The 113,029-nt window shown below is 69.4% G+C and carries 113 protein-coding genes and 1 riboswitch (2 of these 114 cut by a window edge); of the genes, 37 read left to right on the forward strand and 76 right to left on the reverse strand.

The features are described 5' to 3' along the window. The 3 genes in view from kdpB to kdpF are tightly spaced (at most 37 nt apart) and all read right to left on the reverse strand, a layout consistent with a single transcriptional unit that may run on beyond the window. Positions 1-263, reverse strand: partial view of a potassium-transporting ATPase subunit KdpB gene (gene kdpB, locus DMH01_RS01035; protein ID WP_125673244.1) — the beginning only. The gene continues 1,831 nt to the left of window position 1, outside the view; 263 of the gene's 2,094 nt are visible here — the first part of the coding sequence; its start codon is at positions 261-263; the stop codon falls past the left edge of the window. Then, entirely contained in the window at positions 260-1,930 is a 1,671-nt protein-coding gene (gene kdpA / locus DMH01_RS01040) for a potassium-transporting ATPase subunit KdpA (protein ID WP_125673245.1), read from the reverse strand. Before kdpA ends, kdpB begins: the two co-directional genes overlap by 4 nt. Positions 1,931-1,967: 37 nt before the next feature. Continuing rightward, a complete protein-coding gene (gene kdpF / locus DMH01_RS01045) occupies positions 1,968-2,069 on the reverse strand; it encodes a K(+)-transporting ATPase subunit F (protein WP_125673246.1) in 102 nt (33 codons plus the stop codon). Positions 2,070-2,413: 344 nt separating this feature from the next. On the opposite strand from kdpF, the gene asnB reads away from it, so the two are divergent. Next, positions 2,414-4,246, forward strand: a complete 1,833-nt coding sequence (asnB, locus tag DMH01_RS01055) for an asparagine synthase (glutamine-hydrolyzing) (protein ID WP_125673248.1) — start codon at positions 2,414-2,416, stop codon at positions 4,244-4,246. Between the two features lie 21 nt (positions 4,247-4,267). On the opposite strand, the gene DMH01_RS01060 is transcribed toward asnB, so the two are convergent. The 4 genes from DMH01_RS01060 to DMH01_RS01075 are packed head-to-tail and all read right to left on the reverse strand — an operon-like array spanning position 4,268 to position 7,257. Continuing rightward, entirely contained in the window at positions 4,268-5,188 is a 921-nt protein-coding gene (locus DMH01_RS01060) for an ABC transporter permease (RefSeq protein WP_125673249.1), read from the reverse strand. Positions 5,189-5,202: 14 nt separating this feature from the next. After that, positions 5,203-5,991, reverse strand: coding sequence for an ABC transporter permease (locus DMH01_RS01065; RefSeq protein ID WP_125673250.1), 789 nt, complete (start codon positions 5,989-5,991; stop codon positions 5,203-5,205). Positions 5,992-6,001: 10 nt separating this feature from the next. Continuing rightward, complete coding sequence (locus tag DMH01_RS01070) at positions 6,002-6,865, reverse strand: ABC transporter ATP-binding protein (protein WP_125673251.1); 864 nt, start codon at positions 6,863-6,865, stop codon at positions 6,002-6,004. Beyond that, entirely contained in the window at positions 6,862-7,257 is a 396-nt protein-coding gene (locus DMH01_RS01075; protein ID WP_125673252.1) for a GntR family transcriptional regulator, read from the reverse strand. Before DMH01_RS01075 ends, DMH01_RS01070 begins: the two co-directional genes overlap by 4 nt. Before the next feature lie 417 nt (positions 7,258-7,674). Here DMH01_RS01075 and DMH01_RS01080 point away from each other — a divergent pair, with 417 nt between their 5' ends. Beyond that, complete coding sequence (locus tag DMH01_RS01080; RefSeq protein ID WP_125673253.1) at positions 7,675-10,653, forward strand: BTAD domain-containing putative transcriptional regulator; 2,979 nt, start codon at positions 7,675-7,677, stop codon at positions 10,651-10,653. Here the strand turns inward: DMH01_RS01080 and DMH01_RS01085 are convergent. From DMH01_RS01085 to DMH01_RS01095, 3 genes are all read right to left on the reverse strand, one after another. After that, positions 10,650-11,177: a hypothetical protein gene (locus tag DMH01_RS01085; protein ID WP_125673254.1), complete on the reverse strand. Its 528-nt coding sequence runs from the start codon at positions 11,175-11,177 to the stop codon at positions 10,650-10,652. The genes DMH01_RS01080 and DMH01_RS01085 overlap by 4 nt on opposite strands. A 308-nt stretch (positions 11,178-11,485) precedes the next feature. After that, complete coding sequence (locus tag DMH01_RS01090) at positions 11,486-12,487, reverse strand: Gfo/Idh/MocA family oxidoreductase (RefSeq protein WP_125673255.1); 1,002 nt, start codon at positions 12,485-12,487, stop codon at positions 11,486-11,488. Positions 12,488-12,491: 4 nt separating this feature from the next. Beyond that, on the reverse strand, positions 12,492-13,496 hold the full coding sequence (locus tag DMH01_RS01095) for a LacI family DNA-binding transcriptional regulator (protein WP_125673256.1): 1,005 nt from the start codon (positions 13,494-13,496) through the stop codon (positions 12,492-12,494). 115 nt (positions 13,497-13,611) lie between these two features. Here DMH01_RS01095 and DMH01_RS01100 point away from each other — a divergent pair, with 115 nt between their 5' ends. Genes DMH01_RS01100 through iolD form a run of 7 tightly spaced genes read left to right on the forward strand, consistent with a single transcriptional unit; the run spans position 13,612 to position 20,995 of the window. After that, positions 13,612-14,511 (forward strand): sugar phosphate isomerase/epimerase, encoded by a 900-nt coding sequence (locus DMH01_RS01100; RefSeq protein ID WP_125673257.1) that lies wholly within the window; start codon positions 13,612-13,614, stop codon positions 14,509-14,511. Positions 14,512-14,535: 24 nt separating this feature from the next. Beyond that, on the forward strand, positions 14,536-15,525 hold the full coding sequence (locus tag DMH01_RS01105) for a sugar ABC transporter substrate-binding protein (protein WP_125673258.1): 990 nt from the start codon (positions 14,536-14,538) through the stop codon (positions 15,523-15,525). Continuing rightward, entirely contained in the window at positions 15,522-16,556 is a 1,035-nt protein-coding gene (locus tag DMH01_RS01110; protein ID WP_125673259.1) for an ABC transporter permease, read from the forward strand. Before DMH01_RS01105 ends, DMH01_RS01110 begins: the two co-directional genes overlap by 4 nt. Further along, positions 16,553-17,338 carry an ATP-binding cassette domain-containing protein gene (locus tag DMH01_RS01115; protein ID WP_125673260.1) on the forward strand — a complete coding sequence of 262 codons (786 nt, stop codon included), beginning with the start codon at positions 16,553-16,555 and terminating at the stop codon, positions 17,336-17,338. Before DMH01_RS01110 ends, DMH01_RS01115 begins: the two co-directional genes overlap by 4 nt. After that, a complete protein-coding gene (iolC, locus tag DMH01_RS01120) occupies positions 17,335-18,267 on the forward strand; it encodes a 5-dehydro-2-deoxygluconokinase (protein ID WP_125673261.1) in 933 nt (310 codons plus the stop codon). The genes DMH01_RS01115 and iolC overlap by 4 nt, the downstream gene beginning before the upstream one ends. Next, a complete protein-coding gene (gene iolB / locus DMH01_RS01125; RefSeq protein WP_125673262.1) occupies positions 18,264-19,154 on the forward strand; it encodes a 5-deoxy-glucuronate isomerase in 891 nt (296 codons plus the stop codon). The genes iolC and iolB overlap by 4 nt, the downstream gene beginning before the upstream one ends. Beyond that, entirely contained in the window at positions 19,151-20,995 is a 1,845-nt protein-coding gene (iolD, locus tag DMH01_RS01130; protein WP_125673263.1) for a 3D-(3,5/4)-trihydroxycyclohexane-1,2-dione acylhydrolase (decyclizing), read from the forward strand. Before iolB ends, iolD begins: the two co-directional genes overlap by 4 nt. Positions 20,996-20,999: 4 nt before the next feature. On the opposite strand, the gene DMH01_RS01135 is transcribed toward iolD, so the two are convergent. Next, positions 21,000-21,866, reverse strand: coding sequence for an NAD(P)-dependent oxidoreductase (locus DMH01_RS01135; RefSeq protein ID WP_125673264.1), 867 nt, complete (start codon positions 21,864-21,866; stop codon positions 21,000-21,002). A 99-nt stretch (positions 21,867-21,965) separates the two neighbouring features. Next, positions 21,966-22,544, reverse strand: a complete 579-nt coding sequence (locus DMH01_RS01140) for a TetR/AcrR family transcriptional regulator (protein ID WP_125673265.1) — start codon at positions 22,542-22,544, stop codon at positions 21,966-21,968. A 118-nt stretch (positions 22,545-22,662) separates the two neighbouring features. Between DMH01_RS01140 and DMH01_RS01145 the strand changes: the two genes are divergently transcribed. Further along, positions 22,663-23,529 carry an alpha/beta fold hydrolase gene (locus DMH01_RS01145; protein ID WP_125673266.1) on the forward strand — a complete coding sequence of 289 codons (867 nt, stop codon included), beginning with the start codon at positions 22,663-22,665 and terminating at the stop codon, positions 23,527-23,529. Here DMH01_RS01145 and DMH01_RS01150 read toward each other — a convergent pair. The 6 genes from DMH01_RS01150 to DMH01_RS01175 form a co-directional block, all read right to left on the reverse strand. Continuing rightward, positions 23,498-24,556: an NAD(P)-binding domain-containing protein gene (locus DMH01_RS01150; RefSeq protein ID WP_125673267.1), complete on the reverse strand. Its 1,059-nt coding sequence runs from the start codon at positions 24,554-24,556 to the stop codon at positions 23,498-23,500. The two genes, DMH01_RS01145 and DMH01_RS01150, sit on opposite strands and share 32 nt — an antisense overlap. A 27-nt stretch (positions 24,557-24,583) precedes the next feature. Further along, complete coding sequence (locus DMH01_RS01155) at positions 24,584-25,228, reverse strand: SRPBCC family protein (protein WP_125673268.1); 645 nt, start codon at positions 25,226-25,228, stop codon at positions 24,584-24,586. Positions 25,229-25,253: 25 nt separating this feature from the next. Continuing rightward, the gene (locus DMH01_RS01160; RefSeq protein ID WP_125673269.1) at positions 25,254-26,108 is read right to left on the reverse strand and encodes a xanthine dehydrogenase family protein subunit M; all 855 of its coding nucleotides are present in this window, start codon (positions 26,106-26,108) and stop codon (positions 25,254-25,256) included. Then, a complete protein-coding gene (locus tag DMH01_RS01165) occupies positions 26,105-28,555 on the reverse strand; it encodes a xanthine dehydrogenase family protein molybdopterin-binding subunit (RefSeq protein WP_125673270.1) in 2,451 nt (816 codons plus the stop codon). Before DMH01_RS01165 ends, DMH01_RS01160 begins: the two co-directional genes overlap by 4 nt. Then, complete coding sequence (locus tag DMH01_RS01170; protein ID WP_016336316.1) at positions 28,555-29,085, reverse strand: (2Fe-2S)-binding protein; 531 nt, start codon at positions 29,083-29,085, stop codon at positions 28,555-28,557. The genes DMH01_RS01165 and DMH01_RS01170 overlap by 1 nt, the downstream gene beginning before the upstream one ends. Positions 29,086-29,271: 186 nt before the next feature. After that, positions 29,272-30,237: a threonine/serine dehydratase gene (locus tag DMH01_RS01175; RefSeq protein WP_125673271.1), complete on the reverse strand. Its 966-nt coding sequence runs from the start codon at positions 30,235-30,237 to the stop codon at positions 29,272-29,274. A gap of 70 nt (positions 30,238-30,307) precedes the next feature. Between DMH01_RS01175 and DMH01_RS01180 the strand changes: the two genes are divergently transcribed. Further along, positions 30,308-30,787: an Lrp/AsnC family transcriptional regulator gene (locus DMH01_RS01180; protein WP_125673272.1), complete on the forward strand. Its 480-nt coding sequence runs from the start codon at positions 30,308-30,310 to the stop codon at positions 30,785-30,787. On the opposite strand, the gene DMH01_RS01185 is transcribed toward DMH01_RS01180, so the two are convergent. The 13 genes from DMH01_RS01185 to DMH01_RS01245 all read right to left on the reverse strand — a co-directional run bounded on the left by DMH01_RS01185 (position 30,765) and on the right by DMH01_RS01245 (position 41,397). Then, positions 30,765-31,877, reverse strand: a complete 1,113-nt coding sequence (locus tag DMH01_RS01185; RefSeq protein ID WP_125673273.1) for an XdhC/CoxI family protein — start codon at positions 31,875-31,877, stop codon at positions 30,765-30,767. The genes DMH01_RS01180 and DMH01_RS01185 overlap by 23 nt on opposite strands. Continuing rightward, a complete protein-coding gene (locus DMH01_RS01190) occupies positions 31,870-32,970 on the reverse strand; it encodes a VWA domain-containing protein (protein WP_125673274.1) in 1,101 nt (366 codons plus the stop codon). The genes DMH01_RS01185 and DMH01_RS01190 overlap by 8 nt, the downstream gene beginning before the upstream one ends. Positions 32,971-33,014: 44 nt before the next feature. After that, complete coding sequence (locus DMH01_RS01195) at positions 33,015-33,581, reverse strand: TetR/AcrR family transcriptional regulator (protein WP_125673275.1); 567 nt, start codon at positions 33,579-33,581, stop codon at positions 33,015-33,017. A 140-nt stretch (positions 33,582-33,721) separates the two neighbouring features. After that, a complete protein-coding gene (locus tag DMH01_RS01200; protein ID WP_125673276.1) occupies positions 33,722-34,594 on the reverse strand; it encodes a MoxR family ATPase in 873 nt (290 codons plus the stop codon). 31 nt (positions 34,595-34,625) lie between these two features. Continuing rightward, complete coding sequence (locus DMH01_RS01205) at positions 34,626-35,219, reverse strand: NTP transferase domain-containing protein (protein WP_233621426.1); 594 nt, start codon at positions 35,217-35,219, stop codon at positions 34,626-34,628. Positions 35,220-35,361: 142 nt separating this feature from the next. Then, positions 35,362-36,168: an IclR family transcriptional regulator C-terminal domain-containing protein gene (locus DMH01_RS01210; RefSeq protein ID WP_125673278.1), complete on the reverse strand. Its 807-nt coding sequence runs from the start codon at positions 36,166-36,168 to the stop codon at positions 35,362-35,364. Positions 36,169-36,177: 9 nt separating this feature from the next. Next, positions 36,178-36,582 carry a 4-carboxymuconolactone decarboxylase gene (gene pcaC / locus DMH01_RS01215; protein WP_125673279.1) on the reverse strand — a complete coding sequence of 135 codons (405 nt, stop codon included), beginning with the start codon at positions 36,580-36,582 and terminating at the stop codon, positions 36,178-36,180. After that, positions 36,579-37,358 carry a 3-oxoadipate enol-lactonase gene (gene pcaD, locus DMH01_RS01220; RefSeq protein WP_125673280.1) on the reverse strand — a complete coding sequence of 260 codons (780 nt, stop codon included), beginning with the start codon at positions 37,356-37,358 and terminating at the stop codon, positions 36,579-36,581. The genes pcaC and pcaD overlap by 4 nt, the downstream gene beginning before the upstream one ends. Beyond that, on the reverse strand, positions 37,351-37,899 hold the full coding sequence (gene pcaG, locus DMH01_RS01225) for a protocatechuate 3,4-dioxygenase subunit alpha (protein ID WP_125673281.1): 549 nt from the start codon (positions 37,897-37,899) through the stop codon (positions 37,351-37,353). Before pcaG ends, pcaD begins: the two co-directional genes overlap by 8 nt. Then, positions 37,899-38,633: a protocatechuate 3,4-dioxygenase subunit beta gene (gene pcaH, locus DMH01_RS01230; RefSeq protein ID WP_125673282.1), complete on the reverse strand. Its 735-nt coding sequence runs from the start codon at positions 38,631-38,633 to the stop codon at positions 37,899-37,901. Before pcaH ends, pcaG begins: the two co-directional genes overlap by 1 nt. A gap of 27 nt (positions 38,634-38,660) precedes the next feature. Continuing rightward, positions 38,661-39,839, reverse strand: a complete 1,179-nt coding sequence (locus DMH01_RS01235) for a thiolase family protein (RefSeq protein ID WP_125673283.1) — start codon at positions 39,837-39,839, stop codon at positions 38,661-38,663. Further along, positions 39,836-40,591, reverse strand: a complete 756-nt coding sequence (locus DMH01_RS01240; protein ID WP_125673284.1) for a CoA-transferase subunit beta — start codon at positions 40,589-40,591, stop codon at positions 39,836-39,838. Before DMH01_RS01240 ends, DMH01_RS01235 begins: the two co-directional genes overlap by 4 nt. Then, entirely contained in the window at positions 40,588-41,397 is an 810-nt protein-coding gene (locus DMH01_RS01245) for a CoA transferase subunit A (RefSeq protein WP_125673285.1), read from the reverse strand. Before DMH01_RS01245 ends, DMH01_RS01240 begins: the two co-directional genes overlap by 4 nt. Positions 41,398-41,410: 13 nt before the next feature. On the opposite strand from DMH01_RS01245, the gene DMH01_RS01255 reads away from it, so the two are divergent. The 3 genes from DMH01_RS01255 to DMH01_RS01265 all read left to right on the forward strand — a co-directional run bounded on the left by DMH01_RS01255 (position 41,411) and on the right by DMH01_RS01265 (position 44,457). After that, a complete protein-coding gene (locus tag DMH01_RS01255; RefSeq protein ID WP_233621369.1) occupies positions 41,411-42,265 on the forward strand; it encodes a type 1 glutamine amidotransferase domain-containing protein in 855 nt (284 codons plus the stop codon). A 105-nt stretch (positions 42,266-42,370) separates the two neighbouring features. Continuing rightward, the gene (locus tag DMH01_RS01260; protein WP_125673286.1) at positions 42,371-43,336 is read left to right on the forward strand and encodes a D-glycerate dehydrogenase; all 966 of its coding nucleotides are present in this window, start codon (positions 42,371-42,373) and stop codon (positions 43,334-43,336) included. Continuing rightward, complete coding sequence (locus DMH01_RS01265; protein WP_125673287.1) at positions 43,333-44,457, forward strand: glycerate kinase; 1,125 nt, start codon at positions 43,333-43,335, stop codon at positions 44,455-44,457. The genes DMH01_RS01260 and DMH01_RS01265 overlap by 4 nt, the downstream gene beginning before the upstream one ends. An 11-nt stretch (positions 44,458-44,468) precedes the next feature. Here DMH01_RS01265 and DMH01_RS01270 read toward each other — a convergent pair whose 3' ends face one another. Together DMH01_RS01270 and DMH01_RS01275 are read right to left on the reverse strand one after the other, a co-directional pair. After that, positions 44,469-44,780 carry a hypothetical protein gene (locus DMH01_RS01270; protein ID WP_005153325.1) on the reverse strand — a complete coding sequence of 104 codons (312 nt, stop codon included), beginning with the start codon at positions 44,778-44,780 and terminating at the stop codon, positions 44,469-44,471. Between the two features lie 81 nt (positions 44,781-44,861). Beyond that, complete coding sequence (locus DMH01_RS01275; RefSeq protein WP_125673288.1) at positions 44,862-45,077, reverse strand: hypothetical protein; 216 nt, start codon at positions 45,075-45,077, stop codon at positions 44,862-44,864. A 172-nt stretch (positions 45,078-45,249) separates the two neighbouring features. Between DMH01_RS01275 and DMH01_RS01280 the strand changes: the two genes are divergently transcribed. From DMH01_RS01280 to shbA, 4 genes are all read left to right on the forward strand, one after another. After that, positions 45,250-45,705, forward strand: a complete 456-nt coding sequence (locus tag DMH01_RS01280; protein ID WP_125673289.1) for a GtrA family protein — start codon at positions 45,250-45,252, stop codon at positions 45,703-45,705. Positions 45,706-45,715: 10 nt separating this feature from the next. Continuing rightward, complete coding sequence (locus DMH01_RS01285; protein ID WP_125673290.1) at positions 45,716-46,066, forward strand: YidH family protein; 351 nt, start codon at positions 45,716-45,718, stop codon at positions 46,064-46,066. Continuing rightward, complete coding sequence (locus tag DMH01_RS01290; RefSeq protein WP_125673291.1) at positions 46,063-46,365, forward strand: DUF202 domain-containing protein; 303 nt, start codon at positions 46,063-46,065, stop codon at positions 46,363-46,365. The genes DMH01_RS01285 and DMH01_RS01290 overlap by 4 nt, the downstream gene beginning before the upstream one ends. Before the next feature lie 250 nt (positions 46,366-46,615). Continuing rightward, entirely contained in the window at positions 46,616-47,272 is a 657-nt protein-coding gene (gene shbA / locus DMH01_RS01295; protein WP_233621370.1) for an RNA polymerase sigma factor ShbA, read from the forward strand. 83 nt (positions 47,273-47,355) lie between these two features. Here the strand turns inward: shbA and DMH01_RS01300 are convergent, their stop codons facing one another. Genes DMH01_RS01300 through DMH01_RS01315 form a run of 4 tightly spaced genes read right to left on the reverse strand, consistent with a single transcriptional unit; the run spans position 47,356 to position 49,772 of the window. Then, on the reverse strand, positions 47,356-47,595 hold the full coding sequence (locus DMH01_RS01300; protein ID WP_125673292.1) for a hypothetical protein: 240 nt from the start codon (positions 47,593-47,595) through the stop codon (positions 47,356-47,358). A gap of 43 nt (positions 47,596-47,638) precedes the next feature. Next, entirely contained in the window at positions 47,639-48,505 is an 867-nt protein-coding gene (locus tag DMH01_RS01305; protein ID WP_125673293.1) for an amidohydrolase, read from the reverse strand. Then, positions 48,502-49,473, reverse strand: coding sequence for an aldo/keto reductase (locus DMH01_RS01310; RefSeq protein WP_125673294.1), 972 nt, complete (start codon positions 49,471-49,473; stop codon positions 48,502-48,504). The genes DMH01_RS01305 and DMH01_RS01310 overlap by 4 nt, the downstream gene beginning before the upstream one ends. Continuing rightward, on the reverse strand, positions 49,470-49,772 hold the full coding sequence (locus DMH01_RS01315; protein ID WP_125674275.1) for an L-rhamnose mutarotase: 303 nt from the start codon (positions 49,770-49,772) through the stop codon (positions 49,470-49,472). The genes DMH01_RS01310 and DMH01_RS01315 overlap by 4 nt, the downstream gene beginning before the upstream one ends. 106 nt (positions 49,773-49,878) lie before the next feature. Between DMH01_RS01315 and DMH01_RS01320 the strand changes: the two genes are divergently transcribed. Further along, the gene (locus DMH01_RS01320) at positions 49,879-50,589 is read left to right on the forward strand and encodes a FadR/GntR family transcriptional regulator (RefSeq protein ID WP_034321224.1); all 711 of its coding nucleotides are present in this window, start codon (positions 49,879-49,881) and stop codon (positions 50,587-50,589) included. A gap of 83 nt (positions 50,590-50,672) precedes the next feature. Here DMH01_RS01320 and DMH01_RS01325 read toward each other — a convergent pair whose 3' ends face one another. From DMH01_RS01325 to DMH01_RS01350, 6 genes are read right to left on the reverse strand one after another with little or no spacing between them, the layout of a single operon-like run. After that, the gene (locus tag DMH01_RS01325; protein ID WP_016336350.1) at positions 50,673-51,689 is read right to left on the reverse strand and encodes an ABC transporter permease; all 1,017 of its coding nucleotides are present in this window, start codon (positions 51,687-51,689) and stop codon (positions 50,673-50,675) included. Then, positions 51,686-53,206, reverse strand: coding sequence for a sugar ABC transporter ATP-binding protein (locus DMH01_RS01330; RefSeq protein WP_125673295.1), 1,521 nt, complete (start codon positions 53,204-53,206; stop codon positions 51,686-51,688). The genes DMH01_RS01325 and DMH01_RS01330 overlap by 4 nt, the downstream gene beginning before the upstream one ends. Then, on the reverse strand, positions 53,203-54,240 hold the full coding sequence (locus tag DMH01_RS01335; protein WP_233621372.1) for a sugar ABC transporter substrate-binding protein: 1,038 nt from the start codon (positions 54,238-54,240) through the stop codon (positions 53,203-53,205). Before DMH01_RS01335 ends, DMH01_RS01330 begins: the two co-directional genes overlap by 4 nt. 27 nt (positions 54,241-54,267) lie before the next feature. Further along, positions 54,268-55,026: an SDR family NAD(P)-dependent oxidoreductase gene (locus DMH01_RS01340; protein ID WP_125673296.1), complete on the reverse strand. Its 759-nt coding sequence runs from the start codon at positions 55,024-55,026 to the stop codon at positions 54,268-54,270. Continuing rightward, positions 55,023-56,324 carry an enolase C-terminal domain-like protein gene (locus tag DMH01_RS01345; RefSeq protein WP_125673297.1) on the reverse strand — a complete coding sequence of 434 codons (1,302 nt, stop codon included), beginning with the start codon at positions 56,322-56,324 and terminating at the stop codon, positions 55,023-55,025. The genes DMH01_RS01340 and DMH01_RS01345 overlap by 4 nt, the downstream gene beginning before the upstream one ends. After that, positions 56,324-57,184, reverse strand: a complete 861-nt coding sequence (locus tag DMH01_RS01350; protein WP_125673298.1) for a fumarylacetoacetate hydrolase family protein — start codon at positions 57,182-57,184, stop codon at positions 56,324-56,326. Before DMH01_RS01350 ends, DMH01_RS01345 begins: the two co-directional genes overlap by 1 nt. 230 nt (positions 57,185-57,414) lie before the next feature. Here DMH01_RS01350 and DMH01_RS01355 point away from each other — a divergent pair, with 230 nt between their 5' ends. Further along, a complete protein-coding gene (locus DMH01_RS01355; protein WP_125673299.1) occupies positions 57,415-58,668 on the forward strand; it encodes a Bcr/CflA family multidrug efflux MFS transporter in 1,254 nt (417 codons plus the stop codon). 71 nt (positions 58,669-58,739) lie between these two features. Here DMH01_RS01355 and DMH01_RS01360 read toward each other — a convergent pair whose 3' ends face one another. Further along, positions 58,740-59,963, reverse strand: a complete 1,224-nt coding sequence (locus DMH01_RS01360; protein WP_125673300.1) for an NAD(P)/FAD-dependent oxidoreductase — start codon at positions 59,961-59,963, stop codon at positions 58,740-58,742. Positions 59,964-60,157: 194 nt separating this feature from the next. Here DMH01_RS01360 and DMH01_RS01365 point away from each other — a divergent pair, with 194 nt between their 5' ends. From DMH01_RS01365 to DMH01_RS01375, 3 genes are all read left to right on the forward strand, one after another. Further along, positions 60,158-60,376, forward strand: a complete 219-nt coding sequence (locus DMH01_RS01365) for a hypothetical protein (protein WP_125673301.1) — start codon at positions 60,158-60,160, stop codon at positions 60,374-60,376. Positions 60,377-60,434: 58 nt separating this feature from the next. Beyond that, positions 60,435-62,408 (forward strand): SDR family oxidoreductase, encoded by a 1,974-nt coding sequence (locus DMH01_RS01370; protein ID WP_125673302.1) that lies wholly within the window; start codon positions 60,435-60,437, stop codon positions 62,406-62,408. A 113-nt stretch (positions 62,409-62,521) separates the two neighbouring features. Further along, a complete protein-coding gene (locus DMH01_RS01375) occupies positions 62,522-64,330 on the forward strand; it encodes a hypothetical protein (protein ID WP_125673303.1) in 1,809 nt (602 codons plus the stop codon). 3 nt (positions 64,331-64,333) lie between these two features. On the opposite strand, the gene DMH01_RS01380 is transcribed toward DMH01_RS01375, so the two are convergent. Then, entirely contained in the window at positions 64,334-65,650 is a 1,317-nt protein-coding gene (locus tag DMH01_RS01380; RefSeq protein ID WP_125673304.1) for a PLP-dependent aminotransferase family protein, read from the reverse strand. Between the two features lie 87 nt (positions 65,651-65,737). Here DMH01_RS01380 and DMH01_RS01385 point away from each other — a divergent pair, with 87 nt between their 5' ends. Then, the gene (locus DMH01_RS01385) at positions 65,738-66,565 is read left to right on the forward strand and encodes an ABC transporter ATP-binding protein (protein WP_125673305.1); all 828 of its coding nucleotides are present in this window, start codon (positions 65,738-65,740) and stop codon (positions 66,563-66,565) included. 32 nt (positions 66,566-66,597) lie between these two features. Then, positions 66,598-67,254, forward strand: a complete 657-nt coding sequence (locus tag DMH01_RS01390; RefSeq protein WP_125673306.1) for an O-methyltransferase — start codon at positions 66,598-66,600, stop codon at positions 67,252-67,254. Between the two features lie 270 nt (positions 67,255-67,524). Here the strand turns inward: DMH01_RS01390 and DMH01_RS01395 are convergent, their stop codons facing one another. After that, a complete protein-coding gene (locus DMH01_RS01395) occupies positions 67,525-69,465 on the reverse strand; it encodes a transglycosylase domain-containing protein (protein ID WP_125673307.1) in 1,941 nt (646 codons plus the stop codon). Between the two features lie 100 nt (positions 69,466-69,565). Here DMH01_RS01395 and DMH01_RS01400 point away from each other — a divergent pair, with 100 nt between their 5' ends. Next, positions 69,566-69,895, forward strand: coding sequence for a helix-turn-helix transcriptional regulator (locus DMH01_RS01400; RefSeq protein WP_125673308.1), 330 nt, complete (start codon positions 69,566-69,568; stop codon positions 69,893-69,895). 4 nt (positions 69,896-69,899) lie between these two features. Further along, the gene (locus DMH01_RS01405; protein ID WP_125673309.1) at positions 69,900-71,576 is read left to right on the forward strand and encodes a SulP family inorganic anion transporter; all 1,677 of its coding nucleotides are present in this window, start codon (positions 69,900-69,902) and stop codon (positions 71,574-71,576) included. On the opposite strand, the gene DMH01_RS01410 is transcribed toward DMH01_RS01405, so the two are convergent. From DMH01_RS01410 to DMH01_RS01465, 12 genes are all read right to left on the reverse strand, one after another. Continuing rightward, the gene (locus tag DMH01_RS01410; RefSeq protein WP_125673310.1) at positions 71,550-72,272 is read right to left on the reverse strand and encodes a FadR/GntR family transcriptional regulator; all 723 of its coding nucleotides are present in this window, start codon (positions 72,270-72,272) and stop codon (positions 71,550-71,552) included. The genes DMH01_RS01405 and DMH01_RS01410 overlap by 27 nt on opposite strands. A 30-nt stretch (positions 72,273-72,302) precedes the next feature. Continuing rightward, positions 72,303-73,676: an L-serine ammonia-lyase gene (locus tag DMH01_RS01415; RefSeq protein WP_125673311.1), complete on the reverse strand. Its 1,374-nt coding sequence runs from the start codon at positions 73,674-73,676 to the stop codon at positions 72,303-72,305. 16 nt (positions 73,677-73,692) lie between these two features. Then, a complete protein-coding gene (gene lipA / locus DMH01_RS01420; protein ID WP_125673312.1) occupies positions 73,693-74,694 on the reverse strand; it encodes a lipoyl synthase in 1,002 nt (333 codons plus the stop codon). Then, positions 74,691-75,959, reverse strand: a complete 1,269-nt coding sequence (gene glyA / locus DMH01_RS01425; RefSeq protein WP_125673313.1) for a serine hydroxymethyltransferase — start codon at positions 75,957-75,959, stop codon at positions 74,691-74,693. The genes lipA and glyA overlap by 4 nt, the downstream gene beginning before the upstream one ends. Before the next feature lies 1 nt (position 75,960). Beyond that, positions 75,961-76,338: a glycine cleavage system protein GcvH gene (gcvH, locus tag DMH01_RS01430; RefSeq protein WP_125673314.1), complete on the reverse strand. Its 378-nt coding sequence runs from the start codon at positions 76,336-76,338 to the stop codon at positions 75,961-75,963. 17 nt (positions 76,339-76,355) lie between these two features. Beyond that, positions 76,356-77,447 (reverse strand): glycine cleavage system aminomethyltransferase GcvT, encoded by a 1,092-nt coding sequence (gcvT, locus tag DMH01_RS01435; RefSeq protein WP_125673315.1) that lies wholly within the window; start codon positions 77,445-77,447, stop codon positions 76,356-76,358. An 8-nt stretch (positions 77,448-77,455) separates the two neighbouring features. Then, positions 77,456-80,287, reverse strand: coding sequence for an aminomethyl-transferring glycine dehydrogenase (gene gcvP / locus DMH01_RS01440; protein WP_125673316.1), 2,832 nt, complete (start codon positions 80,285-80,287; stop codon positions 77,456-77,458). A 145-nt stretch (positions 80,288-80,432) separates the two neighbouring features. Continuing rightward, a riboswitch (glycine riboswitch) is annotated at positions 80,433-80,526 on the reverse strand. A 146-nt stretch (positions 80,527-80,672) separates the two neighbouring features. Next, positions 80,673-81,047 (reverse strand): hypothetical protein, encoded by a 375-nt coding sequence (locus DMH01_RS01445; RefSeq protein ID WP_125673317.1) that lies wholly within the window; start codon positions 81,045-81,047, stop codon positions 80,673-80,675. Between the two features lie 286 nt (positions 81,048-81,333). Continuing rightward, positions 81,334-82,101 carry a 3-oxoacyl-ACP reductase gene (locus DMH01_RS01450; RefSeq protein ID WP_125673318.1) on the reverse strand — a complete coding sequence of 256 codons (768 nt, stop codon included), beginning with the start codon at positions 82,099-82,101 and terminating at the stop codon, positions 81,334-81,336. A 2-nt stretch (positions 82,102-82,103) separates the two neighbouring features. Then, positions 82,104-83,465: an aldehyde dehydrogenase gene (locus DMH01_RS01455; protein WP_125673319.1), complete on the reverse strand. Its 1,362-nt coding sequence runs from the start codon at positions 83,463-83,465 to the stop codon at positions 82,104-82,106. Continuing rightward, positions 83,462-84,175: a gamma-glutamyl-gamma-aminobutyrate hydrolase family protein gene (locus DMH01_RS01460; protein ID WP_125673320.1), complete on the reverse strand. Its 714-nt coding sequence runs from the start codon at positions 84,173-84,175 to the stop codon at positions 83,462-83,464. The genes DMH01_RS01455 and DMH01_RS01460 overlap by 4 nt, the downstream gene beginning before the upstream one ends. Further along, positions 84,156-85,520, reverse strand: coding sequence for a glutamine synthetase family protein (locus DMH01_RS01465; RefSeq protein WP_199745327.1), 1,365 nt, complete (start codon positions 85,518-85,520; stop codon positions 84,156-84,158). The genes DMH01_RS01460 and DMH01_RS01465 overlap by 20 nt, the downstream gene beginning before the upstream one ends. A 228-nt stretch (positions 85,521-85,748) precedes the next feature. Here DMH01_RS01465 and DMH01_RS01470 point away from each other — a divergent pair, with 228 nt between their 5' ends. Beyond that, positions 85,749-86,273 (forward strand): general stress protein, encoded by a 525-nt coding sequence (locus tag DMH01_RS01470; protein ID WP_125673321.1) that lies wholly within the window; start codon positions 85,749-85,751, stop codon positions 86,271-86,273. 52 nt (positions 86,274-86,325) lie between these two features. Here the strand turns inward: DMH01_RS01470 and aspS are convergent, their stop codons facing one another. The 3 genes from aspS to DMH01_RS01485 form a co-directional block, all read right to left on the reverse strand. Beyond that, complete coding sequence (aspS, locus tag DMH01_RS01475; protein ID WP_199745328.1) at positions 86,326-87,579, reverse strand: aspartate--tRNA(Asn) ligase; 1,254 nt, start codon at positions 87,577-87,579, stop codon at positions 86,326-86,328. Between the two features lie 381 nt (positions 87,580-87,960). Continuing rightward, positions 87,961-89,208, reverse strand: coding sequence for a DUF1700 domain-containing protein (locus tag DMH01_RS01480; protein WP_125673323.1), 1,248 nt, complete (start codon positions 89,206-89,208; stop codon positions 87,961-87,963). Beyond that, entirely contained in the window at positions 89,205-89,528 is a 324-nt protein-coding gene (locus tag DMH01_RS01485; protein WP_034323457.1) for a PadR family transcriptional regulator, read from the reverse strand. Before DMH01_RS01485 ends, DMH01_RS01480 begins: the two co-directional genes overlap by 4 nt. 164 nt (positions 89,529-89,692) lie before the next feature. On the opposite strand from DMH01_RS01485, the gene DMH01_RS01490 reads away from it, so the two are divergent. The 4 genes from DMH01_RS01490 to DMH01_RS01505 are packed head-to-tail and all read left to right on the forward strand — an operon-like array spanning position 89,693 to position 92,018. Next, positions 89,693-90,070 carry a GntR family transcriptional regulator gene (locus tag DMH01_RS01490; RefSeq protein WP_125673324.1) on the forward strand — a complete coding sequence of 126 codons (378 nt, stop codon included), beginning with the start codon at positions 89,693-89,695 and terminating at the stop codon, positions 90,068-90,070. Further along, positions 90,067-90,954 (forward strand): ABC transporter ATP-binding protein, encoded by an 888-nt coding sequence (locus DMH01_RS01495; protein ID WP_125673325.1) that lies wholly within the window; start codon positions 90,067-90,069, stop codon positions 90,952-90,954. The genes DMH01_RS01490 and DMH01_RS01495 overlap by 4 nt, the downstream gene beginning before the upstream one ends. Beyond that, positions 90,951-91,640: an ABC transporter permease gene (locus DMH01_RS01500; protein WP_125673326.1), complete on the forward strand. Its 690-nt coding sequence runs from the start codon at positions 90,951-90,953 to the stop codon at positions 91,638-91,640. Before DMH01_RS01495 ends, DMH01_RS01500 begins: the two co-directional genes overlap by 4 nt. A gap of 27 nt (positions 91,641-91,667) precedes the next feature. After that, positions 91,668-92,018: a DoxX family protein gene (locus DMH01_RS01505; protein ID WP_125673327.1), complete on the forward strand. Its 351-nt coding sequence runs from the start codon at positions 91,668-91,670 to the stop codon at positions 92,016-92,018. Here the strand turns inward: DMH01_RS01505 and DMH01_RS01510 are convergent. The 14 genes from DMH01_RS01510 to rsmD all read right to left on the reverse strand — a co-directional run bounded on the left by DMH01_RS01510 (position 92,015) and on the right by rsmD (position 102,787). Then, positions 92,015-93,199 carry an MAB_1171c family putative transporter gene (locus DMH01_RS01510; protein WP_125673328.1) on the reverse strand — a complete coding sequence of 395 codons (1,185 nt, stop codon included), beginning with the start codon at positions 93,197-93,199 and terminating at the stop codon, positions 92,015-92,017. The genes DMH01_RS01505 and DMH01_RS01510 overlap by 4 nt on opposite strands. Beyond that, the gene (locus DMH01_RS01515; RefSeq protein WP_125673329.1) at positions 93,196-93,759 is read right to left on the reverse strand and encodes a hypothetical protein; all 564 of its coding nucleotides are present in this window, start codon (positions 93,757-93,759) and stop codon (positions 93,196-93,198) included. The genes DMH01_RS01510 and DMH01_RS01515 overlap by 4 nt, the downstream gene beginning before the upstream one ends. After that, a complete protein-coding gene (locus DMH01_RS01520; RefSeq protein WP_034323476.1) occupies positions 93,760-94,200 on the reverse strand; it encodes a helix-turn-helix domain-containing protein in 441 nt (146 codons plus the stop codon). 67 nt (positions 94,201-94,267) lie between these two features. After that, complete coding sequence (gene mutM / locus DMH01_RS01525; RefSeq protein ID WP_125673330.1) at positions 94,268-95,128, reverse strand: bifunctional DNA-formamidopyrimidine glycosylase/DNA-(apurinic or apyrimidinic site) lyase; 861 nt, start codon at positions 95,126-95,128, stop codon at positions 94,268-94,270. Positions 95,129-95,274: 146 nt separating this feature from the next. Further along, complete coding sequence (locus DMH01_RS01530; protein ID WP_125673331.1) at positions 95,275-96,630, reverse strand: polysaccharide lyase 6 family protein; 1,356 nt, start codon at positions 96,628-96,630, stop codon at positions 95,275-95,277. Positions 96,631-96,741: 111 nt separating this feature from the next. Further along, on the reverse strand, positions 96,742-97,488 hold the full coding sequence (rnc, locus tag DMH01_RS01535; RefSeq protein ID WP_199745330.1) for a ribonuclease III: 747 nt from the start codon (positions 97,486-97,488) through the stop codon (positions 96,742-96,744). Between the two features lie 15 nt (positions 97,489-97,503). Next, the gene (rpmF, locus tag DMH01_RS01540) at positions 97,504-97,686 is read right to left on the reverse strand and encodes a 50S ribosomal protein L32 (RefSeq protein ID WP_005160412.1); all 183 of its coding nucleotides are present in this window, start codon (positions 97,684-97,686) and stop codon (positions 97,504-97,506) included. 72 nt (positions 97,687-97,758) lie between these two features. Continuing rightward, complete coding sequence (locus DMH01_RS01545; protein WP_125673332.1) at positions 97,759-98,376, reverse strand: DUF177 domain-containing protein; 618 nt, start codon at positions 98,374-98,376, stop codon at positions 97,759-97,761. A 293-nt stretch (positions 98,377-98,669) separates the two neighbouring features. Next, entirely contained in the window at positions 98,670-99,395 is a 726-nt protein-coding gene (locus DMH01_RS01550; protein ID WP_034323487.1) for a DivIVA domain-containing protein, read from the reverse strand. A gap of 126 nt (positions 99,396-99,521) precedes the next feature. Continuing rightward, entirely contained in the window at positions 99,522-100,307 is a 786-nt protein-coding gene (locus DMH01_RS01555) for a hypothetical protein (RefSeq protein ID WP_125673333.1), read from the reverse strand. Continuing rightward, positions 100,307-100,822, reverse strand: coding sequence for an RNA polymerase sigma factor (locus tag DMH01_RS01560; RefSeq protein WP_125673334.1), 516 nt, complete (start codon positions 100,820-100,822; stop codon positions 100,307-100,309). The genes DMH01_RS01555 and DMH01_RS01560 overlap by 1 nt, the downstream gene beginning before the upstream one ends. A gap of 67 nt (positions 100,823-100,889) precedes the next feature. After that, positions 100,890-101,582 (reverse strand): ribonuclease domain-containing protein, encoded by a 693-nt coding sequence (locus DMH01_RS01565; protein WP_125673335.1) that lies wholly within the window; start codon positions 101,580-101,582, stop codon positions 100,890-100,892. Between the two features lie 99 nt (positions 101,583-101,681). Then, on the reverse strand, positions 101,682-102,164 hold the full coding sequence (gene coaD, locus DMH01_RS01570; protein ID WP_016336395.1) for a pantetheine-phosphate adenylyltransferase: 483 nt from the start codon (positions 102,162-102,164) through the stop codon (positions 101,682-101,684). 50 nt (positions 102,165-102,214) lie between these two features. Then, on the reverse strand, positions 102,215-102,787 hold the full coding sequence (gene rsmD, locus DMH01_RS01575; protein WP_255431983.1) for a 16S rRNA (guanine(966)-N(2))-methyltransferase RsmD: 573 nt from the start codon (positions 102,785-102,787) through the stop codon (positions 102,215-102,217). A 104-nt stretch (positions 102,788-102,891) separates the two neighbouring features. Here rsmD and DMH01_RS01580 point away from each other — a divergent pair, with 104 nt between their 5' ends. Then, entirely contained in the window at positions 102,892-105,006 is a 2,115-nt protein-coding gene (locus tag DMH01_RS01580) for an ATP-binding domain-containing protein (protein ID WP_125673337.1), read from the forward strand. A 329-nt stretch (positions 105,007-105,335) separates the two neighbouring features. Here DMH01_RS01580 and DMH01_RS01585 read toward each other — a convergent pair whose 3' ends face one another. Further along, a complete protein-coding gene (locus tag DMH01_RS01585) occupies positions 105,336-109,130 on the reverse strand; it encodes a hypothetical protein (protein ID WP_199745379.1) in 3,795 nt (1,264 codons plus the stop codon). A 185-nt stretch (positions 109,131-109,315) separates the two neighbouring features. On the opposite strand from DMH01_RS01585, the gene DMH01_RS01590 reads away from it, so the two are divergent. The 4 genes from DMH01_RS01590 to DMH01_RS01610 form a co-directional block, all read left to right on the forward strand. Beyond that, positions 109,316-110,311: an LLM class flavin-dependent oxidoreductase gene (locus DMH01_RS01590; protein ID WP_199745331.1), complete on the forward strand. Its 996-nt coding sequence runs from the start codon at positions 109,316-109,318 to the stop codon at positions 110,309-110,311. 396 nt (positions 110,312-110,707) lie between these two features. Continuing rightward, positions 110,708-111,502, forward strand: coding sequence for an ABC transporter permease (locus DMH01_RS01600; protein WP_020630757.1), 795 nt, complete (start codon positions 110,708-110,710; stop codon positions 111,500-111,502). Further along, positions 111,502-112,365 (forward strand): ABC transporter permease, encoded by an 864-nt coding sequence (locus DMH01_RS01605; protein WP_125673339.1) that lies wholly within the window; start codon positions 111,502-111,504, stop codon positions 112,363-112,365. The genes DMH01_RS01600 and DMH01_RS01605 overlap by 1 nt, the downstream gene beginning before the upstream one ends. Next, on the forward strand, positions 112,362-113,029 hold the 5' portion of the coding sequence (locus DMH01_RS01610; protein ID WP_125673340.1) for an MCE family protein. Its footprint extends 598 nt past the window's final position; the window shows 668 of its 1,266 coding nt (coding positions 1-668); it begins with the start codon at positions 112,362-112,364; its stop codon lies off the right edge, out of view. The genes DMH01_RS01605 and DMH01_RS01610 overlap by 4 nt, the downstream gene beginning before the upstream one ends.

Raw genomic sequence — 113,029 nt, forward strand, 5'->3', positions numbered from 1 at the left:
ACGGTGAACCACAGCCAGATGGTGATGAGGATGGTGAACACGCTCGGATCGGTGATCGCGAAGACCGTGGTCAGCGCGGAACCGATCCACACCACGAACATGACCGGGTTGCCGAGCTGGTGCTTCGGGTTGAGCTTGCGCAGCGCCTCCGGGAGCGAGGTCAGCAGCTGGCGGGGGCTGAAGATCCCCGCGCCGACGCGGCCGGTGTTCTCGACGTGGTGCTGTGTCGTCTCTTCGGGACTGCGTTCTTGAGTGACGGTCATGCCAGTGCTTCCGCTATGGGCCCGAGCGCGAGCGCCGGGATGAAGGTGAGGGCCGCGACGAGCACGATCGTGCCCGCGAGCATCGTGCCGAAGAGCGGTCCGGTGGTGGGCAGCGTGCCGGCGGTCTCCGGGACCTTCCGTTGCGAGGCAAGGGATCCGGCCAGGCACAGTACGGCGATGATCGGGACGAACCGGCCGAGCAGCATGGCGACGCCGAGCGAGGACTGGAACCAGTCGTTCGTCACGGTGAGCCCGCCGAACGCGCTGCCGTTGTTGTTGCCCGCCGAGGCGTAGGCGTAGAGGACCTCGGAGAGGCCGTGCGCGCCCGAGTTGGTCATGGCGGCCGGGGTGTCGGCCAGCATGAGCGCGATACCGGAGCCGAGCAGTACCACGGTCGGCATCGCGAGCATCGAGACGGCCGCGCAGGTGACCTCGCGTTTGCCGAGCTTCTTCCCCAGGTATTCCGGTGTCCGGCCGACCATCAGCCCGGCGAGGAACATCGCGATCACGGCCATCACCAGGATGCCGTAGAGACCGGTGCCCACCCCGCCCGGCGAGATCTCGCCCAGCAGCATGTTGAGCAGCGTTCCGCCCCCGCCGAGCCCGCTGTAGCTGTCGTGCATGCCGTTGACCGCCCCGGTCGACGTACCGGTGGTGGCGTTGGCGAACAGCGAACTCAGCCCGATGCCGAACCGTTGTTCCTTGCCCTCCAGATTGGCCCCGGCGGCCAGCGACGCCGGGCCGCTCGCGTTGGCCTCGGACAGCCAGGTCACCGTGAGCATCGCGGTGAACAGCCCGGCCATCACCGACAGCAGGACGTAACCCTGGCGCGTGTTGCCGACGAGCTTGCCGAACGTGCGGGTGAGCGAGACCGGGATGACCAGGATCAGGAAGATCTCGATCAGGTTGGTCCAGGCGTTCGGGTTTTCGAACGGATGCGAGGAGTTGGCGTTGAAGATGCCGCCACCGTTGGTCCCGAGTTCCTTGATGGCCTCTTGGCTCGCGGCGGGCGCGAGCGCGATCTTGCTCGTGCTGCCGTCGGGGTTGAGGACGTCGACACCGCTCTTGAGGCTCTGGACGACGCCGAGCGCGATCAGCGCGATCGCCGCCACGAACGCGATCGGCAGCAGGATCCGGATCGTGCCGCGGGTCAGGTCCACCCAGAAGTTGCCGAGGCGGTCGGTCTTCGAGCGGACGAAGCCGCGGACCACCGCGATGGCGACCGAAAGGCCGACGGCGGCGGACAGGAAGTTCTGCACGGTCAGGCCGGCCATCTGCACGAAGTGACCCATGGTCGCTTCGGGGCTGTAGGACTGCCAGTTCGTGTTGGTCACGAAGCTGACTGCGGTGTTGAAGGCGACCGCCGGCGAGACCGGTTCCTTGCCCAGGCTCCACGGCAGGATCGCCTGAAGCCGCTGAAGCAGGTACAGGAGCACGACGGAGACGAACGAGAAGCCGATCACGGCGGACGCGTAGGTCTTCCAGTGCTGTTCCGATCCGGGGTTCACCCGGAAGAGGCGATACAGGCCGCGTTCGGCCTTGGTGTGCTTCTCGACAGAAGACACAGTGAAGACGCGCGCCATGTAATCGCCCAGTGGCCGGTAGACCACGGCGAGCGCGACGAGTAAGAGGCCGGCCTGCAGGAGGCCGGCCGCGGTGTCTGTCATTCCAGTCCCTCCGCGGGAACAAGTACGTCGGGACGCATCAGAATTTCTCCGGCCTGACCAGTGCGATGAACAAATAGACGATCAGCCCCAGCGCCAGCAGCCCGCCGACGACGTTGGCCACGGTGCCCGTGCCGATCACAGCTTTTCCAGACCGCGAAGGGTCAGGGCGAGAACCACGAATACGCCGATCAGGAGCACGGCATAGAGCAAGTCGGCCACTAGGCACCTCTCAGGACAGGTCACCCCATCGGTGACCAGGACCCCGCAACACTGCGCCTGGTACAGACCATCGCGACCACGACATGACGCCCTCTTGATGCCCCGATCGGGTGTCTTTACGACTTCTTGATGCCCGGTGACGTGCCCCACAGACCGTGACGTACTGCGGACGGAGCGTGCAATTCGGGCAGACAAGCGACACGAAGCGTGTTACACCGGTGTTACGGATAGTTGTATGCGCTAACTAATCACCGGGAGGTAGCGATGTGCGGAATCGCAGGGTGGGTCTCCTTCGACACGGACCTGACCCAACGCCGTGAGGTCGTCGACGCGATGACCGAGACCATGGCATGCCGCGGACCGGACGACTCGGGCACCTGGGTCCGGCCGAACGTGGCGCTGGGCCACCGGCGGCTGGCGATCATCGACCTGCCGGGCGGCAGGCAGCCGATGGCCGAAGCGGGGCTGGCCGCGATGGTCTACAGCGGTGAGGCGTACAACTTCACCGAGCTGCGCGAGGAACTTCTCAAGCGCGGGCACAAGTTCGAGACCGACAGCGACACCGAGGTCGTGCTCCACGGCTACCTGGAGTGGGGCGACGAGGTCGTCGACCACCTCAACGGCATGTACGCCTTCGCGATCTGGGACGAGCGCGACGAGAAGCTCGTGATGATCCGCGACCGCATGGGCATCAAGCCGTTCTACTACTACCCGACCCCGGACGGCGTCCTCTTCGGTTCCGAGCCGAAGGCGATCCTCGCGAACCCCTTGGCGCGCAAGGTGGTCGACACCGACGGCCTGCGCGAGCTGATGGCCATGACCAAGACCCCCGGCTGGTCGCTGTGGAAGGGCATGCACGAGGTCGGGCCGGGCACGATCGTCACGGTCGACCGCTCCGGGATCCGCACGCGGACGTACTGGAAGCTCGACGCGAAGCAGCACACGGACGACCAGGAGACCACGGTCGAGCGGGTGCGCGAGCTGATGACGGACATCGTGCACCGTCAGCTGATCGCCGACGTGCCCCGCTGCGTCCTGCTGTCGGGCGGGCTCGACTCCAGCGCCGTCACCGGTCTCGCCGCCGCACGGCTGGCCGAACAGGGCGAGCGGCTGCGCACGTTCTCCGTCGATTTCCAGGGCCAGGAGGAGAACTTCCAACCGGACGAGGTGCGGGACACCCCGGACTCGCCCTTCATCCGCGACGTCGCGCAGCTGGTCGGCTCCGACCACAAGGACGTCGTGCTGAACCCGGCCGAGCTCAGCGATCCGGAGGTCCGCCGCAAGGTGCTGGCCGCGCGAGACATCCCGGCCGGGCTCGGGGACATGGACACCTCGCTGTACCTGCTGTTCAAGGCGATCCGCGCGGAGTCGACGGTGGCACTGTCCGGCGAATCCGCCGACGAGGTCTTCGGCGGATACCGCTGGTTCCACGACGAAGCCGCGGTGAACTCGGGAACGTTCCCCTGGCTCGCCTTCCGGATGGGGCTCACCAGCGAGCGGGGCGCCCTCCTGCGCGGCGAGGTCCAGGAGAAGCTCGACCTGCCCGGCTACATCGCCGACCAGTACGCCACCGCCGTCGCCCAGGTCGAGCACCTCGACGGCGAGAGCAAGCAGGACCGCAAGATGCGCACGGTCTGCAACCTGCACCTGAGCCGGTTCGTGCGGATGCTGCTGGACCGCAAGGACCGGGCGTCGATGGCCGTCGGGCTCGAGGTGCGCGTGCCGTTCTGCGACCACCGCCTCGTCGAGTACGTCTACAACACGCCGTGGTCGCTGAAGACGTTCGACGGCAGGGAAAAGAGCCTGCTTCGGCACGCGACCGAACATGTGCTGCCGACGTCCGTGCGGGACCGGGTCAAGAGCCCGTACCCGTCCACTCAGGACCCCGGCTACGCGGCCGCGTTGCAGCAGCAGGCCAAGGAGGCCTTGACCGAACGCGACAATCCGGTGTTCGAACTGGTGGACCGCGACTGGCTGCACCGGGTGTCCGAAGTGGACCCGGCCACGATGTCGTCGGCTCAGCGCTCCGGGATCGACCGGGCGCTGGACCTCTACCACTGGTTCGACCTGTACCGGCCCGAACTGCGGCTCGACTGAGCACCCCGGTCCGCCGCCGTCTCAGCGACGGCGGCGGACCGTGCCCCCTACCGCGATGCCCCCGAGCACCGCGGTCGCGGCGAGCAGGATGCCCGCCTCGGTCCATTGGAACCGCCAGAACCGGTCGACGGGCTGGTAGACGGTGAAGTCCTGATATCCCGCCGCCTGAGCGCACGCGTTCTTCCCCAGCCCCACCGGGCAGCCGGGCACGTCGTCCAGCGAACTCGTCTCGCGGCCGTCCGGCGTGACCCGGCCCAGCTTGACGATCAGCGCCCCATGCGTGGCCGGATCCGCGCCGATCGTGCGCACCGGCTCGGCGTAATGCGGCCTCAGCAGCAGCAAGGCGATCGCAGCCGCGAGGAACACCGCGACCGTGATCGCGATGGCGGGCAAGGTCTTGCGCACGAGCGCCCCGGCCGCCGCGCCGAGGACGAAGGCGAACAACCACCAGGCTGCGGGCGCGACCCCGAGCGCACCGAAGTAGGACGTCTCGGCGAAGCTCTCCGCCTTGCCGGGGAACATTTCCAGCCACGCGCCGAACATCTGCCCCGAAGCGAGCCCGGCCAGCATCGCGCACCCGGCGAGAACGCCGAACTTGACGGCCAGCCAGTGCCCGCGGCCGATCGACTGCGTCCACGCGAGCCGGTGGGTATTGCGCTCGTACTCCCTGGCGAGCAGCGGCGCGCCCCAGAAGACGCCTGCCAGCAAGGGAACGAACGGCACCAGCACGACCAGCGGGTAGGCCTTCTGATAGAGATCCTCCAGCCCCGCGTCGTACTCACGGCACGGGACGCCGCCGCCGTGACAGTACAAGGAGGTCTTGCCGTTCGCGGCGTCGGCGGCGATCTGCCCGGACAGGAGCAGGATCCCGCCGAGCACGGCGAGGAATCCGAAGGTGACGAGCAGCTGGGTGCGGTGCTGCCGCCAGGTGAGCCAAAGCAAGAAGCTGTGCCTTTCTAGGAGCGGCGTCGGATGGCGAAGGTGGCGGCGACGGCGAGCAGGAGCGAGACACCCGTCAGGATCGCGGCCTCGGTCCACTGGAAGCGCCAGTACCAGTCCGCGGGCAGGATCTTGAGCGCGGTGATCTCGCCGGCGGCGTCCCTGATCATCTCGACGACCCGGCCCACGGGTTCCGTGCCCAGCGCGACGAGCCGGGGTTCCGCGTAGTGGTCACGGACGTTGCTCACGCCGATCATCAGTCCGACCGACACCGCGATGGTGACGGCGATCGCGGGCAGGGTCTTGCGGATGAGCGCGCCCGCGGCGGTGCCGAGCACGAACCCGAAGAGCCACCACGCGCCGGGTGCGACGCCGGTCATCGCGAACAGGACCGGGTTGTCGAACCGGCTGGTGAAGTCGGTGTCGCCGCGATCGGTGGGAAAGACCGCCACCCAGCGCTGCATCATCGCGCCGAACGCGAGCCCGCCGAGGGTGGCGAGAACGGCGAGGAGGCCCAGTTTCACCCCGAGCCAGTGGAACCGTGAGATCGACTGGGTCCAGGCGAGTTTCGTGGTGCCGCGTTCGAATTCGGCCGCGACCAGCGGCGCGCCCCAGAAGACACCGATCGCCACCGGGACGACCTGAAGCCAGGAAAGGTACTGGTAGAGATCCGCGAACAGCTTCGCCGGGGCCGGACTGTCCGCCGCGGCGTTCCCGTTGACCAGCAGGACGATCCCGACGGCGACGAGCAGACCGGCGGTGATCAGCAGCTGCATCCGGTGCTGACGGTAGGTGAGCCAGAGCATCGTTCCCCCCTTACGCCGAAGCCAGTGTCGGACGAGGCAGGCTCGCGGATTCGGGCCGCCGCAGGTAGGCGAGCACCAGCTCTTCCAGGTTCGCCGGCCGCTCGGTCCACTGTGGACCCAGCGGGACCGGTTCCGTCCGGGCGAAAACGGTCGCTTGCCTGCCCGCCCTGGCCTCGTCCACGATCGCGACGCGCCTGCCCAGCGCGTCGGCCTCCTCGACCGGGCCGACGAAGGTCCGGTGCCCGGCGACGAGTTCGTCGATGTCGCCGCTGACCTGGACGCGGCCGCCGTTGAGGACGATCAGCCAGTCGCAGGTGTTCTCCAGATCGGAGACGACGTGGGACGAGAGCAGGACGGTCATCCCGGTTTCGGCGACCGCCTCCATCAGGCCGCGCATGACCTCGTGGCGGGCCAGCGGGTCGAGGTTCGCGAGCGGCTCGTCGAGCACCAGGAGGTCCGGGCGTTTCGCGAGAGCGAGGGTGAGCGCGACCTGCGCGCGTTGCCCGCCGGAGAGCTTGCCGACCTTGTGTTTCAAGGGAAGCCCGAGCGCATCGATGCGCTTGAGCGCGAACTCGTCGTCCCATCCGGGGTTCAGGCGTCTGCCGAACTCGAGCATCTCCGCGATGCTGAAGCCCGAGTACAACGGCTTGTCCTGCGCGAGGAAGGCGGAGGTACCCCGGATCGAGACCGAGCCGAGGGTCGCGTCGAGCAGTCCGACAGCCAGGTGCAGGAAGGTCGTCTTGCCCGCGCCGTTGGGCCCGACCAGCGCGACGACGCGCCCTTTCGGGACGGCGAGAGAACAGTCGCGCAGCGCCCACTTGCGGCGGTAGCGCTTGCCGAGTCCGGTCGCCTCGATGACGGATTCATCGGTCATGCCGTCCGCTCCCCTCGAAAGCCATCGACCACCACCGAGGTGAACAGCGCCTCGACGTCTTCCTGATCCAGCCCCGATTCGCGCGCGTCGCGGACCCACGCTCCGAGGCTCTTCCGCAAGCGGGTGTGCTCCGCGAACGAAGCGCCTCCGAGCGTCTTCTGGACGAAGGTGCCGAGGCCCGGCTTTCCCTCGACGAGCCCTTCGCGCTCCAGCTCGCGATAGGCCTTGAGGACGGTGTTGGGGTTGATCGCCAGCTCGGCGACCACCTCCTTCGCCGTCGGCAGCCGATCCCCCGGCTCCAGCAATCCCAGGCGGAGGGCGTTCTTGACCTGCTGGACGAGCTGGACGTACGTCGCGACGCCCGAGCCCTTGTCCAGGTGGAAGGTGACCACTGGCAACACCCTTTCACTAATTAAGTAGTGAAAGGGTGCAGGCAGACGTCGGCGCCTGTCAAGTGATCACGCCGAAAAGCCGTGAAGGCCCCCTTGAGGGACTCTGAGTCCCTCAAGGGGGCCTTCACGGAAAACCCCAGCCCCAGTTCAAGAAGAAGCGCCAGTTCGACGACACGGGGGAAGACGTCGAGCTGGCACTACCCCCAACCCCCACCGCCCTCAGAGGGCGGTGCCTGTGCAAATTGAAGGTGCCCACCGTCGTACCGGAACCGAATGGGGGGTCCTGCCCGTCTGGTTGGTTGGGCACGGTTCCGGCGACGGGTCCTCGGTGGACACCTGGCAAGGATCACGCCGTCCGGATGCAGGGCGCTTGCACTACGCTTGCAGGCTCTGACGAGGGTGAGCGGAGGTGGCCGCGTGGAGTTCCGCGTCCTCGGCGCCGTCGAGGCGTGGGCCGGTGGCGTCCCGGTCGATCTCGGCTCGCCCAAACAGCGGCTCGTGCTGGCGGTTCTGCTGCTGGAGGCGGGGAAGCCGGTGCCGCGCGACCGGATCATCGACCTGCTCTGGCCCGAAGAACCCCCGGCCAGTGCGCGCAACACCGTGCAAGCGCTCGTGTCCAGGCTGCGCGCGGTGTTCCGCGGCGCGAGCGGGCCGGAGATCGTCTCCGAGGGGACCCGGTACCTGCTCAAGGTCGATCCGCGTCAGGTCGACCTGCACCGCTTCACCGAGCTGACCGCGCAAGCCCGCGACGCCGACGACGAGACCGCCGTGGAGCTTTGGGACGAGGCGCTCGGCTTGTGGCGCGGCGAAGCGCTGTCCGATGTGGTGAGCGGCGAGGTCGCCCAACGGCTCCGCGGCGGCATGAACGAGGCACGCTGGACCGCGTTCGAGGATCGCGCCGAAGCGCAGTTGCGGCTCGGCCGCGGCAGGCAGGTCCTCGCGGAGCTGACCGAGCTGGTCGCCGCGCACCCGCTGCGGCAGCGGTTCGTCGGGCAGCTCATGCTCGCGCTGCACCGCGAAGGCCGCACCGACGACGCCCTCGAAGCGTTCCGCGCTCTGCGGGACCGGCTCGGTACCGAACTGGGCCTCGATCCCTCCCCCGAGCTGCGACGGCTGGAAGCCGCCATCCTCGCCGCCGATCCCGCCCTCGAACCCGCGACCAGGCCCGAGCCGGTCCGCCCGGCCCAGTTGCCACACGACGTCCGGGGGTTCGCCGGACGGGCGGCCGAGCTGGGACGGCTCGACGAGGCGACCCGGCACCCGGGCGAGGGCACCGACATCTGGGTCATCAGCGGGACCGCCGGGGTCGGCAAGACCGCGCTCGCGGTCCGCTGGGCCCACCGCGTCCGCGACGCGTTCCCCGACGGCCAGCTCTATCTCGACCTGCGCGGCTTCGACCCCGACCACGAACCGCTCACCCCGGCCGTCGCGCTCACCCAGCTCCTGCAGGCGCTCGGCACCGCGCCCAAGGCGATCCCACCGGACATCGACACGCGGGCCGCGTTGCTCCGTTCCCTCCTCGCCGACAGCCGGGTGCTGCTGGTGCTCGACAACGTGCGCGACAGCGGACAGGTGCTGCCGCTGCTGCCGCCTTCGGGCACCGTGCTGGTCACCAGCCGCCAGCGGCTCGGCGACCTCATCGCCCGCACCGGCGCCCGCGCGCTTCCGCTGTCCGTGCTGCCCGCCGAGGACGCGCGGCATCTGCTGGAAGCCGTGCTTGGCAGCGAAACCGTCGCCGCCGAAGCCGTCGCCGCCGCGGAACTGGCGCGGCTGTGCGGGCATCTCCCGCTCGCCCTCCGGATCGCGGCGGCCAACCTCGGCGCCAGTGGCGAACCCGAGATCGCCGAACTCGCCCGCGAGCTCGCCGGCGGTGACCCGCTGGCGGAGCTCACCGTTGACGGAGCCGAAGAAAGTGCCGTGACCACGGCGTTCGGCGTCTCCTACCGGGCGCTTCCCGACGAACACCGCGAGCTGTTCCGCCGTCTCGCGCTGGTTCCCGGCCAGACGTTCACCGCTCCCGCCGCGCAGGCGCTGACCGGCGTTCCGCATGCGAAGGCGAACCAGCAACTCAAGGCGCTCGCGGCGGCGCACCTGGTCGAGCGCTACACCCCGGGACGCTACCGGTTTCACGATCTTCTCCGCAGTTTCGCGGCGGGCCGCACGCTGTCCGAGGACTCCAAGGCCGAACGTGACGCCGCGGAAAGGCGGCTCTTCGAAAGCTACCTGAGCACCGCCGACGCCGCGGGGCGTGCCCTCATCCCGCACTTCCTGCGCCTGCCGCGCGAAGAACCGACGGACAAACCCTTCGCCGACACCGAAGAGGCGCTGGCCTGGCTGGACGCCGAATGGCCGAACCTCGCCGCCGCCGTCGAGCACAGCGCCGAACACGGCCCGCCCGAGTTCTCGTGGCATCTCGCCGACGCGCTCCGCGCCTTCTTCCACCAGCGCGGGCATCACGCGGAATGGATCGACACGGCCTCGACCGCGCTCAAGGCCGCCCGCCGCAGCGACGCCGGGCAGGCCCAGGCCGCGATGCACCTGAGCATCGCGCTGGCCTGCGTCAACAGCGGCCGCTACGACGAAGCCCGCGAACACCTCACCAGCGCCCTGCGCGGTGATCTCCTCGACGGCTGGGACGCCGGCCGCGCGGCCGTGCTCAATAATCTCAGCGCGGTGCACCAGCGTCTCGGCGACCCGCAGGAAGCGATCCGCTGCGGGCTGGAATCCCTGCGGCTGTGCGAAGAACTCGCCATGCCCGCCGTGTCGATGGCGCTGGCGAACCTCGGTTTCCCGTACTGGCAGACGGGTCAGCTCGACGAGGCGCTCGCCAACTTCACCCGCGCGCTCGCCGTCTCCGAGCGGGACGGCGCCCGGTTCAGCGTCGCGGTGCTCCTTGTCGACCTCGGCAACGTGCACCGCGACCTCGGCCTCCTCGACGACGCCTACGACTTCTACACCCGCGCGCTCGCGGCCAACCGCGAGCTGGGCTACACCTACGGCGAGGCGACCGCGCTGTCCGGCAGGGCCGTTCTCGAAAGCAGGCGGGACCCGAGCGAGCAGAACCGCGCGGACGCGCTCGAAGCCGTCGAACTCACCCGCAAGATCGGCGACCGGGGCACCGAAGCCTGGACGCTCGTCGGGCTCGGCGAGGTCTGCCTGCGGCTCGGCCTGCCCGAGGAGGCGGCCGAGCACTATCGGCTCGCGTTGTCCATCGCGCGGACGACCAGCTTCTTCTGGTGCGAGGCCGCCGCGCGGACCGGGCTCGCGGAAACCCTGCTGAAACTGGGAAAGCACGCGGAAGCCCGGACCCATGGCGGGCTGGCGCAGGAGCTCGCCGCGCGCTCGGGTTACCGGCTCGTCGAGGAACGCGCGAAGCTGATCCTGGACGAGCTCTAGCTCTTGGTGTCGTACGACTTCACACTGGCGGCGATCGCCGCCGTGATCGCGGTCAGGACGGCGAGGATGATCGTCAGCGCCATCGCGGTGCTGTCGCTGTCGTCGAAGCTGAAGAGCCACTTGACCTGAGCGCCCAAGGGCGTGCCCCACACCAGGGGCGCCCCCACGAAGACCGCGACCACGTAGAACGCGCAAAGCCCGAACAGTGTCCACGCGCCGGGAATCCGGCGGGCGAACGTGAATCCCCCAGCGATCACCAGGACCGCGGCGGAGACGATGCCGCTGACCATGTTCTGCACCGTGATGCCCGCCGGGCGGCCGTCCGACTCTGTGGCGACGATGACGTTGTAGAGCGCGAACCAGACGAGCATGACGGCGGCGAGCAGCGCCAGGATGCCGGCGATCATCGCCGCCGCGGCGTTGGCCCTCGGCTTGGGCCGCGCCGTCTGGCCCCACGGCGGAGGTCCACTCGGCGTCGGCTGGCCGGACTGCGGAAAGCCGGGCTGCGGTGGATTCGGCTGCATCCGCACTCCTCGCGCGTTCGGCGGCACGGAACCGGCCGCCTTTCGTGGTTCGTGGCCACGGTAGCGAAAAGCGGCTCGCGGCGGGCCGCTTATGGCAGGAAGCTGCCTTCGCGGTGTGGTGGCGCCGCGCGGGTGGCGGTTTCGCGTGACTGGGTGGACGACTCGCGGCGGAGCTCCGGTCACGTCGTGTCGTCCATCCGATCACGCGAGTCGTCCACCGGATCACGCGTGTTGTCCGTTCAGACACGCGAAACGCCGGCATCGGTACAGGGGGTCGTCAATGGTAATTGTCGTTGGAACGGCCGTGGTCAGACGCGAACCTCGTCCACGCGGACCGGGCGGCGTTCGCGGCGCGAGACCTCGCACGCCTCGGCGATGTAGAACGCCTCCAGCGCGTCCGCCGCACCGCACGGGCTCGGCGCGCGACCGGCGGCGACGTCGAGGAACGCCTTCAGCTCGCTGATGTACGCGGGACGGAAGCGTTCCATGAACCCGGGATAGGCCGGGCCGGGCAACGGCTGGACGCCGGGTTCCACCGAGGTCAGCGGCGCGCGGTCGTCCAAGCCCACCACGACGTTGCCCGCCGAGCCGAGCACTTCCAGCCGGACGTCGTAGCCCGCGCCGTTGTAGCGCGTCAGCGAAACCACCGCCAATGTTCCGTCGTCGAGCGTCAGCGTCGCGGCCGCGGTGTCGACGTCACCGGCGTCGACGAAGAACCGCTCGCCCTTGTTGGCGCCGACCGCGTAGACCTCGACGACCTCGCGGCCGCTCACGAACCGTACGACGTCGAAGTCGTGCACGCCGCAGTCGCGGAACAGGCCGCCGGAATGCGCGACGTACTCGGCGGGCGGCGGGGCCGGGTCGAGCGTGGTCGCGCGCAAGGAGTGCAGCCAGCCGAGTTCACCCGAGGCCACCGCCGCCCTGGCCGCGGCGTAGCCCGCGTCGAACCTGCGCTGGAAACCGATCTGCACCGGCACGTCGGCGCCGGAGATCTTGTCGATCACCGCGAGCGTTCCCGGGATGTCGGCGGCGACCGGCTTCTCGCAGAACACCGGGATGCCCGCGTCCACGGCCTTGAGGATCAGTTCCGGATGGGCGTCCGTCGCCGCGGCGATCACCAGACCGTCCAAAGAGGACGCGAACAGCGAGGGGATGTCCGCCGCCGCTTCGACGCCGAGTTTCGCGGCAGCGGCCTGGGCACGGGCGGCGTCGACGTCGGCGACGACCACGGAGGAGACCTCGTCGAAGCTCTTCAGGGTCTCGGCGTGCGAAGTGCCGATCCGGCCGGTGCCGGCGAGTCCCAACCTCATGTGGTTACCTTTCTGGAGCGGCGGTGGTCGAACGGACCACCAGCGACGGGTGCAGCAGATGGCGGACCGGTTCGGCGCGTTCGCCCCGGACCCGCTCGAGCAGTGCTTCGACGGCCAGCCTGCCCATTTCCGTGCGCGGCTGGTCCACAGTGGTCAGTGAGAGATGACGCAGCGCGGCGAGCGAGGTGTTGTCGTAGCCGACCACGGAGACGTCCTCCGGCACGCGAAGGCCCACCTCTTCGAGCGCGGAGATCGCGCCGACGGCGTTGAAGTCGTTGCCCGCCACCAGCGCCGTCGGCATCCCTCCTTGCGGAGGGTCGCTGAGCAGTTCGTGCACGGCCTTCTCCCCGGCGGTGTCCGTATGCTCGCTGCGCACGATGATCGGATGCAGCCGATGCCGCCGCATGGCCTGCTGGTAACCCCGGCGCCGGGCCGCCGCACCGGCCGCGAGCCCACCGTCCAGATGCGCGATCCTCCGATGCCCCAAGGAAACCAGGTGATCCACGGCGAGCGCGGAACCGGCCTCGCCATCGTCGTTCACCGTGTCCACGCCCGCGGCGCGCGAAGTGCGCGACACCAGGACTACGGGGCCTTGCGCGGCCGCTTCCTCGATCGCCGAAGCGGGCACCACCGGCGACAGCAGGATCACCCCGGCGGGCCGGAAGGACAGCAAACTCTTCAGTGCGGCGCGTTCACGCGCGGGACTGCGGCCGCCGGTGTTGAGGATCAAGTGGAACCCGGCCGCTTCGGCCGCCGCGTCCAGCCCCTCGACGACGTCGGCGAAGAACGCGTTGCGGAGATCGGAGACCATCACGCCGAGGACGGTCGACGTCCGGCTCGCCAAGGACCTGGCCATCGCGTGCGGTTCGTAACCCAGCGCGTGCGCCGCGCACAGCACGCGCGTGCGCCGTTCGTCGGAGACGTTCGGCGCGTTCCGCATCACCAGGGACACGAGCGCACGGGACACCCCCGCCTTCGCGGCGACGTCCTCCATCGTCGGTCGCGCCATTTCCACTCTCCCCCTGCTCTTGCACCCCTGCCCTTGACTTTACTGTGACGGACGCTACATGATTAGAGCGCTCTAATCAATAGAGCGCTCTAATCCGATCTCCCGGAGGCCGCCGATGACAGCCACGACACCCCGGATCCGCATCGCCGCCGCCCCGATCTCCTGGGGTGTCTGCGAAGTCCCCGGCTGGGGCCGCGTGCTCGACGCGGGCACCGTACTGGGCGAAATGGCGGAGCTGGGGGTGCGCGCCACCGAACTCGGCCCGCCCGGGTACCTGCCGCGTGACCCGGCCGCGTTGCGCGAACTCCTCGGCGGGTACGAGCTCGAACTCGTCGGTGGTTTCCTCGCCGTGGTACTGCACGAGAATCCCGAAGCCGCGCTGGCCGAGGCCGAGGAGTCCGCAGCGCTGTTCGCGGCCTGCGGTGGCGACGTGCTCGTGCTCGCCGCCGCCACCGGTCTCGACGGCTACGACGACCGGCCGAAGCTGAGCGACACCGAATGGACGACTCTCGTCGAAACCTCCGGCGAGATCAAGGGAATCGCCGCGCGCCACGGCCTTCGCACGGTGCTGCACCCGCACGTCGGGACGCACGCCGAGACCGAGGAAGAGGTCGAACGCTTCCTCGCCGATTCCGCTCTCCCGCTGTGCCTGGACACCGGGCATCTCCTGATCGGCGGGACCGATCCGGTCGCGCTGGCGAAGCGATACCCCGAACGGGTCGGCCATCTACACCTCAAGGACGTGCGCGGCGAACTCGCCGAAGACGTTCGCGCCGGCAGGCTTCCCTACGCCGAGGCCGTGGGCAAAGGTCTGTATGTCCCCCTTGGTGACGGGGACGTCGACATCGAAACGATGGTCAGGTCCGTCCACGAGGCGGGCTACGACGGGTGGTACGTGCTCGAACAGGACACCGCGCTGAGCGAGGGGAGCCCGGAGGATCTGCCGAAGCGGGATGTGACCAGGAGCCTGGCGCATCTCGACGGAATCGTCAGCCGGCTCCCGGCTGCCAGGTAACGGAAGAAGCGAGGAGAGACGACGATGTCCCATCGCTTGAAGAAGGCTTTGGCGGTCGTGGCGGGGCTACTGCTCCTGTCCGCGTGCACCGGGCCGAAGGCCGAGGAGAAACCCGCCGCGGGCGCGGGCCCGGCGACGACGACCCAACCGAGCGGGCCGCTGCGGGTCGCGGTCATCTCGCACGGCACGGCGGGCGACGCGTTCTGGAACGTGGTCAAGAACGGCGCCGAGGAGGCGGGCAGGCAGCTCGACGTCCAGGTCGAGTACAACTCCGACGGAGACCCCGGCAACCAGGCCAAGCTGATCGACAACGCGGTCGCCCAGCGGGTCGGCGGGCTGGTGGTGTCGATGGCGAATCCGGAGGCGCTCAAGACCTCGATCGAGAACGCGGTCCGCGCCGGGATCCCGGTCATCACGATCAACTCCGGCGAGGACAAGAGCGCGGGCTACGGCGCGCTCACCCACGTCGGGCAGAACGAGACCATCGCCGGCGAGGAAGCCGGGAAGAAGTTCCGGGAACTCGGCAAGAAGAAACTGCTCTGCGTGGTTCACGAAGCGGGCAACGTCGGGCAGGCGCAGCGCTGCGACGGCGCCAAGACCGGTTTCGCGGGCGACGTGCAGACCCTGCAGGTCGACATCAGCAACCCCACCGACGCCGAATCCCGGATCAGGGGCGCGGTGCAGACCGATGCCTCCCTCGACGCCGTTCTGACGTTGAACTCCCAGGTCGCGGCTCGGGCGGTGAGCGCGATCAAGGCGGTCGGCTCGACGGCCCAGGTCGGCACGTTCGACCTCAACACCGACGTCGTCGGCGCGATCAAAGCGGGCGACGTGGTCTTCGCGGTCGACCAGCAGCAGTACGAGCAGGGCTATCTCCCGGTGCAGTTCCTCAAGCTCTACCGGGACAACGCGAACGTCGTCGGCGGCGGGAAGCCGGTGCTCACCGGGCCCGACCTGGTCGACAAATCCACTGTGGACACCGTCGGCCAGTACGTGCAAAGGGGCACGCGATGACAACCACCATGCTCGACGAACGGATCGCGAAACCCCGGCTGCTCGACCGGCTGGTCGTCCGCCCCGAGATCGGCGCGTTACTCGGCGCCGTCGTCGTCTTCCTGTTCTTCACCCTCGTCACCGACCAGTTCTTCAGCGGCAGCGGCGTGGCGACCTGGCTCGACGACGCCTCGACGCTCGGCATCATGGCGGTCGCGGTGTCCCTGCTGATGATCGGCGGCGAGTTCGATCTCTCGGCGGGCGTGATGACGGCGTCCACCGCGCTCGTCACCGCCACACTGGCGACACAGGCGGGCTGGAACGTCTGGCTCGCGCTGTTCGCGTCGCTGGTCTTCGCCCTCGCGGTCGGCGCGTTCAACGGCTGGCTGGTGATGCGCACCGGGCTGCCCAGCTTCATCGTCACCCTGGGCACCTTCCTGGCGCTGCAGGGGCTCAACCTCGGCGTGACCCGCCTGGTCACCGGCACCGTCCAGGTGTCCGGGATGCGCTCGACCGACGGCTACGAATCCGCCGGTTTCGTCTTCGCGTCCACAGTGGACATCGGCGGGACGGCGTTCCAGATCTCCATCCTCTGGTGGATCGGGTTCGCCGTGCTGGCGGCCTGGCTCCTGGTCCGGACCCGGTTCGGCAACTGGATCTTCGCCGTCGGCGGCTCCGCGCAGAGTTCGCGCGCGGTCGGGGTCCCGGTGGTGCGCACCAAGATCCTGCTGTTCATGACCACCGCGCTCGCCGCGTGGCTGGTCGGCTCGATCAACATCCTGCGGTTCGCGAGCGTCCAGGCGAACCAGGGCATCGGGCTGGAGTTCCAGTACATCATCGCGGCCGTGATCGGCGGCTGCCTGCTGACCGGCGGGTTCGGTTCGGCGATCGGCGCCGCCATCGGCGCGCTGATCTTCGGGATGGCGCGGCAGGGCATCGTGTTCGCCCGCTGGGACAGCGACTGGTTCATGCTGTTCCTCGGGGTCATGCTGCTGTCCGCGGTCCTGGTCAACAACGCCTTCCGGCGGCGCGCGGAAAGGGTGCGGCGATGAGCCATCTTCTCGAGGTCAAGGACGTCGGCAAGACCTACGGCAGCGTGATCGCGCTGCGCGACGTCTCCACCGTGGTCGACGCGGGCGAGGTCACCTGCGTACTCGGAGACAACGGCGCCGGCAAATCCACCCTGATCAAGATCCTCGCCGGGGTCCATCAGCACGACCGGGGCGAGTTCCTCGTCGACGGCGAGCCGGTCAAGTTCGCTTCGCCGCGTGAGGCGCTCGATCGCGGAATCGCGACGGTGTACCAGGATCTGGCGGTCGTCCCGCTGATGAGCGTATGGCGGAACTTCTTCCTCGGCTCCGAACCGACGGTCGGGTTCGGCCCGTTCCGCGCGCTCGACCGGAAGAAAGGCCGGGAAACGACCAAGAAGGCGTTGTCCGACATGGGCATCGACCTGCGTGACGTCGAGCAGCCGGTCGGCACGCTGTCCGGCGGCGAGCGGCAGTGCGTCGCCATCGCACGGGCCGTGTACTTCGGGGCCAAGGTCCTGATCCTCGACGAGCCGACGGCCGCGCTGGGGGTCAAACAGGCGGGTGTCGTGCTCAAGTACGTCGCGCAGGCCCGTGACCGCGGGCTCGGCGTCGTGCTGATCACGCACAACCCGCATCACGCGTACCCGGTGGCCGATCGCTTCCTGCTGCTCAAACGGGGCGCGTCGCTCGGCGCGTACGAGAAGTCCGAGATCGATCTGGCCGAGCTGACCCGGCAGATGGCGGGCGGCGCGGAACTGGAAGCCCTCGAACACGAATTGCGAGCCGCGGAGTCCCCTTCATGACCGCTCTCGAAGCACTGACCGTCGGCCGGGTCGGGGTGGACCTCTACCCCGAACAGAGCGGCGTGCCGCTGGCCGGGGTCAGCACCTTCGCCAAGTCGCTCGGCGGCACCGCGACCAACGTCGCGGTCGCCGCCGCGCGGCTCGGCCGCTCGACGTCGGTGCTGACGAAGGTCGGCCCGGACGGTTTCGGCGAGTACGTGCGGCAGGCGCTGCGGGAGTTCGGCGTGTCCCCCGAGCACGTCGGGACGTCGGCCGGATTGCAGACACCGGTGGTGTTCTGCTCGCTCGACCCGCCCGCGGATCCGCCGCTGCTGTTCTACCGGTCCCCCATCGCCCCGGACCTGACCATCACCGAGAACGACGTGCCCTGGGACATCGTGGAATCCGTTCCACTGCTGTGGGTCACCGGCACCGGTGTCTCCGTCGAACCGGCGCGAGGCACCCAGCGCAAGATGCTCCAGCGGCGCGGACGCCGGTCGCATACCGTGCTGGACCTCGACTTCCGGCCGATGTTCTGGCCCGACACCGAGACCGCGCAGGAAGAGATCGGCTGGATGCTCGACCACGTCACGGTCGCCGTCGGCAACCGCACCGAGGCGGAGGTCGCCGTCGGCACGGCGGACCCCGACGAGGCCGCGTCCCGGATGCTGGCCAGGGGTGTCGAGCTGGCCGTGATCAAGAAAGGCGCGGACGGGGTGCTGGTGGCGACCGCCGAGGGCCGCTGGACCGTGCCGCCCCAGCGGATCGAGGTCGTCTGCGGGCTCGGCGCCGGGGACGGTTTCGGTGGCGCGCTGATCCACGGTCTGTTGTCCGGCTGGGATCCGGTGCGCATCGCCACCTACGCCAACGCGGCGGGCGCCCTCGTCGCCTCCCGGCTCGCCTGTGCCGACGCCATGCCCACCGCCGACGAGATCGAGGAGTTGCTGTGAGCAAGCTGCACCGTCCACTCGGGACGCTTTCGGACGAGCGTGACCCGGTCCGGCTCACCCCGGACTCGGCGGGCTGGACCTACAGCGGCCTGCGGGTCCTCTCGCTGGCCGCCGGGGAGTCCAGAGTGGTGCGCACGGGCGAGTACGAAGCGTTCGTCCTGCCCCTGTCCGGCGCGTGCACCGTCCGGGTCGACGGACAGGTCTTCGCACTCGACGGGCGGGATTCCGTGTTCACCCGCGTCACGGATTTCGCCTATGTGCCACGGGATGCCGAAGTCGAGTTGTCGACAGCCGCGGGAATCGAGGTCGCGCTGCCGATGGCCCGCTGCACCCGCCGTCTCGAACCGCGCTACGGGCCGGCCGGGAACGTGCCGGTGGAGGTGCGCGGGGCGGGACAGGCGACCAGGCAGGTCACCAACTTCGGCGTGCCCGGTGTCTGGGACCACGCGGACAAGCTGAACGCATGCGAGCTGATCACCCCCGGCGGCAACTGGTCGTCGTACCCGCCGCACAAACACGACGAGGCGTCCGAATGCGAGGTCGTCAACGAGGAGATCTACTACTTCCGCGTCGCGGGCCGCGATGGCGTGACCCCTTCGCGCGAAGGGTTCGGCCTGCACCGGACGTACACCTCCGACGGTGAACTGGACGAGGACGTCGCGGTCCGGGACGGCGACGTCTTCCTGATCCCGCGTGGCTACCACGGTCCTTGTGTCGCCGCGCCCGGTTATCCGATGTACTACCTGAACGTCCTGGCCGGGCCCGCCGACGAGCGGTCGATGGCCTTCTGCGACGACCCCGCGCACGGCTGGGTCCGCGAGACGTGGAACGACCAGGAACTCGATCCGCGCTGCCCGGTCACGAGCCACGAAGGGCGGGTCTCATGAAGCTGACCACGGCACAGGCCCTGGTGCGCTGGCTGCTGGCGCAGCGGTCGGAAACCCTGGACGGCCGGGAAGTCCCGTTGTTCCCCGGGGTGTTCGCGATCTTCGGGCACGGCAACGTCCTCGGTCTCGGCACCGCGCTGGAAGAACACCAGGACGAGCTCCCCGTGTGGCGAGGGCAGACCGAGCAGGGCATGGCGCTCGCGGCGGTCGGCTACGCCAAGGCGACGCATCGCCGTCAGGTCGGCGTGGTGACGTCGTCGATCGGGCCCGGCGCGCTGAACATGGTCACCGCGGCCGGGGTCGCGCACGCGAACCGGTTGCCGGTCCTGCTGCTCCCCGGGGACACCTTCATCAGCCGCGCCCCGGATCCGGTGTTGCAGCAGGTGGAGCATTTCGGCGATCCGACGGCCACGGTCAACGACGCCTTCCGCGCGGTGAGCCGGTATTTCGACCGTATCGTCCGGCCGGAACAGCTGCTTTCGACACTGCCGCAGGTCGCCAGGGTGCTGACCGATCCGGCGGACGCCGGGCCGGTGACGCTGGCGCTCCCCCAGGACGTCCAGGCGGAGACCTACGACTTCCCGGACGCGCTGTTCGCGCCGGTGACCCATCGTCCGCAGCGTCCGCGGCCCGATCGCCGGGCGCTCACCGAAGCGGCCGGGTTGCTCCGGACGGCACGGAAACCGTTGATGGTGCTCGGTGGCGGCGTCCGCTACTCAGGCGCCGGTGAACGCGCGCTGGCCTTCGCCGAACGGCACGGCATCCCGGTCACCGAGACCACGGCGGGGCGCACCCTGGTCCCGCACGGCCATCCGCTGCACGCGGGCCCGCTCGGGGTCACCGGCTCGGCCTCGGCGAACGTCCTGGCCGCGGAGGCCGACGTGGTGCTGGCCGTCGGTACTCGCCTGCAGGACTTCACCACGGCGTCCTGGACGGTGTTCTCCCCCGGCGTCCGGCTGATCACCCTGAACGCCGCCCGGTTCGACGCGGTCAAGCACGGTGCGCTGGCCGTCGTGGGCGACGCCGACGCGGGTCTCGTGGATCTGGCCGGCCGGCTGGAGAACTGGCAGGCAGATCCACTGTGGACAGAGCGCGCCTCGGCGGAACGCGGCCGCTGGGACGCGCATATCGACTCCCTGCGCGCCGCTTCCGGCGAGGTGCCGACGTACGCTCAGGTCGTCGGCGCGGTCAACGACCTCTCCGAGCCGCACGACTACGTGATGACCGCGTCCGGCGGGATGCCGGGCGAACTGATCGGCGGCTGGCGCGGATCGGGCTCGATCGGCATGGACGTCGAGTACGGGTTCTCGTGCATGGGCTACGAACTCGCGGGCGCCTGGGGTGCGGCGATGGCGCATACCGAGGGCCTGGTCACCACGATGCTCGGCGACGGTTCGTACCTGATGCTGAACTCCGAGCTGTTCTCGGCCGCCTTCGCCGGACATCCCTTCGTGGCGGTGGTCTGCGACAACGACGGCTACGCGGTCATCGCCCGGCTGCAGGAGGGGCAGGGCGGCAAGCCGTTCAACAACTTCCTCGGTGACTGCCGGAGCACGCACTCCACTCCCCCTCGGGTCGACTTCGCGCGACATGCGGAATCACTGGGATGCGCGGTGTTCACGGCGTCCACTGTGGACGACGTGCGGGCGGCGTACGCGAAGGCGCGGGAAGCCGCGGTGGCCGAACACCGGCCGGCGGTGGTCGTGGTGCGCACCCGGCCGGACTCGTGGACCGAAGCCGGCGCCTGGTGGGAAGTCGGCGTCCCGGAACACCTCGCGGGAAGGGAGGGGTTCGAGCAGGGCAAGTCCGGCCAGGTGCGCTACGTGAACGGTCGCCTTTAGAGGACTAAACGCGGTCGGTGAAGCTGGCGAAGTAGCCGGCCGCCATGTCCTCGTCGCCGTGCCCGGCGTCGGACGCGCGGGCGAAGCGGGCTCGCCCGGCTTCGACGACGTCCATCCGGACGCCGGCGCGGGCCGCGGCTTCGAGCACCAGCCGGGAATCCTTCTCGGCGTTGTCGACCGAGAAGGCGGTGGTGTAGTCGTTCTCGAGGATCGCCGCGGATTTCGCCTGGAAGTAGCCGTTGTCCATCGGGCCGCCGGTGACGACGTCGACGAAATGCCGCGGGTCGACACCGAGCCCTTCGGCCAGCGCGAGTGCTTCGCCGACGCCGTGGGTCAGCGCGATCACCCAGGTGTTCAGTACCAGTTTGAGCCTGCTCGCCGCGCCGGTGCGGCCGTCTTCGCCGACCCACAGCGTGCGCTTGCCGATGGCGTCGAACAGCGGCTGGACCGTTTCGCGTGCCTCGGCGGCGGCCGCCGCCAGCACGATCAGCTGGCCCAGCTCGGCGGGCTGACGGGTGCCCTGCACCGGTGCGTCGACGAAGACGAGACCGTGCTCGTCCGCGTACGCGACCAGTTCGTCGACAGCGTCGCCGACGGTGCTGAGCTGGACCCAGATCGTTCCGGCGGCGGGGGCGGCCGCGCGGATCGCCTCCAGGACCGCCGGGCCGTCGGTGAGGACCGTGAGCACGACCGGCGCGCCCTCGACGGCTTCCGCGGCGCTCGCCGCGACCTGGACACCGTCCCCGGACAGGGCTTCGGCCTTGGCCGCGGTGCGGTTCCAGGCCCGGACCGCGAACCCGGCCTTGCTCAGGTTGCGCGCGACCGGGGCGCCGATGATTCCGGTGCCGAGCACCGCGACGGTCTTCGTCATGACTTGGTCTGCTCCTTGTCGATAGTGGAATGTTCGTTAAAGAACGAGGGCGCAGCGAAGCCGCGCGAGCACGGGCGTTCGGTCACGAAACCTGGAACATCACAACGCCTGGACGGTGGTTTCGACGACTTGGGTGAGCGCCTGCCGGTCCGCGGTCTTTCCCAGCACCCGCAGGCCGTACATCGCGGCGAGAGTGAACCGCGCCAGTGCTCGCGGATCCCGGTCCGGGCCGATCTCGCCCGACTCCCTCGCGGCGGCGAACTCGGCGTGGAACGCGTTCTCCGCCCGTTCGAAGTTGTGGCGGACGCGGGCGGTGACCTCGTCGTCGATCCCGCCGAGTTCGAGGGCGGCGTTGACGGCGAGGCAGCCGCGATGCCCGTCCGAGGTCTCCAACTCGTCGTCGACGACGTCCATCAGGACACGCCTGACCCGCGTCCGGATGGACCCCGGCGCGGCCAGCATCTCCTCGACGCGGGTCGCGGACGTCTCCTCGTAGCGACGCAGCGCCTCGCTGAAAAGCTGCTGCTTGCCCGAAAACGCGTTGTACAGGCTTCCCCGTCCCAGCCCGGTGCCGTCGACCAGATCCTGAGCCGACGTGGCGGCGTACCCCTTGCGCCAGAACGTGCCGACGGCGGCGTCGAGCACTTCGGTGGGATCGAATCCCTTGGGGCGGGGCATACCGACAGCATTCCATGTTCTGTAACGATCGGTCAAATATCGGCCCGGTCGTCCCTTCTTCGCCGCCCTTTGGGGCGACGGCTCTTCTGGAGCGCCCGGAGCCGCCACACTCGAAACCATGATCCCCACTTTTGTCTTCGTGCACGGTTCGGGAAGTTCGGGACACTCCTGGTCGGCGACCCAGCGGGAGATGGCGTCGCGCGGGCATCGGACGCTGGCGATCGACCTCCCCGGCCGGGGCGCGGGTTTCACCACGGCCTACCACGAACAAGACCTCGAAACCTTCGCCACCGAGCCGTCGGTGATGAGCGGCCTGACCTCGGACGACTTCGCCCGGCCGGTGATCGACGCGGTCCAGCGCGTGCGCCACCACGGCCCGGTCGTCCTGGTGGCGCACAGTTTCGGCGGGCTCCCGGTCACCGCCGCCGCCAACGCGATCCCCGAGCTGATCGACCGGGTCGTCTACATCGCCGCGCAGTGCCCGGTGGACCGCGCGCCCGGCGAATACCCCGCGCTGCCCGAGTGGTCGTCGTCCGCTCTCTTCCCCGCGACGGCGCCGCTCCTCGTCGGCGACCCGTCGCGCCAGGGATTCGTCCGGGTCAACTGGCGTGGCGCCGACCGCGCCCAGCGCGACGCGCTCCGGAAGGCCATCTCCGGCGAACTCACCGAAGAGCAGTTCCTCCAGGTCGTCGTGACGAGCCAGCCGGACGAGGTGTTCTGGCTGACCGGGCAGGACTGGGACCGTCGCGCCGACAAGGACTCCTGGGGCAGGATCCCGCACACGTTCGTCAGGCTGACCGAGGACCGGTCGATGCCGCTCGCCGCGCAGGACCTCTACATCGCCGAGGGCGACGCGCTGACCCCGGACAACCCGTTCGACGTCCGCGACCTCGCGAGCAGTCACGCCGGCTTCTTCCGGCGGCCCGCCGGGCTGGCCGGGATCCTCGACGACCTCAGCGTCCGAGCAGGCGCCGGATCTCGGTGACGGCCGCGCGACCCGCCCGGTTCGCGCCGACGGTACTGGCGGACGGGCCGTAGCCGACCAGATGCAGCCTCGGTTCGGCGACGACGCGGGTGCCGTCCATCCGGATGCCCCCGCCCGCCCCGCGCAGGCGCAGCGGCGCGAGATGGTCGATCGCGGCCCGGAATCCGGTGGCCCACAGGATGACGTCGGCCGGCTCGAAGGTGCCGTCCGCCCACTCCACGCCGTCCGGTGTGATCCGCTGGAACATCGGCCGCCGGTCGAGGATTCCCGCGTCGAGACCGGCGCGCACGTCGGGCGTCACCGCCAGATCGGTCACGCTGACGACGCTCTTCGGCGGCAGGCCCTCGCGGACGCGCCGATCGACCTTCGCGACGGCCTCGCGGCCCCAATCCTCGCTGAACGGCTCGTCACGCCAGACCGGCGGGCGCCGGGTGACCCAGCGCGTCGAACGGGTGAAGGGCGCGATCTCCAGCAACAGCTGGACGGCCGACGAGCCACCGCCGACCACGACGACACGTTTGCCGCGGAAGTCTTCGCCGCCGGTGTAGTCGGCGGTGTGCAGCTGGCGGCCGCGGAAGGTCTCCTGCCCCGGGTAGTGCGGCCAGAACGGCCGGTCCCAGGTGCCGGTCGCGCTGATCACCGCACGCGCGGCCCAGGTTTCCGCCGCGCTCGCCACGACCAGGCGATCGTCCTCGGCGGTCACCGACAGGACGTCGACGGGACGGTGGACCGGAAGGTCGTAGGTGCTTTCGAAGCGGCCGAAGTAGTCGGAAACGACGTCGGCCGCGGGCAGTTTCGGATCCGGGGTGCCGAAGGCCATCCCGGGGAGGTCGTGGATGCCGTGGACCTTCTCCACGATCAGCGAGGGCCAGCGGTACTGCCACGCGCCGCCCGGCCGTTTGCCGTGGTCGAGCACGACGAAACCCGTCTGGTTGGCGAATCCCGCGCGGCGCAGGTGATACGCCGCCGACAAACCCGCCTGGCCCGCCCCGATCACCGCCACGTCGACTTCGTGATCCGCCTTCATACCGGGTTCAACGGCTGACGGAAGCCGCTATTTCGTCCGTTGCGTCACAGCCCGCACGATCGCGACGACCAGAAGCACCCCGGCGAGGACCACCAGCACCGGAGCCGCGCGTTTCACCACGGATCCGCCCGCGTACTCCATCAGGTCGATGGCTTCGCCCTCTGTCACCTGCTTGACCGCCTGCAACGGCGGGCGTTCTGGGCGTTCCTGAGGTTTCTCGGGCTCGGGCGTGGTGGCGAGCTTGCCGGACAGGCAGTCGGCGAAGGAGTCGAGGATCTTGCCGCCGACCTCGGAGATCATCCCGCGCCCGAACTGCGCGGGCTTACCGGTGACCGCCAGCTCCGTGGCGACGGCGCCGTGGGTGACGCCGTCCTTCTCGGTCAAGGTGAGCGTCACGGTCGCCGACGCCGTGCCCGCTCCCCGCGCGTCCTTGCCTGCGGCCTTGATCACGACTTTCCTGGCGTCGGCGTCCTTCTCGACGAAGTGGCCGGTTCCCTTGTAGAGCAGGGAGATCGGCCCGAGCTTGACCTTCACCGTGCCCTTGAAGGCGTCCCCGTCGACTTCGGTGACGGTGGCGCCCGGCATGCACGGCGCCACTCGTTCCGGGTCGACGACGGCCTTCCAGACCTCGTCGACCGGGGCCGGGACGGTGAATTCGTGGTCGAGCCGCACGGGCCGACCTCCCTTCTGGATGTGCTCAGGAACCTGCCGCGGCGAGGACCGCCCTGCCGGTCAGCACCCGCGCGAGGTGCTGCCGGTATTCGACGTCGGAGTTGCCGTCGGCCGTGGGGTTCGTGCCCTCGGCCGCGCGTTCGGCCGCGCCGCGGATCGCCTCGGCGGTGGCCGCGCAGCCGACCAAGGCCTCCTCGACTCCGGCGGCCCGCACCGGGGTCGAGCCCATGTTGGTCAGCGCGACCCGCGCTTCCTCGATGGTGCCCGCCTCGGTGCGGACACAGGCCGCGACCGCGACCATCGACCACGCCTGCGCGACCCGGTTGAACTTCTCGTAGTGGGCGTGCCAGCCGGTGTGCTTCGGCACCCGGACCTCGACCAGGAGTTCGTCCGCGGCGAGCGCGGTGGTGAACATGTCCTGGAAGAAGTCCGCCGCGGCGACCGTCCGCCGTCCGTCCTGGCCGGCGACGACGAGTTCGCAGCCGAGCGCGAGCACCGGAGCGAGCAGGTCACCGGCGGGATCGGCGTGCGCGAGGGCACCGCCGAACGTGCCGCGGTGGCGGATCTGCGGATCGGCCACCGTGTCGGTGGCGGCCTTGAGCAACGCGGCGTGCTCGGCGACCAGCGCGTCCCGCTGGACGTCGTAATGCGTGGTCATCGAGCCGATCACCAGCGCGTCGCCGTCTTCACGGACGCCGCGCAGCTCGGCGACCTTCCCGAGGTCCACGAGCGTGGTCGGCGTGGCGAGCCGCATCCGCAGCACCGGCAGCAGGCTTTGCCCGCCCGCCAGCACCTTGGCGTCCTCGCCCGCCTCGGCGAGCGCGCTGATCGCTTCGTCCACTGTGGACGGGGCGACGTACTCGAACGGGGCCGGGATCACTGGACACCTCCGGTGGCGTCGATCGAACCGAGACCGCCACCGGCTTCGGAGCCCAGCCCGCCCGCGGCGGCCGACCCGTGCTGGATGGCGTGCCAGACCCGCATCGGGGTCAACGGCATTTCGATGTCGTTCACCCCGAAGTGCCGGACGGCGTCGACCACGGCGTTGACCACCGCCGGGGTCGAGGCGATCGTGCCCGCCTCCCCGACTCCCTTGGCGCCCAACGGGTTCGTCGTCGACGGCGTCTCGGTGCGGTCGGTGGTGAAGCTGGGCAGATCCGCCGCCGACGGGAGCAGGTAGTCGGCGAAGGTCCCGGTGGTCAGCGTGCCGCCCTCATCGTGGACGGCCTCCTCGAACAACGCCTGCGCGATGCCCTGCGCGAGCCCGCCGTGCACCTGGCCTTCGACGATCAGCGGGTTGACGGCCACGCCGACGTCGTCGACGCAGACATAGGAGCGCAACCGCACACGCCCGGTCTCGGTGTCGACCTCGGCCGCGCACAGATGCGTGCCGTGCGGGAACGAGAAGTTCTCCGGATCGAACGTGTCCGACGAGTCCAGCGACGGTTCGACCCCGTCCGGCAGGTTGTGCGCCGAGAACACGGCCCACGCGATGTCCTGGATGGACGTCGAGGAATCCGTGCCCTTGACCGAGAACTTGCCCGCCGAGAATTCGAGGTCGTCCTCGGCACACTCCATCAGATGCGCCGCGATCGGCTTGGCCTTGGCGAGGACCTTGTCCGCCGCGTTGACCACCGCGATCCCGCCGACCACCAGCGACCGGGAGCCGTAGGTGTCCATGCCCTTGTGCGAGGACTGGGTGTCGCCGTGGATGACCTCGATGTCCTCGAACGGCACGCCGAGTTTGTCGGCGACGATCTGGCTCCACGCCGTCTCGTGGCCCTGGCCGTGCGCGGAGGCGCCGGTGATGACCTCGATCTTGCCGGTGGGCAGCACGCGGATCTCCGCGTGTTCCCAGCCGCCCGCCGCGTAGTCCAGCGAGCCGAGCACCCGCGACGGTGCGAGACCGCACATCTCGGTGAACGTCGAGATGCCGATGCCGAGCTGGACCGGGTCGCCCGATTCCCGTCGTTCCTTCTGCTCGCGGCGGAGCCCGTCGTAGTCGAAGAGCTCCTTGGCCTTGGCGGTCGCCGCCTCGTAGTTGCCCGAGTCGTAGGTCAGCCCGGCCACCGTGGTGAACGGGAACTCCTCGTGCTTGATCCAGTTCTTCTCGCGGATCTCCATCGGGTCCATGCCCAGTTCGACGGCGAGTTCGTCCATCATCCGCTCGATCCCGAACGTGGCCTCCGGCCGCCCGGCGCCGCGATAGGCGTCGGTGAGCGTGGTGTTGGTGAACACGTTGGTGCAGGCGAAGTGGTACGCCGGGAACTTGTAGATCGCGTTGAACATGAACGCGCCGAGGATCGGCACGCCGGGGCCGACGAGGCCGAGGTACGCGCCCATGTCGGCGAGCAGTTCGACCTTGAGGCCGGTCACCGTGCCGTCGCGGTCCGCGGTGATGGTGAGATCCTGGATCTGGTCGCGGCCGTGGTGCGCGGCGACCATCGTCTCCGAACGGGACTCGTTCCACTTGACCGGTTTGCGGAGCCGCTGCGCGATGAGCGTCGCCATCATCTCTTCGGGCAGCACGGCGATCTTGCCGCCGAACCCGCCGCCGACGTCCGGCGCGATCACCCGCACCTTGTGCTCGGGGAGGCCGAGCGTCGCCGCGGTCATCGTCTTGAGGATGTGCGGGACCTGGGTGGCCGACCACATGACCAGCTGATTGCCCGTCGGGTCGACGACGCACGCCCGCGGTTCCATGAACGCCGGCACCAGCCGCTGCTGACGGAAGCGCCGTTTGAGCACGACCTCGGAGTTCGAAATCGCGTCCTCGACGCTGGAACCCGTTCCCGCGTCGGCGGAATCGAAGACCCAGACCGCGTTCTGGTTGGTGCCGAGCTCCTCGTGCACCAGCGGCGCGCCCTCGGCGAGCGCGTTTTCGAGCCCGAGGACGACCGGGAGTTCGTCGTAGTCGACGTCGATCATCTCGAGGGCGTCGTGTGCTTCGGCCGAGGTGCGGGCGACGACCACGGCGACGCCCTCACCGGCGAAGTTCACCGTGTCCGAGGCGAGGATGGGCCGCCTCGGCGATTTCATGTCCGGGGTGATCGGCCACGCGCACGGCATGCCGATGGCGCTCTCGGGGTCGAGGTCCTTCCCGGTGAAGACCGCGACCACACCGGGCGCGGATTTCGCCTCCGTGACGTCGATCGAGACGATCTTGGCGTGCGCGAACGGGCTGCGGAGCACCGCGAGGTGCAGCATTCCGGGCAGGGTCAGGTTGTCGGTCCAGCGGGTCCTGCCGGTGATGAGGCGCTCGTCCTCCTTGCGGCGACGGGCCCTGCCGATCTCTGGGCCGACCTCCGGTTCGATCGTGGAGGTCATCACTCACCACCCGCGCCGACACGGGAAGCGGTGTCCGAAGCGAGCCGCTCGGCTTCGGGACCGGCGCCGGGCCGCATCTCGTGGGCGGCGTCGCGCACCGCGCGCACGATGTTCTGGTAGCCCGTGCAGCGGCACAGGTTGCCTTCGAGCCCTTCGCGGACCGCCTTCTCGTCCGGATCGGGATTGTCGGCGAGCAGGTCGATCGACTGCATGATCATGCCGGGAGTGCAGAAACCGCACTGGAGCGCGTGATTCTCGTGGAAGGCCTTCTGCACCGGATGCAGTTCGCCGTCGCGGGCGAGTCCCTCGATCGTGGTGACCTCGCAGCCGTCGGCCTGGACCGCGAGTACCGAACAGGATTTCACGCTGTGCCCGTCGAGGTGGACGGTGCAGGCGCCGCAGTTGCTGGTGTCGCAACCGACCACGGTGCCCACCTTCCCGAGCCGTTCGCGCAGGTGGTGCACGAGGAGGGTCCGGGGCTCGACGTCGTCTGTGTAGCTGGTGCCGTCGACGGTGACGGTGATGCGCATCAGGCCTCCAAAAGCAAGAGAAACCCCGCGCTGGTCCGGGGTCGTTCGGGAGCGGCCGGTCATTCGGTTGTCACGGACCGACCCCGGAGCGACCGTGATCGGACTCACAGTCGAGCGTGCTACGCAGGGCCTGCCAGGGCAACCCCCACCAGGGGGTGACTCGCGAACGGATCCGCAAGTGCGTTGTCAGGCAAGGGATACCGACGCAGATGCGGAGGAAGCGCGAGTGTCCATTCGGTACTCCGGAGGCCAGGGCGCGTTCGCCCCGGTGACCACGGTGGCGACCCGGTCGCCGGGGATGTCGTGCACGGTCAGCGCGGCCAGTCCGGCGGCCCCCGCGGGTTCCGGCAGGACACCGAGGGTTTCCGCGCCCAGCCGCATGGCCGCGCGCAGATCGTCGTCCTCGACCAGCACGAAGTCGTCCACGAGTGACCGCAGGCGCCGGATGGATTCGGGTTCCGGGGTGCGGATCGAGATGCCACCGGCGAACGAGTTCACCCGGTCGACGGTGATCGGCTCACCGGCCCGCCAGCTCGTCGCCATCGCTTGCGCCGACGTGGTCCCGACGCCGACGACCCGGATGTCCGGCGTGTGCGCCTTGAGCCAGAGCGCGACGCCGGCGATCAGCGCGCCGTCGCCGACCGGGAGCACGACCGTGTCGATCGCGCCCGCCGCCGCCAGTTCCAGCCCGATCGTGCCCGCCCCTTCGGAGATCGCGGGCTCACGGCCGTCGACCACGAAGACTCGGTCCGGCGCTTCGGCGGCGAAGGCGGCAGCGGCGACCTTCACCTCGCCCTCGACCCGGCGTACCCGCGCCCCCAGCGTCTTCATCCGCCGCAGTTTGACCGGGGAGATGTCGGCCGGGACGAACACCTCGGCCCGCAGACCGCGCTTCCTGGCGGCGAAGGCGACCGCCTGCCCGAAGTTGCCACTGGTCCCGCACACCATCGTGGTACCCGGCTCCAGCCCGGCCGCGAAGTAGTCCGCGCCCCGGCCTTTGAAGCTGCGCAAGGGATTCAGCGTCTCGATCTTCACCAGCACGGACCGGCCGAGCCGGGCGTTCAGCTGTTCGTCGCCGTACTGCGGGGAATTCAGGAAAACGGGGTCGATCACCTTTGCCGCCTCAGCGACGTTGTCCAGCTTCAGGTCCATGACACTCAAGCTAGGCGGGGAGCCGATCATGGCGATTGTAAATTTTCCCGCCCGCGTGCAAAAATCTTGCGTGCCTCTCGACGAGATCGACCACCTTCTGCTCGACCTCGTCCAGGCCGACGCGGCCCGGCCCCTGCACGACCTGGGCGATGCCGTCGGCCTCTCCCCGAGCGCGGTCCAGCGGCGGCTGACCCGGCTGCGCGCCGCGGGCGTGATCCGCGCCGAGGTCGCCGTGCTCGATCCGGAGACGCTCGGCGCGGGGATGACGTCGGTCATCCTGGTCGCGCTGACCGACGACGACGAGAAACACCACACGGCCTTCCGCGAGCGGATGCTGGCCGAGCCCCGCGTCCAGCACTGCTACAGCATCGTCGGGCAGTGGGACTACGTCGTCGTGCTGCTCACCCCGGACCTCAAGGCGAGTCGGTACCTGTCCAGGAAACTGTTCGACAAGCACGTCAAACGGTTCGAAACCCTGCCCGCCTTCGAGGTGGTCAAGTCGAGTCAGTCGGTGCCGGTGCCCGGCGTCAGCCGTGGATCCGGCCGCTGAGCTCGGCGAGCCGCGAGCCCGAACCACTCCACCGCAGCGCGATGATCTCCGCCGCGATCGACACCGCGGTCTCCTCGGGGGTCCGCGCGCCGAGATCGAGGCCGATCGGCGAGGACAGCCGTTCAAGTTCCGCCTCGGTGACCCCGGCTTCCCGCAGCCGCGCGAACCGGTCGTCGTGGGTCTTGCGCGAGCCCATCGCGCCGACGTAGCCGACGTCGAGCCGCAACGCGACCTCCAGCAGCGGCACGTCGAACTTCGGGTCGTGGGTGAGCACGGCGATCGCGGTCCGGCCGTCGACCCGGCCCGCTTCGGCTTCGGCCTTGAGATAGCGATGCGGCCAGTCGACGACGACCTCGTCGGCGTCCGGGAACCGGCTCTTCGTCGCGAACACGGGCCGCGCGTCGCAGACCGTGACCTGGTAGCCGAGGTACGCACCCATCTTCGCCATCGCGGCGGCGAAGTCGATCGCGCCGAAGACCAGCAGGCGCGCGGGCGGTTCGAAGGAATTGACGAAGACCGTCATCCCCTCGCCGCGGCGCTGCCCGTCCGGCCCGTAGTGCAGGGTGCCCGTGCGGCCGCCGGCGAGCATGCCGCGCGCGTCGTCGACGACGGCGTCGTCCATCCGCGACGAGCCGAGCGACCCGGCGACACGATCCGGCCAGACGATCAGATGCTCGCCGACCAGGCCGTCCCGTTCGTGCTCGATCACCGTGACCACGGCGACCGGTTGTCCACTGTGGACCGATTCGACGACCTCGCCGAGCTCCGGCATCGAGTCGCGGTCGATGTGCTGGACGTAGATGTCGATGATCCCGCCGCAGGTCAGCCCGACCGCGAACGCGTCGTCGTCGGACACGCCATAGCGCTGCAGCACGGATGCGCGTTCGGCGACCACCTGCTGGGCGAGCTCGTAGACGGCGCCTTCGACGCAGCCACCGGAGACGCTGCCGGTGACCGTGCCGTCCGGGGCGACGAGCATCGCCGCTCCCGGGCTCCGCGGCGCCGACGAGAACGTCGCCACCACGGTGCCGACCCCCACCGTCTCGCCTGCCGCCCAGCGGCGGTGCAGTTCGTCCAGTACGTCACGCATCGGCGATCTCCACCAGCAGTCGTTCCAATGTGGCCAAGCTGTGCCCGGCGAGCAGCCGATCGAGGTACGGGAGCGCGGCCACGATGCCGGACTGCACGGGAGCGTAACCCGCCCGCCCCGCGTGCGGATTCACCCAGAATACGACGTGCGCGAGCCGCCGCAGCCTGGCGAGCTGCTCGCCGAGCAGGCCGGGGTCGCCCCGTTCCCAGCCGTCGGAGAACACGGTGACCACGGAACGCCTGGCCACACCGCGTTGTCCCCATCGGTCGAGGAACGCCCGCAGGGTCTCGCCGAGCCTCGTCCCGCCCGCGAAATCGGGGACCGCGGCGGCCGCGGCGAGCATCGCGTGCTCGGGATCGCGCAGCCGGAGCTGACGGGAGACCCTGGTGAGCCGGGTGCCCAGGGTGAACACCTCGACCCGGCCCGGAGCGCGCCGCGCCACGACGTGCGCGAACCGCAACAGAGAGTCGGCGTACGGCCCCATCGAGCCGGAGACGTCGATCAGGAGGACGACGCGACGCGGTTTGACCCCTTTCCGCCGGTACGCCAGGCGCACGGGCTCGCCGCCCCCGGCCAGCATCGCGCGGAGCGTGCGTGACGGATCGAGCGTGCCCCGCCGGGCCGCGCGACGGCGCGGGGACGACCGCAACGGAAGCGCCGGGCGCAGTTTCGCGAGCAGTTCCCGCAGGTGAGCGCGTTCGGCGACACTCAGCTCGGCGAGATCCCGGTGCCGCAGGATCTCTTCCTCGCTTGCCGCCACACGGAGCTCGTCGGGATCCGCACCGGACTCGCCATGGCCCGCCTGCGCGAGCGTGGCGATCCTGGCGCGCTTCGGGGCCGCTTCCCTGCCGCGCCGCCGTGACCCGGTTTCCTTTTCGGTGAACCAGCCGTCAAACGCGGCGTCGTAGCGCGGAAGGTCGTCGGGATCCGCGCACAGCGTCAACCGTCCGGCCCAGTACAGCTGGTCCGGATCGGCCAGATCGATCTCGCCGACGGCTTCGAGGTACGCCCGCACTCGGTGCGCGTCGCACGGCAAACCGGCTTCGCGCAATGCCTCCGCGAAGCCGACGAAGCCCGCCAGTGGATCTCTCACTCCTCCATTGTGCGCGCGTTTCGTCCTCTGGATGCGAAGAAGACCTAAGTCCTGAGGCCCGCGATGAGGACGCCGACCATCTTGCGCGCGTTGTAGCGCGGATCGCTTTCGGCGCCGATGCAGAGGTTCCCGACGCCGCGCATGACTTCGATCGCCTGCAGATCGGAGCGGATCTCGTCCGCTTCCGCCGCCGCGTCGAGCAACCGGGCGCACACCGGCAGGAGGGTGTCGAGGAAGTAGGTGTGCAGCGTCTCGAACCCGGCGTTGTCGGACTGCAGCACCGCCGCCAGACCGTGTTTGGTGACCAGGAAATCGACGAAGAGGTCGATCCAGCGCCGCAGGGCTTCGTAAGGGGAATCGCTCGACGCCAGCAGCTCCGGCCCGGCTTCGGCGCACGCGTCGACCTGATGCCGGTAGACGGCGATGATGAGGTCGGCCCTGGTCGGGAAATGCCGGTAGATCGTGCCCATCCCGACACCCGCCTTGGCCGCGATGTCGCGGACCGGCGCCTCGACGCCCGAGGTGACGAAGACCGCGGCGGCGGCGTCGAGCAAGGTCTTCTCGTTGCGGCGGGCGTCCGCGCGTTTGGCCTTGGTGCCCTCTTCGCTCATCACGCCACTCCTCTGCCACCGGCCTGGACAAACAGAACGTTGCTCCGTATCGATAGCGGAGCAACGTTCCGCTTGCCCATTTTGCCATGGCGGACATCGTCATGCAGTACCGCACCATGGGCGAAACCGGCTGCTGGCGCTCAGGCGAGCAGTTTGTCCAGCTTGGCCCGGACCCTGTCCAGGTCTTCGCTGTACTTGAGCACCGAACCGAGGGTCCTGGCGGCGGTCGCGGCGTCCAATTCGGACATTCCGAGGGCGAGCAGCGCCTGAGCCCAATCGAGGGATTCCGCCACCCCAGGCGGTTTCAGCAACTCCATCGCGCGAAGCCGCTGCACCGCCGTCGCGACCTGTGTCGCGAGCGCCTCGCCCAGGTTCGGGATCTTGCGGCGCAGGATCTCGATCTCGCGGCCGAGGTCCGGATGTTCGAGCCAGTGATAGAGACAGCGGCGCTTCAGCGCGTCGTGCACCTCCCGCGTCCGGTTGGAGGTGAGCACCACGAGCGGCGGATGTTCGGCGCGCACCTCGCCGAACTCGGGGATCGTCACCGCGTTCTCGTCGAGGAGTTGCAGCAGGAAGGCTTCGAACTCGTCGTCGGCGCGGTCGATCTCGTCGACCAGCAGGACACACGGCGCGGTCTGCAACGCTTTCAGCAGCGGCCGGGAGAGCAGGAAACGTTGGGTGTAGAGGGACTGTTCGGCGGCCTCGACGTCGAGGCCGCCGTCACCCGCGGCTTCCAGCGCCCGCAGATGCAGCAGTTGGCGGGGGAAGTCCCATTCGTACAGTGCCTGCGCCGCGTCGATCCCCTCGTGGCACTGGAGCCGGATGAGCGGCATGCCGAGCGCTTCGGCCAGTCCGAGCGCGAGCGAAGTCTTGCCGGTGCCCGGTTCCCCCTCGCAGAACAGTGGGCGGCCGAGCGCCACGGCGAGGAACCCGGCCGTGGCGATGCCGTCGTCGGCGAGGTAGCCGACCGTTTCGAGGGCTTCGGCCAGTTTCTCGGGCGATTCGACGGTCACGTGCCGATCGTAAGCCTCGGTGAGCCGGAGATCAGCCCGGAAGATCCTCGCGGCGGTCCACGTCGTGCCCGCTGCCGAGGTCACCGCATTCGACGAGCCGCAGGTCCTCGCGGCCCTTGAGCCAGTCGCGGGCGCCCTTGTCCCCGGACGCGCCCGCCACGATCTCCGGCCACCATCGGCGGCCGAGTACGACGGGATGGCCGGGAACGCCTTCGTACGCGGCACGAGCGACGGTGCTCTCGTCGGCCCCGGCCGCGACCCTGCGGACCACGTCGGCGCCGACGCCGGGCAGATCCACGAGATGCACGACGGCGGCTTCGGCATCGGTCCCGGTGAGCGCCCTCAGGCCCGCCCGCAAGGACGCGCCCATGCCGGACTCCCAGTCTTCGGCCACGACCGCGGTCTCGGGGTCGGGCAGGAGCGCGCGGACTTCCGCGGCCGAAGCACCCAGCACCACCCGGACCGGCGCGCAGCCCGCGTCGGTGAGCACCCGCAACGCCCGCACGACGAACGGCTCGCCGTCGAGGACGGCCAGCGCCTTCGGCCCGCCGAACCGGCGGCCCGCTCCGGCCGCGAGCAGCAGCCCGGCGACCTCAGTGGCGGATGGTGAACCCGCGTCCGCGATCGCGTCGGCGGGGCGAGGCCTGGTCTGGCCCCTCACCTTCACCGGCAAGGGCGCCCCGCCACCGCGATGGCGGGGCCTTCGGCCGGGCGGGTTCACGCCGTGGGTCCGTTTCCCGAGTTCATCCTCAGCTCCGCCGCCAGGCTCAACCATGCCGCGCTTTGGTGGGCGGCGCCGAGGCGAGGTCGGTCTCGATGGCGCGTGCCGCCGCGAGCAGCGGCGGCAGCAGTTCCTGTTCGACCGACTCACGTGTGGTGCGGCTGGCGTGGGTGGAGAGGTTGACCGCGGCCACGACCCTGCCCCGCCGGTCGTGGATCGGCGCGGCGATCGAGCGGAGACCCTCTTCGAGTTCCTGGTCGACCATCGCGTAGCCCTGCTCGTAGACCCTGACCAGTTCGGCGAGCAGTTCCTCCGGCCGGCTCTTGGTCCGCGCGGTGAGCTTGTCGAGCGTCGCTTCGGAGAGGTAGTCCCGCAGGTCTGCGTCGTCGAGACCGGCCAGCAGGACATGCCCCATCGACGTCGCGTGGGCCGGGAAGCGGGTGCCGACGTTGATGCTGACGGTCATGATCCGCGAAACGGCCACGCGCGCGACGTAGACGATGTCCCTGCCTTCGAGCACCGAGACCGAACTCGACTCGTGCACCTCGGCGGAGAGCCGCTCCAGATGCGGCTGGGCGACCTCCGGGAGCGACAGGCTCGACAGATACGAGTAGCCGAGTTCGAGGACCCGCGCGGTGAGCGAGAAGTATTTGCCGTCCGTGCGCACGTACCCCAGGTCGACGAGGGTGAGCAGGAACCGGCGGGCGGCCGCCCTGGTCAGCCCGGTGGAGCGGGCCACGTCGCTCAGGGTGAGTTCCGCCGCGTCCGCGTTGAACGCCTTGATCACGGCCAGCCCGCGCTCCAGCGACTGGACATGATGCGCCCCGCGCTCGGTCACCTCGCCTTCGTCCATATGAGAACCCTAACTGCCTCCCTTTTCCTGGGCGGCGGGCTCACCGAGTTCGGCCAGGACCCGCTGGGCCACGGCGAACGCGGTGTTGGCCGCCGGGGCACCCGTGTAGACGGCGGTGTGCAGCAGGACCTCGGAGATCTCCTCAGCAGTGAGTCCATTGTGGACGGCGGCGCGGACGTGCATCGCGAGCTCGTCGTGGGCGTGCAACGCGGTGAGCGCGGCCAGGGTGACGCAGCTGCGGGTCTTGCGGTCGAGCCCGTCTCGCGACCAGACCGATCCCCAGGCGCCCCGGGTGATGTAGTCCTGGAACGGGCGGCTGAACTCGGTGGTGCGGGCGACCGCCCGATCGACGTGCGCGTCCCCGAGGACCTCGCGGCGCACCTTCATGCCGGTCTCGTAGGTGTCGTCGGTCATCGGGCGGCCTCCAGGTGTTCGAGGATCAACGCGGTGAACCGCTCGGGCTGTTCGAAGCTCCCCAGATGCGCGGCGCCTTCGACGACTTCGAGCCGCGCGTCCGGGATGCCGCCCGCGATCACCTCGGCGTGCTCGACCGGCGTGGCCGGGTCCTCGGCCCCGGCGATCACCAGGGTCCGCGCCGCGATCTTGGGCAGGTCGCCGACGAGGTCCATCCTTTCGATGGCCTGGCAGGACGACGCGTAGCCCTCCGCCGGGACGCTCGCGATCATCTCGCGCAGGTACCCGGCACGCTCGGGGTGCGCGGCGGCGTAGCCGGCGGTCAGCCAGCGGCCGACCCCGGCCTCGGCGATCGCGCCGGTGCCCTTCTCCCGGACCGTCTTGGCCCGGTCCGCCCACATGCTCGGCGGCCCGAGCTTCGCGGACGTGCAGCACAGCACGAGACTCGCGATGCGGTCCGGCGCGTTCACGCCCAGCCACATCCCGGTCATCCCGCCGAGCGAGAGCCCGACGACATGGGCACGCTCGGCACCGTGCTCGTCGAGCAGCGCAAGCAGGTCACCGCCGAGATCCGCGAGGGTGTACGGCCCGGGTGGGACGGGCGACGCGCCATGCCCGCGGGTGTCGTACCGGATCACCCGGAAACCCTGCTCCACCAAGGGTTTCACCTGCGGCTCCCACATGCGGTGATCGCTGCCGAGCGATCCGCTGAACACCACGGCAGGACCGTCCGCAGGCCCTTCCGCGACGCTGTGGACTTTCACCGGCTCAGACATCGAAGAACACCGTCTCCCCCTCGCCCTGCAACCGGATGTCGAACCGGTAGCCGCCGCTGTCCTTGGTAGCGATCAAGGTCCCTCGGCGGGCCTCCGGGACCGACGCCAGCACCGGATCCCCGGAATTGTCGTTGTCCTCGAAGTAGATCCGGGTGACCACCCGGTGCAGGAGTCCGCGGGCGAACACCGAGACGTCGATATGCGGGGCCTGCGTGCTGCCCGCCGGACCGGGCAACGAACCGGGCATGATCGTCCGGATCTCGTAGCTGCCGCTCGGATCGGTGGGGCAGCGGCCGAAGCCCCGGAACCCACCGGCGACGGCTCCGCGCGGATCGTCGGGGTGATCGAACCGGCCGTCGGCGTCGGCCTGCCAGGTCTCGATCATCGCGTCCGGGACGGGTTCCCCCGCGCCGTCGAGGACGCGGCCGTGGATCCGGACCGCGGCGGGCTCGTCCGCGGGGACGACGTCCGGCCCGTCCGGCCAGGGCAGGCCGATGGACAGGTACGGGCCGACGGTCTGGGAAGGCGTCGTCTCCGGCATCAGTGCTCGTCCTCCTCGTCTTCGAAGACCGAAGCCTCGCGGCCGCGCACGACGATGTCGAATTGGAAGGCCAGCGCCCACTCGGCTTCCGTGCGGTCGAGGTCGAAGTGCGCGATCATCCGCTGCCGCGCCTTCTCGTCCGGGATGGAGTTGAAGATCGGGTCCTGCGAGAACAGCGGGTCTTCCGGGAAGTACATCTGGGTGACCAGCCGCTGGGTGAACGCACTGCCGAACACGGAGAAGTGGATATGCGCCGGCCGCCAGGCGTTGTCGTGGTTCTTCCACGGGTACGCGCCCGGTTTGATCGTGGTGAAGGTGTAGCGCCCTTCGGAGTCGGTGAGCGTCCGGCCCGCGCCGTCGAAATTCGGGTCCAGCGGCGAAGGCCAGCGGTCACCGGTGTGCCGGTACCGGCCGCCCGCGTTCGCCTGCCAGATCTCCACGAGCGAATCCCGGATCGGCCGTCCGTCGCCGTCGAGCAGCCGTCCGGTGACGATGATCCGCTGGCCCTGCGGCTCCCCCGCGTGCCCCTTGGTGAGGTCGTTGTCGAATTCGCCGATCCGGCCCGGCCCCAGCGCGGGACCGGTGACCTCGGTCAGCAGATGCGGGAGCACGATCAACGGCTCCTTCGGGTGCCGCAATGCCGTCGACCGGTAGCCGGCGGAGTCGAGCGGCGGATGCGTGCCCTCCGGATCGCGCCGGTAGCGCGGGAGCCTCAGTTCTGCGGGTGCGGACATGGTTTCCCTCCAGCGCGGGTCAGCGGATCACTGGGCTTCGAGGACGACGGCCAGCCCCTGGCCGACGCCGATGCAGATGGCGGCCAGGCCCCACCGCCCGCCGGTGCGGCGCAGGTGGTGGGCCAGCGTGCCGAGGATCCGGCCGCCGGAGGCGCCCAGCGGATGCCCGATCGCGATCGCGCCGCCGTTCACGTTGACGATCTCGGGGTCGAGCTTCGACCAGTCCCGCAGGCAGGCCAGCGACTGCGCGGCGAAGGCCTCGTTCAGTTCGACGGCCGCCAGGTCTTCCCAGCCGATTCCGGCCCGCTCCAGGGCGATCTCGGCCGCGCGCACCGGGCCGATGCCGAAGACGTCCGGATCGACGCCCGCCGCGCCCCGGCCGGCGATCCGGGCCAGCGGCGCCTTGCCGAGCCGTTTCCCCGCCGCCTCGTCACCGAGCAGCAGCGCGGAGGCGCCGTCGTTCAGCGGCGACGCGTTCGCGGCCGTGACCGTCCCTTGTGGACGGAAGACGGGCTTGAGCTTCGCGAGCTTCTCCGGGCTGGAGTCCGGCCGGATGCCTTCGTCGCGGGTGAGCTCGACTCCCTCGACGGGGACGACGTGGTCGTCGTAGAACCCCTCGTCCCAAGCGCGGGCGGCGTTGACGTGGCTGCGGACGGCGAACGCGTCCTGCTCGTCGCGGCCGATGCCGTAGCGCTCGGCGAGCTGCTCGGTGGACTCGCCCAGCGAGACCGTCCACTGCTCGGGCATCTTCGGGTTCACCATGCGCCAGCCCAGCGCGGTGGAGTGCAGGGTCTGGTTGCCCGCCGGGAAGGCCTTCTCCGGTTTCTGCATGACCAGCGGCGAACGGCTCATCGACTCGACCCCGCCCGCGACGGCGAGCGAGGCGTCGCCGACCTGGACCGACCTGCTGGCCTGCATGACGGCGTCGAGACCGGAGCCGCACAGGCGGTTGACCGTGGCACCGGGCACGGTCGTCGGCCAGCCCGCGAGCAGCGCCGCCATCCGCGCGACGTTCCGGTTGTCCTCGCCGGCGCCGTTGGCGTCGCCGAGCACGACCTCGTCGACGGTGGCCGGGTCGAGATCGTTGCGCTCGGCCAGCGCCCGCAGGACGGTGGCGGCGAGGTCGTCCGGGCGGACCCCGGACAGGGCGCCGCCGTACTTGCCGAACGGGGTACGGATGGCGTCGAACAGGAAGACGTCGGTCATGCGCTCGCCCTTGTGAGGTCTCGGAGGATGCGGAGTTCTGCCTCGGTCGGCGCCGGGGTGGTACCCAGGTCGCCTGCCACCTTCAGTTTCCACCCGGTCGCCGCGACGACCTGATCGACCTCGACCCCGGGGTGCAGCTCGGTCAGCGTGAGCTCGGCGGTCTCCGGGTCGGGCCGCATCAGGCCGAGGTCGGTGACCACCAGCGTCGGCCCCGCGCCGGGGAGGCCGAGGCGCTCGCGATCGCCCTTGCCGGTGCCGTGGCCGAACGAGGTCACGAAGTCGACCTTCTCGACGAAGGTGCGGGTGCTCTGCCGGAGCACCACGAACACCTCGCGGCAGGAGGCGGCGATCTCCGGGGCGCCGCCCGCCCCCGGGAGACGCACCTTGGGATTGGCGTAGTCCGGGCCGATGACGGTGGTGTTGATGTTGCCGAACTTGTCGAGCTGGGCGGCGCCGAGGAAGCCGACGTCGATCCGGCCCGGCTGGAGCCAGTAGTTGAAGACCTCGGGAACGCTGACCACGGCGTCCGCGGTGTCGGCGAGTTCGCCGTCGCCGATGGACAACGGCAGCCTGCTCGGCTTGGCGCCGAGGCAACCGGATTCGTAGATGAGCGTCAAATTCGGCGCGTGCCCGCGGCGGGCCAGGTTGGCGGCCGTGCTCGGCAGCCCGATACCCACGAAACAGGACATCCCGTCGCCGAGCGCGCGAGCGGCGGCGACGCTCATCATCTCGTCGGAGGTGTACTCGGTCATGCCTTCACTCCCGTCAGCTCGTCGAGCCAGCGGGTGAAGCTCTCCCTGTCCCGGCCGATCGCGTCCCATGCCTGGTAGGCGTCGTTGTCCCGTTCGTAGTACCCCGCCGCGTACGACGGCCTCGCGCCGCCGGGCACCTCGGCCACGGCGGTGACGGCCCACGACGGCAGGACGATCGCGCCCGGCCGGGGCTCCAGTTCGTCCACGATCTCCTCGACGGTGACCAAGGACCGCTTCGCCGCGAGCACCGCCTCCTTCTGCACGCCGGTGATGCCCCAGATCTGGACGTTGCCGGACCTGTCCGCGCGCTGGGCGTGGACGATCGTGACGTCCGGATTGAGGGCGGGCACGGCGGCCAGCCGCTCTCCGGTGAACGGGCAGGTGATGGGTTTGATCGTGTCGGTGTGCGCGGCGAGATCGGTGCCGGTGTACCCGCGCAGGACCGCGAACGGCAGGCCCGAAGCGCCGGCGACGTACCGATTCGCCATGCCCGCGTGACTGTGTTCCTCTATCTCCAGCGGTACCGGCCAGGAGTGCTGGACGGCGTCACGGAACCGGTGCAGCGAGCCGACCCCGGGGTTGCCACCCCACGAGAAGATCAGCTTGCTCGCGCAGCCCGCGCCGATGAGCTGGTCGTAGACGATGTCCGGGGTCATGCGGACCAACGTCAGGCCGCTGCGCCGCTGGCGGATGATCTCGTGCCCGGCGGCCACGGGGATGAGGTGCGTGAAGCCCTCCAGCGCGACGGTGTCCCCGTCGTGCACCAGCCGTGCCACGGCCTCCTTCAACGAAAGCAGCTCAGCCATCCCCACTCCCGGCTTGATCGAAGCGCGTGTTCGTATCGCGCACACATGTTCTGCATATGAACATAGCACAGCCGACCCGATCATGGCACTGCTTCGACCCGGTGAATCCGGCTCAGCCGGCGCGACCGCGCAGCCAGGTGCGGTATCGGCGAAGCGCGACGGCCTGCAGCACCGTTTCCACCACCAGCGCCAGTTTCGGGTCCACGCCGGGCTTCGTCTGCCATCCCGCACCGAGACGGCGCAACTGCCGTCGAACGCGGGCCATGCTCGCGGCGGACGCGACGGCGTCTTCGCCGAACGGGGCTTCGAGCAGACGATCGTCAGCCCCCAGGGCGGACGATCGCCGCTCGAACCCCGATCGCTGAAGTTCCCCGCCTACGACAAGACCGCCAAGGCCTGGCGTGCCGACCCGGAACGGATGGCACTGCTGGAGAACACCGCCGCGCCGGACGAGATCGACCCGGCGGACTTCGACGCGATCTACTTCACCGGCGGCCACGCGGTCATGTACGACTTCCCCGACAGCGAGGGACTGCAACGGATCACCCGGGAGATCTTCGAACGCGGCGGCATCGTTTCCTCCGTCTGCCACGGCTATTGCGGCCTGTTGAACACGACGCTGTCCGATGGCTCCCATCTCGTCGCGGGCCGCAAGGTCACCGGCTTCGCCTGGCGCGAGGAAGTCCTCGCGAGGGTGGACAAGCTCGTGCCCTACAACGCCGAAGAAGAGATGAAGAAGCGCGGCGCTCTCTACGAAAAGGCGAAGCTGCCCTTCGTCTCCTACGCGGTGGCCGACGGCAACCTCGTCACCGGCCAGAACCCCGGATCCGCGAAGAAGACGGCAAAGAAGGTGGCCGATCTCTTGTGATCAGCCACCCGAGGACGACGGCTCCCCCGCGCAGGGGAAGCGCCTCCCTCATAGCGGGGATTTCCGTATTTGGGATACCAACCGTCGCCCACTAGGCTTGACCACGTGACCTCGAAGATCGCGGTGACCCGGTGGATCCCCGACGAAGCGCTGAAAGTGCTCGCCGAAGCCGGGGAGGTGAAACTGTCGCGCGCCGACCGGCCGCTGGCGCGGGACGAACTGCTCGAGTTCGTCCAGGGCGCTTCCGCGATCGTCGGCATGCTGCACGACCGGCTCGACGGCGAGGTCGCCGACGCGGCGGGTGCGGGGCTGAAGGTCGTGGCGAACGTGGCCGTCGGCTACGACAACGTCGACGTCGCGGCGCTGACGGAGCGCGGGGTCACCGTCACCAACACCCCCGGCGTGCTCACCGACGCCACCGCCGATCTGGCGTTCGGGCTGATCCTCGCGGTCACGCGGCGGCTCGGCGAGGGCGAACGGCTGATCCGCTCGCGAACCCCGTGGTCGTTCCATCTGGGTTTCCTGCTCGGTGCCTCACTGCAGGACAAGACGCTCGGGATCGTCGGACTCGGCCAGATCGGGCAGGCGGTCGCGCGGCGGGCGCTCGGTTTCGGCATGCGGATCGTCTACTCGGGACGATCGCGGGCCGCCGAAGACGTCGAGAAGACCCTGGGCGCGAAGTACGTGTCCTTCGGCGAACTGCTGCAGAGTTCCGACGTCGTGTCGCTGCACTGCCCCCTGACTCCGGAGACCCGGCACCTCATCGACGCGGACGCGCTGAAGTCGATGAAACCGGACGCGTACCTGATCAACACCACACGCGGTCCCGTCGTCCACGAGGCCGCGCTGGCGGACGCGCTCGAAACCGGCGAGATCGCCGGAGCGGGCCTCGACGTCTTCGAAGCCGAACCCGAGGTCGAACCGCGCCTGCTGAACCGTGAAAACGTCGTCTTGACGCCGCATCTGGGATCGGCGACGGTCGAGACCCGTACCGCCATGGCCGTGCTCGCGGCCGAGAACGTCGCGTCGGTGCTCACCGGCGGAAACCCGCTGACGGAGGTTCGTCCATGACTCGTGTGGTCATCGCGCCCGACAAGTTCAAGGGAAGCTTGACCGCGGTCGAGGCCGCGGAGGCGATCGCCCACGGCGTCCGCGACGCGCTGCCCGAAGCCGAGGTCTCCTCCTGTCCGGTCGCAGACGGCGGCGAAGGAACACTCGACGTCCTCGTCGCGGCAGGCGGCCGTCTCGTGGAACTCCCGGTCCGCGGGCCGCTCGACGACACCGTCGAGGCGCGCTACGTGGTGCTCGACGGAACGGCCTACATCGAATCGGCCCGCGCGTGCGGGATCGAATTCGTGGAGCCGAGCCCGGAAGTGGCGCTAGCCGCGCACACCTGGGGGGTCGGCGAACTTCTGGCGCACGCGCTCGACAACGGCGCGCGGCGCCTGGTGCTGACCGTCGGCGGGACGGCGAGCACCGACGGCGGCGCCGGGATGCTGGCGGCACTGGGTGCCGGGGTCTTCGACGCGTTCGAGGCGCCCGTCGGGCTCGGCGGCGGCACGCTGGGCCGTGTCGCGCTGGCCGAACTCGGCCCGGTGCGCGAACGGCTCGGCTCCGTCGAGGTCGCCGTCGCCACCGACGTGACGAACCCGTTGCTCGGGCCCCGTGGCGCGGCCGCGATCTTCGGCCCGCAGAAAGGCGCGGGCCCGCGCGAGGTCGAGCAGCTGGACGAGTCCCTGTCCCGCTGGGCGCAGGCGTTGCGGAACGCCGGAGCCCCCGATGTCTCCGATCTTCCCGGAGCGGGCGCGGGCGGCGGGGTCGCCGCCGGCGCGATCGCGGGGCTCGGCGCGAGCGTCGAATCCGGTTTCCAGCTCATCGCCGGGCTCACCGGGGTCGCCGGCGCCATCGAACGCGCCGACCTCGTCATCACCGGCGAGGGCTCACTGGACGAGCAGAGCCTCGACGGCAAGGCCCCGGCGGGCATCGCGGCCCGCGCGCGGGAGCACGCGGTGCCGCTGATGGTGCTGGCCGGACGGATCCAGCTGGACCAGAGCCAGCTCGCCAGCCTCGGGGTCGTGGGCAGCGCCGCCCTGATCGACCACGCGCCTTCGCTCGACCACGCGCGTGCGCACGCGGCGGAACTCCTGCGCGAGCGGGCCGGCGAGCTGGTCCGCGCCTGGGCCCGGACTTAACCCCGCCGGGCTCAGCTGCCAGGCTGGGGCTGAGCCTGCGGGAGTACGGCGAAGGCGACTTCGCCGGTTTCGTCCTGCTGGACGTCGAGGACCTTGTCGTCGAGCAACGCGGCCGCTTCCGGCTCCAAGAACACCTTCGGGCCGCCGTCGGCGCCGAGGACCTTGTCGCCGCTTTCCGGTTCGGGGGCGACGGAAACCGCGAGCTGGGGACTGTCCCCCTGCTGGGAATGCATCGCGAACCGCAGGCCGCCTCCATCCTGGCCGTTCTCCTGGCCGGTCAGTGCGGTGATCGCCTCGGCGGCGGCTTCGGTGACTGTCAGCATCTCTGCCCTTCCTTCGTCGCGGTCTTGCACTTGACCGACCACGCTAGGGGCTGTCGGCACGGCCCGCCGTCTGAGTGAAGATCACTTCTCGCCGACGTCCGGCTCCTCCTCGGCCAGCCGCATGGCGTGCGACTCCCCTTCGTGGATCTCCGCGGGCGTTGTCCCGAAGCGGTCTGCCCCGCTCCAGTGCTCGGGCGGTTCGACACCTTCCTCGAGCGGGTCGACGCGGAGTTCGTCCTCGTCGAGCGCCTCGCTGGGATCCAACGTTTCCGGCTCCGCGGTCTCACGGTCGCTCATCGGCCGCTCCCTCCTGGTCGGACGTTGGCCGGGGCGTGCTGTACTCGACCCGGCCCCTGTGGCTTACCCGGCGTCTCCGCAGGCCAAACGGCGGTGCTGTCGCGGGGATCACAGTTTCTCAGGTGGTTCATTACCTTCACAAGTTTGTGAAACAAGGAGTAGCGTCGTCGGTATGACCACCACCAGGTGGGCGCCAGGGCACCGGATCATCCGGCGCGCGCCGGAGCGGCATCACGAACTCGGCAACCATGCCGCTTGGTACGTCGTCGCCGGCGTCGCCGCCACCGGCCTGCAGGCGGTGCTGTTCCTTGTCCTGCAGCCGATCCTCGGCCCCCAGTTCGCCAATCTGGTCGCGCTCGCGGTCACGACCGTCGGGAACACCGAATTCCACCGCAGGGTCACTTTCGCCACCCGGAAGAGCAACGCGGGCAAAAGGCACTTCCAGGATCTGGTGACGTTCGCCTTCTACGCCGCGTACGGCTCGATCGTGCTCGCGTCGCTCGACGCGGTGATCACCGAGCCGACCGCGCTGGAACAGACCGGCGCCCTGCTCGCGGCCAGCGTCGTGGGCGGCATCGCACGCTTCGCGGTCCTTCGCTGGTGGGTCTTCGCACGCCGGAACGCCTAGTCTCCTTCAAGTGGCAGAGATCAACGGCCCGCACGACGGCGGCTCCGAACCCGATTACCGCTTCACGCTCGCCAACGAACGGACCTTCCTCGCCTGGCTCCGGACGGCGCTCGGCCTGCTGGCCGGCGGCGTCGCCGTCCATCAGCTGGTTCCCGACCCGAGCGCGCTGAGCACGGTCCTGGCGGGACTCTGCGTCGTGCTGGCCGCCGTCGTCGCGGCGAGCGCGTATCCACGCTGGCGGCAGGTGCAGAGTGCGATGCGCGCGGGACGGCCGCTGCCGAAGAGCGGGATGCTGGTCCTGCTGACCGCCGGGATCCTCGCCATCACCCTGACTGCGGCGGCGCTGGTGGTCTTTTCGTGAGCCGGCGCGATCACGGAGCGCAAGCGGAACGGACCGGGCTGGCCTGGCGCCGGACCGCGCTCGCGGCTACTGCCTGCACACTTCTGCTTTTGCACAGCGCGGCGCGGCGCGGCTGGGGGACGGCGGTCGTCCCGGTCGCGTTCGCGGGCGCCATGGTGATCACCTTGGTCGCCGCCGGCGCGATCCGTGAACGAGCACTGCGCCGCCCCGGGACCCCGACACCTCTTAACCCATCCCTTGCTGTCACAGCATCGGCACTCGTCGTAGCGACGGCGGTCGCGCTGATCGCGGTACGCTAAGTGCCGCGCACGTCCTGCGACGGCGAAGCCCGTTTTCCCGGCGCAGAGTCTCGGTTGTATTAAGCCGACTCCGGCGAATGGGCTATCTCTAGTTGAAATCTTTACTGCCGCCCGACCGACGCCTACGATTACGCTGCGTCGCAACGGCGGCAGATGGATCTGATCTTACGGAGCATCTGCCGCCCTCAATCGTTACGGAGTGTTGACCCCTCGACAGCGACGGTCGCAGGGTCGGCCGGGGAGGACGACCATGCAAGCAACTTCCAGCGCGTCCAGAACCGTCACCCCCGATGCGGTCCCCGGATACACGACTCCGGAGAACCTGCCTCGACCGGGCGGACGGCTGACGAAGGAGGACCTCGATCCCCTCGTCAAGGACGCGGGCGACGGGAATCCCGCCGCGATCCAGTCTCTCCTGCGGATGATCGGCCCCGTCGTGGTCCGCTACTGCCGCGCCAGAATGGGCGGCCGCGACCTGTCCTACCTGTCGGCGGACGACGTCGCGCAGGAAGTGTGCATGGCGGTGCTGAAGGCGCTGCCCGGCTATCAGGATCGCGGCGGTTCGTTCCTCTACCTCGTCCACGCCATCGCCGCCAACAAGGTCGCGGACGCCTACCGCGCGGTCTCCCGCGACCGGTCGGAACCGGTCCCGGAACTGCCGGAACGGCCCATCGGCGACAACGAACCCGAAACGCACGCCCTGCACCTCGACCTCGGTGCCCGGCTCAGCCGCCTGCTCTCCACCCTCCCGCGGGTGCAGCAGGAGATCCTCGCCCTCCGCATCGCCGTCGGCCTTTCCGCCGCAGAGACGGCCGAAGCGCTCGGGATTTCCGCCGGCAACGTGCGCGTGACGCAGCACCGCGCTCTGGCCCGCCTGCGGACGATGGTCAAGCAGGACGAGTTCTGATCTTTTCTCCCCCTGCCGCAGGTCGTTGATCGGCGGCTCTCAGGCGCCCGGACCCCGCGCCCCCTTCTTCCTCTCGGAACGGTTCACCGCCACAGTCCGGCGAAGCCGACCGTCCGGAGCACCTTCGAAATCACCGAGGGATCCGGTTCTTCCTGGAGTGTCTCCTCACGTAACCGCTCGCTGAGCGCGTCGGCGCGGGCGCTGGCCCGCCGTGCCTGGGCGCGAGACTCCATCGCCCTGCGTTGCGCGACGAAGGCGACGCGGGCCGCCGCCAGGGCCACCATGAGCGCGACCGAGCTGATCACCAGAGCCGCGATGATCATCGGCGGTCACTCGGCGGGCCGGGCTCCTTCTCCACAGAGCAAGTCACGAACTCCCGATACCCGCTCCGTCACCGGCCAAACCCGCGGCCGGAAGCCGGTATGCGCGCTTCGCGGTGCCGTCGAAGAACTCCAGCCGCTCACCGTCGCTCAACGAGCCCGTGAGCGAAAAAGCGGTGTCCACGACGACTTCGTAGGCCGCCGCGAGCTCGCAGACCGGCCAGTCCGAGCCGAACATCAGTCGCGAAGCCCCGAAGGACTCCAGCACGTGCTCGGCCCAGCGCGCCAGATGGCCGACCTTCCACTCCGCCCAGTCCGCCTCGGTCACCAGCCCGGAAAGCTTGCAGTACACGTTGTCCAGCTCTCCCAAGGCCGCGACGCCGTCCGCCCACGGCTGCCATTCGCCCGTGGCGATCGGCGGCTTCGCGGCGTGGTCGAGCACGAAAACCTGGTCCGGCAACGCTTTCGCGGCGGCGAGCGCGGCGGGGAGCTGCGGTGGCTTCACCAGCAGGTCGTACGCCAGCCCTGCCTCGCCGAGGGCGGCGAGACCGCGCAGGACCTCGGGCCGCGTCAGCCACGACGGGTCCGGCTCGTCTTCGACCTGATGCCGGATCCCCACCAGTGGACCGGAAAACGACGCCACGCGCTCGCCGACGTCAGGCGCGGTGAGGTCGGTCCAGCCGACGACGCCCGCGATGAGCGGTTCGGCCTGAGCCGCCGCGAGGAACTCTCGCGTCTCCTCTTCCGACGAGACCGTCTGCACCAGCACGGTCCCTTTCACTCCGGCCGCCTTCGTCACCGAGCGGAGATCGTCCACTGTGTACGGACGCCGGATCGGATCCAGTGCCGTGCCGGTCATCCACGGGTAGTCCCGCCGCGAGGGATCCCAAAGATGATGGTGCGCGTCGATCACGCCCGTTCCTCCTGTCGCAGCACGGTGTCCTCACGCAACAGTCCCGCACGGATCAGGTCCGTCCACAACTCGCGCGGCACCGGACGCCGGAACCGTTCGGCGTTGAGCCTGACCTGGCCGGGATCGTGCGCGCCGACGACGAGGGACACCACCGACGGATGCGCGGCGGGCAACGCCAGCGCGGCCTGCGGGAGTTCGACACCGTGGCGCGCGCAGACGTCGGCGATCCGCTGGGCGCGCTCCACCAGTTCGGCCGGGGCCTCGGCGTAGTCGTACATCGTGCCCGGCGACGCGGTGGCGAGGATCCCGGCGTTGAACACCCCGCCGGCCACCACGTCCACGCCGCGTTCCGCGCACAGCGGGAGGAGATCGTCGAGCGCGGGCTGGTCGAGCAGCGTGTACCGGCCCGCCAGCAGGATCACGTCGAGATCGAACCGGCGGACGAACTCCGACAGCATCGGCGCCTGGTTCATCCCGGCCCCGATGGCGTCGACGACTCCCTGCTCCCGCAGTTCGAGCAACGCGGGGAAAGCGCCGTTGACGGTGTCCTCGAAGTGTTCGTCCGGGTCGTGCACGTAGACGACGTCGACGCGGTCGAGCCCCAGCCGCTCCAGACTGTCCTCAAGCGACCGGAGGATCCCGTCACGGCTGAAGTCCCACCGGCGTTTGTACGCGGCGGGAACGACGAAACCCTGCGAGTCGGTGCGCGAAGCGCCGCCGGGATCGGGTTCCAGGACGCGGCCGACCTTCGTCGAGACCACGAAATCCGCGCGGGGGTACGCCGAAAGCGCCGCACCCAGCCGCCGTTCCGACAGGCCGAGACCGTAGTGCGGGGCGGTGTCGAAGTAGCGGATGCCTTCGTCCCACGCCTGCCGGACGGTCGCTTCGGCCGTCTCGTCGGTGATGGCGTGGTACAGGTTGCCCAGCTGCGCGCAGCCGAGCCCCAGCGGGGACAGGGAGATCTTCACGGAAGCTCCCAAACGAGGCCGAGCCCCGAATCGCCGCCCGAGTAGTCGTCTTCGACGTCGAGCAGCTCCGACATCCGCGCCTGCCAGGGAATGTTGGCCGGATGATCGCGCAGGACCGCGCGCATCTTCGCGTAGTCCTCGACCTCCACGACGTGGAACAGGTCGAGCCCGTCCCGCCAGATCCGCCACGAACGCACGCCCGCACCGCGCAGGGCTTCGTCCAGCTCAGGCGGGATGACGGCGTGGACCGACTCGTATTCGGCCTCCTTGCCCGGCTTCAGCCGGGTGTGGAGTGCCACTCTTTGTAGTGCGACACCGTGGGTCACCGCGCCTCCTCAACTCGAAACATGGCACTCTGTCAACTGACACTCAAACATCCGAGGTCTTCGGGGAGGGCGGTGGAACATGCCGGTCACCGATGTCGCGATCGACAAGATCAAGGACATGATCATCTCCGGCGAGCTTGCTCCGGGCGACAGGCTGCCGAAAGAGGCCGAACTGGCCCAGCGGCTCGGTCTGTCCCGCAGTTCGCTGCGCGAAGCGGTGAAGGCGTTGTGCCTGATCCGCGTACTCGACGTCCGCCAGGGCGACGGGACGTACGTCACCAGCCTCGAACCGAATCTCCTCCTCGACGCGATGACGTTCGTGGTGGACTTCCACCGCGACGACACCGTGCTGGACTTCCTCGCCGTGCGCCGGATCCTGGAACCGGCGGCGACGGCGCTGGCCGCGATGCACATGAGCGACGAGGACATCGAGGAACTAGGCCGCCTGCTCGACGAACTGGCCGACTCGCCGACGGTGGAGGCGCTGGTCGCGAACGACCTGCAGTTCCACCGCAAGATCGCCGACGGCTCCGGGAATCCGGTGCTGTGCTCGCTGCTGGACAGCCTGTCCGGCCCCACCGCGCGGGCCCGCATCTGGCGCGGGCTCACCCAGGAGGGCGCCGTCGCGAAGACCCGCGAGCAGCACACGGCGATCTACGAGGCCATCGCGGCCCGCGAGCCCGAACTCGCGCGTTCGTGGGCGACCGTGCACGTGGCGGGGGTGGAGCAGTGGCTCCGCAACGCGCTCGGCACCGCCGACGACCCCACCACGGCCGCCGAAGCTTCCTGACACCGCACTCTCCTCCGAATGTCCCGTGAAGGCCCCCTTCCCTCGGCTGAGCCGAGGGAAGGGGGCCTTCACGCGCTCGATCACTACGTTTGGGCTTTTCCGCCGGCATAGCGGGAGATGATCAACGCGACCAGGATGATCACGCCGTAGATCGCCTTCAGCCATTCCGGCGGCACCTGCGCCACCTGCAGCAGGTTCGTGACCGTCTGCAGGAGCAGCACGCCGGTGAGTGCCCCGACCAGCGTGCCCTTCCCACCGTCCAGTGAGACACCGCCGATCACCGCAGCCGCGAACACCTGAAGGATCAATCCGTCACCCTGGTCCGCGCCGAGCGCGCCGACGTAACCCGTGTACGCGAGCCCGCCGAGCGCGGCCAGCACACCGGCCACCACGAAGACACCCCACGAGATCCGGTCGACGCGGATACCGGCGGCCCGCGCGGCTTCCCGGTTGCCGCCGATGGCGTAGAGCGACCGGCCGATCCGGTGATACCGCAGCCCGAGCCCGAACACGGTGAACAGCGCCGCGGCCAGCCACACCGACATCGGCAGCCCGATGAACGTCGTCGTGGCCAGCGCGGTGAACACGTCCAGCTGATCGAAGAGCGTCTTCCCCTGCGTGGACCCGATCTGCGTGCCGCGCAGCACCGTCAGCATCGCCAGCGTGACGATGAAGGCGTTCAGCTTCAGCTTGACGATCAGGAAGCCGTTCACGAAACCGACCGCGGCACCGGCGACCAGCACGGCGAGGATGCCAGCGAAACCGGGGATCTCGGTGCCGAAGCCCGAGGACGCCACCGGGATGACCAGCATCGCGCCGAGCGCGGGCGCCATGCCCATGGTGGATTCCAGCGACAGGTCGAACTTCCCGGTGAGCAGCACGAGCGATTCGCCCAGGACCACCATCGACAGCGCGGCCGAGGCGGACAGGATCCCGACGATACTGCCGAAGGTCAGGAAGGTGTCACTGATCAGTCCTCCGATGATCAACACCACGACGAGCGCGGGCACCAGGGCGAGTTCGCGCAGCCAGCGGAACTTCCGGCGCTTCGGCGGCGCCGCGAGTGTCGAAGTCTTCGGATCGGTCATCAACTCGGTCACCGTTCGACCCCTTCGATGTCGGCCACCAGGTCGCCGTCGGACCAGCCCGCCCGGTGTTCGGCGACCACGGCACCGGCGCGCAGCACCAGCACCCGGTCGCTCAGACGAAGATCGTCCAGCTCGTCGCTGACGATCAGCACCGCCTTGCCTTCCGCGCGCACCCGGTCGACGACCGCGAGCAGCGCTTCCTTCGATTTCACGTCTACGCCCGCGGTCGGGTTGATCAGCACCACCAGACGCGGATCCCCGGCCAAGGCACGGGCCAGGACGACTTTCTGCTGGTTGCCACCGGAAAGGTCGGACACCGGCTGGTCCGCGTCGGCCGCGACGATGTCGTAGTCCTTCAACGCCTGGGCGGCACGGCCGTAGCGCACACCCGGCGCCGCCAGGCCGCCCTTCCCCATACGGTCCAAAATGGACAGGGTGGCGTTGTCCGCGATGGAATGCTCCAGCACCAGTCCCTCGTGATGCCGGTCTCTCGGCACACAGCCGATCCCGGCGCGGATCGCGGCCGGGATGTCGCCCGGTTTCAGCGGTTTCCCATCCACCTTGATCGTGCCGCCGGACGGCGAACGCAGGCCGTACACGGTTTCGGCGACCTGATGCTTGCCGCTGGCGTTGCTGCCCGCGAGCCCGATCACCTCGCCGCGATGGATCCGGAAGGTCACGTCGGAGAACCCGTCACCGGACAGCCCGTCGACGGTCAGCACCTCGTCGGCGTCCGCGGCCAGTGCCTCGCGGGTGGAGGCGTCGCGCACGGAAAGCCCGCCCTGCTCGCCGGTCATCGCGTCGATCAGCTCGGCACGGCCGACCTCCGAAACCGGCGCGGTCAGGATGTGCTTGGCGTCGCGCAGCACGGTGACCGCCTGACAGACTTCGTATACCTCGTGAAGGTGATGCGAGATGAACAGGAACGTCACCCCGTTGTCCTGCATCTGGCGCATCCGCGCGAAGAGCCGTTCGATCGCCTGGCTGTCCAGCTGGGCCGTCGGTTCGTCGAGCACGATGAACCGGGCACCGTAGGACAACGCGCGCGCGATCTCGACGAACTGCCGGTCCTCCACCGAAAGCTCGCCCGCCGGGGTGTCGACGTCGACCCGCACGTCCCAGGAGTCGAGCAGTTCCCGTGCCTGACGGCGCAACCGCTGCCAGCCGATCGCGAAACCCTTGCCGGACTGGCGGTTCAGGAACAGGTTCTCCGCGACGGTCAGCTGCGGGACGACCATCGCGTGCTGGTAGACGCAGGCGACCGCGCGTTTCCAGTCGTCTTGCTTGGACAAGGGCGGCGCCGGGACACCGCCGAACTCGACGTGACCGGTATCCGTTTTGGACAGTCCGGTGAGGATGGAGACGAGCGTCGACTTCCCGGCACCGTTGCGGCCGACGAGCGCGTGCGACTCGCCGGGGTGCACGGTGAGGCTGACGTCGGACAGCGCCACGGTCGGGCCGTAGCGTTTCCCGACGCCCTGTGCGCTGACCACCGGTACGGCGGCGGATCCGGCGGGCAGCGCGCTCACAGGTTGTTCCCCCAGAGGGCCTTGTCGTCCACGTTGTCCTTGGTGACGACGGGCGCGGGGAGCTGGTCTTCGAGGATGCCGGGGCGGACCTCGACGACGGTGCTGCCGTGATCGGTCGGCCCGGCCTGGAAGGTCTCCCCCGCCATGGCCTTCTTGATCCAGTACATGCCGTACTTGGCGTAGTCGTCGGCAGGCTGCGAGACGGTCGCGTCGAGTTCGCCTGCCCGGATCGCGGCGAGTTCCTGCGGGATGCCGTCGTTGCTGACCAGCACGACATGCTTCGGGTCGCCGACCGGGAAGTAGAGGTTCTTGCGCTTGAGCGCCTGCTGCGTCGGCGCCAGGTAGACACCGCCCGCCTGCATGTACACGGCCTTGATGTCCGGGTTCGCGGTCAGCAGACTGTCCAAACCGGACGAAGCCTTGTCCGCCTTCCATTCGGCGGCGACCTCCAGCACCTGGACGTCCGGGTACTTCGTCTTCATGCACTGCCGGAACGCCTCGGAGCGGTCGCGGCCGTTGACCGAGGCCAGATCGCCCATGACCTGCACGACTTTGCCCGACGTCACCTTCGCGCCGATCGCCTCGCAGGCCTTGGTGCCGTACGCCTTGTTGTCCGCGCGCACCACCATCGCGACCTTGCCGCTCTCCGGCGCGACGTCGACGGCGACCACCGGGACGCCCTTGTTCTCCGCCGCCTTGAGGCCCGCCACGACGGCGGCGGAGTCCAGGGGCGTCACGACCAGGCCCTTGACGCCCTGGTTGAGCAAGGTGTTGATGTCGGTGATCTGCTTCGCCGAGTCGCTGTCCGCGTTGACCGTCGGCAGCGCCTCGACGCCCTGTTCCTTCGCCTTCTGCGGTACGTAGTTGTTGTAGGCCTGCCAGAACGGCGAGGTCAGCAACGGGATCGTCGCGCCGACCTTGCCGCCCCCGCCCGCACCCGGTTGGGGTGCGTTGTCCTTCGTGGACCCACAGGCCGTCAGGGTCAGCCCGAGCGCGGTAGCCGCGGCGGCCACCTTGATCACCCTCGTACGCACCGCATCCTCCTTGATGGCAGCGAAAAATTACTGCTGGACCGGGCCGCGCGGACGCAGCCCGTACATCCCTCCGTCGACAGCGAGCGCCGTGCCGGTGGTCGAAGCCGACAGCGGGCTGGCCAGGTACACGACCGCGTTCGCGACCTCGTCCGCGGTGACCAGCCTGCCCATCGGCTGACGGGCGGCCAGCGCGGCGCGTTCGGCCTCGGGATCGCCCGCGGCGTCGAGCAGCCTGCCGACCCACGGGGTGTCCGCGGTGCCGGGGCAGACGCAGTTGACCCGGATCCGGTCGGCGAGGTGGTCGGTCGCCATCGCCAGGGTCAGCGAGAGCACCGCGCCCTTGCTGGCCGAGTACAGCGTGCGGTTGGGCAGGCCCGCCCACGCGGCGATCGAGCAGGTGTTGACGATCGCGGCCGAGGGCGAGTTCTTGAGGTGCGGCAACGCCGCCCGCGCCAGCCGCACCATGCCGACGACGTTGATGTCGAGCACGCGGTGCCATTCGTCGTCGCTGTTGGCGGTGACGTCACCCTGCGCGCCGATGCCCGCGTTGTTGACCAGGACGTCGAGCCTGCCGAACCGGTCCGCGACCGCGTCGATCGCCGACCGGACCTCTTCGTCGGAACCGACGTCGCAGCGGAATCCGGCGAGACCTTCGGGAAGGTCGCCGGGATTCAGGTCGAGGACCGCGACCTTCGCCCCGCGCGAGGCGAGCAGATCCGCGGTGGCCCTGCCGATTCCCGACGCGCCTCCGGTGACCGCCGCGACGAGGCCTTCGAACTCACTCACTTGCTTGTCTCCGTCCATTCCGGACCGTCGGGGAAGGTGAACCGGCGCAGCGTCGCGTCGTGCATCCGGGCCGAGAAGCCCGGCGCGGACGGGGCGACGTAGCGGCCGTCGACGACGGCGGCCGGATCGGTGAAGTGCTCGTGGAGGTGGTCGACCCACTCGATGGACCGGTCGGTGTCGGAGCCGGAGACCGCCACGAAGTCGAACATCGACAGGTGCCGGACGAGTTCGCACAGCCCGACACCGCCGGCGTGCGGGCACACCGGGATCCCGAATTTGGCCGCCAGCAACAGGATCGCCAGGTTCTCGTTGAACCCGCCGACCCTGGCGGCGTCCAGCTGCAGCACCGAGATCGCGCCCGCCTGCAGCAGTTGCTTGAACACCACGCGGTTCTGGACGTGCTCGCCGGTGGCCACCCGGATCGGGGCGAGCGCCTTGGCGATCGCGGCATGCCCGAGCACGTCGTCCGGCGAGGTGGGCTCCTCGATCCAGTACGGGTCGTACGGTGCCAGCGCGGTCATCCACGTGATGGCGGTCGAGACGTCCCAGCGCTGGTTCGCGTCGACGGCGACGCGGATGTCCGGGCCGACGGTCTCGCGGGCGAGCTTCATCCGGCGGACGTCGTCCTCCAGATTCCCGCCGACCTTCAGTTTGATCATCTCGAAGCCGTCCGCCACCGCCTGTTCGGCGAGCCGGACCAGTTTCGCGTCCGAGTAGCCGAGCCAGCCGGGAGAAGTGCTGTACGCGCGGTATCCGTCGCGCTCGATCCGGGCGATCCGCTCGGCGCGGCCCGGCTCGGCGGCGCGGAGGATGTCGAGCGCTTCCTGCTCGGTCAGCGCGTCGGTCAGGTAGCGGAAGTCGACCAGGGAGACCAGGTCCTCCGGCGACATCTCGGCGGCGAAACGCCAGACCGGGAGCCCGGCGACGCGCGCCGCGAGATCCCAGGCGGCGTTGACCACCGCGCCGATCGCCATATGCGCGACACCCTTTTCCGGGCCGAGCCAGCGCAGCTGCGAATCGCCGACCAGCGCCCTCGACAGATCACCGAGCGCGGCGGCGTCGGTCGGCACGTCCCTGCCGACGACGTGGGGTTCCAGCGCGCGGATCGCCGCGGCCTGGACGTCGTTGCCGCGTCCGATGGTGAAGGCGAGCCCGTAGCCGTCCGGACCGCCGTCGGTGTGCAGCACGACGTACGCGGCCGAGTAGTCCGGGTCCGGGTTCATGGCGTCCGAACCGTCGAGCTCCCGCGAGGTGGGGAACCGGACGTCGAGCACCTCCATGCCCACGATCTTCGCCATCACGCCTGCCTGACGTTCTGGCGCTGACGGCCGAGGCCGTCGATCTCGAGCTCGATGACGTCGCCTTCGCGCAGGTAGGGCTTGGGGTCCGGCTGACCGAGGGCGACGCCCTGCGGAGTGCCGGTGTTGATGAGGTCGCCGGGGCGCAGCACCATGAAGTGGCTCAGGTAGCGCACGATCTCGGCCACCGCGAAGATCATGTCCTTCGTCGACGAGTCCTGCTTCTTCTCGCCGTTGACCCACAAACGCAGGCCGAGGGCTTGCGGATCGGGCACCTCGTCGGCGGTGACCAGCCACGGGCCGAGCGGGTTGAAGTTCTCGCACGACTTGCCCTTGTCCCAGGTGCCGCCGCGTTCGAGCTGGAACTCGCGCTCGGACACGTCGTTCGAGACGGTGTAGCCGGCGACGTACTCCAGGGCTTCTTCGGCGCTTTCGAGGTAGCGCGCGGTCTTGCCGATGACGACGCCGAGCTCGACCTCCCAGTCGGTCTTGGTCGATCCGCGCGGCACGAGCACGTCGTCCTCCGGGCCGACGACGACGTCGGAGGCCTTCATGAACACGACGGGCTCGGTCGGGACGGCGGCGCCGGACTCCTCGGCGTGCTGCCGGTAGTTGAGGCCGATGCAGACGACCTTGCCGGGCCGCGCGATCGGCGCGCCCACCCTGGCCCGCGCGGCTTCGGGACCGGCTTCGGGCAGCTCACCGGCGGCCAGCGCGGCGGCGACCCTGGCCACTCCGTCGCTCGCGAAGAAGCCGCCATCGATGTCGGCGGTCAGCCCCGAGAGGTCGCGCAGCGTGCCGTCCCCGGCACGTACGAACGGACGCTCACTTCCCGGCTCCCCGAGTCGCAACAGCTGCACGGATTTTCCCTTCAAGCCGAACCGCCAACAATCAACGGCTCCAACAGCAACGAACAGACATCCGATGTATACCCGACGACCTCCGCCAAGATCTAGGGGCCGTTCGGATCTGTGTCGAAAATTGATCGGATCAGTCGGTGGACCTGGGAGTGCGATGGGTCACAGCGGGAATAGTTACCTACTCTAAGCAAGTTATTCGTCGCGGAACCATGACTGGGGAAGGGAAGAGCATGACCATCGCGCCCGAGCGAGTGGAAGAACCCGTCGCGCGGCCCCGCACGAGCGGACGCGCCCGATTCGTCCTGATCCTCGGCGGCCTGTCCGCCTTCGGGCCCCTGTCCATCGACATGTACCTGCCCGCGCTGCCGCAGATGGCGGGCGAACTGCGCGCGGCGGACGCGACCGTGCAGCTCACGCTGAGCGCGTTCATCATCGGGCTCGCCCTCGGCCAGCTGGTCCTCGGACCGCTGTCCGACGCGATCGGCCGCCGCAAACCGCTCGTGGCGGGCCTCGCGCTCTACATGGCCGGCTCGATCCTGTGCGCCGTCGCCCCGACCGCCGAACTGCTCATCGCCGCGCGGGGCGTCCAGGCCTTCGGCGCCGCGGCGGGCATCGTGATCGCCAGGGCGACCGTGCGCGACCTCTACTCCGGCACCGCGATGACGAAGTTCTTCTCGCTGCTCATGCTGGTCAACGGGCTCGCCCCGATCCTGGCGCCGATCATCGGCGGCCAGATCCTGAACTGGACCTCGTGGCGCGGCGTGTTCGTCTGCCTGACCGTGTTCGGCGCGATCCTGCTCGCCGTCGTCTTCTTCCTGCTGCCGGAACCTCTCCCCGAGGAACGCCGCACGCCCGCGCGGTTCGGTTCGGTGATGCGGAAGTACGCGAGCCTGCTCCGCGACCGCGGCTTCCTCGGCTACGCGCTGGCCTCCGGGCTGATGTTCGGCAGCCTGTTCGCCTACATCTCCGGCTCGTCCTTCGCGCTGCAAGGTGTCTACGGGCTCAGCCCGCAGGCGTACAGCCTGGTGTTCGGGCTCAACGGCATCGGCATCGTGGCCGTCGGCCAGCTGAACGGGCGTATCGTCGGCCGCTTCCCCGAACGGACCCTGCTGACCGTCGGCCTCGTCATCGCGGCGGTCGCCGGATTCGGCGTCCTGGCCGCGGCGGTACTGGACCTCGGCCTGATCGGGCTGCTGATCCCGCTGTTCATCCTGGTGTCGAGCATCGGCATGGTGGCGCCGAACGCGAGTTCGCTGGCGCTCGCCGAGCAGGCGCGGTCCGCCGGTTCGGCTTCGGCACTGCTGGGTGTGCTGCAGTTCGTCGTCGGCGGGCTAGCGACGCCACTGGTCGGGCTCGGCGGTGCGGGCACCGCGGTCCCGATGGGGATCACGATGGCGGCCTTCGGCGTTCTGGCGCTGCTGGCCTTCGGGACCATGACGCGGCCTTCGCGTGCTTCGCGGGCCTTGGTCACCCAGGCGGCCTGAGCCCCCGGAGAGCGCAATGAAGGGGCCTTTCATAGCAAAATTTGCTATGAAAGGCCCCTTCATTGCACGGGTCACCCGAGCGACTTGAGGTCAGCCGTCCTCAACTGCTCCGCGGTCACCGCCGCGCGTCCCTCGACCAGGGCCTTCAAGGCGTCCCCGTCATCCCACTGGTTGACGTTCATCGCGGCGGTCACCTGCCCGTCCCGCAGCCAGAACGCCGTGAAATCGCGCGACGCGAGATCGCCCCGCACCACGAGTTCGTCGCTTTCGGGGTCGGCGAGGCCCCGGTATTCGCAGCCGAGGTCGTACTGGTCCGAGAAGAAGTAAGGGCTCCGCAGGTACGGCTCGTTCTCCCCCAGCAGGTTCCCGGCGACGTGCTCGCCCTGCCACTTCGCGTTCGACCAGTGCTCGACGCGGACCCGTTTTCCGTAGCGGGGATGGAACTGCGCGGCGATGTCGCCGATGGCGTAGACGTCGGGCGCCGCCGTCCGCAGGCCGGCGTCGGCGCAGACACCGCCGTCGTCGGACAGTTCGAGCCCGGCGGCGTGCGCGAGATCGACCCGCGGCGCGGCGCCGACGGCCACCAGTACGACGTCCGCGGGAAGCTCATCGCCGCTCTTCAGGCGTACGCCCGTCACCCCGTCCTGGCCGCCGGTGAATCCGGCGACGCCTTCACCCAGCCGCCAGTTCACGCCATGTTCGGTGTGCAGGTCCTTGAAGACCGCGGACACCTGCTCGCCCAGCACCGCGAGCAGCGGCGATCCGACCTGATCGACCACGGTCACTTCGGCGCCGTGTTCCCTGGCGGCCGCCGCGGCCTCGGTCCCGATCCAGCCCGCGCCGACGATCACCACCCGCCCGGCGTCCTTGAACGCCGAGCGCAGCGCCAAAGCGTCGTCGAGAGTGCGCAGGGTTCGCAGTCCCGGCAGGTCCCCGCCGGGCACCGGCAGCGAACGCGGCCTGGAGCCGGTCGCGAGCACGAGCCGGTCGAAACGGTGTTCACCGCCCGCGTCGTCGTGCACGAGCCGGGCGCCGAGTTCGACCTTGGTCACGGTCGCACCGCTCCTGAACGCGATGTCCTTCTCCGCGTAGAAACCGTCGTCGTGCACCCAGTCGGGTTCATCGGTGGCGCCCATCAGCAGCCCTTTGGACAAGGGCGGCAATTCGTACGGGCGATGTGTGTCGGTGCCGAGCAGCAGGATTTCTCCCGCGTAGCCGCGTTCCCGCAGCGTCCCGGCCGCCGTCGCTCCGGCGAGACCGGCTCCGACGATGACGATCTTCCTGGGTTCGGACATCGATGACCTCCCAAGCAGTCCTCCCCGGACGCTACTCCGGTTCTTCCTCGTCCGGCCTAGCGAAACCGGAAGTTGATCACGGAACGCAGGATCGGTTAACCCATCAGTAGGAATGTGGCGTAACCGGCGTCACGCCCCCGAAAGCGCCTCGTCCCAGCCTCGGACGAGAAAGGGAGATCATGGGATACGGGAGGATGAGGACGTTGGCACCCCGGGACGAATGGTCGGTCGGCTGCCGGGATCTCGCGGGCAGGCGCAGGGACGTGACGGTGTTCGTGAGCAGCGACAAGATCGTGCTCGTGGCGCCGCCCGGAGAGGCCGCCGTACTCGGGCCGCTGGACGTGGGGCGCCTGCGCGCCGCGCTCCGCGACGCCGTGGTCGCGGTGGCCGAACATCCGGACCACAATGAATGACAACTACCGTTCCTACTTCTGAGTAGGTAGAGTCGGCCCCGTTCGGAAGGAGCCGGCCATGACCACCTACTTCGTGACGGGCGCGACGGGTTTTCTGGGAAAACGCCTGGTCGCGCGCCTACTACGGCGACCTGGGACCGTAGCCGTCCATGTTCTCGTGAGGGAGACCTCACGCGGGAAGCTCCCGAGCCACGAGAAGCTCGTTCCCGTCACCGGCGATCTGACCGAACCCCTGCTGGGCATCGATCCCGCCCACCTGGCGCCCCTTGACCACGTCGTGCATCTCGGCGCGATCTACGACCTCACCGCGGACGAAGCGGCGAACCGCGCGGCCAACGTCGACGGCACCCGCAACGTCCTGGAGTTCGCCGCCGCCGCAAAGGCCGGCCTCTTTCACCACGTCTCGTCGATCGCGGTCGCCGGGCAGTACGCCGGGCGTTTCACCGAGGCCGATTTCGACCTCGGCCAGAGCTTCGCGTCGCCGTACCACGCGACGAAGTTCGAGGCGGAGAAACTCGTGCGACAGCACGGGAAAACGCCGTTCCGCGTGTACCGGCCGTCCGCCGTGGCCGGCGATTCGCGCACCGGCGAGATGGACAAGATCGACGGCCCGTACTACTTTCTCCCGGCCATTTCGCGGCTCGCCGCGTTGCCCAGCCGCCTTCCTCTCGCCGCCCCGGATCTCGGCGCCACGAACATCGTTCCGGTCGACTACGTCGTCGAAGCGATGGAGCACCTCATGCACGCCGACGCGCCCAGTGGCAGCACGTACCACCTCGCGTCGCCCCGGCCACAGCCGCTTCACGAGGTCTACAACGCCTTCGCGTGGGCCGCCGGCGGGCCGAAGATCTCGGCGGTCCTCCCGCCCGGACCGTCCGGAGCACTGAAGCGCGCCGGGACCCGGCTGGCGAAATCCGCGGCCGCCGGATTCGACCGCGTCCCCGGCGGCCGTTCGACCCGGGCGGCGGTACTGGCCGAACTCGGCATCCCGCTCGAAGTGCTGCCGCATCTGAGCATGGAGGTCGACTTCGACACGAGCGCGACCACGTCCGCGCTCGAAGGCAGCGGGATCACCTTGCCGCCGTTGAAGGAGTACGCCGGTCCGCTCTACCGGTACTGGCTGGAACACCTGGATCCCGACCGCGGCCGCCGCCGTCCGGGACCGGAACCCCTCGACGGCCGCAAGGTGCTGATCACCGGCGCGTCCTCGGGCATCGGTCGCGCGTCCGCGCTGGCCGTCGCCGCGAAGGGCGCCGAAGTGATCCTCGTGGCCAGGCGCGCCGACGAACTCGAACAGGTCCGCGAGCAGATCGTCGCGGCGGGCGGGAAGGCGTCGGCGTATCCGTGCGACCTCACCGACGGCGGTGCCGTCGACGCTCTGGTCAAGGACGTGCTCGCCGCGCACGGCGCCGTCGACATGCTGGTCAACAACGCGGGCCGCTCGATCCGGCGGTCGCTTTCGCTGTCCACCGAACGGTTCCACGACTTCGAGCGCACGATGGCGATCAACTACTTCGGCCCCGTGCGGCTCACGCTGGGGCTGCTGCCGTCGATGACCGCGCGCGGATTCGGGCACGTCGTCAACGTGACCACCCAAGGACTGCAAACGGACACCCCGAGGTTTTCCGCTTACCTGGCCTCGAAGGCCGCGCTGGAGGAGTTCGGGCTGACCGCCGGACGGGAAACGCTTTCCGACGGCGTCACCTTCACCTCGGTCCGGATGCCGCTGGTGCGGACCGACATGATCACCCCGACCGGGTCTTATCGCGGTATGCCGTCGAGTTCTCCCGAGCGCGCCGCCGCGCTGGTGGTGAAGGCACTGGAGAAACGCCCCGAGATCCTGAACCTGCCCGAAGGCACGGCCGCCGAACTGGTGACGCTCGTCGCACCGAGGACGGCTCGGTTCTTCGCCCATCTCGTCTACCGCGCCATGCCCGAGTCCGCGCCGGAATCCCGTGGCCTGCCCCGGAAGGCTCCGCTCGCCTCGGTCGCGGGCGCGGTCACCCGGCTGGTCTGGCGCCGCCGTCCCTGACGTCCCGCCGCCGGGGCTCGATCGGGGGACGCCCCCGGCCGCTACCATCGGTTTCCGATACGCCGGGGGGTCGGCGGGCACGGGCCGAGGCAGGACGACCGGGAAGGGGCAGTGTGGACGTCGCCAGTCCCCCGCTGTCGACCGGACCGGGCACAGCGGTGGTACGTCCGTCCAGGACAGTGCTGCGGCTTTCCCTGCACGCGGCCTGGGTGCTCGCGCTCGCCGTCGCCACCGAACTCCGGGTGGGACGCTTCGGTTTCCACCCGTCGGACCAGGGATTCATCCTCGCCCAGGCGTGGCGGGTGCTGCACGGCGAAGTCCCGCATTCCGACATCATCTCCGCGCGGCCGCTGGGTTCGGCGTACCTGCACATCGTCGACTTCGTGCTGCCGGGGCCGCTGTTCTTCGTCTCCAGCGTGCTCAGCATGCTGGAGATCATCCTGGCGACCATCGCGTTCGCCGTCCTGGTCACCCGGCGCCGCGTCCGTGACTGGGGCCCGGGCCTCACCGGGCTGACGGCGGCCGCGTCGCTGCTGAACCTCAACGCCTTCCCGCTGATGGCCTGGCACACGATCGACGGGATCTTCCTGACCGCCTGCGGTGCCTGGGCACTGGATTCGGGGCTGCGCAACGGCAAGGCGTGGCCGCGGCGGCTCGGCCTTGCGCTGCTGGGCACCGCGGTGTTCGTCAAACAGAGTTTCGCGCCGGTGCCGCTGATCGCGCTGTGCTGGCTGCTGCTGCACCCGTCGCTGAGGGAAGGCGCGTTCCGCACCGGCCGATGGTGGGCGCGGCGGGTCTGGGATCTGCTGGCACTGGGCGCTTTTCTGGTGTTCTACATCGGAATCGTCACCCTCGACGGCGGGCTCGGCGCGATGGCCGAGCAGCTCACCGGCGGCCTGCCCGCGTACGGCGAGCGACTTCTCGGGCTGTGGCTGGAAGATCCCGCGTCCCTGCTGCGGCCACCGGTGCGGGGCTTGACCTTCTTCGCGATCGCCGGACTGTTCCTTGCCCTGCTCGGCGTCTTCCGCGACCGCGCGGGTTTCGCCGGCGCGGTCCTCGCGCGGCTGCTGCTCCTGACCGGCGTGGCGATCGTGGTCGGCACCGTCGTCGACGGGCACTTCACCGGCGCGTCGCGCTGGGCGGACGTCCTCTGGTGGATCCTCGGTGTCGCGCTCCTGGTGAACTGGGTCGCGAGACGGCGGTTCCCGAGAATGGGCTCGCTGGTCTTCGCGACCGGCTTCATGACCAGCCTGTCCTGGGGGAACGACACACCGACGCTGTTCACCGGAACGCTGGCGCTGACGGCGATCCTGCTGCTGTCGGACGCGCTGCCGCCCCTGCCGGAGCCGCCGCGCCGGGTCGCGCTGGCCGGCGCCACGGCGATGGGCCTGGTCGCGGTGCTGGCGTCGGGCTGGGCCGTGGTCGCGCACCACGACGAAGCCGCGTACCTCGACCTGGCGCACGAGAAGCTGACCGGTGACCTCGGCGAGGTGACGCCGTCGATGCGCGGGATCCGGACGAATCCGGGCACCTTCACCTACATCTCCCAGATCCAGGACTGCGTCACGCGATTCCCCGCCGGCCGCACGGCCGTCCTGCCGGACAACCCGTTCGCCTATCCCGCTTTCGGCCTGCGCAACCCGTTCCCGCTGGAATGGCCGCTACCGCTGGAGATCGTCGCCGACGCCCCGGAACGCATGCTTTCGACGGCCGACGAGCTCAACCGCGACGGCGACTACCTGGTGCTGTTCCAGACCGTGAGCATGCCCGCGCTGGCCAAGGGCGGGCCGGTGCCCGCCGAGGTCGCCGGGGACGGGCCGATCTTCGACTACCTCGGGCTGGAGAACGCGCTGCGGTCGCGGCTCACCGGGCAGACCGTCACCTGCGGCAGCTTCGTCGGCAAGTGGGCGCCGCGCCCTTGACGGTCAGTCGACGCCTGCGTCCTCGGGGAGGCCGGAAGCGAGACCGGCGAGGACATCCAAAGCGGCACCGAGCGTCTCGAGCGGTGGCGACGAGACCGCGAGGCGGACCGCGTTCGGCGCGTGGCCGGGGACGACGGCGAACGCGGCCGCCGGGGTGACCGCGATCCCGCGTCGCGCGGCCGCGGCGACGAAGGTCTCGGCGCGCCAGTGTTCGGGGAGTTCCCACCAGCAGTGGTACGCCTGCGGATCGGCGCGCAGGGTGAACCCGGCCAGCCGCGCCGCCGTCACCCGCTGGCGTTCCGCGGCGTCGAGCCGTTTCGCCCGCTCGACGGTTTCCAGGGTCCCGCCGGTGATCCACCGGGTGGCGGCTTCGACGGCGAGCCGGGGCGCGACCCAGCCGCCCGACCGCACGGCCGCGGCCAGCCGTTCCTTCCACTCCGCCGGGACGGCGAGGAATCCGGTGGTCAGCCCCGGGGCGAGCCGTTTGGACATGCTGTCGGCGAACACCGTGCGTTCCGGCGCGTACGCCGCGAACGGGCGGACCTCGGGCCGGAGGAAGGTGTAGATACCGTCCTCGATCACCGGGATGTCCATCCGGCGCACCGTTTCCGCCAGCTCGACGCGCCGCGCTTCGTCCATTGTGGACCCGAGCGGGTTGTGCAGCGTCGGCTGGACGTACAGCGCGCGGACGGACGCGGCTTCGAGCGCCTCGGGAATGAGACCCCTGTCGTCGGTCTCGATGGGCACCAGCTGGACGCCGAGCCGTCCGGCGAGTGCCTTGACCACTGGATAGGTGATGGCTTCGACGGCGAGGCGTTCCCCCATCGGCACGAAGGCGGCGATGGCGGCCGCGATGGCCTGGCGCCCGCTTCCGGCGAAGAGGATTTCCGGCGTCCAGCCTTCCTTCGCGAGGAGCCCGGCGACGGCGTCACGCGCCTGCTTCGAGCCGGAGACGCTTCCCGGCCGCAGCGCCGCCGTCAGGACGTCCTCGCGCAGCAACGGCTCCAGCGCCTTCCCGACCAGCGCCGACTGTTCCGGGAGGACGGCGAAGTTGAGTTCGAGGTCGACCGTCGCGCCACCGGGTTCGGCGAGCGCGGTCTCCAGGGGCGGCCTTCCGGCGCGGACGAACGTGCCCCGGCCGACCTCGCCGACCACGACACCTCTCCGGACGAGTTCGCCGTAGACCCTGGCGGCGGTCGAGTTCGCGATCCCGCGTTCGCGGGCGAACCGCCGCTGCGGGGGCAGCCGGTCGCCGGGACGGAGCCTTCCCGCCTCGACGTCGGCGGAGATCTCGTCCGCGACTATCCGGTAGTCCTCCACGCCTCATGATGCCATCGACGAACGTCGTGAGCCGACTGCGACCTACGGAACACCACAACGGCGGACTCCTAGGTTAGCCTAACCTGCGTGGAGACCGTGGAAACCCTCACCGAGCAGAGCACGACGTCCCGCCTGCACGCGGACGCGCTGACGCTCGCCTACGACGGCCGGACCGTGGCCGAAGACCTCGGGGTGGTCATCCCCGACCGGTCGTTCACCGTCATCGTCGGCCCGAACGCCTGCGGCAAGACGACCCTGCTGCGCGCGCTCGCGCGGATGCTCAAACCCCGCCAGGGTTCGGTGTTCCTCGACGGACAGGTGATCAGCTCCTTCCCCGCCAAAGAGGTCGCCCGGCGGCTCGGCCTGCTCCCGCAGAGCTCGATCGCGCCCGACGGCATCACCGTCGCGGACCTCGTCGCGCGCGGCCGGTACCCGCACCAGCGCCTGCTGCGCCAGTGGTCCCGCGAGGACGCCACCGTGGTCGCGGAGTCCATGCGCGCCACCGGGGTCGACGACCTGGCCGAGCGGCTGGTCGACGAACTGTCGGGCGGTCAGCGGCAGCGCGTGTGGATGGCGATGGCGCTCGCGCAGGAGACCGATCTCCTGCTGCTCGACGAGCCGACGACCTACCTGGACATCGCACACCAGATGGACATCCTCGACCTGTGCGCGCAGCTGCACCAGGAACAGGGCCGGACACTGGTCGCGGTCCTGCACGACCTCAACCACGCCGCCCGCTACGCGACGCACATGATCGCGATGCGCGACGGAGAGGTCCTGGCGACCGGGTCACCCGAAGAGGTCGTGACCGCGGCCAACGTCGAGAAGATCTTCGAGCTGCCGTGCCGGGTGATGCCGTGCCCCGAAACCGGAACCCCGCTGGTGATCCCGAAAGCCGGGCGCCGCGCCGCTTGATCATCTCGGAGTAGGTTGGCGGCGGAGGTGCCATGTCACAGCAACTGTGGTCCGAAGTGGACAACTACTTGTCCGGGGTGCTCATCCCGTCCGATCCCGCACTCGAAGCCGCGCTGAAGGCCTCGGAGGAGGCGGGGCTGCCGTCGATCGCCGTCGCGCCGAATCAGGGAAAGCTGCTCAACCTGCTGGCCAGGATGATCGGCGCGCGGTCCATCCTGGAGATCGGCACGCTCGGTGGGTACAGCACGATCTGGCTCGCCCGGGCCCTGCCGCCACAGGGCAGGCTCGTCACCCTCGAATTCGACCCGAAACACGCCGAGGTCGCGCGCGGCAACATCGAAGCGGCCGGGCTCGGCGGGCTGGTCGACGTCCGCGTCGGCAAGGCTTTGGACCTGCTGCCGTCGGTCGAGGGACCGATCGATCTGGCGTTCATCGACGCCGACAAGGTCAACAACCCGGCCTACTTCGAAGCGTCGATGAAGCTCGTCCGGCCCGGCGGCGTGATCGTGGTCGACAACGTCGTCCGCGGTGGCGCGGTGACCGACGCCGCCAGCGAAGACCCGAACGTCCAGGGGGTCAGGCGGCTGCACGAGATGATCGCCGCCGAACCCCGTGCCGACGCGACGGCGATCCAGACCGTCGGCAGCAAGGGCTACGACGGACTCACCGTCGCACTCGTGAAGCCCTGACCGCACCCGCTCGGCCGGCTGGGTCGTGAGCGGCGTTCCGGGTTTCGCGTGACATCCGATCGGTCACCATTCAGCTCCAGGGTGTCGGGCTTCGGCCGGCCGTGGCCCGGTCCGGCGCCGTCCCCGGTGACCGTGTCGCGAAAGCCACTTTCGCGACGTCTGATGACCCGAAAGTGGCTTTCGCGACACCACGAACAGGTCCGGGATCAGCGGGAGCCAGTAGCTGACCAAGACACCCTTTGCCCACTCACGACCACCTGGACCGAAACCTCACCGCGGCGCCGTCGTGACCGGCCGCGGGCCAGAGCCGTCCGGCCACCGCACCGGAAGTCCCTGGTGGAAGCCGCTCATGAAGCGCTGCCACAGGTCGGCCGGGATCGTCCGCCCGGTCAGTTTCTCGCCGGCGGCGTCCCGCATCCGGCGCGGCTCGTCGGAACCGACCCAGACCGCGGTCGCGAGCTGCGGCGTGTACCCGACCGCCCAGCCGCCGGCGTTGTCGTCCGTCTCGTTGTACTGGAAGTCGCCGGTCTTCAGCGCCGCCGGGCGGTCCTTCAGGCCGGTGGCCAGCACCTGGCTCACCGTGCCCGCGATCCGCCGGCTCAACGCCTCGTCGCCCTTGAACCCGGGTGCCCGGTCCGACGGCCGTTCCCAGACGATCTCACCGTTCTCGTCCCGGATCTTCGACACCAGATGCGGGGTGGCGCGCAGGCCGTCCGCCGCGAAGGTCGCGTAGGCGCCGGCCATGTCGCTGGGGCGCAAGGGATACCGGCCGACCGCGATCCCCGGGCCGATCAGGAACCCGTCCTTCTCCCGCAGGGTCACCGAGCCGTCGACGGTCTCGGGGATCCCGGCCGCGCGAGCGCCTTCGCGGACCGCTTCCGCGCCGAGCTTCTTCGCCAGGTCGACGAACGGGCCCCGGGCGCCCCGCGCCATCGCCTCGCGCAGCGTGCACTTCCCGCCTTCACCGCATTGGTCTTGGAACTCGAAGGTTTCGCCGAGGAAGTCGACCGCCGCGGGCGCCTTGAGCGGTTCGTCCACGCCGACGCCCCGTTCGAGGCCGGCGGCGAGGATGAACGGCTGGAAGGCGGAGCCGGTGCCGTACGGGGTGCCGGCGTAGTCGTGCACGCTCCAGCCACCGCCGTTGTAGGCGCGGATGGCGCCGGTCCCGGGTTCGACGGCGACCAGCGACGCCCGGAAATGTTCCGGCTGTCCCCGCAACCGCTCCTTGACCGTCTTCTCGGCTTCGGCCTGCGCTCGCGGATCGATGGTCGTCTCGACCTTCATCGCGCCGCCGCGGAGCCGGTCGAGCGGGTAGCCGACCTGTTCCAGTTCCGCGAGGACCTGCTGTTTGATGTGGTACTGCTCGAAGGTCACGCGACCGGCCCGGGTCTCCGACGGTGCCTGGATCGCGTCCTCCGGATAGGTCATGGCGACCGCTTCGGCCTGACTGACATAGCCGCGCGCGACCAGTTTGTTCACCACGTAGGTCCAGCGTTTCATCGCGTGCTCGTGGCTGGAGGCGTACGGGTCGTGCACCGACGGCGACTGGATCATGCCCGCGAGGAACGCCGCCTCGCTCCAGGTCATCGAGTCGTCGAGCTTGCGGCCGAAGTAGGCGTTCATCGCCGAGGCCGGGCCGTAGGTGCCGCGGCCGAACGAGATGATGTTGACGTAGCTGGAGAAGATCTCCTTCTTGGTCTGCTGCTGGGTGATCTTCGTGGCGAGCACCAGCTCGGAGAACTTGCGGGCGAGGGTGGCGTCCTCGTTGCCGGTGGATTTCTTGATGTACTGCTGGGTGATCCCCGAACCGCCGCCGACGCCGGTCACCAGCGCGCGGCCGAGTCCGGTGAGGTCGAAGCCCTCGTTGTCCCAGAAGGTCGGGTCCTCGGTCGCGACGATCGCGTCGCGCAGTTTCGCGGGGACGGCGTCGTACGGCACGAACAGCCGGTCTCCGCCGGGCGGGACCACCTTGAGCAGCTCGGAACCGTCGGCGTTCTGCAGGACGACGGTCTTGTCTAGGTCGGCGAGGACCTCTTGCGGGCTGCGGACGTCGAGCAGGACGTACGCGAGCCCGAACGCGACGACGGGGATGCCGACGAGCAGGCCGAGCGTCCAGGCGGCGATCCTTCGCCATCTGCGCTTCTTCCGTTTCGGCTCAGGGGTGGCCGTGGTCTCCGACTCGGGTGCATCTGCGTCATCCGGGTTTTCCACGTCAGGTTAGACGCCCAAACGAGTGAAAAGGTTGTGGGAAAGTCACCAGATCGTACCCGGTTCACGACTTGAAGAATTCTTCATTTGATAATGTGGTCAGATGCCGGTCCCCCTGTATCAGGCCAAAGCGGAGTTCTTCCGCATGCTGGGCCACCCGGTCCGGATCCGTGTGCTCGAACTGCTCGCCGAGGGCCCGAAGGCCGTCCGCGAACTGCTCGCCGAGATCGAGGTCGAGGCCTCCAACCTCTCGCAGCAGCTGGCCGTCTTGCGCCGGTCGGGAATCGTCACCTCGACCAGGGACGGGTCGACGGTGGTCTACGCGCTCGCCGGTGGCGACGTCGTCGAGCTCCTGCGCGCGGCCCGGCGCATCCTCACCGAACTGCTGGCCGACCAGAACGCCCTGCTCGCCCAGCTACGCGACGCGGAGTGACGTCTTGGCAGGACTGAGGCTTTCGGAATTGCGCTCGCTCCTGCCCGGACGCGAAGACCTGCGCACGCTCAAACGCTCTCCCCGCGGCGATCTCATGGCGGGCCTGACGGTCGCGATCGTCGCGCTCCCGCTGGCGCTCGGTTTCGGCATCTCCTCCGGGCTCGGGGCCGAAGCCGGGCTCGTCACCGCGATCGTCGCCGGTGCGCTGGCCGCGGTCTTCGGTGGTTCCAACCTCCAGGTGTCCGGGCCGACCGGGGCGATGACCGTGGTGCTGGTGCCGATCATGGCCACGCACGGAGCGGGTGGCGTGCTGACGGTGGGCCTGCTCGCCGGGGTCTTACTGCTCCTGCTCGCGGTCGCCCGCGCCGGCCGGTACATGCGCTACGTGCCGACGCCGGTGGTCGAAGGCTTCACGCTGGGCATCGCCGGGGTGATCGCTCTGCAGCAGATCCCGTCCGCGCTCGGTGTCGCCACCCCGGAGGGGGAAAAGGTCGCCGTCGTCGCGGCGAAGGCGGTGGCCGATTTCGCCGGGCATCCGGCCTGGCCGTCGATCGCGATCGCTGCCGGGGTCGCCGCCCTGATGCTGCTCGGCGCGAGATGGCGGCCGTCGATCCCGTTCTCGCTGGTCGCGGTCGCGGTCGCGACCCTCGTGAGCCATTTCGCGCAGCTGCCGGTCGCCCGCATCGGAGCCCTGCCCAACGGCCTTCCCGCGCCCTCGCTGGACTTCCTGGACCTGTCCGCCTTGGGCGCGCTGGTGCCCTCCGCGGTCGCGGTCGCCGCGCTGGCCGCGCTCGAAAGCCTGCTGTCGGCCACGGTCGCGGACGCGATGAGCGTCAACGAGAGGCACGACCCGGACCGGGAGCTCTTCGGACAGGGCCTCGCGAACCTCGTCACCCCGCTGTTCGGCGGGGTACCGGCCACGGCGGCGATCGCGCGCACCGCGGTCAACGTCCGCGCGGGCGCGAAGTCCCGGCTGGCCTCGTTCACCCACGCGATGGTGCTGGCGGTGATCGTCTTCGCGGCCGCACCGCTGGTCGCCACGATCCCGATCGCGGCACTCGCCGGGGTGCTGCTGGCCACGGCCGTCCGCATGGTCGAGGCGGGCTCGGTCCGCGCGCTGCTGCGCTCCACCCGGCGTGACGCGCTGGTGCTCGTGCTCACGGCGGCCGCGACCCTGATCCTGGACCTGGTCACGGCGGTCATCCTCGGCCTCGTCGTGGCGGGCGCCCTCGCGCTGCGGGCGATCGCGAAGGCGGCCCGCGTCGAGGAGGTGCCGCTCGACCACGCCGATCACGCGGCCGAGGAACGGGCGCTGCTGGACGAGCACATCGTCGCGTTCCGGCTCGACGGCCCGCTGGTCTTCGCCGCGGCCCACCAGTTCCTGCTGGAGCTGTCCGAGGTGGCCGATGTGCGGGTGGTCATCCTCCGGATGTCGCGGGTGTCGGCCATCGACGCCACCGGCGCCCTCGTTCTGAGGGACGCCATCGAACGTCTCGAACATCGCGGGATCACGGTCCTGGTGTCGGGGATCAAACCCGGCCACGAAAAGGTGCTGGACGAGCTCGGCGTCGCAGACCGGCTTCGCGCCGAGGGCCGGGTCTTCCCGGATACGCCCCACGCCATCGACTTCGCGCACGCCCTGCTGACGTCACCCTCAAGCGAGGAACGCGCGAAGCAGTGAAGCCGTCCCTTCGACATGCTCCGTCATCGCCCTGCGGGCCGCCTCGGCGTCTCCGGCGAGGATCGCGTCGACGATGGCCTCGTGCTGGGCGTTGGAGTGCTCCAGATTCGGTTCGAGCAGCGGGATCATGTCGAGCAGCTGGTTGACCCGCATCCGCGCGTCGGCCATCGCCGTGGTCAGCGAGCCGGACGCGGTGACCTCGGCGATCGCCAGGTGCAGCCGCGAATCCTTGCGCCGGTAGTCGCCGACGTCGGCCGCGGCGGCCTCGGCGAGCGTGCTGGTCAGGTGCTGCCGGTCGGCCGGGCTGAGCGAACGTGACGCCGCCATCTCGGCGGCGCCGGTCTCCAGGACGTGCCGCAGGCCGAGCGCGTCCTCCAGGGCGGCGTTGTCGACTTTCCGGCCGTCGGCGGCGGGCGGGTCGGGCAGGACGTCGTTGACGAACGTGCCGCCGTACCGCCCGCGCCGCGACTCGACGTAACCCGCGTCGGACAGCGCGCGGATGGCCTCGCGCAGCGTCACCCGGCTGACCCCGAGCCGCTCGGCGAGCTCGCGTTCCGAAGGCAGCCGCTCCCCCGCGCCCACCACGCCCAGCCGGATCGCCTGGAGCAGCCTTTCGACGGTCTCCTCGAAGGCGTTGCCCGCGCGCACCGGGCGGAACAGCGCGTCACCCGCGTTCGCGACCGTGCTCGACTCCACCCTTCGAGTTTAGGCGGCCCGCAATTCGGCTCAGCACTCGATGACGTTCACGGCGAGGCCGCCGCGCGCGGTCTCCTTGTACTTCACGCTCATGTCGGCGCCGGTCTCGCGCATCGTCTTGATCGCCTTGTCCAGCGTCACGACGTGCGAACCGTCGCCGCGCATCGCCATCCGCGCGGCGTGGATCGCCTTCGACGCTCCGACGGCGTTGCGCTCGATGCACGGGATCTGCACCAGCCCGCCGACCGGGTCGCAGGTCAGCCCCAGGTGGTGCTCGACGCCGATCTCGGCGGCGTTCTCCACCTGAGCGGGCGAACCACCGAGGACCTCGGTGAGCCCGGCGGCGGCCATGGCGCTGGCCGAACCGACCTCACCCTGGCAACCGACCTCGGCGCCCGAGATCGAGCCAGTCTGCTTCAGGATCGAGCCGATCGCGCCCGCGGTGAGCATGAACGTCACGATTCCGTCGTCCGACGAGCCCCGGATGAACCGCTGGTAGTAGTGCAGAACGGCCGGGATGATGCCCGCGGCGCCGTTGGTCGGCGCGGTCACGACGCGGCCGCCCGCGGCGTTCTCCTCGTTGACCGCCAGCGCGTACAGGCTCACCCAGTCCATCGCGTACAGCGGGTCGCCGACGCCGTCCTCGGCGAGCAGCTTCTCGTGCAACGCCTTCGCGCGGCGCGGCACCTTCAGCCCGCCGGGCAGGACGCCCTCGTGCTCGCAGCCGTTGCGCACGCACTCCACCATGACCTGCCAGATCTCCAGCAGGCCCTCGCGGACCTCCTCGCGCGTGCGCCACGAAAGTTCGTTGCGCAGCATGACCTCGCTGATCGGCAGCCCGGTGTTCTCGCAGTGGGCCAGCAGATCCGCGCCGGTGCGGAACGGGAATTCCAACCGAGTCGAGTCTTCGACGACGACAGTGTCGGTCTCATAAGACTCGTCGCGCACGAACCCGCCGCCGACCGAGTAATAGGTGCGCTCGCGCAGCGCCTTCCCGTCGGCGCCGAACGCGCGGAAGATCATCCCGTTCGGATGCGCCGGCAGCGACTTCCGCCGGTGCATGGTCAGGTCGGTGTCCTCGGTGAACACGATCTCGTGCTCACCGCGCAGCTTCAGCAGGCAGGATTCGCGGATCTCCGCGATCTTGCCGGGCACCGTGTCGGTGTCGATCTCCTCCGGACGCTCCCCCGACAGCCCGAGCAGCACGGCCTTGTCGCTGCCGTGCCCGAACCCGGTCGCGCCCAGTGAGCCGAAAAGCTCGCTCTGGACGCGCGTCGTGGCGGTCAGGTCGCCGTCGGCGGCCAGACCGTCCACAAAGGTCAGTGCGGCGCGCATCGGGCCCACCGTATGGGAGCTGGAGGGGCCGATGCCGATCGAAAACAGGTCGAAGACGCTGATCGCCATTGATCTGCCCTCCTTCCTATCTGGCCAGCAAGGAGCTGGCTTCTTGGGCCGCGGGCCCTTCGGCGGCGAGATGGGCCAAGTTCTCCGACAATGCTTCGCCGCGGTGGGCCTTCGTCTGCGCGAACAGACGCCCGGCCCGATAAGACGAGCGTACGAGCGGCCCGGCCATCACACCAGCGAAGCCCATCGCTTCGGCTGCCTTCGAATGCTCGACGAACTCCTCCGGCTTGACCCACCGATCCACCGGATGGTGACGAGGCGACGGCCGCAGGTACTGGGTGATCGTCAGGATCTCGCAGCCCGCGTCGACCAGGTCCTTCATCGCGGGCGCGACCTCGTCCGGGGTCTCGCCCATGCCGAGGATCAGGTTCGATTTCGTCACCAGACCGGCCTCACGGGCCTTCGTGATGACCTCCAGCGACCGCGCATACCGGAAACCGGGGCGAATCCGCTTGAAGATCCGCGGCACCGTCTCGACGTTGTGCGCCAGCACCTCAGGGCGGGAGCCGAAGACTTCGGCCAGCTGGTCGGGGTCGGCGTTGAAGTCCGGGATCAGCAGCTCGACACCGGTGCCGGGGTTCAACGCGTGAATCTGCCGCACGGTCTCCGCGTACAACCACGCGCCACCGTCTTCCAGATCGTCACGCGCGACACCGGTCACCGTCGAGTACCGCAAACCCATCGCCTGCACCGACTCCGCCACCTTGCGCGGCTCAGTGCGGTCCAGCTCGGCCGGCTTGCCCGTGTCGATCTGACAGAAGTCACACCGCCGCGTGCACTGATCCCCACCGATCAGGAACGTCGCCTCACGGTCCTCCCAGCATTCGTAAATATTGGGACACCCGGCCTCCTCACACACGGTGTGGAGGCCTTCACGCTTGACCAGCCCCTTGAGCTCGGTGAACTCGGGGCCCATCCGCGCGCGGGTCTTGATCCACGGCGGCTTCTTCTCGATCGGGGTCTGCGCGTTGCGGACCTCGAGCCGGAGAAGTTTGCGCCCCTCGGGGACCGCGCTCATCGGTTGAGGTCCGCGTACAGCGGGTGCTTCTTGGCCAGCAGCTCGACCCGGGCGGACAGCGACTGGCGCAGCGCCTCGTCGAAGTCCGGGCGCAGCGCCTCGGCGATGATGTCGGCCACCTCGGCGAAGTCCTCGGCGCCGAAGCCGCGGGTCGCGAGCGCCGGGGTGCCGATCCGCAGGCCGGAGGTGATCATCGGCGGACGCGGGTCGAACGGGACGGCGTTGCGGTTGACTGTGATACCGACCGAGTGCAGCCGGTCTTCGGCCTGCTGACCGTCCAAAGTGGAGTTGACCAGATCGACGAGCACCAGGTGCACGTCGGTACCGCCGGTCAGCACGCGGACACCGGCTTCGGTGCAGTCAGTGCGCGAAAGGCGGTCGGCCAGGATCTTCGCGCCTTCGAGCACACGCTGCTGACGCTCGCGGAACTCTTCGCTCGCGGCGATCTTGAGCGCGACGGCCTTGGCGGCGATGACGTGCTCCAGCGGACCGCCCTGCTGGCCGGGGAACACCGCCGAGTTGATCTTCTTGGCGAGTTCCTGGCGGCACAGGATGATGCCGCCGCGGGGACCGCCGAGGGTCTTGTGCGTGGTCGTGGTGACAATGTCCGCGTAGGGCACCGGGCTCGGGTGCAGGCCCGCGGCGACGAGACCGGCGAAGTGCGCCATGTCGACCATGACCTTCGCGCCGACCTCGTCGGCGATGCGGCGGAACTCGGCGAAGTCGAGCTGACGCGGGTACGCCGACCAGCCGGCGATGATCAGCTTCGGCTTGTGCTCCTTGGCGAGGCGCTCGATCTCCTCGACGTCGACGATCCCCGTCTCCTTGTCGACGTGGTAGGCGACGACGTTGTAGAGCTTGCCGGAGAAGTTGATCTTCATCCCGTGGGTCAGGTGCCCGCCGTGGGCGAGGTCGAGACCGAGGATGGTGTCGCCGGGGTTGAGCACCGCGACCATGGCGGCGGCGTTGGCCTGCGCGCCCGAATGCGGCTGGACGTTGGCGTGCTCGGCGCCGAACAGGGCCTTCGCGCGGTCGATCGCCAGCTGCTCGATGACGTCGACGTGCTCGCAACCGCCGTAGTAGCGGCGGCCGGGGTAGCCCTCGGCGTACTTGTTGGTCAGCACCGAACCCTGCGCCTCGAGCACGCCCACCGGGGCGAAGTTCTCCGAGGCGATCATCTCCAGGGTCGACTGCTGCCGGTCGAGCTCGGCCGCGACGGCGGTGGCGACCTCGGGGTCCACTTCGGACAGGGCAGCATTGAACATGTCAGTTCTCCTGGGTCAGGACGGCGTACGCCTGGGCGTCGAGCAGGGCCGGCACGTCCCCGGACAGACGCACCTTCAGGAGCCATCCTTCGGCGTACGGGTCCGAGTTGATGAGCTCGGGGGTGTCCGTTGTGGCCTCGTTCACCTCGACGACCTCGCCGTCCACGGGTGCGTACAGCTCGCTGACCGACTTGGTCGACTCGACCTCGCCGAACACCTCGCCCGCGGTGACGGTGTCGCCGACCGAGGGAAGCTGGACGAACACGATGTCACCGAGCGACTCGGCGGCGAAGGCGGTGATGCCCACGGTGGCGACGCCGTCGGCGACGCTCAGCCACTCGTGTTCCTTCGTGTACTTCAGGTCCTGGGGGATGCTCATGGTGATTCGGGGGCCTTTCAGGCGCGGGAGTAGAAGGGCAGGGCGACGACCTCGACGGGCTCGATACGGCCCCGGATGTCGACGGAAAGCTCGGTGCCGGGTTCGGAGTGCTCCCGGTCCACATAGGCCATGGCGATCGGGTAACCCAGGGTCGGCGAGAGGGCACCGCTGGTGACCTCGCCGATCTCGGTCTCGCCCGCCAGGACGGTGTAACCGTGACGCGGGGCGCGGCGGCCGGAGCCCTTGAGCCCGACGCGGACCCGCGGAACGTTCTTCTTGGACAGCTCCTCGAGCGCGGCCTTGCCGACGAAGTCGTTCGGCTTCTCGAACTTGACCACGCGACCGAGGCCGGCTTCGAACGGGCTCAGCTGGAGGCTGAGTTCGTTGCCGTACAACGGCATTCCGGCTTCGAGGCGCAGGGTGTCGCGGCAGGCGAGGCCGGCCGGGAGCAGGCCGTGCGGCTCGCCGGCGTCGGTCAGGATGCGCCAGACGGCGGGAGCCTCACCAGCCGGGACGTACAGCTCGAAGCCGTCCTCGCCGGTGTAGCCGGTGCGAGCGAGCAGAACGTCGTGACCCTTCACGACGGCCGGGACGCTCGCGTAGTACTTGAGGGCGCCCAGGTCGGCGTCGGTGACGGCGCCGAGGATCTCGACGGCCTTCGGGCCCTGGACGGCGATCAGCGCGACGTCCTCGGACTTGTTCTCGACGACCGCGTCGAAACCCGAGACCCGCTCGGCCAGCGCCGCCGCGACCACGTCCGCGTTGCCCGCGTTGGCCACGACCAGGAACTTCTCGTCGGCGAGGCGGTAGACGACCAGGTCGTCCAGCACGCCGCCGTTCTCGTCGCAGATCATCGTGTAGCGCGCCCGGCCCGGCTTCACGCCGGACAGGTTGCCGACCAAGGCGAAGTCGAGGGTCGCGGCCGCCTGCGGGCCGGTCACCTCGATCTCGGCCATGTGGGACAGGTCGAACAGGCCCGCGGCCTCGCGGACCGCCTTGTGCTCCGCCAGTTCGCTGGCATAGCGGATCGGCATCGACCAGCCCGCGAAATCGGTGAACAGCGCACCCAGTCCTTTGTGGACTCCGTGCAGGGACGTCTCTTTCGACATCAAGTGCCTCAGTTCTCGTAGGCGTTGAGCGGCGGGCAGGAGCAGACGAGGTTACGGTCCCCGCGCGCACCGTCGATGCGGCGCACTGGAGGCCAGTACTTGGCCTTGCGATTCACTCCGGCGGGGTACACCGCCAGTTCGCGGTCGTAGGGCAGGTCCCAGTCGCCGACCAGGGTCTCGGCGGTGTGCGGGGCGTTGCGCAGCGGGCTGTTGTCCGCGGCCCACTTGCCCTGTGCGACGGCGTCGATCTCCGCGCGGATGGCGATCATCGCCGCGATGAAGCGGTCGATCTCGCCGAGGTCCTCGGATTCGGTCGGCTCGACCATCAGCGTGCCCGCGACCGGGAACGACATGGTCGGCGCGTGGAAGCCGTAGTCGATCAGGCGCTTCGCGACGTCGTCGACGCTGACGCCGGTCTCCTTGGTGAGCCCGCGCAGGTCGAGGATGCACTCGTGCGCGACCAGGCCGTCCTGGCCGGTGTAGAGCACCGGGTAGTGCTGGTTGAGGCGCTTGGCCACGTAGTTCGCCGCGAGGACCGCGACCTGCGTCGCGGCGGTGAGCCCGCCCGCGCCCATCATGCGGACGTACGCCCACGAGATCGGCAGGATCGACGCCGAGCCGTACGGGGCGGCGCTGATCGGGCCGACGCCGGTTTCGGGGCCGGCCTTCTCCAGCATCGGGTGGTTGGGCAGGTACGGCGCGAGGTGCGCGCGGACCGCGACCGGGCCGACGCCGGGGCCGCCGCCACCGTGCGGGATGCAGAAGGTCTTGTGCAGGTTCAGGTGCGAAACGTCGCCACCGAACTCACCCGGCTTGGCGAGCCCCAGCAGGGCGTTGAGGTTCGCGCCGTCGACGTAGACCTGGCCGCCCGCGTCGTGGACGATCTTGGCCAGCTCGTCGATACCGTGCTCGTACACGCCGTGCGTGGAAGGGTACGTGACCATGATCGCGGACAGCGTGTCGCGGTGGGCCTCGACCTTGGCGCGCAGGTCGTCGAGGTCGACGTTGCCTTCGGCGGTGCACTTCACCACGACGACGCGCATCCCGGCCATGACCGCGGAGGCGGCGTTCGTGCCGTGCGCGGACGACGGGATCAGGCAGACCTCGCGTTCGGCCTGGCCGTTGGCGTGGTGGTACGCGCGGATCGCGAGCAGGCCGGCGAGCTCGCCCTGGCTGCCCGCGTTCGGCTGCAGCGACACCTTGTCGTAGCCGGTGACCTCGGCCAGCCAGCCGGAAAGCTGCTCGACGAGGACGTGGTAACCCTCGGCCTGGTCAGCGGGGGCGAACGGGTGGATGCCCGCGAACTCGCGCCAGCTGATCGGCTCCATCTCGGTGGTGGCGTTGAGCTTCATCGTGCAGGAGCCGAGCGGGATCATGCCGCGGTCGAGCGCGTAATCCAGGTCGGACAGGCTGCGCAGGTAGCGCAGCATCGCGGTCTCGGAACGGTGCGAGTGGAAGACCTCGTGGGTCAGGTAGTCGCTCTCGCGGCCGAGGCCGGCGGGCAGCGCGCTGGTGTCGGCGGCCGGGGCGTCGATACCGAACGCGTTGAGCACCTTGGCGATGATCGCGGGCGTGGTGACCTCGTCGACGGCGATGCGGACGTGGTCGGCGTCGACCGGGCCGAGGTTGATCCCGTTCTCGCGCGCGACCGCGACGACCGCTTCGGCCTGCCCGGGCATGCGGGCGAGGACGGTGTCGAAGAAGCCCTCGTGGACGACCTCCACGCCTGCCGTGCGGAGGGCGTCGGCCAGGCCGGCGGCGAGCCCGTGGACGCGGGTCGCGATGCGCTTGAGTCCGTCCGGGCCGTGGTAGACCGCGTACATCGCGGCGAGCACGGCGGGCAGGACCTGCGCGGTGCAGATGTTGGAGGTCGCCTTCTCGCGGCGGATGTGCTGCTCACGCGTCTGCAGGGCGAGGCGGTACGCGGGGTTGCCGTCGGCGTCGACCGAGACCCCGACCAGGCGGCCCGGCAGCGAGCGCTCGAGCCCGGCGCGGACGGCCATGTACCCGGCGTGCGGGCCGCCGTACCCGAGCGGGACGCCGAAGCGCTGCGTGGAACCGGCGGCGATGTCGGCGCCGAACTCACCCGGCGCGGTGATCAGGGTGAGGGCGAGCAGGTCGGCGGCGACGGTGTACAGCGCGCCGGCGGCCTTCGCGGTCTCGGAAATGGCGGAGTAGAAGCCCGCGCCGCGGAGTACACCGGAAGCGCCCGGGTACTGGACGACGACGCCGAAGAACTCCTCCGGCAGGCCGGTGAGCAGGTCGCGGACCTCGACCTCGACGCCCATGGCTTCACAGCGGGTGCGGACGACGGCGATGGTCTGCGGCAGGCACTCGGCGTCGAGGACGACCTTGTTGGACTTCGCCTTCGACGCGCGGCGCATCAGCATGACGGCTTCGGCGACCGCGGTGGACTCGTCGAGCAGGGAGGCGTTCGCGGTCGCGAGACCGGCCAGCTCGGAGACCATGGTCTGGAAGTTGAGGAGGGCTTCGAGACGGCCCTGCGAGATCTCCGGCTGATACGGCGTGTACGCCGTGTACCAGGCCGGGTTCTCCAGCACGTTGCGGCGGATGACCGCCGGGGTGACCGTGTCGTGGAAGCCGAGACCGATCATCTGCGTCATCGGCTTGTTGAGCGCGGCGAGCGCGCGAAGCTCCGCGATGGCGTCCTCTTCGGACGCGGCGGGGGGAAGTTCGAGGTCGCGGGTGACCCGGATCGCGGACGGCACGGCGGCCTGCACCAGGGCATCGAGACTGCCGTAGCCGACCTCGGCGAGCATCTTGGCCTGCTCGGACTCCGAGGGGCCGATGTGCTTGTCGTCGAAGGACGTACTGGTCAAGGGAGCTCCTTGGGTCAGGCGCCGGATAGACCGGTGCGCTGGGAACTCCCCCTCTGTCATGGCACCTGAGAGTTTCACCACCCGTGAACGGGGTGGCTTTCACCTTGGGTGAGACGCACTTGCGCGCCTGCTTTCCAGAGTGGCCTCGCGTGAAGCGGTAGTGGGTACCTGAGAGATTCCGGGGAGTTTGCTCCTTCGGTGCCCCACCACGTTCATGGGGGCTCTCCCGCTCCAGCTCGACGGCCCTGTCTGAAGTTGTGCGCACACCGTACCTGGCGTGTTCAGCGCGCGTCTACTTCCAGCCGAGCACGTCACTTGCGTGCTCAGAGCCGTGACTCGTGAGTTACGCCTTCAAGCACGCGAGTGACGGCCCCGATCACGCGAGTTACGCGTTCTCCATCATCATCTCGGCGGTGATGGTGCCGCAGAGCTCGGCGCACCGCATCATCATGTCGGCGGCGTCGGCGAGCTCGGCGTCACCGGTCTTGGCGCACTCCTGGGCGCACATGCGCATCATCTGGGAGGCGAGGCCGCACGTCTTCGCGCACATGCGCATCATCTCGAGGTCGGCGACCATGGCGGAGCAGCGCATCATCATGTCGGCGGACATGCGGGACATGTCCGCGCAGGTCACCATCATCATCCCGAGCTTCGCGCCGCCGATCTCCATGCAGCGCGTCATCATCTCCTCGCACCTGACGTGGCACTCGTTGCACAGGTCGATGCAGTCACGCATGGCGGTGCTCATCTGCCGGGTCATTCGTCGGGCCTCCCGCGCTCTCGGATCGCGGAACCGGGCGGTCCCGCTTCTCAGGACTACAGCGCTGGTCAGCGGCCCGCCATCCCAGCCACCGGGACGAGTGACAGGGAGGGCCACGCGAGGCGAAAGGGCCCTTCACCGCACGAGACGCGGGGAAAGCGTCCTTCGGCTCCCGGACCGAGCGCGACGGCCGGCCCGAGTACATGAAGGCCCCCTTCCTGTACCTAGGCGCAAGGAAGGGGGCCATCATGTACTTCAGCGCATTCAGAGGACTAAACGCATGGGGTCAGAGCGGGGTGACGTAGGCGCCCGAGATCCCGCCGTCCACCAGGAACTGCGAAGCCGTGATGAACGAGGCGTCGTCGCTCGCCAGGAACGCGACGGCCGCCGCGATCTCTTCCGGCTCGGCGAACCGCCCGACCGGCACGTGCACCAGCCGCCGCGCGGCCCGTTCGGGATCCTTCGCGAACAGTTCCTTCAGCAGCGGCGTGTTCACCGGACCCGGGCACAGCGCGTTGACCCGGATGTTCTCCCGCGCGAACTGCACGCCCAGTTCCCGGCTCATCGCCAGCACCCCGCCCTTGGACGCGGTGTAGGAGATCTGCGACGTCGCCGCGCCCATCACCGCGACGAACGACGCCGTGTTGACGATCGAACCCTTGCCCTGCCGCTGCATATGCGGCAGCGCCGCCTTGCAGCACAGGTACACCGACGTCAGGTTGACCTTCTGCACCTTCTCCCACGCGTCGATGCCCGTGGTGAGGATCGAGTCGTCCTCGGGCGGGGAGATGCCCGCGTTGTTGAACGCGACGTCGACCGAGCCGAAAGTGTCCACAGTGGTCTGGAACAGGGCCTCGACCTGCTCGGCGTCGGTGACGTCGGCCTGCACGAACAGGCCGCCGACCTCGTCGGCCGCGGCTTTGCCCGCCTCGGCGGAGATGTCACCGATGACGACCTTCGCGCCCTCGCTCGCCAGCCGCCGCGCGCTGGCGAGGCCGATGCCGCTGCTGCCGCCGGTGATGACCGCGACGCGGCCCTCGAAACGCTGAACCATTCCTATTCCTCCGTGCTGATAAAGACGTTCTTGGTCTCGGTGAAGGCGTCGACGGCGTCCGGACCGAGTTCCCGACCCAGCCCGGACTGCTTGAACCCGCCGAACGGCGTCCAGTACCGGACGGACGAATGCGAGTTGACCGACAGGTTCCCGGCTTCGACGCCGCGCGCGACGCGGAAGGCGCGGCCGACGTCGCGGGTCCAGATCGAGCCGGACAGGCCGTACTCGGTGTGGTTGGCCATGGTCACCGCGTCCGCCTCGTCGGCGAACGGGACCACGGCGACGACCGGGCCGAAGATCTCGTCCGACGCCAGCGGATGCCGCAGGTCCGGCGGGGTGACGACGGTCGGCGCGAACCAGTATCCGGGGCCGACGGGCGCGTTGCCCCGGAAGGCGACCGGCGCCGCATCATCCACATAGGACGACACCTTCGCGTGGTGCCCCGCCGAGATCAGCGGGCCCATCTCGGTCACTTCCAGCCGCGGATCCCCCACGACGACGCCGTTCACCGCGGGTTCCAGCAGTTCCATGAACTTCTCGTACACGCTCGACTGCACCAGGATCAGCGACCGCGCGCAGCAGTCCTGCCCGGCGTTGTCGAAGACGCCGTACGGCGCGGTCGCCGCGGCCTTGTCCAGGTCGGCGTCGGCGAAGACGATGTTCGCGTTCTTGCCGCCGAGTTCCAGCGTCACCCGCTTCACCTGCGCGGCGCAGCCGGCCATGATCTGCTTGCCGACCTCGGTGGAGCCGGTGAACACCACCTTCCGCACCGCCGGGTGGTCCACGAAGCGCTGCCCCACCACGGATCCCTTGCCGGGAAGCACCTGGAAGACGTCTTCGGGGATCCCCGCCTCACGGGCGAGTTCGCCGAGGCGGATGGCGGTCAGCGGGGTGAGCTCGGCGGGTTTGAGCACGACGGTGTTCCCGGCGGCGAGCGCGGGCGCGAACCCCCAGCCCGCGATGGGCATCGGGAAGTTCCACGGCACGATCACCCCGACCACGCCGAGCGGCTCGTGGAACGTCATGTTCACGCCGCCGGGCACCGGGATCTGCTTACCGCTCAACCGTTCGGGGGACGCCGAGTAGTACGTCAGCACGTCACGGACGTTGCCCGCTTCCCAGCGCGCGTTGCCGATCGTGTGGCCCGCGTTGGCGACCTCCAGCTGGGCGAGGTTCTCGATGTCGGCGTCGACGGCGTCGGCGAACCGGCGCAGCAGCCGCGCCCGGTCGCCAGGAGCCACCGCGCGCCACGCGGGGAACGCCGCGTGCGCGCGGGCGATCGCCGCGTCGGTCTCCTCGGCCGAGGTCGGCTCGACCGACCTCACCACCTCTTCGGTGGCGGGGTTGATCACCTCGAACGTCATGCGCGCTCCTTAGCTGCTTCTACGAGGGCCTCGAAAAGCCTGCTGTCGTCGGGATTCTGTTCGGGATGCCATTGGACGCCGAGGACGAACCCGTCGCCGGGCAGTTCGGCCGCCTCGATGGTCCCGTCGGCGGCCCAGCCGACCGGGACCAGCCCGTCGCCGAGCCTGTCGATCGCCTGATGGTGGTAACACGGCACCTTGGTCTCGGCGCCGAGGATCGACGCGACGCGGCTGCCCTCGGCGAGCCTCACCGTAGTGGTGCCGAAGATCCCCGGCGCGGGCTGGTGATCCCCACTGTCCAAAGTGTCCGGCAGATGCTGCGCGAGCGTGCCGCCGAGCGCGACGCTGAGCACCTGCAGCCCGCGACACACGCCCAGCACCGGTTTGCCACTGTCCAAAGCGGACCGCAACAGGCCGAACTCGAAGGCGTCGCGGTTCGGCCTCGTGTACGTCGTCGCATGCGGCTCCTGGCCGTAGCGCGCCGGGTCGACGTCGGCGCCGCCGACCAGCACGAGCCCGTCCACGGCGGACATCAGCCGATCGTGCGCCCCGCTCACCGGCGGCAGCAGGACCGGGACGCCGCCCGCCGCGACGATCCCGTCGACGTAGACCCGGTGCAGCAGCGCGGCTTCGGTCTCCCAGACGAGGAACTTCGCCGGTTCCAGATAGGAGGTGAGCCCGATCAGGGGCTCAGAGCCGTTCGAAGCCACGAATCCTCTCCCAGTCGGTGACGGCGGCGTCGTACGCGGTCAGCTCGACCTTCGCCGCGTTCAGGTAGTGGTCGACGACCTCGTCCCCGAAGGCGGACCTGGCGAGCTCGCTCCCGTCCAGCAGCGCCGCGGCCTCCCGCAGGGTCGTCGGCACGGTCGGCTTGCCGGAACCGTAGGCGTTGCCCTGGAACTCCGGCTCCAGCTCCAGTTCGTTCTCGATGCCGTGCAACCCGGCCGCGATCAGCGCGGCCACCGCGAGGTACGGGTTCACGTCGCCGCCGGGGACGCGGTTCTCGGTGCGCAGCGAGTCCCCGTGCCCGACGACGCGGAGCGCGCACGTGCGGTTGTCGGTGCCCCACGCGACGGCCGTCGGCGCGAAGCTCCCGGGGACGAAACGCTTGTAGGAGTTGATGTTCGGCGCGAAGAAGTAGGTCAGCTCACGCAGCCCGGCGAGCTGGCCGGCGAGGAAGTGCTCCATCAGCGGCGAGAACCCGCCGGGGCCTTCACCCGCCAGGACGGGCGCGCCCTCGGCGGAGCGCAGGCTGATGTGGATGTGGCACGAGTTGCCCTCGCGTTCGTTGTACTTCGCCATGAACGTGAGGCTCTTGCCCTCCTGCGCGGCGATCTCCTTGGACCCGGTCTTGTAGACGCTGTGGTTGTCGCAGGTGGTCAGCGCGTCGGCGTAGCGGAACGCGATCTCGTGCTGGCCGGGGTTGCACTCGCCCTTGGCGGACTCGACGTACAGACCCGCTCCGCCCATGTCGTTGCGGATACGGCGCAGCAGCGGCTCGATCCGCGCGGTGCCGAGCATCGAGTAGTCGACGTTGTACTGATTGGCCGGGCGCAGGTCCTGGTACCGCTTGTCCCAGGCCGACTCGAAGGTGTCGTCGAAGACGATGAACTCCAGTTCGGTCCCGACGTACGCGGTGAGACCGCGTGCGGCGAGCCGGTCGAGCTGACCGCGCAGGATCTGGCGCGGCGACGGGGCCACGGCGCCGCCTTCCACCCGTTCGAGATCGGCGAGGACGAGCGCGGTGCCCTCCTGCCACGGGAGCAGGCGCAGCGTGCCGAAGTCCGGGCGCATGACGAAGTCGCCGTAGCCGGTCTCCCAGGACGACATCGCGTAGCCGTCGACGGTGTTCATGTCCACGTCGACCGCGAGCAGGTAGTTGCACGCTTCGGTGGCGTGCTCGACGACCTCGTTGAGGAAGTACTCGGCGGCGCAGCGTTTGCCCTGCAGCCTGCCCTGCATGTCGGTGATCGCCACCAGCACCGTGTCGACGGTGCCGTCCTCGACCAGTTCCCGGAGCCGATCCAGCGTGAGCATGCCGCGCCTGTTCGCCATCAGCCTCACCTAAAGGTTCGATGCGGTACCTTTGCGGCTTCTTCCTACCGGGTCGACCCGACGCGGTCAACTCGGCCAAAGGTCTAGTTCGTTACCCATTGCGCACCGTAGTTGATCCCTGGGCGGATTGTCTGCGATGCCCGGCTGAGAAGATGCTGTGAATCCCGCCGCACCGGGAGGAGATCCGCACACCCGGAACGTTGTACGGATCAAGAGAGGTGAGAAGGAATGACACAGGCATTCACGCAGCAGACCACGTTCACCGAGCCCCAGGGGCGGGCTCAGCTCCCGACGATGCCCAGTGGGTGGCCGATCGGCTCGTACGAGTCGTACTCCGAAGCGCAGCGTGCCGTCGACCACCTCGCGGGAACGGACTTCCCGATCACGGACGTCACCATCGTCGGGGTCGAGCCGGTCCTGGTCGAGCGGATCGCCGGACGGATGGGCTGGAGCAAGGTGCTGACCAGCTCGGCGCTGTCGGGCGCGATGTTCGGTATGTTCCTCGGCCTCGTGCTGAGCCTGCTGAACCCGGGCGCCGGACTGGTGCCGATCCTCGTCGGCCTCGTCGGCGGTATCGGGTTCAACCTGCTGTTCGGCGCGCTGGGGTACGCGGCATCGAAGAACAAGCGCGGGTTCATCTCGCAGAGCCAGCTGGTCGCCCGGCGTTACGACGTCCTGGCCCAGCCGCGCAACGCCGAGAAGGGCCGCGCCCTGCTGGCCGACCTGGCCGCCAGGAGCGCGTTCACCCACTGAGCCTCATCCCACGCGAGCCGGCACCTCACCACGAGGTGCCGGCTCGCGGCTTTTACGGGGTCAGGCGGTGCAGGTCGCGCGGGAAGAGCGTCGCCTGACGGACGTTGGGCAGCCCCAGCAACCGAGCGGTCCAGCGTTCGAGACCGAGCGCGAACCCGCCGTGCGGCGGCATCCCGTGCGCGAAGACGGACAAGTAGTCCCGGTAGGGCTCGGTGGGCTCACCGCGCGCCGCCAGCGCGGCGACATAGTCCGCGTGCCGGTGCAGCCGCTGCCCGCCGGTCACCAGTTCCAGCCCGCGGAAGAGCAGGTCGAAACTGCGGGAGTAGGCGGGCCGCTCCGGGTCCGGATGCGTGTAGAACGGCCGCTTCGCCATCGGATAGCCGGTGACGAACAGGAATTCCGATCCGTGTTCGCGCAGCGCCCAGTCCGAAAGCAGCCGTTCGTGCGCGGGCGCGAGGTCGAGCTCACCACGTGGGTCCTCTTCCGACAGCCGTGCGATCAGCTCCTGGCCTTCCGCGAAGTGGATCTCCGGAATCTCCTCGGGCACCACGACTTCCGCCTGCGGAACCGCGGCGGCCATCCCGGCGATGGCCTCCCGCAGCACCGCCATGACGTCGTGGTGGCCGTCGATGAAACCGAGTTCGGCGTCGAGGCTGGTGTACTGCGCCAGATGCCGCGCGGTGTCGTGCGGTTCGGCGCGGAAGACCGGGCCGACCTCGTAGACCCGCTCGAAGACCCCGACCAGGGCCTGCTTGTAGAACTGGGGCGACTGCGCCAGAAAGGCCCGCTTGCCGAAGTAGTCGATGCCGAAGACGTTCGCACCGGATTCCGTGGCCGACGAAACGATCTTGGGCGTATGGGTTTCGGTGAACCCGAGTCCGTCCAATGCCGACCGGAACCCGGCGACGCTCGCCGCCGCGACCGTGAAAGCCTCCTTCAGCCGCGGATGCCGCAGCGCGACGGCGGCGTTGTCCAGCACCGTGGGCAACGCCGCCGGAACCGACGGCCGGTAGAGGTCGAACGGCGGTGGTTCGGCGGGCTCGGAAAGCAGCCTGACGGACGGCTCGGTGAGTTCGAGGCCGCCCGGCGCCCGCGGATTCGCGGTGACGAGCCCCTCGACCTCGACGACTGTTTCCTCAGGCGGGCCACCGGATTCGGCGAGGACGACCTGGGCGAGTCCGGAACGGTCCCGAAGCACCAGGAAGGTGACGGTTTTCAGGCGGCGCCGGCGGTGCACCCAGCCGGCCATGCGGACACGGCCGCCGACGTGCCGGGGCAGGTCGGCGGCGAGGACACGTGAGATCATCACAACTCCTGTACGGATGTGCGCGACCCCTTGGGAGTGCGGGCGAGAAGGGAACTCGCGGTACCACCGCACTTTCGCCGCCGCCAGGGAACGGCGGCCTCGAAGGCCCGTGACGAGGGCCGGACGGCGGGGCATGGGGCGCGGACGCCGTTCCTCCCCGCACTCGGGAGGGTCTTCACCGAAGGGCGCGAGGCCGCCTTCCCAGCCGCCGGCGGCTCTCTGGTCTCGCGTGGTCCTTCGGCTACTCGTCTCCGTCAACGCGTTGCCCCGGAGGTTATGTCCCCCTCGGTGCGTCTCGCATCCGCATTTCGTCCTCTGAATGCGGTGGTTGGTAACGCGAACTACCGCATCCAGAGGACGAAACGCCAACGAAGGCCGGGCCTAGCGCGTCGGCTGGGGCGAGTTCGACGGCGGCGCCACCGAGGTGGACGACGGCGGGGCGGCCTGCGAAGTCGGCGGCACCGGAGCACCCTTCGGGATCGCCGCACTGAAGGGCACGTCCGTCCTTTCCAGACAGTAGCCGTGCGAACCGTTGTAGCCGTCGAGGTTTCCTTCGCTGTCCCGGACTCCTCGCTCGACCCGCGGGCGTGGGTAGCGGTTGTCGTCGCCGGCCTTCCGCTTCTCGCCCGTACTGCGCTCACAGGCGTACCTGGTCGTGCTGAGCGGACGGCCGTCCTCGTCGTAGAGGTAGATCTCGGTCAACGGCTTGCCCTCGGCGTCGAACGCGTAGATGTTCTCCACTTCCTGGCTGCCGTACATCAGCTGCGGGTTGCCGTAGTTGTCGTTGTAGTTCGGCGTGTAGCCGCTGTTGTAGGAACCGTTGCTGTATGACCGCTTCGCGATCAGGTCGACCGCCGCGCCCGCACCGCCCAGCATGCTGCCGACGACGAACGCCGAGACCGGCACGGCCAGCCACAGCAGCCGCCGGTCGGCCTTCAGCTTCGGGCCCGCCCAGACGACCGCCACGGCCGCCAGCAGCATCAGCGGCAGGAGCAGCACGGCTTCGGTGTCGCGGAGCACGAGCAGCAGGCCGAAGATCACCAGCACCGCCGCGCACAGCACCCACCAGGCCGGCTTGAGCGTGCGGAAGTAGTTCAGCCCCTTGCTGTTCCGGTCCTTCTGGAACGAGGTCGCGATGTCGCGGAGCTTGACGACCTCGGGCAGTTCCGCGATCGGGGCGACACCTTTCCGGACCACGTAGGCGACGCTGATCGCGAGCACGGGTGCGACGAAAAGCAGGCCCAGCAACGGTTCCACCCGGACCCACACCGCGGCGGCGAAGCCGAACAGCGCGAAGCCCCCGACCGAGAACACCAGGCCCCAGAACGCGAACCGCGCTCCGCCGATCCCGGTCTTCACCTTCAGCACGGTGGTCTTGTCGCCCGCCTCGGCCGGACGCGGCGGGTAGCCGCCGGACGCCCGCAGTTCGGCGGCGTAGCTTTCGGGGCTGCCCAGCCGCTCGATCAGGGCGTCGACCTTGGGGTTGTCCCCCAGTTCCGCCTCCATCTCGGCCAGATGAGGCCGGACGTCTTCGAGGATTTCCTCGACTTCGCTCTCGGGCAGGTCGGCGAGCGCGCTCCTGACCCTCGCCAGATACACCCGCACGGCGGTCGGATTCTGCGTGCTCATGCTGCCTCTCCCAACAGGCTGTTCATCGTCGTGGCGAAAGTCCGCCAGGTCTGCCCCGACTCTTCGAGCCGCTGGCGACCCGGCTCGTTGAGGCTGTAGTACTTGCGGTGCGGGCCTTCCTCGCTCGGCACCACATAGGACGTCAGCAGGCCCGCCTTGTACAGGCGCCGAAGCGTCCCGTACACCGAAGCGTCGCCCACCTCCTGCAACCCCGCGATACGAAGTCTTCGGAGCACGTCGTAGCCGTAGCCGTCCTCCCCGCGAAGCACCGCGAGAACGGCGAGGTCCAGCACGCCTTTGAGTAGCTGACTGATCTCCACAGTCGGGTCCCTCCCAGTCTTACGCAACAGAAGGTACCACGCATTGCACAGTAGTGCGCACGGCGGAGACGACTTGCGTCCATCGGGTGGTTCATGGGTTACTTAGTCCAGTAATGAACCACCGCACCCGGCACGGGTGCACGAAGACTGGGAACGGAGGTGTCGTGCTCGACGAAGGAACACCCCTGTTCGTGCAGATCGCCGAACAGATCGCCGACGACATCGCCGAGGGAAGCCTGGCCGAGGGGGAACGCGTGCCGTCAACCAACGAACTCGCCGCCTTCTACCGGATCAATCCGGCGACGGCGGCCAAGGGGATCAACGTGCTCGCCGATGACGGGCTGCTCGAAAAGCGGCGCGGGATCGGCATGTTCGTCGCCGGCGGCGCGCGGCAGAAGCTGCTCACCGACCGGCGGCAACGGTTCGCCGAGCAGTACCTCGACCCGATGCTCAGCGAAGCGCGACGCCTCGGCATCGACGACGAAACCCTGATCTCGCTCATCCGCGGGAACGGACACCGGAACGGAGGACCCGCCGCATGACGCCGACCATTTCGACCACCGGCCTGACCCGGCGCTACGGCGACCATCTCGCGCTCGGCGATGTCTCGGTCGACATCGAAGAAGGCAAGATCACCGGCCTGCTCGGCCGCAACGGCGCGGGCAAGAGCACCTTCCTGCGCATCGTCACCGCGCAGGAATTCGCCAGCGCGGGTTCGGTCCGCGTGTTCGGCGAGAGCCCGGTCGAGAACGAGCGCGTGCTCCAGCGCCTCGTACTCGTCCGCGAAGACCAGCAGTTCCCGGATTTCAAGGTGCGGCACGCCCTTTCGGCCGCGTCGTGGTTCTATCCGAACTGGGACGCGGAACTCGCCGACACGCTGCTCCGTGATTTCGACCTGCCGACGAAGCGCCCGATCAAGAAGCTGTCGCGAGGGATGCGCTCGGCGCTGTCCATCACGATCGGGCTCGCGGCGCGGGCGGAACTCACCCTGCTCGACGAGCCGTACGCGGGCCTCGACGCCGTCGCGCGCCAGCTGTTCTACGACCGGCTGCTCGACGACTACTCGGCCCATCCGCGCACGATCCTGCTCTCAACGCACCTGATCGACGAAGTGGCCGATCTGCTGGAGCACGTGGTGATGATCGACAAGGGCCGCGTCGTCCTCGACGCGGCGGCCGACGAACTGCGCGGCTCGGCCGTCACGGTCTCGGGTCCCGCCCTCGCGGTGGACGACTTCGTCGCCGGCCGCCGGGTGCTGCATCGCCGCAAGATCGGTTCGCGGGCTTCGGTCACCGTCGCCGACGCGCTCGACGCCGCTTCGAAGGCGAAGGCGAAGGCCCTGCACCTGAAACTCGAGCCGCTTTCCTTGCAGCAACTGATGGTGCACACCTCCAACGGACAGACCGCAGAGGAGGCGTCCGCATGAACACCCTGGTCAACGTCGCGCGCTACCACCTGGTGGACCGGCTCCAGTACGTCATCCTCCCGATCGGCGTCACGCTCTTCGCGTTCCTGGTGAATCTGACCATCTTCGCGGTGATCCCCGAGACGCCCGAGGAGAACTACTCGGGCGGCCTGTTCACGCTGTACGTGTTCATGTTCGTCTGCGGTGCCTTGAGCATGACGAAGTCGCTGCCGTTCGGGCTGGCGCTGGGCGTGTCGCGGCGGTCGTACTACCTGGGCACGATCCTGCTGGTCGCCGGGCTGTCGGCGCTGTACGCGGTGGGGATCGTCGTGCTCCAAGCGATCGAGGACGCCACCGGCGGCTGGGGGATCGGTCTCAACTACTTCCGGGTGCCCTGGTTGCTCGACGGTCCCTGGTACCTGACGCTGCTCACGTCCTTCGTGTTGCTGACGCTGATGTTCGTCTACGGCATGTGGTACGGCCTGATCTACCGGCGCGCCGCGGTGCTGGGCGTGACCCTGTTCACCGCCGTGCAGGTTTTGCTACTGGTGGGCGGGGTGCTGCTGCTCAGCTGGACCGATTCCTGGCCGAAACTCGGCACGTTCTTCAGCACGCTGACCGTCGGCGGAGTGACCGGGGTGATCGCCCTGCTGGTCTGCGTCGCGGGGGCGGGCGGATTCGCCACGATGCGCCGCGTCACGGTCTGAAACCCTTCCACACCAAGGAGTTCCGCTATGGCTGTGACTCATGTGGTGCTGTCGGTGCTGCTGGCCGCGATCTTCACCGTGCTGGGGGTGGCGAAGATCCTGCGTCAGCCGGCGTTGGTCTCCCGGACCGAGAGGCTCGGCTTCTCGGTCCGGGGGATCCAGGGGATCGGCGCGCTCGAACTCGCGGGGGCGGCGGGCCTGGTGGCCGGGTTCTTCTGGCGACCGCTCGGGGTCGCGGCGGCGATCGGCCTGGTGGCGTTGCTGATCGGGGCGGCGATCTCCCACGCGCGGGCGGGCGACGGGATCAAGGACGTCGTCCCGCCGGTCTGGCTCGCGCTGGTCTCGGCGGCGGCCGCCGTCACCGCGATCGTCGCCTAGGCCGCGAGCGTTTCCCGCGCCCGCTCGCGAACGCGTCCGACCACAGTGGACCGTCGCCACGCTCGCGTGACCTCTGCCAGCCACGCCGCTTCGGTGGCGATGTCCGGCTCGTCGAGGTAGGTCGCCGGAACGTCGTCGGGGGCGTACCGGCGGCCCGCCTCGGAGGCGACGAGCGCGGCGGCCAAGGCCGCGGCCTCGATCGTCGCGGCGATCCGTGCTTCGGGGATCTTCGCCTTGCGTGCTTCGGCTTCCGCGACCTGCGGGACGTCCGGATCGAAGTAGGGCCGCAGCGCGAGATGGCCGTCCCGGATCTCGATGACCCTGCGGTACAAGGCGAATTCGACGCCGCCCGGCATACCTGGGCCCGGGTCCAGCGCGATTCCCGGGACGGCTTCGCGTAGCGCGGTCCACAGCGGTTCGATCCGGCGGTACGTCCGGTACGCGCCGATCAACCGGAAGGGAGTGGCCAGCGCTGGGCCCCACACGCTGAGCGTCGCGCCCGCCCCGGCGAGGCCGACGCTCAGCGCCGCCAGGATCGCCGAAAAGGTTTCCTCACCGGCGTCGACCGCACCGGTCGTGGCGAGGATGTAGATGTCGTCGACGTCCCAGAAAGTCCAGCCCAGCGCGGAAACCCCGCCACCGACGAGCAGCCACAACCCGACGCGAAGCGGACCGGGATCGGCATGACGCGCGAAGCGGGCGAAAACGATCGAGAAGGTCAGCAGGCTGATCAGACCGTAGACGAGGAAAAGAACGTTGTACGCGACGAACCAGCCGAGCCCGCCCGGCCCGGCGGCCGTGTGCTCGCCGACGCGGTGACTGCCGGAGAGGACGAAGAGCACGATCTCGGCGGCCACGACGGCCCACGACAGCCGCGCGTGCCACCCGATCCGCTTGCCCTCCCCCAGTTTCAGCGAACGCGCGAACGCGACCGCGAAGGCCATCGCGCCGATCTTGAGCAGGTCGGCCGCCAGGTTCAGGAGGCTGCCGACGGGTTCTTCGACGCCGACGGCGTTCTCCATGGCCGGGGTGAGCAGCATGATGCCGCCCGCGATGCACATCCCGAAGCCGCTGAGGAACCACATCCGCCGCGACGGCTGGGTGTGGCGGGCTTGGATCAGCTTGTAGCCGAAGCCCGCGAAAGCCACCACGCAGCAGAAATACGCGATGGTCTCGGTCACGGCAGGCGCCGTTTCCGGCTGCCGAAGAGGTCGTCGACCCTGGCCATCCCTCCGGCGAGATCGCTCCCGTTCTCGTCGGGACGCGCGGCGCCGCGCACCGTCGTCCGCGCGACACGTTGCGCGAGGAGACTGGCGAGCAGTTCGGCCTCCTGCTCCTCGACGGCGCTGTAACCCGTGCGGCCGAGGACACGGCGGACGAGTTCGGGCGACAGGTTCGGCATGAGGGTCTTGCCGGCGGCGGCGTCGAGCACGATCCCGTCGGCCCCCGCGTCCGAACCGACGTGGCCGCACAACAGGTGGCCGACCTCGTGCAGCAGGATATGCCGCCGGTGCAGGGCCGTGGTGTTGGTCGGGTAGAGGATGTAGTCCGCGCGCTCGGTGCTCATCAGCAGCCCGCACGGGCCGCTGGACGGGACGCTGACCTGCATCAATTCGATGGGACGGCCGCGTTCGGCCGCCAGTTCCGCGACGAAGGACCCGGCGTCGAAGGGTTCGGGAAGGGTGACGCCGTCGGCGAGACTCCGGCAGCGGCGCCACAACTCCTTACGACGACGGTCCACTCACGACTCCTTCTTCGGGCCGCCCCGTCCGGATTCCCTGCGGGCGATCGCGTCGATCATGTCGCTGATGGTGTCGAGTCCGTCGGGGGAAAGCGTTACGGCCCGCAGCGCGACATCGCGGACACCCGCGTCGCGAAGGGCGCCGAGGAGCGCTAGTTCCTCGGCGATCTTGGCGCTCTGCTCGTCGTCGAAGAAGTACGCGGGCGAGACGCCGAAGAACTGCGCGAGCGCCTCGAGGTGGCGTTTCGTCGGATTGTCCCGGCGCCCCGTGCGCAACTGCCACAGGTACGTCGTCGAGAAGCTTTCGCCGGTCGCCTCGCGGCAGGCCTTGGCGACCTCCTCGTGGCTGTACGGCTCGCGATCGGGTCTCAGCACGATCTGGAACAGCTTGTCGATCTTCTCGGCGAGCGTCGTCTTACCGGGCTCGGTCGCGGCCACCATCCCACTCCCTACATGTCGTGCGCGTTCATGCTAGTTGACGCGGCGCCCACGGCGTACACGACAGTTTTCACCTCGCGCGCGGCTTCGGCTGGCACCGAGGGCAGGAGAACGACGAACGGTTCATGAAGGGGTCGCGCCGGATGGCCGTCCCGCACCGGCCGCAGGGCAGTCCTTCCTGGCCGTAGGCGTCGAGCGACCGGTCGAAGTAGCCGGACTCGCCGTTGATGTTGACGTAAAGCGCGTCGAACGACGTCCCGCCGGCGACCAGTGCCTCGGCCATCACGTCACTGGCGGCGGTGAGCACGGTGCGGCCGTGGGCCGTGGTGAGCCGGTCGGTCGGGCGGGCCCAGTGGAGCTTGGAGCGCCAGAGCGCTTCGTCGGCGTAGATGTTGCCGATCCCGGAGACGAGGGTCTGGTCGAGCAGGGCGCGTTTGAGCTCCGTCCGCCTCGACCGCAGCGCGCGGACGGCCTGGTCGAGGTCGAACCGCGGATCCATCGGGTCGCGGGCGATATGCGCGATCGTGCCCGGCAACGCCGTCCCGTCGACCTCCGTGAGTTCCGCGAGCGCCAGCCCTCCGAAGGTCCGCTGGTCGACGAAGCGCAACTCCGGCCCGTTGTCGGCGAAGCGGAACCGCACGCGAAGGTGCTTCTCGTCGGGCGCGTCGTCGGGCTGGACGAGCATCTGGCCGCTCATACCGAGATGCGCGAGCATGGCCTGGCCGTCGGAGAGCTCCAGCCACAGATACTTTCCGCGTCGGCGGGCGGCGGCGATCTTCACACCGGAAAGCCGTCCGCTGAAGTCCTCGGCGCCGAGTTCGTGACGGCGGATCGCGCGGGCGTGGAGAACTTCGACCTCGGCGATCGTCCGGCCCGAGACATGCGCCTCGAGCCCGGCACGGACCACCTCGACCTCGGGGAGTTCGGGCATACCGTCGATTCTCCCACCGGCCCTCGTGAGTGCTGAGGACGGTTCTGCCGTGGTGGCTGAAGGGGACTTTCCCCGCATGCCATGCGACGAAAGCGTCCTTCACCGCGTCGGATGCGGTGAAGGACGCTTTCAGCCCACCACCGGGATCAGGGGGCGAGCGGCCCGACGTCCGCCTTCGTCAGGGCTTTCCGTGCCCCGCCCGGCAGCAGCTCGTCGGCCCCGACGTCGTACTTCCCGGATCGCTTCTGCAGATCGAAATCCGTCCCCGCGTACGGGTAGGAACCGACCCCGGCGTCGACCGCGGGGCTCCCGGACGACAGCCGGTACAACCCGTCCCGCACCAGCTTCGGGTCGACCGCCCGGTACCCGGACGGCATCCCCGCGGGCCCGCCCCAGGCGATGTTCCCCTCGTACTTCACGACCGAACCGCCCGGCATGCTCACGAGCTTTCCCGTCCCCTGCAAGACGTTGTTCGCGAGCACGCAGTCCTTGGGTTTGAAGTCACCGCCGTCGCCGTGGACGACGTCCGTGGTCCCGACGACCGTGTTGTAGGCGACCACGACGCGGTCGGGCCGGTCGTGGAGTTTGCTGTCCGGTCCGCTGTCCGCCTCGTTGCCCGAGCCGAAGACGATCCCGCGGTTCGCCGTGGTGTGCACGTAGTTGTTGACGATCTTGTGGTCGTTGCCGTGGAAGCGGATCCCGGACCGGCCCAGCAGGATGTTCCCCTCCACCACGCTGCGATCGCCGTGCCGCAGCACGAGGAAACCGCGGCTGTCGCGGATCGTGTTGTACCGGATGACGTTGTCCGACGACTTCACGGAGATCGCCTCGGAATCCCCGTCGGCCTTCTCGAACAGGTTGTCCTCGACGATCCCGTCCGCCTTGTACTTCTGGTGGTGGCTCAGCCCGAACCGGATCGACTCGCCACCGTTCGAACCGGTGAACCCGTGGTTGGAGAAGTAGTTGTGGTGCACATGCACCCGCTTCGCCATGTCCTTCTCCGGGCCGAGCACCTGCAGGAAGACACCTTGGGTGGTGCGGTTCTGCAGCACGTTGTGGTCGAACTCGGTGTCGTCGCCGTTGAGGGTGACCCAGTTGCCACCGCCGGAGAGCTGGACGTCGAGCCGGGTCAGCCGGTTGTGCGTGCTGCCCACCGGCACGCTCAGCGAACCACCGTGCCGGAGCTTGAACCCGCGCAGCACGACATGCGAGGCCCCGGAGGAGAACGAGAACCCCGTCGATCCCTTGATCTCGGCCTTGCCGACGTGTTCCGCGGTGATCGTGATCGGCGCGCTCGCCGTCCCCGACCGTTTGATCGCGATGGCCGAACCCGCCGAATAGCTGCCGTCGGCCAGCCGGATCTCGTCGCCGGGAGCGGCTTTGTCGATCGCGGACTGCAACGCGCCCAGCGACGTCACCCGGACGACCTGAGCACCCGACGCAGTGGCAGGACCGGTCACCAGCGCCAAAGCCGTGGCTGTGACAAGGCAGAAATGACGCATCCGCCGACCTCTCGACAGGCGACCTGAACGGTCGCGTCAGTGGCGGCGGACTGCGATGACGTTACTGATTCACCGGCTCGTGCGTCAACGAACCGTCCCGCTGAGGAGGACTCAGGTCGTCTTCGGCGGCTGTTCGACGTCGAGCTCGGCCGAAAGCTGTCGCCAGGCCGTCTCGGCGGCCTTCTGCTCGGCTTCCTTCTTGGTCGTTCCCGAGCCGTAGCCGAGCTCACGCCCGCCGACGAGGACGGTGGCGCTGAACTCCTTGCGGTGATCGGGCCCGGTGTCCTCGACCTTGTACTCGGGCACGCCGAGCCCGGCCGACGCCGTCAGCTCCTGGAGGCTGGTCTTCCAGTCCAGGCCGGCACCACGCAGCGGTGCCTCGGCGAGCAGGTCGTCGAACAGGTGGTGCACGAGCTTGCGCGCGATGTCGATGCCGTGCTGCTGGTACGCGGCGCCGATGACGGCTTCGAGCCCGTCGGCGAGGATGCTCGCCTTGTCCCGGCCGCCGGTGAGCTCTTCGCCCTTGCCCAGCAACAGATGCTTGCCCAGCCCGCCCTCACCGAGACCGCGCGCGACCCTGGCCAGCGCGTGCATGTTGACCACGCTGGCCCGGAGCTTCGCGAGCTGTCCCTCGGCGAGTTCGGGATGGGTGTTGTAGAGGTGGTCGGTGACGACCAGGCCCAGCACCGCGTCCCCGAGGAACTCCAAACGCTCGTTCGGCGGCAACCCACCGTTCTCATAGGCATAAGAACGGTGGGTCAGCGACAGCGTCAGCAGCTCGGGCTCGATCGTGATCCCGAGAGCTTCGAGCAGTGGTGCGGGGTCCGCGGGTGGTCCACCGGCAGATTTGCCCCCCATGTCGTCGGCTGCCGATCAGGCGGGCTCGACGACCTGGCGACCGTTGTGCTGGCCGCAGGCCGGGCACGCGATGTGCTGGAGCTTCGGCTGCTTGCAGGCGCGGTTGGAGCAGGGCACCAGCTGAACCGGAGCCGCCTTCCACTGGCTGCGGCGCGCGCGGGTGTTGGATCGCGACATCTTCCGCTTCGGGACGGCCACGAGTAGATCTCCTTCAGACGGTCTGCCCGCGGTCGCGAGCGAACTTGCTTCTCCGGAACGAGCTGGTGCTCGTCAGGCTTGCTTTCCGGGGCCATCGGCCTGGTCATCGCCCGTTTCGTCATCGAAACGATCGACCAGCGCGGCCCACCGAGGGTCTATCTTCTCATGCCCGTGACCGGGCTCGAGATCGGCCCACTTGACACCGCATTCGATGCACAGCCCGCGGCAGTCCTCGGCGCACAGCGGGGCCAGCGGCAGCGCCAGCACCACCGCGTCGCGGACCGTCGGCTCGAGGTCGATCCGGTCGTCCACCAGGCGAGGGATCTCGTCCTCGTCGGTGGTCTCCTCGGTCGCGGAACCGGGGTAGGCGAAGAGCTCGGTCAGGTCGACCTCGACGTCCTCGGTGATCGGGTCGAGGCACCGCGAGCAGTGCCCCGTCGCGACGGCGGACGCCGTGCCGCTGACGAGCACGCCCTCGACGACGGACTCGAGCATCAGGTCGAGTTCGAGGGTGGAACCGGCGTCGATGGTGATGACGTCGGGCACACCGAGCGCGGTCTCGATGGGGATCGAGCGTTGGACGGCCTTGCTCAGGCCGGCGTGACGGCCGAGCTCGCGGGTGTCGAGCACCCACGGGCTCCGGTCGTCCAGTTGCGCAGGCCTGGCCTGCGGCGACTTGTTCTCAGACATCGGTCACCAGGGTACGCAGGCGCCGCCACTGACTTTCGGGCGCGGTCGGTGAAGGCCTCCTTGAGGGACCCTTCAAGGCATCGCAGGGTTCCCAATGTCGCGTTGGGGACACTCAGCGTCCCGAATGCGACATTGGGAACATCCGGAGCCCCCTTGCGAAATCAGGGGCTGACCTGCGGAGTGATAGCAAAGGTCCCTTGCTCTCCGCGCTCCCGGAAGCAGCCGCCCGAGTACATGAAGGCCCCCTTCCTTGCGTTAGGCGCAAGGAAGGGGGCCTTCATGTACTCGGGCGATCAGGACTGGTAGTCGTACAGCGACGTCCGGCTGTTGCCCGGCAGGTTGACCGGGGACCGCAGGTGGTTGCGCCCGGAGTCGACCGTGCGCAGCGTGGTCGCCAGCAGTTCGGAGAACTCGGCCAGCTTCCCGTCGACGTAGGCGTCGCAGTCGCCGCGCTGCTTGTCGGCCTCGACGTGCGCCTCGTCGACGATGCGGGCCGCCTCGCCGTGCGCGGCCTGGACGACCTCGGTCTGGGCGACGAGCCGGGCCTGTTCGGCGCGGCCGTCCTCGATGGCGCGCTCGTAGGCGTCGCGGCCGGCCTGGATCATCCGCTCCGACTCGGCGCGGGAGCGGTCGGTGAGGTTCTGGAACTCGGCCTGCCCGGCGGCGACCATGCGCTCGGCCTCGGCGTGCGCGTCGCTCATCATCTGCTCGGCGCGGGCGCGGGCGTCGGCGAGGATGCGCTCGGCCTCGGCCTGCGCGTCGGCGACCGTGCGGTCGGCCTCGGTGTTCGCCGTGGTGATCGTCTCCGCCGCTTCGGTGCGGGCGGTCTGGATCAGCTGATCACGCTTGTCCAGGACGTCCTGGGCGTCGTCCACCTCGCCCGGCAGCGCGTCGCGGATGTCGTCGAGCAGTTCCAGGGTGTCCCCCCGCGGGACGACACAACTGGAGGTCATCGGCACGCCGCGGGCTTCCTCCACGATGGTGACGAGCTCGTCGAGCGCCTCGAAAACCCGGTACACGGCCCACTCCCTACCTACTGCTACAGCGATCCCCACATTCCCTGAGATCAGTTTGCCCTCATCACCGCCGTAAGGGGTGAAAGCGCGCGGTACCGGGCGTGTCCCCGCCGGTACCGCGCGCCATGATCACCGCAGCGTCAGCTCCGGATCGAGGACGAGCGTCAGCAATTGCCGGTCGGTCAGCGAAGGGCTGCCTAGCGCGTTCAGCGTGCCGAGGTCCGTCACGGTGACCGCGGTGCCGTCGGTCCGGAACCCGGTCGCGTCGCGGCCGACGACCGATTCGACGGTCGTTCCCTTCAGATCCGGTCCGGGATCACCCTTCTCGTTGATCACGACCCGCGCCCCTCCCGGCTGCGGCAGCACCTCGCACCGCAGGGGTTTCCCATTCGGCAACGTGACCTTGGCCTCGGGGCAGGCCGTCTGGTCGGAATAGCCCTTTTTGGTGGAGACCACGCCGGTGAGCGTCACGTTGAACCCTCGCTCCTTCTTCGAAGCGTCCCGGTAACGCACGCTCGCGGTCATCAGGTCCCAGTCGTCCGGGTAGCTCTGCTGGAACGGGCCGAACGTGAGGTCGGTCGCGCCGGGCAGGAGAGCCGTGACCGCCTTCTTCAGATGTTCGAGGTTGCGGGCCTTCTGCGGCGTCAGGTCCATTCGCGGCGTGTTCTCGTCCGGCCGTATCTGGGGCGGGAGCGCCGAAGATGTCGGCACGGCGGGGGTGACCAAGGGATCGTCTCCCGGCGCCACGAACACCACCGCGGCCGCGATCACCGCCAGCGTGGCCACCGCGGTCAGCCCCATCGCCCGCCGGTTCCGTGCCTTCTTCGCCGCCGCCTCGGCGACCTCGTCCGGGTCGAAGCCGAGCGGGGGCTCGGCCAGTGTGATCCCGCGCAGCCTGTTCTCGAGTTCGTCCATCACGCGCTCCTCCCGGAGACAGCCTCGTCGTGCTGTCTCTGCAGGGCCGCGCGGAGGACGTCGAGCCCTCGCGCGGCCTGGCTCCTGACCGTCCCTTCCGAACAGCGCAGCGCGACGGCGACCTCCGCGACCGGGAGATCGGCGCAGTAGCGCAGCACGACGGCGGCGCGCTGTTTCGGGGGAACTTCGGCGAGGGCGCGAAGCAGCGAATCCGAGATGCCGGCATCGGCCGGGGCCACGGGCTCTTCGGGGACGACGCCGTCGCGGTTCTCTCTGCTCCGCCATGGTCGTCGCCGCTCGTCGAGCCAGCAGCGCATCAGGATCTGCCTCGTGTAGTTGTCGACGGGCCCTTTCCGGCGGACCTTCGGCCAGACCCGGTAGAGCTTCATGAGAGCGCTTTGGACCAGATCCTCCGCGAGATGCCAGTCGCCGCAGAGCAGATACGCCGTCCGCCGGAGCGGTAGCGCCTTGTCCCTGGCGAATTCCCTGAAGCTCGCATCGTCCCCAGACCGCATCGTGCCTCCTCGTCCGTGTTCCGGTGTATCTCACGGACGAGGAGGCACGAAATGTTGCACGGACGGATCAGCCGGCGAGGTTCACCAGCTTGAAGGTCGTGTAGCGGTCCGGCGTGTAGACGATCTCGCCGCCCTTGCCGGAGATCACGCGGTCGCTCGTGCCCACCGGGAACAGCTGGTAGTAACCGGCGGCGCACGACGGCAGCACCCCTTCGCGGTTCTCGTAGACCGTGCCGGTCGCGCCGCCGCGAGCCTTGTCCACCACGGACTTCGCTGCGGAAGACAGAGTCGAGTAGCCGACCTTCGCGAGCTTCGAGGTGTCGCCGCACGACGGTGCCGGGGTGCCGTCGGCGTCGATCACGGAGAAGGTCTTGTAGTGGTCGGCGGTGTAGAAGTGCTCGCCGGCGTTACCGGTGACGATGCGGCGAGCACCCCGATCGGGCGAGCCTGGCGTCGGGACCGTGTACTCGCGGTAGTAACCCGACGCGCACTTCGGAAGGATGTTCTCGCGGTTCGAGAAGACCGTGCCGTCCTTGTCCGGGTACGGGAACGGGCCACCCTTCTGGATGAGGTTGTAGGTCGTCGTCGCCTCGGCGGGCAGCGACGACAGCGACACGTGCTTGAACCCGGTGAGATCCCCGCACGGGTTCTGCTGGATCGAGACGGGGGCGGCCGTGGCCTGCGCGGCACTCAGCCCGCCGAAGAAGGTGACAAGCAGAACGAGCAGCGCGGCGGCGATCCGCGATCGTTTGTTGGTCATTTTCGGACCGTAACCCGATCGTGTATTCACCAGAAGGCGTCGAGATGAACTCTTCATCGCCGCCCACCAGGGCCCGACCAACGGCTTCGGCCGTTCGGGTCAACCTCGTTCGGAGTACTTCTCCGAGAGACGTTTGAACACTATCGGGGGCACCAGGTGCTCGATGTCGCCACCGAGCGCGGTGACCTCTTTGACCAGCGAGCTCGACACGAACCCGTACGCCGGGTTGTTGGCCATCAGCAGCGTTTCGAGTCCGGTGAGCTCGCGGTTCATCTGCGCCATCTGGAGCTCGTAGTCGAAGTCGCTGACCGACCGCAGCCCCTTCGCGACCGCGATGATGTCGTTCTCGCGGCAGTAATCGACCAGGAGTCCTTGCCACGAGTCGACGCGGACGTTCGGCAGCTTCGCGGTGATCTCGCGGAGCATGTCCATCCGCTCCTCGGTGGTGAACAGGCCCTTCTTGCTCTTGTTCACCCCCACCGCGACGACGACCTCGTCGAACAGCTTGGCCGCCCGCTCGATGATGTCGAGATGTCCATTGGTGGCCGGATCGTAGGACCCGGGACAGACCGCACGCCGCATGCGCGGACGCTACCAAGCCGGGGAACCTCCTGCGCGCTATCAGTGGTGCGTCACACCTGATATTCGGCCCAGTAGAGCGCGGTGTCGCCGTAGCGCTTCGTCCGCATCGGCTCGAAGCCCGGCGGCCAGTCCGGCTCGCCGTCCCGCGCGGCCCGCTCGATCACCACCAGCGCGCCGTCCGTGACCCACCGGCCGGCCGCGAGCGCGGCCATGACCTCACCCAGGCGGGTGGAATCCACAGCGTAGGGCGGATCGGCGAGGACGATGTCGAACGTTTCCGGCGCCGGAGCGGCCACGACGGACTCGACGGTCCCGGCCCGGACCGTGCCGCCGAGCCCCAGTGCGGCGACGTTCCCCTTGAGCACTTCGACCGCGCGCCTGTCGTGTTCGACGAACAGCGCGCCGGACGCGCCGCGGGACAACGCCTCCAGCCCGAGCGCGCCCGAACCGGCGTAAAGGTCGAGGACCTGGGCCCCCTGCAGCTCGCCGGCGACCTCCAGCGCGTTGAACAGCGCCTCGCGCACGCGTTCCGACGTGGGCCTCGTGCCCTTCGGCGGGACCTTCAGCCGCCTGCCGCCCGCGGTCCCCGCCACGATCCTGGTCATGGGTGCATCGTGCCTCAACACCTTCCACCGTGACGTTGGCCGGGACTTGGTGAAGCCGCCGCCCAGCTCGCGTAGAGTCGTCCTTCGCCCTCGGAGGCGATAGAAGCGTTTAGGAGCGTTGCGTGTCCGAACCTCGGGTCAGACGGGCCGAGATCGCCATCGAGCAAGCCCATGTGGACACCGTCTACACCCGGCTCGCCGAATTGCGAGCCCAGGCTGAGGCCATGCGTACCAAGGGCTATGAGATCGGCCATGGCGCCGGGCGGGAAGCCATCTTCGAGCAGGCGTCGATGCTGTTCGAACGGGACATGATGGTGTACCACGCCAATCAGACCCTCCAGACCCTCGACGCGGAGTACGAGGGGCTGGTCTTCGGCAGGCTCGACCACCTCGACAACGACCACATCTACGTGGGCCGTCTCGGCATCCGCGACGCCGAGTTCGACAACCTCGTCACCGACTGGCGCGCGCCCGCGGCCGCGGCGTTCTACCAGGCGACGGCCGAGGAGCCGATGGACGTCGTCCGGCGCCGGGTGATCCGGTGCTCCGGCCAGAACGTGCTCGACGTCGACGACGACGTCCTGATCGCCGACGCGGTCCCCGACGGCATGCAGATCGTCGGCGAAGGTGCGCTGATGGCCGCGCTCGGGCGGTCGCGCGGCGAGAAGATGCGCGACATCGTCGCCACCATCCAGAAAGAGCAGGACGAGGTCATCCGCGCGCCGTGGCGAGGGGTCACGGAGATCACCGGCGGCCCCGGCACCGGCAAGACCGCGGTCGCGCTGCACCGCGCGGCGTACCTGCTCTACCGCTACCGCCGCCAGCTCGGCGGCGCGGGCGTGCTGGTGATCGGCCCGTCCGGGGTGTTCACCAGCTACATCTCGCGGGTGCTGCCGTCGATGGGTGAGACGAACGTCGAACTGCGCGCGCTCGGCGAGGTCCTCGACGGTCTCGAAGCGACCCGTCAGGACCCGGCGCCGCTGGCGGCGATCAAGGGATCGCTGCGGATGCGCAAGATCCTGCTGCGCGCGCTGCGGGACACCCCGGAAGACGCGCCAGAGGACATGAAGATCGTCTACCGCGGCGAGGTGCTGCGGCTCAACGCGCGCGAGCTCGACAAGGTGCGCCGCAAGGTGCACACCGCGGGCGGGCCGCCGAACCGGTCGCGGATCCGCGCCGCCGAACTGCTGCTCGACGCGCTCGCCGCGAAGGCCGAGCAGCACGCGAAGGACGACGGACGTCAGATCGACAAGGCCGAGCTGATCACCGAACTCGGTGAGCGCATCGAGTTCCACCGGTTCCTGGTGGTCTGGTGGCCGATCCTGTACCCGGCGCAGATCCTGCGCTGGCTCGGCAGCGAGAAGCGGCTCGCGTCCGCGGCGAAGGGCCTGCTCAACCGCGGCGAGATCAGCATGCTCGCGGCCGATTTCGCCGATCGCTCGCGTGGCTGGACCATCGCGGACATCGCGCTCCTCGACGAGCTGCGCGTCCTGATCGGCCCGCCGCCGAAGAGCAGGCGGACCCGCCAGAGCGTCGAGGTCAACCCGGAGCGCGGCGGCACCCCGACCCGGCCCGAGCACTACGACGAGTACTCGCACGTGGTCGTCGACGAGTCGCAGGACCTCTCGCCGATGCAGTGGCGGATGGTCGGGCGGCGCGGCAAGTACGCGAGCTGGACCGTGGTCGGCGACCCGGTGCAGAGTTCGTGGCCGGATCCGGCCGAGGCCGCGATGGCGCGGGACCAGGCCTTCGGGCTCAAGACGACGCGGCGCCGGTTCACCCTGCGCACCAACTACCGGAACTCGGCGGAGATCTTCGATCTGGCCGCGAAGGTCGTCGCCGGGCACGCGGAGGCCGACGAGCTTCCGCGCGCGGTGCGGCAGACCGGCGTCACGCCGGAGGTCCGGCCCGTCGAGGCCGCCGGGCTGGAGGCGGCGACGCAGGCCGCGGTGAAGGAGATGCTGGGTGTCGTCGAAGGCACCGTCGGCGTGATCACCGCCATGGACCGGGTGCCGGAGGTCGAAGGCTGGCTCGACGGGCTGTCGGACGAGCGGCTCAAGGTCGTCGGCAGCCTCGACTCCAAGGGCCTGGAGTACGACGCCGTCGTCCTGGTGGAGCCCAACGACCTCATCACGGAGTCGACCACCGGGCGCCGGGTGCTGTACGTCGCGCTGACCCGCGCGACCCAGCAGCTGACCGTCCTGGCCTCCAACCCGGACTGGATCCCGGCCGCCTGATCACGCGAGTTACGCGCTCAATCACGCGAGTTCGGCCTCTGATCACGCGAGTTCGGCGTGCCTCGATGGACGACACGCGTGATCAGAGGGACGACACGCGTGATTGAAGGCGCGACTCGCGTGCTTGGGCGCGTAACTCGCGTGCGTCACAAAAGCTGAAGGGCTCCTTCAGGACACTGGTGAATGCCCTGAAGGAGCCCTTCAGACCCCCGGTGAGTGAACGATGTGGGGACGCATCGCACGTCCAGGGGTATTTCTAGCGCCTCTTCGTTGTTCGGTGTCACGGCGAACCCACCGAACAACAACGCCGAACAACGAATCGGCCGTGGTCACGGGCACGGAGGCCGGTAATCGAGCCCCGGCAGGTGTTGTTCCCACTCTTCCGCCGTGATCCGCGGGTACACCGTCGCGCAGATGCGTTCGGCGGCCCGTTCGGGGCTGGTCTCCCACAACCGCACGCTGCCGTCCGCGACCGAGCCCGCGAGAGTGTGGCCATCGGGGGCGAACGCCACGGCGTTGACCCGGTCGACGTCGTCGGTCAGGTTCGCCGATTCACGGACGGATCCCGGATCGGAGACATCCCATAGTCGCACGGACCGGTCGTAGCTGCCGGTCGCGAGAGTCTTCCCGTTCCCGCTGAAGGCGACCGAGATGACGTTGTCGGTGTGCCCGGCCAGCAGCGCCGCCTCCCGCGGGACCGCCGGATCCGTCACGTCCCAGAGCCGGCCGGTGCGGTCCGCGCTGCCGGTGGCCGCGAGTTTGCCGTCCGGGCTGTAGGCGACCGAGAACACCGTGTCGGAATGCCCCTTCAGCACCGACAGCGGCTTCGGCGCTTTCGCCATCGAGACGTCCCACAGCCGGGCGGTGTGGTCCCAGCCGCCGCTGAGCAGGGTGCGGCCGTCCGGGCCGAACGCGAGCGAATGGACGTCGTCCTCGTGCCCGGTGAGGGTCGCGAGTTCGACGGGCCGCCGGATGTCGGCGACGTCCCACAGCTTCACCGTGTGCCCGCTGCCCGCGGTCGCGAGCGTGCGGCCGTCCGGACTGAACGCGACGGGGTCGATTTCGTCCTCCGGGCGGTAGAAGACGCCCGCGTCGACCGGTTTGCGCGGATCGGTGACGTCGATCAGCCGCATGGTGTGGTCCCAGGAGCCGGCGGCGAGCGTCCGCCCGTCGGGACTGAACGCGAGACCGCAGACGCCCTGGCCGAAGCCCGCGACCTTGCCCACTTCACGTGGGTTCCGGGTGTCGGAGACGTCGACCAGGCGCACCACGCCGTCCTGGCTGCCGGTGGCCAGCAGCTTCCCGTCGGAGCTGAACACCGCCCGGCAGGCCGACCTCGCGGGACCGCTGATCGCGGGCCCCGGCAGATCCCACATCCGCACCGTCTGGTCGTCGCTCGCGGTCACGAGTGTGCGGCCGTCCGGGGAGAACACCGCCCAGACCACGGCCGCGGTATGCCCGACGAGCGCGGGCTTCTCGCGCGGTTTCGCCGGATCGGTCACGTCCCACAGCCGGGCGGCGCGGTCGAAACCGGTGGTGGCCAGCGTCGTCCCGTCCGGGCTGAACGCCACGGACCGCACGATGGTCTTGTGCGCGGCCGTCGTCCCCAGCGGCGACGGGGCCATCGGGTCGGCGACGTTCCACAGCCGCCCGGTCTGGTCGATGCTCGCGGTGGCGAGCGTCCGGCCGTCCGGGCTGAACGTCGCGGAGTGGACACCGGCGGTGTGCCCGTTCACCACGCCGAGGGGCTTGGCCTTGAGCGGATCGGCGACGTCCCACAGGCGTGCGGTCTTGTCGGCGCCGGTCGAGACGAGGGTCCGCCCGTCGGGGGCGTAGGCGAGACCGTTGACGTTGCCGGTGTGCCCGGTGAGAGTGGCCGCCAGGACCGGTTTCGCGGGGTCGCGGACGTCGAAAAGGCGCACCGTGCCGTCGCCGTCCGCGGTGGCGAGCACCGCCGCCTTCGGGCTGAACGCCACCGCGTTGACCCGGCTCGGATGCTCCCCGACCAGCACGCCCGGCCCGGGTTTCGCCGGATCGGCGACGTTCCAGAGCCGCGCGGTCTTGTCCCAGCCCGCCGTCGCGACCGTGGCGCCGTCGGCACTGAAAGACACCGAGTTGACGTTCTCGGTGTGCCCGGACAACGTGGCCAGTTCCTTCGGCCGATGGGCGTCGCCGATGTCCCACAGCTTGGCGGTGTGGTCCCAGCTGCCGGTGACCATCACCCGGCCGTCGCCGCGCAGGGCGGTCGCGTTGACGCGGTGGCCGTGCCCGCGGACCCGGGTCGAGTACGGCGACTCGAACATCCCGAGCACGCTGCCGCGGGTGTCCACACTCGGATCGACGCGGTACGCCGCCAGCGCGAGCTGCGCGGCCAGCGCCGGATTCGTCGTCCGCATCTCGATGGCCTGCCCGGCGACCTTCTGCGCGAGCGCGCTGTTGCGCTGGCTGGTGGCGGTCTGCTCGGCGCGGACGGCGTACGCCATCGCGGCCGTCGCCAGCACCAGCAGGACGGCCAGGAGCGCGACCAGCTGACGCAGCCGCCGGGTGCGGCGCCGGGCGACGGACTGCTCGTGGTTCTCGATCGCCACGCTCGCGTCGAGGAATCGGCGTTCACGCTGGGAAAGCGCGGTGTCGTGCTCCCCCGCCCACTCCCTGGCGATGGCCAGCCGCGCGCCGCGGTAGAGCCAGCCGTCGTCGCGGCCGACGGATTCCCACGCGTCGGTCGCCTCGGTGAGCTGGCGGTGCACGCGCAGGCCTTCACGGTCCTCGGCGAGCCATTCACGCAGGCGCGGCCAACCCCGGATCAGCGCTTCGTGCGCGATCTCGATGCCGTTGTCGTCGAGCGTGACCAGCCGCGAAGACGCCAGCCTGTCCAGCACGACGGCGACGTCCGGGTCGTCGGCGTCCACCTCGTCGCGGGTGATGCGGCGTTTGGTGTCCTCGGTGCCTTCGCCGAGCGCGGTCATCCGCAGGAAGATCTGGTTCGCCAGCCGCTGCTGGTGTTCGGTCAGCGCGGTGAAGGTGTGTTCGGAGGTCTGCGCCACCGACCGTTCGATCCCGCCGGTGGACTCGTAGCCAGTGAGGGTGAGGGTGTTGCCGTGACGGCGGCGCCAGGTCTCCAGCAGGGCGTGCGAGAGCAGCGGCAGCACGCCGGGCTGCCCGGTCGCATCGGCGACGAGCCGCGAGACCAGCGCGTTCTCGACGCGGTACCCGGCGTCGATCGCCGGCCGCGAGATGGCCTGCCGCAGTTCCTCGGTGCTCATCGGGCCGACGAGGATCTGCGCGTCCTGCATGGCCTCGACCAGTTCGGGATGCCGCGCGCAGTGGGTGTAGAAGTCGGTGCGGATGCCGAGGACGACCCTGGTCCGGCTCTCCGGCTCGGTCGTCGCGGTGACCAGCGCCGACAGGAAGGCCGTCCGTTCGTCGGTGTCCTGGCAGAGCGTGAAGGCCTCCTCGAACTGGTCGACGACCAGCACGACGTCGCCGCCGCGGTCGGCGACCAGCTGACGGGCGGCGAGGCCGAGGTTGCGCGGATGCGCGGTGAACTCCTCGAGCAGCCCGCCGGGCGCGAGCCCGAGGGCGGCGCCGAACTGGACGGCGCACTCCTGCAGGGGCCGCGATCCAGGGGTCATCAGGAGCGTGACGGAGGTCTCGGCGACGGCGGGAAGGAGACCCGCCCGGAGCAAGGACGACTTACCGGAACCCGAAGCCCCGAGAACGGCCAAGAATCGTTGGCCCGAAAGCCTCGTGACGAGTTTTCCGACAAGTCGTTCGCGACCGAAGAATCGGCTCGCGTCATCCGGCCCGAATGCGGTCAGGCCGATATAAGGGACCGATTCCCCATTCGGCGGGGCAACCGGTGAATCATCGACTCCGGCGCGCGTCCGCTCGGTCACGTCGTGCCATCGCGCCTCCCACTCCTCCTCGGGGCCGTCGCACGCCCGGACGTAGGCCAACGTGACCGCCAAGCTGGGCATCTTCTTCCCGCCGGCGGCTTCGGAGAGGGTGCCCGCGGAGTAGTGGGCGCGCCTGCCCAGCTCCCGGTACGTCGGATTTCCGGCCTTCTCCCGCAGCCGCCGGAGATCTGCGGCGAACCCGAGCAACGGATCGTCCCCGGGGTCCAGCGGTCGTTCCGGACGCGGCACCCTTAATCCTTTCTTTTCAGTGGTTTTCCCACGCTCGCATTAGGGGGCAACCGTACCGTGGAAACGGGGGAACTCCGTCGAGTACCGGGTACATCGAGTCGGTTAATTTCGATCGATTGACAGGCACGGGAAGGGATCGGGGGCCCACGACGTTGTACCGGTGCGTGACCTCCTTGCCTGACATCCCGCTGTCCGTGCTCGACCTCTCGCCCGTCGTGGCGGGAGGCGGTGTCACGGATTCACTGCGCAACACCCTCGACCTCGCGCGCCGGACCGAAGCCCTCGGCTACCACCGGTACTGGCTCGCCGAGCACCACAACATGCCCGGTATCGCGAGTTCCGCGACCGCCGTGATGATCGGCCAGGTCGCGGCCGCCACCGAACGCATCCGGGTCGGCTCCGGCGGGGTCATGCTGCCGAACCACGCCCCGCTGGCGGTGGCCGAGCAGTTCGGCACCCTGGAGGCGTTCCACCCCGGCCGGATCGACCTCGGCATCGGGCGGGCCCCGGGCACCGACCAGCGGACCGCGCTGGCGCTGCGCGGCCCCGGCGGGCTCACCGCGGAGAACTTCCCGCAGCAGTTCGCGGAACTGCTGGCCTACTTCGAGCACTCCGACCAGCGCGCCGTCAACGCCGTGACCGCCGAAGGCAACAAGCCGCCGGTCTGGCTGCTCGGCTCGAGCGGCTTCAGCGCGCGGATGGCGGGCGAACTGGGCCTGCCGTTCTCGTTCGCGCACCACTTCAGCGCCGAGAACACGCTTCCCGCCGTGGCGCTCTACCGCGACTCGTTCAAACCGTCGGACGTCCTCGACGAGCCGTACGTGATGCTCGGCGTCTCCGTGGTGGCCGCCGAGACCGACGAGCGCGCCCAGTACCTCGCCGCGCCCAGCGGCCTGACGTTCCTGAGCCTGCGCAAGGGCCGCCCCATCCCGCTGCCGACGCCGGAGGAGGCCGCGGCCTACCCGTACACCGACATCGAGCGCGTGTTCATCGAGGACCGGGCCGCGAGCAGCATCATCGGCTCGCCCGAGACGGTCCACAAGGGACTGGAGACCTTGCTGGCCGACACCGGCGCGAACGAGCTGATGATCACGACCATGGTGCACGACCAGGCGGACCGGGTGCGGTCGTACGAACTGGTCTCCGAACTGGCGCGCTGAGGCTCTCCCGTCTCGCGTGAAGGCCCCCTTCACTCGGCTGAGCCGAGGGAAGGGGGCCTTCACGCGCTTTCGGCCGCCGCCAACCTCGAGGAGCGATCGACACCCGCGCGCCGCGCCACGAATGGACCAACGCGCCGCCGAGCACGAAAGAACGGACAAGATCCCCGCCCGCCTTTGTCAGGAAAGGACAAGAATTCTCCGGTTACCAGGACGTGACGTCTTGATCACACCGAAGTTCTTGTCACCAGGCAGGCGCGTGATTAGCGTACCGACCAGTAGCAAACAGCACGGTAACACCCCGTTGATCCTATTCAACGATTCCGTTCCGCCATTCGGAGCAAAGGAATTGCGCAAGCTGGGGTGTATTCGCCGTGCCCGGAAAACGGGAGGGTCGGCGTGGGCGTCCGGACTAACGCACCCTCATTCCCCGGCGCGGGTGCGATCCGGGAGACCGGCAGGCTCTACTCACTCGGCCTCGACGTCGTCCGCCTGACCTTCCGGCGGCCGTTCCAGGCGCGCGAACTGATCCAGCAGTTCTGGTTCATCGCGAGTGTGTCGATCCTGCCGACGGCGCTGGTCGCGATCCCGTTCGGCGCGGTGATCGCGCTGCACATCGGTTCGCTGACCGCGCAGATCGGCGCGCAGTCCTTCACCGGCGCGGCCAGTGTGCTGGCGATCATCCAGCAGGCCAGCCCGATCGTGACCGCGTTGCTGATCGCGGGCGCCGGCGGTTCGGCGATGTGCGCGGACCTCGGGTCCCGCACGATCCGCGAGGAGATCGACGCGATGGAGGTGCTCGGGGTCTCCCCCATCCAGCGCCTGATCGTGCCGAGGGTGCTCGCCGCGATGGGGGTCGCCGCATTCCTCAACGGAATGGTCAGCGTGGTCGGCGTCCTCGGCGGCTATTTCTTCAACGTCATCATGCAGAACGGGACACCGGGTGCGTATCTGGCCAGTTTCTCCGCTCTCGCGCAGCTTCCGGACCTCTGGATCAGCGAGATCAAGGCGGTCATCTTCGGTTTCGTCGCGGCGATCGTCGCCTCTTATCGCGGGCTCAATCCGAAAGGCGGCCCGAAAGGCGTCGGTGACGCGGTGAACCAATCCGTGGTGATCACGTTCCTGCTCCTGTTCCTGTTGAACCTCGTGCTGACGACGCTTTACCTGCAGCTCGTCCCGGCGAAGGGCAGCTGATGGTCACGACGACACCGCCCCCCACAAACACCCGCGCCACGCGGGTCCGCGAAGCCGTCGATCGCCGGTTCGGGTTCCTGGACACGCTCGGCGACCAGATCCTCTTCTTCCTCAAGGCACTCGCCTGGGTGCCGCGCGCGGTGCGGCGCTATCTCCGCGAGATCACCCGCCTGCTGGCCGAAGTCAGCTTCGGCAGCGGCGCGCTCGCGGTCATCGGCGGCACGATCGGCGTGATGATCGGGATGACCGTGTTCACCGGCACGGTCGTCGGGCTCCAGGGGTATTCAGCGCTCAACCAGGTCGGCACGTCGGCGTTCGCCGGGTTCGTCTCCGCGTACTTCAACACCCGCGAGATCGCGCCGCTCGTGGCCGGGCTGGCGTTGTCGGCCACCGTCGGCTGCGGTTTCACCGCGCAACTGGGCGCCATGCGGATCTCCGAGGAGATCGACGCGCTCGAAGTGATGGGCATCCCCAGCGTCCCGTACCTGGTGACCACCCGGATCATCGCGGGTTTCCTCGCGGTCATCCCGTTGTACGCGATCGGCCTGCTGACCTCGTATCTCGCGTCACGCCAGATCACCGTCTGGTTCTACGGCCAGTCCGCGGGCACCTACGACCACTACTTCCTGCTGTTCCTGCCACCGGGCGACGTGCTCTGGTCGTTCGGCAAGGTGCTGGTGTTCAGCGTCGTGATCGTGCTCGCCCACTGTTACTACGGCTTCCGCGCGAGCGGCGGCCCGGCGGGCGTCGGGGTCGCCGTCGGGCGCGGGGTGCGGACCGCGATCGTGGCGGTCAGCGTGCTGGACTTCTTCCTCAGCCTCGCGATCTGGGGCGCGACCACGACGGTGCAGGTGGCCGGATGAGCCGGCGCGGGCTGCGCAAAGCCGGGGTCAGGACGGCCGGGGTGCTGTTCCTCGTGGTGATGTCCGCCCTCGTGCTGTTGTCGATCAAGATCTACCGGAAGGATTTCGTCGAATCCGTGCCGGTGACGCTACAGGCGGACCGCGTCGGCAACCAGTTGCGCACGGGCGGGCAGGTCAAGGCCCGTGGCGTGGTGGTCGGCGAGATCCGTGACGTCCGCGCGACACCGGGCGGCGCGGAGATCGACCTGGCCATGGAGCCCGGCAAGGTCTCGAAACTGCCCAAGAACGTGTCCGCGCTGCTCGTGCCGAAGACACTGTTCGGCGAGCGGTACGTGCAACTGTCCATTCCGGACGGTTCGACCGCGGGGCCGCTCGCCTCCGGCGACGTGATCAGCCAGGACCGTTCGGCCAACGCGATCGAACTGGAGCGGGTCTTCGACAACCTGCTGCCCCTGCTCAAGGCCGTGCAACCGCAGAAGCTCGCGACCACGCTGACCACCGTCGCCACCGCGCTGGAAGGCCGGGGCGACCAGATCGGCGACACGCTCGCCACCGCGGCCGCCTATCTGAAGGACTTCAACCCGAACCTCCCGAAGCTGAACGACAACATCCGCGACCTCGCCACGGTTTCCCAGCTGTACGGCGACATCGCGCCGGATCTGCT

Origin of the sequence: Amycolatopsis sp. WAC 04182 (assembly GCF_003947465.1) — a bacterium.
Taxonomy (GTDB): Bacteria; Actinomycetota; Actinomycetes; order Mycobacteriales; family Pseudonocardiaceae; genus Amycolatopsis.

Excerpts from the sequence above, each read along its gene's own strand:
- kdpA (WP_125673245.1), bottom strand. The coding sequence starts at position 1,930 with ATGACAGACACCGCGGCCGGCCTCCTGCAGGCCGGCCTCTTACTCGTC.
- asnB (WP_125673248.1), top strand. The coding sequence starts at position 2,414 with ATGTGCGGAATCGCAGGGTGGGTCTCCTTCGACACGGACCTGACCCAA.
- DMH01_RS01065 (WP_125673250.1), bottom strand. The coding sequence starts at position 5,991 with ATGCTCTGGCTCACCTACCGTCAGCACCGGATGCAGCTGCTGATCACC.
- DMH01_RS01070 (WP_125673251.1), bottom strand. The coding sequence starts at position 6,865 with ATGACCGATGAATCCGTCATCGAGGCGACCGGACTCGGCAAGCGCTAC.
- DMH01_RS01085 (WP_125673254.1), bottom strand. The coding sequence starts at position 11,177 with ATGCAGCCGAATCCACCGCAGCCCGGCTTTCCGCAGTCCGGCCAGCCG.
- DMH01_RS01090 (WP_125673255.1), bottom strand. The coding sequence starts at position 12,487 with ATGAGGTTGGGACTCGCCGGCACCGGCCGGATCGGCACTTCGCACGCC.
- DMH01_RS01095 (WP_125673256.1), bottom strand. The coding sequence starts at position 13,496 with ATGGCGCGACCGACGATGGAGGACGTCGCCGCGAAGGCGGGGGTGTCC.
- DMH01_RS01100 (WP_125673257.1), top strand. The coding sequence starts at position 13,612 with ATGACAGCCACGACACCCCGGATCCGCATCGCCGCCGCCCCGATCTCC.
- DMH01_RS01105 (WP_125673258.1), top strand. The coding sequence starts at position 14,536 with ATGTCCCATCGCTTGAAGAAGGCTTTGGCGGTCGTGGCGGGGCTACTG.
- DMH01_RS01110 (WP_125673259.1), top strand. The coding sequence starts at position 15,522 with ATGACAACCACCATGCTCGACGAACGGATCGCGAAACCCCGGCTGCTC.
- DMH01_RS01115 (WP_125673260.1), top strand. The coding sequence starts at position 16,553 with ATGAGCCATCTTCTCGAGGTCAAGGACGTCGGCAAGACCTACGGCAGC.
- iolC (WP_125673261.1), top strand. The coding sequence starts at position 17,335 with ATGACCGCTCTCGAAGCACTGACCGTCGGCCGGGTCGGGGTGGACCTC.
- iolD (WP_125673263.1), top strand. The coding sequence starts at position 19,151 with ATGAAGCTGACCACGGCACAGGCCCTGGTGCGCTGGCTGCTGGCGCAG.
- DMH01_RS01135 (WP_125673264.1), bottom strand. The coding sequence starts at position 21,866 with ATGACGAAGACCGTCGCGGTGCTCGGCACCGGAATCATCGGCGCCCCG.
- DMH01_RS01140 (WP_125673265.1), bottom strand. The coding sequence starts at position 22,544 with ATGCCCCGCCCCAAGGGATTCGATCCCACCGAAGTGCTCGACGCCGCC.
- DMH01_RS01145 (WP_125673266.1), top strand. The coding sequence starts at position 22,663 with ATGATCCCCACTTTTGTCTTCGTGCACGGTTCGGGAAGTTCGGGACAC.
- DMH01_RS01150 (WP_125673267.1), bottom strand. The coding sequence starts at position 24,556 with ATGAAGGCGGATCACGAAGTCGACGTGGCGGTGATCGGGGCGGGCCAG.
- DMH01_RS01165 (WP_125673270.1), bottom strand. The coding sequence starts at position 28,555 with ATGACCTCCACGATCGAACCGGAGGTCGGCCCAGAGATCGGCAGGGCC.
- DMH01_RS01170 (WP_016336316.1), bottom strand. The coding sequence starts at position 29,085 with ATGCGCATCACCGTCACCGTCGACGGCACCAGCTACACAGACGACGTC.
- DMH01_RS01175 (WP_125673271.1), bottom strand. The coding sequence starts at position 30,237 with ATGGACCTGAAGCTGGACAACGTCGCTGAGGCGGCAAAGGTGATCGAC.
- DMH01_RS01185 (WP_125673273.1), bottom strand. The coding sequence starts at position 31,877 with ATGCGTGACGTACTGGACGAACTGCACCGCCGCTGGGCGGCAGGCGAG.
- DMH01_RS01195 (WP_125673275.1), bottom strand. The coding sequence starts at position 33,581 with ATGAGCGAAGAGGGCACCAAGGCCAAACGCGCGGACGCCCGCCGCAAC.
- DMH01_RS01210 (WP_125673278.1), bottom strand. The coding sequence starts at position 36,168 with ATGGACGAAGGCGAGGTGACCGAGCGCGGGGCGCATCATGTCCAGTCG.
- pcaC (WP_125673279.1), bottom strand. The coding sequence starts at position 36,582 with ATGACCGACGACACCTACGAGACCGGCATGAAGGTGCGCCGCGAGGTC.
- pcaD (WP_125673280.1), bottom strand. The coding sequence starts at position 37,358 with ATGTCTGAGCCGGTGAAAGTCCACAGCGTCGCGGAAGGGCCTGCGGAC.
- pcaG (WP_125673281.1), bottom strand. The coding sequence starts at position 37,899 with ATGCCGGAGACGACGCCTTCCCAGACCGTCGGCCCGTACCTGTCCATC.
- pcaH (WP_125673282.1), bottom strand. The coding sequence starts at position 38,633 with ATGTCCGCACCCGCAGAACTGAGGCTCCCGCGCTACCGGCGCGATCCG.
- DMH01_RS01235 (WP_125673283.1), bottom strand. The coding sequence starts at position 39,839 with ATGACCGACGTCTTCCTGTTCGACGCCATCCGTACCCCGTTCGGCAAG.
- DMH01_RS01240 (WP_125673284.1), bottom strand. The coding sequence starts at position 40,591 with ATGACCGAGTACACCTCCGACGAGATGATGAGCGTCGCCGCCGCTCGC.
- DMH01_RS01245 (WP_125673285.1), bottom strand. The coding sequence starts at position 41,397 with ATGGCTGAGCTGCTTTCGTTGAAGGAGGCCGTGGCACGGCTGGTGCAC.
- DMH01_RS01265 (WP_125673287.1), top strand. The coding sequence starts at position 43,333 with ATGACTCGTGTGGTCATCGCGCCCGACAAGTTCAAGGGAAGCTTGACC.
- DMH01_RS01270 (WP_005153325.1), bottom strand. The coding sequence starts at position 44,780 with ATGCTGACAGTCACCGAAGCCGCCGCCGAGGCGATCACCGCACTGACC.
- DMH01_RS01275 (WP_125673288.1), bottom strand. The coding sequence starts at position 45,077 with ATGAGCGACCGTGAGACCGCGGAGCCGGAAACGTTGGATCCCAGCGAG.
- DMH01_RS01280 (WP_125673289.1), top strand. The coding sequence starts at position 45,250 with ATGACCACCACCAGGTGGGCGCCAGGGCACCGGATCATCCGGCGCGCG.
- shbA (WP_233621370.1), top strand. The coding sequence starts at position 46,616 with ATGCAAGCAACTTCCAGCGCGTCCAGAACCGTCACCCCCGATGCGGTC.
- DMH01_RS01300 (WP_125673292.1), bottom strand. The coding sequence starts at position 47,595 with ATGATCATCGCGGCTCTGGTGATCAGCTCGGTCGCGCTCATGGTGGCC.
- DMH01_RS01320 (WP_034321224.1), top strand. The coding sequence starts at position 49,879 with ATGCCGGTCACCGATGTCGCGATCGACAAGATCAAGGACATGATCATC.
- DMH01_RS01345 (WP_125673297.1), bottom strand. The coding sequence starts at position 56,324 with ATGGCGAAGATCGTGGGCATGGAGGTGCTCGACGTCCGGTTCCCCACC.
- DMH01_RS01355 (WP_125673299.1), top strand. The coding sequence starts at position 57,415 with ATGACCATCGCGCCCGAGCGAGTGGAAGAACCCGTCGCGCGGCCCCGC.
- DMH01_RS01360 (WP_125673300.1), bottom strand. The coding sequence starts at position 59,963 with ATGTCCGAACCCAGGAAGATCGTCATCGTCGGAGCCGGTCTCGCCGGA.
- DMH01_RS01365 (WP_125673301.1), top strand. The coding sequence starts at position 60,158 with ATGAGGACGTTGGCACCCCGGGACGAATGGTCGGTCGGCTGCCGGGAT.
- DMH01_RS01370 (WP_125673302.1), top strand. The coding sequence starts at position 60,435 with ATGACCACCTACTTCGTGACGGGCGCGACGGGTTTTCTGGGAAAACGC.
- DMH01_RS01390 (WP_125673306.1), top strand. The coding sequence starts at position 66,598 with ATGTCACAGCAACTGTGGTCCGAAGTGGACAACTACTTGTCCGGGGTG.
- DMH01_RS01400 (WP_125673308.1), top strand. The coding sequence starts at position 69,566 with ATGCCGGTCCCCCTGTATCAGGCCAAAGCGGAGTTCTTCCGCATGCTG.
- DMH01_RS01415 (WP_125673311.1), bottom strand. The coding sequence starts at position 73,676 with ATGGCGATCAGCGTCTTCGACCTGTTTTCGATCGGCATCGGCCCCTCC.
- lipA (WP_125673312.1), bottom strand. The coding sequence starts at position 74,694 with ATGAGCGCGGTCCCCGAGGGGCGCAAACTTCTCCGGCTCGAGGTCCGC.
- glyA (WP_125673313.1), bottom strand. The coding sequence starts at position 75,959 with ATGTTCAATGCTGCCCTGTCCGAAGTGGACCCCGAGGTCGCCACCGCC.
- gcvH (WP_125673314.1), bottom strand. The coding sequence starts at position 76,338 with ATGAGCATCCCCCAGGACCTGAAGTACACGAAGGAACACGAGTGGCTG.
- gcvT (WP_125673315.1), bottom strand. The coding sequence starts at position 77,447 with ATGTCGAAAGAGACGTCCCTGCACGGAGTCCACAAAGGACTGGGTGCG.
- DMH01_RS01445 (WP_125673317.1), bottom strand. The coding sequence starts at position 81,047 with ATGACCCGGCAGATGAGCACCGCCATGCGTGACTGCATCGACCTGTGC.
- DMH01_RS01450 (WP_125673318.1), bottom strand. The coding sequence starts at position 82,101 with ATGGTTCAGCGTTTCGAGGGCCGCGTCGCGGTCATCACCGGCGGCAGC.
- DMH01_RS01455 (WP_125673319.1), bottom strand. The coding sequence starts at position 83,465 with ATGACGTTCGAGGTGATCAACCCCGCCACCGAAGAGGTGGTGAGGTCG.
- DMH01_RS01465 (WP_199745327.1), bottom strand. The coding sequence starts at position 85,520 with ATGGCGAACAGGCGCGGCATGCTCACGCTGGATCGGCTCCGGGAACTG.
- DMH01_RS01470 (WP_125673321.1), top strand. The coding sequence starts at position 85,749 with ATGACACAGGCATTCACGCAGCAGACCACGTTCACCGAGCCCCAGGGG.
- aspS (WP_199745328.1), bottom strand. The coding sequence starts at position 87,579 with ATGATCTCACGTGTCCTCGCCGCCGACCTGCCCCGGCACGTCGGCGGC.
- DMH01_RS01480 (WP_125673323.1), bottom strand. The coding sequence starts at position 89,208 with ATGAGCACGCAGAATCCGACCGCCGTGCGGGTGTATCTGGCGAGGGTC.
- DMH01_RS01495 (WP_125673325.1), top strand. The coding sequence starts at position 90,067 with ATGACGCCGACCATTTCGACCACCGGCCTGACCCGGCGCTACGGCGAC.
- DMH01_RS01500 (WP_125673326.1), top strand. The coding sequence starts at position 90,951 with ATGAACACCCTGGTCAACGTCGCGCGCTACCACCTGGTGGACCGGCTC.
- DMH01_RS01505 (WP_125673327.1), top strand. The coding sequence starts at position 91,668 with ATGGCTGTGACTCATGTGGTGCTGTCGGTGCTGCTGGCCGCGATCTTC.
- DMH01_RS01520 (WP_034323476.1), bottom strand. The coding sequence starts at position 94,200 with ATGGTGGCCGCGACCGAGCCCGGTAAGACGACGCTCGCCGAGAAGATC.
- mutM (WP_125673330.1), bottom strand. The coding sequence starts at position 95,128 with ATGCCCGAACTCCCCGAGGTCGAGGTGGTCCGTGCCGGGCTCGAGGCG.
- DMH01_RS01530 (WP_125673331.1), bottom strand. The coding sequence starts at position 96,630 with ATGCGTCATTTCTGCCTTGTCACAGCCACGGCTTTGGCGCTGGTGACC.
- rnc (WP_199745330.1), bottom strand. The coding sequence starts at position 97,488 with ATGGGGGGCAAATCTGCCGGTGGACCACCCGCGGACCCCGCACCACTG.
- DMH01_RS01545 (WP_125673332.1), bottom strand. The coding sequence starts at position 98,376 with ATGTCTGAGAACAAGTCGCCGCAGGCCAGGCCTGCGCAACTGGACGAC.
- DMH01_RS01555 (WP_125673333.1), bottom strand. The coding sequence starts at position 100,307 with ATGGACGAACTCGAGAACAGGCTGCGCGGGATCACACTGGCCGAGCCC.
- DMH01_RS01560 (WP_125673334.1), bottom strand. The coding sequence starts at position 100,822 with ATGCGGTCTGGGGACGATGCGAGCTTCAGGGAATTCGCCAGGGACAAG.
- DMH01_RS01565 (WP_125673335.1), bottom strand. The coding sequence starts at position 101,582 with ATGACCAACAAACGATCGCGGATCGCCGCCGCGCTGCTCGTTCTGCTT.
- coaD (WP_016336395.1), bottom strand. The coding sequence starts at position 102,164 with ATGCGGCGTGCGGTCTGTCCCGGGTCCTACGATCCGGCCACCAATGGA.
- DMH01_RS01605 (WP_125673339.1), top strand. The coding sequence starts at position 111,502 with ATGGTCACGACGACACCGCCCCCCACAAACACCCGCGCCACGCGGGTC.